Raw genomic sequence first — 115,343 nt, 5'->3', positions numbered from 1 at the left:
ATAGTGGCGGCTTTGCTGGCGATAGATCCCACGAACTCCGTATTGGGACTGGTGTCTTTTGCTTGGGCAGGTTTTGGGGCTGCCTTTGGTCCCATCGTCATTTTGTCTCTCTATTGGAAGAAACTGACCTGGCAAGGAGCGGCTTCCGGAATGGTTGCAGGCGCGGGGGTAGCAGTGCTGTGGAACAAGGCGTTCAACAACGGTGACGCTTCGTGGGTCGCCTATACGCACCTGTATGAAATTGTGCCTGGTTTCCTGGCTTGCTTGCTGGTGGCGTGGCTCATCTCGCAAGCCACCTGGCGGGACGACCCGCAGATTCTTGAGGAATTTGAGCGCGCCGTGGCTATTGCCAAAGGACGACCTGATCCGAAAGGACTGCTGGTGGCATTTGAGGAAAAAGGAACTGATTCCGCGGCGGAATAGCCGTTTTTATAACTTTTCACAAGAAAGGTTAAAGTATCTGCAAAATATTGCAGTAGATTATAGGTAGAAAGTGACTGAATTGCTCTGGTGAGCAATGAGTACCTCCCGAGCGAAAACACAACCCAAAGGAGACAAGTTGAAACCGCTCAATGAACAAGAATTAGCTGAACTGAGGGAAGTCGGTCAGTTGGCTGTCGAGAGAGCTCAAAAGTGGATTGAGGCCTCAAAGAAGTACCCGATTGACTACGCTTCTAAGCTGCTGTCACGCACCTTAAAGGATCCGCGTGGTTTGGATTTTACCGTCGCATTTGTCGATGAAGTGGTACGTCCGGAGGACATTAAAATTGCCGGCAAGAACCTGTCGGCTTTGGTGAAAGAAAATCAGCCTTCTTTCCTGCCCCCCTACCTGAAGCTGCCGGCTGTGTACGGTGGAGCTTTGGGCACGCTCATCCCTGATATTGCGGTTCCGGCGGCCCGGCGCATATTCCGGGAACTGGTAGGCGACTTGGCGATTGACGTGACCAACAAGTCCTTGGGACGAGCTATCGCGAAATTGCGCGCTGACGGTTCTCGGCTGAACATGAACCTTTTGGGTGAAGCGGTATTGGGCAATAAAGAGGCCTCCCGACGCTTGAACGACGTGGTGGAATTGCTGCAGCGTGACGATGTGGACTATGTGTCTATCAAAGTCTCCGCCGTAACCGGTCCGCACATTGCTTGGGACTACCAAGAGATGGTGGCTTACGCGGTCGAAAACCTGTTGCCGCTGTACCGGGAGGCCAACAAGTTCAGCCCCAAGAAGTTCATCAACTTGGACATGGAGGAATACCACGACCTGCATATGACTATCGATGTGTTCAAGCAGCTGCTGGACCACGAGGAGTTCAAAGACCTGGAGGCAGGTATCGTGCTTCAGGCCTACCTGCCGGATTCACTCGCTGCCATGCAAGACTTGCAAACTTGGGCGGCAAAGCGCGTCGCAAACGGCGGGGCTCGAGTTAAAGTGCGGGTGGTTAAAGGCGCAAACCTGTCCATGGAACACGTCGACGCCATGATGCACGGCTGGTCGATGACCCCGCAGCCCTCGAAGCAGCACACTGATGCGAACTATATGCGTATCCTCAACTATGCGTTGACTCCTGAGCACACCCAGAATATTCGCATCGGGGTGGCTGGTATGAACGTGTTTACTGCCGGCTTTGCTTACGAGCTGGCGAACCAGCGCGGAGTGTTCCAAAACCATGGCTGCGAGTTCGAAATGCTGACAGGCATGAACAGCTCCATGGCGCGCGCGGTCATGGAGGACACCGGTCCGCTGCTGTACTACGTTCCGGTGGTACACCCCGAGGAGTTCGACGTCGCCATCAGTTACCTGGTGCGTCGTCTCGAAGAGATCGCCGCGGAAGAAAACTTCATGAGCGCGGCTTTTGAGCTGACCACGAACCAGTCTATGTACGAACGGGAACGCAACCGTTTCGAAAAGGCTATTTCTATGCTCAATGACCTGGAATTCGGGCCGCGCCGTCTGCAAGACCGGAGCCAGGAAACCGCGGAGGAACTGGCCAAACTTGTCCAGGATGACTCCGGTGAGTGGATTTTCCGCAATGTTCCGGATTCCGATCCCTCCCTGCCTGCCAACGTGGCTTGGGGTGAGGCAATTGCTGCCAGGATGCGCAATTCTCAGGTCGGTCAAAAGACCGTTGACGCCTCCAAGATTAACAACGAGGACGAATTGCAGCAGGTGTTGCATCGCGCTGAGAAAGGTGGTCAAAAGTGGCTGGCACTCAGCCCGAAGGAACGCGCCGAAATCCTACACCGGGCAGGTGTCATCATGGGTCAGCGTCGCGGCGAATTCCTCGAAGTGATGGGTTCCGAAGCCGGTAAAGCTATCGACCAAGGAGACGTGGAGGTTTCCGAAGCAGTTGATTACGCTCACTACTACGCCGCTGAGTCCATCGCGATGACAAAGGTAGCGGGGGCTAAATTCACTCCTGCCAAGATTACCGTGGTGACTCCCCCGTGGAATTTCCCGGTGGCGATTCCCGTTGGTTCGACCATTGCTGGTTTGGCAGCGGGTTCTCCGGTTATTTTGAAACCTGCCTCCCCCACCCGCCGCTGTGGGGCATTGCTTGCGGAATGCCTGTGGGAAGCCGGCGTGCCCAAGGATGTGCTGCAGTTTGTGACCCTCGCCAATCACGACTTGGGCAAGACTCTGGTCACCGATTCGCGGGTAGAACGAGTCATTCTGACCGGCGGTATCGAGACCGCGCAAATGTTCCGCTCCTGGCGTCCCGACCTGGGTCTGCTGGCTGAGACTTCCGGCAAGAATGCCATAATCGTCACACCTTCGGCGGATCTTGACCTAGCGGTCAAAGACGTGGTCACAAGTGCGTTTGGGCATGCTGGTCAAAAGTGTTCGGCTGCCTCCCTGGTCATTTTGGTTGGCACCGTGGGCACTTCCAAGCGTTTCCACAATCAGCTGATTGACGCGGTGCAGTCCCTGAAAGTTGGCTATCCGTGGGATTTGGGTATCCAGATGGGGCCGGTCGTGGAAAAGCCCGGCGAGAAGTTGCGGCGCGGCTTGACCCAGCTGGAGCCCGGTCAGAGCTGGGCAGTCAAGCCTAAGCAACTGGATGATTCCGGGCGACTGTGGAGTCCAGGCGTGCGCGCCAATGTGAAACCCGGCAGCGAATACCACTTAACCGAATACTTCGGTCCGATTTTGGGCGTGATGCGCTGCGACACTTTGGAAGAAGCTGTCGAGTTGCAAAATCAGGTCGAATACGGTTTGACCGGCGGGATTCACTCGCTGAATCCGGACGAAATCAAGTATTGGCTCGATCATGTCCAGGTCGGTAATGCCTATATCAACCGTGGTATTACCGGCGCGATCGTGCGCCGTCAGCCGTTCGGTGGCTGGAAGCGTTCCGTAGTGGGTGCGGGTTCCAAGGCAGGTGGTCCCTCCTACCTGTACGCGTTGGGTGAATGGAGTCCAGACGATGCTACGTTGAGCGACATTACCGGTTCCGCATCCGGTGCTTTGGCGCGTGAATTGACCGCGCTAGCTGATGAAATCGGTGACCGCGACAAGCTTGAGAAGTCGTTGGCTGGTGATGAAACCGCTTATGCACAGGAATTTCAGGTCAATCGCGATCCGTCCCAGCTCGGTGTGGAGCGCAACATTTTCCGTTGTCTGCCGGTCCCAGTGGTGGTGCGAATCGGTGAAAACGTCAAGAACTGGGAGATTGCCCACGTGCTGCACGCTGGTTTGCTGATGGGTTCCAAGATAACGATTTCGACCGCCAAACCATTGATAACCGGTTTGGCAGGTTTTGCCTCCCAACACGGCGTCAGTGTGATGGTTCAAGATGAAGCTGCCTGGTTGAACTGGGCTCGAAGCTGGGCGGCTCACGATGCCGGCTATGACGGGCGTATCCGCATCCTTGGTGAAACCCGCACCAAGGTCGCCGAAGCTATCAACGGTTCAGTTGATATTGCTATCTGGGATCACCCGGTAACGTATTCTGGTCGAGTCGAAATGATTCCGTTCTTCCACGAGCAGGCAGTTGCTTTGACGAACCATCGCTTTGGTGATCCCACACCAATCACCAAGGGCATCCTGGAGGAACACGTGGTGGATTACTAATCCCCCTACCTGTTCGGTCTCGAGCTCCTAACTTAATCGTCCGGTGGCTGCTGAAACTCAGCAGCCACCGGCGTTTTTAGCAAACTTAGACACTGCAAAGCCGAGTGCGCCGAAGCGGGCAAAGCCAAGCCAACCCGACCGCCCTTGTGCATACTTTAACCTGAAGCACAATCCCGGAACGCTAGTTGCCCAGGGGTTTGCCACGGCGAATTTCTTTCTTAAGGTCGGCGATTTCATCTCGCAGCCGGGCTGCTAGCTCGAATCGCAGTTCGCTGGCAGCGGTATGCATCTGATCGGTCAGTTCTGCAACCAGCGATGGTAAGTCCACGGTGTTTTCATGCGCACCAGCCTGACTCGGCTGGTCCTCTGTCGCATTGACACGCGCTCTATTGATAACTTCCAATGCCGCACGAGCTGCTGCCGCGTCCTGAGCTGCGCTACGGGCCGCAGCAGAAGGCTTTTGGTCAGGCTGACGGTACCCGGTGCCCAATAATTCTGCGGTATCAATGTCTTCGCGTGCCAGCATATCGGTCACGTCAGAGATTTTTTTGCGTAACGGCTGCGGATCGATACCGTGAGCTTCGTTATAAGCAATCTGTTTATGGCGGCGCCGCTCAGTTTCATCAATTGCCTCCCGCATCGCGTCGGAAACCGCGTCGGCGTACATATGGACTTCACCGTGCACATTACGGGCCGCTCGCCCAATCGTTTGAATCAGGGACTTCGTGGAACGCAAGAAACCTTGCTTGTCGGCATCCAAAATCGAAACCAGCGAAACCTCGGGCAAATCCAACCCCTCACGCAACAGGTTAATGCCTACCAAGACATCGAACTCGCCTTGACGCAAGGAACGCAGCAGCTCCACCCGGCGCAACGTATCCACATCCGAGTGCAGGTATTCCACCCGGATGCCGCGCTGAGCCAGGTATGTGGTCAAGTCCTCCGCCATGCGTTTGGTCAGTGTGGTCACCAAGACCCGCTCATCAGCTTCGGTACGCAGGCGAATCTGTTCCATCAGGTCGTCAATCTGACCCTCCACCGGTTTCACCACAATCTTCGGGTCAACCAGACCGGTAGGACGAATGATTTGCTCCACTACCCCGTCGCTGAGCCCCAGTTCATAGTCACCCGGTGTGGCAGACAAATATACCGTTTGCCCGATGCGGTCTTGGAATTCTTCCCATTTCAAGGGACGGTTATCCATCGCTGAGGGCAGGCGAAATCCGAAATCCACCAGCGTGCGTTTGCGTGACATGTCACCTTCAAACATGCCGCCAATCTGGGGCACCGTCACGTGAGACTCGTCAATAACCAGCAGGAAATCCTCCGGGAAGTAATCCAGCAGGGTGTGGGGTGGCTCGCCCGGTTGCCGACCATCAATGTGCAGAGAATAATTCTCAATGCCCGCACACATCCCAATTTGGCGCAGCATCTCTAAGTCATAGGTGGTACGCATCCTGAGGCGCTGTTCTTCCAACAGTTTGCCTTGGTCGTGGAACCATTTGCAGCGTTCTTCCAGTTCACTCTCGATTCCGGCGAGGGCGCGTTCCATGCGCTCAGGACCGGCGACATAGTGAGAGGCTGGGAACACGTAGATTTCGTTCACTTCGTGCAAGGTTGCCCCGGTCACCGGGTGCAGCAAAGCCAGAGCGTCAATCTCATCGCCGAACATTTCCACGCGCACCCCAAGCTCTTCATACATGGGAATAATGTCAATCGTGTCTCCGCGCACCCGAAAATTGCCACGCGTAAATTCCACATCATTGCGGTTGTACTGCATCTGCACAAATCGCTTGATGAGGTCTTGACGTTCAATCTGCATTCCTCGGGTCAGGTGAATGCCACGCGAAACGTACTCTTCCGGGGTACCCAAACCGTAAATGCAAGACACCGAGGAAACTACTACCACGTCCCGGCGCGTCAGCAGTGAGTTTGTCGCCGAGTGCCGCAAGCGTTCGACTTCATCGTTGATTGCGGAATCTTTTTCGATATAGGTATCGGTCTGCGGTACGTATGCTTCGGGTTGATAGTAGTCGTAGTAAGACACGAAGTATTCCACGGCGTTATGGGGTAATAGTTCCCGAAATTCGGCGGTCAACTGGGCTGCCAGAGTTTTGTTTGGTTCCAGCACAAGGGTGGGGCGTTGCAGTTTTTCGATGAGCCAAGCGGTGGTGGCGGTCTTGCCGGTGCCTGTCGCACCCAAGAGAACAACGTCCTTTTCACCGGAGTTAATCCGTTCGGCTAACTCTGCGATGGCTTCTGGCTGGTCCCCAGAGGGGGTGTATTCGCTGACGACTTCCAGCGGAATCGGATTTTCTACCAAATCACGAGGTAACGCCTTTTTTTCAGTCATAGTCCCAGTTTAGGCAAATCCGGGTCACGGTGCTTTGCAAAGGGGAATCTCCGACCGGTTAAACCCGCGAGAGAAGATTCCAAAGCGCCGTAGCGTCCGCGTTGAGGTCCTCAGGCGTACCGCAGTTGTCCACCCAAAACGTTGCAATGGCTTCACGCTGTACGCGACTGGCTTGTGCATTAATCCTGGCACGAGCTTGCGCCTCGGTCAGTTGACGACCCCCAATTAGACGTGACAGACGCACTTCCAGGGGGGCATCCACCATGACGCAACAGTCAAAACGGGTGTGATTGCCGGTTTCGGTGAGCAGGGGAATCTCCGCTAGCAGCACGTCCCCTGGTTCCAGGGATGCTAAAACTAGGTCCATTTCCTGCCATACCAAGGGGTGCAAGATGCTTTCCAAGCGAGCCTTCGCGGCGGGGTCAGAGAAAATGAGTTGTGCCAAGGCAGCACGGTTCAGTTGTCCTCCGGGCTCCCATACCGATGCCCCAAAAGCTTCCCTAATCTGAGTTAATGCCCGCCCTGGGGAACCGGTGATAGTGCGCAACACTTCATCCGCATCAAATCGAACCCCGCCCAGGGCGGCTAAACAGTTGGTGAACGCCGTTTTTCCGGAACCAATACCACCGCTGATACCGACTTTAAGGGCGCGGTCATCCGGGGCGGAAAACTTACGCAGTTGTTTAAGCATCCAATGCTTTCAGTAAGATGTCACTAATGGCAGGATTTGCTCCCACGGTCATCAACTGCAGAGTCAAGGTCACCGTGTCTTCCAACATGACAGATGCTTTTTCGATAGCAACTTTTTCGCCGGTCATTGCCTGGTGCATGATGGGAATGATTGCGGTGAAGCCGTCCTGCAGCAAAATTTCGTGTCCCAACCCCAATCGCGCGGTAAACGCCAGGACAGGAATACTGCGCTGTCGAGCCAGCTGTGCCACGCCCCAAGGTGTCTTGCCACGTTGGGTTTGTCGGTCTAGCTGCCCTTCCCCGGTCAACACCAAGTCAGCACCTTCCATAGCCTCGTTGAGGTTCGTGGCTTCGGCTACGACTTCGAAACCGTGGCGATTTTCCGCACCTAAGGCGAGGAAAGCAGCTCCCATGCCTCCGGCGGCACCGGATCCTTCCACGTCAACTACCTTGGTACCGGTGGTTTCTTCCAACAACCGACCCCAGTTCTTAAGGCAGCGATCGAGTTTGCCTAACTGCAGTGGCTTAGCACCCTTTTGCGGACCAAATGAGGCGGATGCGCCACTGGAACCAGTGAGGGGGTTACGCACATCGTTAGCTGCCACAATCTTTACTTTGCTCAAGCGCGGATCCAGCCCGGACAAATCCAACCGGGCGGCGTTAGCCAAAACATGTACTTTCGGTTCGAGCTCGTGGCCAGCCTCGTCAAACAATTTTGCTCCGAGATTGTGCATCATGCCCCAGCCACCATCGTTGGTCGCGGAGCCGCCTAAACCGACCACAATAGTTTCGGGATCCAAATCCAAGGCGGCTTTCAGGAGCATCCCGACGCCTTCGGTGTTGGACTCCATAACGTTGCGTTCCAACATGGAAATGTACATAATTCCGCAAGCTTCAGCGGTATCCAAGACTACCATTCGTCGCGCCGGAATCCAGGTAAACTCGCCTTGGCGGGCGCGCCCCAGAGCATCTACGGTCGGGGCTGTTTTCACTTCTCCACCGTAAGCGTTGAGCATGACCGCAGCGGTCCCTTCTCCGCCATCCGCCACCGGTACCGAAACCGTTTCCGCATCCGGGAAAATGGCTTCAATCCCGCGTTTCATCGCAGCTACTGCATCCGCGGCGGACAACGAACCTTTAAACGAATCCGGGGCAATGACAATTTTCACGGCAGATACCTCTCTGTGCTGTTCTCAAGTTGTGGCGACGCGGAAAGTTTCATCCGGTCGATAAAACCGCAATCTTTCCCAGCTTAAGCCACCGGGCGGGGAAATGTGGTGAAATGCCGGAACAAAATCGGACATAAAAGTGGTGCGGAAACCAATAGGTCTCCGCACCACTGATGAAATTGTATTGGCGTTGCAGCCGAACTGAACTGGTCAGAAAGTTTACTCTCCTGCCAACTTGTCGCGCAGCGCCGCCAAGGCTTCGTCGTCCGCCAAGGTACCGGAGGTATCGGCTTCTTCCTCAGTGGCGGAGCTGTAGGAAGTTTGTTCCGCTACGCCCTGTGCGATAGCAGCTTCTTTATCGGCTTCCTGAGCGACCTTAACCTGTTCTTTGTGAGCTTCGAAACGGGCTTGCGCAGCCGCGTAGGAGGTCTCCCAAGCAGCGCGCTGCTCTTCGTAGCCCTCCATCCACTCATTAGTTTCCGGATCGAAACCTTCGGGGTACTTGTAGTTACCCTCCGCGTCGTATTCAGCGGACATGCCGTAAAGCGACGGATCAAAGTCATCAGATGCCAAATCAACGCCCTCGTTGGCCTGCTTCAAGGACAGCGAGATACGGCGACGTTCGAGGTCAATGTCGATTACCTTAACAAAGATTTCGTCACCAATCTTGGCGACCTGCTCGGGAACTTCGACATGACGGGTGGCCAACTCGGACACGTGAACCAGACCCTCGATACCATCCTCGACTCGGACAAACACACCGAAAGGCACCAACTTGGTGACCTTACCAGGCACAATCTGACCAATCTTGTGGGTACGAGCAAAGGTCTGCCACGGATCTTCCTGGGTAGCCTTCAAGGACAGGGACACGCGTTCGCGATCGAAGTCAACGTCGAGAACCTCCACGGTGACTTCCTGACCGACCTGAACCACCTCGGAGGGGTGATCGATATGCTTCCAGGACAGCTCGGAAACATGCACCAGACCGTCCACGCCGCCCAAATCGACGAACGCGCCGAAGTTGACGATAGAGGACACCACGCCCTTGCGAACCTGACCCTTTTGCAAGGTCGACAGGAACGTAGTGCGCACCTCGGACTGGGTCTGTTCCAAGAAAGCGCGACGGGACAAGACCACGTTGTTACGGTTCTTGTCCAACTCGATAATCTTGGTTTCCAGCTGGCGACCAATGTAAGGCTGCAGGTCACGCACGCGACGCATCTCTACCAGGGAGGCCGGCAGGAACCCGCGCAGCCCGATGTCAATAATCAAACCACCCTTGACAACCTCAATGACGGTGCCGGTGACGACTCCGTCTTCCTGCTTCACCTTTTCGATGTCGCCCCAGGCGCGTTCGTACTGAGCGCGTTTCTTGGACAGCAACAGGCGGCCTTCTTTGTCTTCCTTTTGGAGGACCAGAGCTTCGATTTCGTCACCAACTTTGACTTCCGCGTCGGGATCCACGTCATGTTTAATGGACAGTTCGCGGGAAAGAATAACGCCTTCGGTTTTGTAACCAATATCGAGCAAAACTTCGTCGCGATCAACTTTCACGACGGTACCGGAGACAAGGTCACCATCATTGAAGTACTTGATGGTCTTGTCGATTTCTTTGATGAGGTCCTCAGTCGAGCCGATGTCATTAATAGCAACCTGAGGAACAGTAGTAGGGACATTAGTAGTGGACATTTAGTTGGTGACTCCAAGGTCAGATAGTAGGAATAATTACCGATGTTTTCTCACCTCACGATGGCAGAAAAGCTACCCCGAAGCGATAAAACACCAAGCATCAATTCTACCGGATAGAGCCGGTCTATCCAAATTAATCCCCAAAATTCTTCGTATCTCAAATCTCCCTGGCTGCGTACGGCAAGGTAAATATTCGGTTTACTCCAGGTAAACACGCGGAACGTCCAGATTAAAGCGACTGGCAAAAATATGGTTTAATGCAGGAATGCAGTCTATTTTGAACTTGTTTAAAAAAGGTGGCATCTTGCTTTGGGTTGTCATCGCTATAGTTCTGGGCATCATCTTTGGGCTTTTTGTCCCCACGCCCTTCGTAGTGGTTTTCGCCACGTTCAACTCACTTTTCGGTCAGTTCCTGAATTTCTGTATCCCGCTGATTATCATCGGGCTGGTCACCCCCGCTATTGCCGACCTGGGGTCCGGTTCGGCGAAGTGGCTGGGACTGACCGCCGTGGTCGCCTACATCTCGACGATGTATTCCGGGTTCCTGACATATGGCGTCTCTGAGAGCATCTTGCCTAATTTCTTGCGCAAGGGTTCGCTAGCCTCCGTTACGGATCCTTCGGCTTCCAGCATCGCCCCGGCGGTAACTTTAGAGATACCCGCCCCGATTTCCGTGCTGGGTGCGCTCATTTTGTCCTTCATTATGGGTATCGGTCTGTCCATGGTGTCCCGCGGTACATTGCGTCGTGCTTTTGTAGAATTCCGCGCCATCATCATCAAGTTGATTGAGAAAGTCATCATTCCCCTGCTGCCGATTCACATCTTCGGAATCTTCCTTAACATGACCAAGACCGGCGAAGTTTACAACGTTATCGCCGTGCTGGCAGTGGTGGTCATCCTCGTACTGGTGCTAGAGGTCGTTATCTTGGTCAGCTTGTACTTAGTCGGCGGTTTGGCTTTCGGAGTCAATCCTTTCAAAGCGCTGTTGACGATGCTGCCCGCTTACGCAACTGCTTTGGGTACGTCTTCCTCTGCCGCTTCGATTCCGGTGACGCTGCGCCAAGTTAAAAAGATTGGTGTTCCCGATCCGGTTGCCTCGTTCACTGTGCCGTTGTGCGCCACGATTCACTTGGCGGGGTCGACTTCGAAAATTACCGCTTTTGCGTTGGCTATCATCATGACTTCCGATATCAAGGTTACCGCCGCCCAATTCGTCGGGTTCATCTTTATGCTGGGCGTGACGATGGTGGCAGCTCCGGGCGTTCCCGGTGGCGCGATTATGGCAGCGACCGGCATTCTGTCTTCTATGTTGGGATTCAACGATGCACAAGTCGCGTTGATGATTGCGTCTTACATCGCCCTCGATCCCTTCGGGACCGCCACGAACGTGACCGGTGATGGAGCCATCTCTATGCTGATGGCGCGTTTCTCAAGCGGCAAGATTGATGACAATGACAAAGAGATTGCCCAGAGCTTCGCCGGCGAAAACAATTTCGACACCGATAAATATCTGGAAGGTGTCAAGTAACCACTATCCTGAAACCTAACAGACCGGTGCCGGGTCGAATGCCTCGGTGCCGGTCTGTTGCATTTAATGTGCCGCAGCCCTCCAGTTAGGTCCAATACCGACCGACACTTCCAACGGAACTCGCAATTTCGCAACCCCGGTCATTGCCTGGCGGACCAAGGTTTCCAACCGCTCCGTTTCTCCCGGAGCTACCTCTAAGACGAGCTCATCATGGACTTGCAGCAACACCCGAGACTGCAACTGTTCCTGACGCAAATCAGCATCGACCTGAAGCATGGCTGCTTTCATGAGGTCGGCAGCACTACCCTGAATAGGCGCGTTTAGCGCCGCGCGCCGAGCATTATCAGCCACGTTACGATTAGTGGAACGCAGCTCAGGTAGGTAACGGCGCCTGCCCCGCATGGTTTCGGTGTATCCAACCCTGGTCGCGGTGGCGACAATCTGATTCAGGTACTCCCGAACTTTCCCGAAACGTTCAAAATAGGTGTCCATCAGCTGTTTGGCATCTCGTTGAGAGATGTTGAGTTGCGCAGCCAGTCCATAAGCACTCAGCCCGTACGCCAAACCATATGACGTTGCCTTAACATGGGAACGCTGGGTCGGAGTAACTTCGTCAGGCTGGACTCCATATACCAAAGCAGCCACCGAACGGTGCAGATCCTCGCCGGACGCAAACGCTGCCAGCAGTCCTTCATCACCGGAGAGGTGCGCCATAATTCGCATCTCAATCTGAGAATAATCAGCTGTCATTAATGCGGCGTATGGTTTCTGAGGCACAAAGGCTTCGCGAATTTTTTGTCCATCCACCGTGCGGGCTGGAATATTCTGCAAATTTGGGTCAATGGAAGACAACCGTCCGGTCGCCGCTACAGTTTGCCCAAAAGTGGTATGAATCCTGCCGTCGTCTGCCACCCGTTCGCGCAGATTGCGAACAATTTGTAAAAGTTTTATCCGGTCGCGATGGTATAAAAGTGCTTCGAGGAAAGGGTGTGGGTTGTAGCGAGCAAGCTCTTCCAAAGCCTTCGCATCAGTAGTATATCCGGTTTTGGTTTTTTTAGTTTTAGGCAGTTCCAGTTGGGTAAAAAGGACTTCTTGCAGCTGCTTCGGGGACGACAAATTGACTTCTCGACCAATAGAGTCGAAGGCGGATTGTTGCGCCATCGCGACTTCGGATTGTAGACTCTGGGCATATTCATCAAGATAAATTGTATCTATACCGATACCGGTATATTCCATCTTCTCTAAAATATATGACAGCGGATTCTCAAGTTCCAGTAACCCGTCTACCTGGCGGAAGTGTGCCAATTGCTCGAGCGTGGGTTGCATCTGCAGCAGCGCGTATGCGTAGATGGCTTGGTTAATGAGTGTTTGAGGCCAAGGCTGAGCTGAGGAGTTCCCGTCCAATTCCACGCCCAAGTCCAACGTCATCTGTTCGCTTATCTTGCTGATATCTGAGGGCTTTTCATCGATTTCCCATCCCAGCAAACGTTTCGTAACACCAGCAAACTTGGTTCGATTCCCATCAGGATTGACCAGGTAATCGAGCATTTTTATGTCCGTGACCGCACCGTGCAGCTCCCAACCGTGGGCATGCAGCGCATGACGCAGCGATTTTGCGTCATATACGGTCTTTTTGCGGTCACCTGCCAAAGCATCGCACAACAAATGCTCCGTCTGAGGCGTTAGTTCATCAGGCACAATCAACACACATTGTCCCTGACAATCACGTTCTGCGGCGAGAAACAGCCAATCAATTCGCGGATTTGTCACCCCGATATTACCCACAGCCCAGATTCCTAAGCTGGAACTCTGGGTATTTTGTAACCAATCGGAAAATTGAGTTGCCGTGAAGTCCGATCCTAAGCGGAAGCGCTGGGGTTCCGGTACCACCCCGTAACCATCCGCATCCTGTGGTTCCGGTTCGGTCTGGGTACGGTCAAGTTCCATCGTTGCCGAATCACCATTGATTGATGTCACACCAAAAGCCTGTCCGAGTCTCAGGATTTGGGTGCGCATCTGTTTGAATTCTAGTTCATCACAAATTTCCTGAATTGCCTGCGGATCAAAACCAGTCCAGTGCAAATCCTCCAGGCTGAGAGGAAGTTGCAGGTCGGTGCGCAATCGATTGAGCTGTCGATTTCGCAGGACGTCGTCTATGTGCTGACGCAAATTTTCCCCACGTTTCCCCTTCAGTTCGTCACGATGCTCCAACAACGAATCCAGAGAACCATATTCATTAATCCACGACGCGGCGACTTTTTCCCCGACCAAGGGTACGCCCGGCAAATTATCAGCGTGCTCGCCTACCAGAGCGGCAATCTCCGGGTACTGCTGTGGCCAGACATCATATCGGTCCTTCACCGCTTGTGGCGTCATACGTTTTGTCTCTGAAATGCTGCGCCCGGGGTAAAGCACGGTAACATCATCAGAAATGAGCTGAAATGAGTCGCGGTCGCCCGATGAAACCAAGACCTCCATGCCACTTTTGGTCCCTTTGGTCGCCAAAGTCGCCAAGATATCATCAGCTTCTACGTTGGGCTCCGTTAGCCATTTAATCCCCATCGCACTGAGCATTTTTTGGATGTTTTCAACTTGTCCGATGAACTCGGGAGGGGTTTCGGCACGCCCTCCCTTGTAGTCAGGGTAGATGTCGGTGCGGAAGGAATGTCGGGAGAGGTCGAACGCTGCCCCGATATGAGTTGGCTTTTCGGCGCGTATCATCGTCAACAGCATGGAGAAAAATCCGTGCACCGCATTAGTATAGACACCGGTAGAGGTGCGGAAATGTTCCGGGTCACGGCTAAAGAAAGCACGAAAAGCCAAGGAGTGACCGTCCAACACCAACAAACGTTTTTTACTCATGTCTGTAAGGTTATCAAGAACCCCGGAGGTAAAAATGGATCAGGACAATCTCGGTCCCGCTATCGAAAAAATGGGCATCACGTTTTCCGAGCTCACCGCAGAACACGCAGTCGGTATCATGCCCCTGGAAGGAAACACCCAACCTTTTGGGATACTGCACGGCGGAGCCGCCGCCCTGTTAGCAGAATCTGTAGCTTCATTCGCCGCTCACCAGTGGGCTAAACAGTTCGGTAAGAGCGCTGTCGGAGCGCACCTAGATATTACGCATCTCAAACCGGGCACCAGTGACCGCATCATCTGCACCGCCGATGCAGTTCACCTGGGACGACGCACCGCAGTCTATCGCTTTGACAACACCAGCGAGGACACCGGCAAGATCATCTCCACCGGTCTCATGACCTGCTACCTGGTAGAAGAGCAGCCCCGTTAATCCCCCAGCTGGTCAATGACCGCATCCGCCACTTCCCGCATGGACAAACGGCGATCCATAGAAGTCTTTTGAATCCAACGGAACGCTTCTGGCTCCGTCAGTTCCATCTTTTCCATCAACAAACCTTTAGCGCGGTCGACTTGTTTACGAGTAGTGAGCCGATCTTGTAAATCAGCAATGGAATCTTCCAAAGAAAGCAGTTCCTGGTGACGCGACAGGGCGACCTCTACCGCGGGCAGTAAATCCTTCGGATCGAACGGTTTCACCAGGTACGCCATAGTGCCGGCATCTTTGGCGCGTTCAATGAGTTCCTTATCCGAGAATGCAGTGAGCATCACGATGGCACAGGGCGTCTCTTTCATGATTTTTTCGGCAGCAGCGATGCCGTCGAGCTTTGGCATTTTTACATCCATCACGATTAAGTCTGGTTCCAGTTCCAATGCCAAAGTCACGGCTTCTTCACCGTCAGCAGCTTCGCCAACCACCTCGAAATCGTTTTCTTTCATAGTTTCGACGATGTCGAGCCGGATTAAAGCTTCATCCTCAGCCACGATTACTCGCCTGTGTACTTTTGTGTCCTTTACCGCAGATGCCGTCTTCGCCATCTCTCCAGATCCCCCTCATGAGTGGACTCGATTTGATTTTCTCGTTAGATACTTTAGTATATATGAAGTCATTGTGATGGTTGTTTATCAGACTTTCGCAAAGAACGCCCTGGTAGCCCAACTGGTAGAGGCGGTCGGCTCAAACCCGGCTTGTTAAGGGTTCGAATCCCTTCCGGGGTACTACACGTTTCGTTGCAGTACCAACAAAAAACATGCATTCTTTTTTCTTGATTCCATTTTCTGCTGATGTGTGCTGATACCCAGCGGATAAGAAACCGAAAATCAGTAACCCTACTCACCGATGAGAGTGATTTCGTCGGGTTTTTGCGGCAGGACTTTTTTCACATAAGAGTCAATAGCTTCGTGTAAGCTGACTTGCTCACCGCGATTTTCCGAGAGATACCAACGGTGATCCAGAATCTCGTGAAACACCTGCGCCGGTTCCAGCTTAGACAGCAGTTCCTCGGGAAGAGCCGCCAAAATAGGTTCGTAGACTTTAGTCATCCAGCGGTGCGCCACCACATCATCAGGGACATTCTCGAGATGATTAAGCACCCGGAAGGTCTTCATATCGTTGATCATGCGCCGCCCCTGATTTTCCTGGACATCTAAGCCGGTCAAACGCATCACTTGACGGTGATAGTGTCCAGAGTCCACTACCTTGGGCTGAATCAGCAGTTGGCGTCCTCCCTCCGCGGTACCCGTCTTCATCTTTAGCTCCCCCACGTCGAAGCCCAGATTATTCAAACGCCGAATGCGATCTTCGATACGCCAAGTTTCATCCGCGTTGAATGTCTCTACAGAAGTCAGTTCATCCCACAGGGTGTCGTAGCGGTCTTGGAGCAAGTTGCCTATCTCGACAGTGTCGGCAGTTTCGTCGAGAGTTCCTGCGGCCTGCAAATCCATCAGCTCGCCAATAATATTTACCCGAGCAATTTCTACGTCATAGGAACGCTGTCCGTAAGTCAAACCCTCCGGGTGCAGCTCCCCGGTTTCCGCGTCGACCAGATAAGCAGCAAATGCGCCAGCATCCCGTCGAAATAACGTGTTAGAAAGCGAGACGTCTCCCCAATAGAACCCCAACAGATGCAGTCTGACCAGCAGCACCGCCAAAGAATCAATGAGGCGAGTAGCAGTATCAGGGCTCATATTGGCGTTAAACAAAGTTCGATACGGCAGGGAGAAAGGCAGGTGATAGGTTACCAGAGCACTGTTGAGCTCTTCCCCTGTAGCATCAGTACGGTGAGTAACGTGAGCCAGCGGCTCTACCACCGGTTGCTCCAAACGCACCAGGTCACGCAACAGGGAATACTCGTGGCGCGCCTTTTCCTCCGAAATTTCTTTTACCGCTATGAGCCGCGGTCCGAGATTCACGAAACGCACAATGTGGCGTGAAATCCCGTGCGGAAAGGAGGCGATATAGCGCTCAGGCCATTCTTCCAAGGGCAATTCCCAAGGCAAATCCAGTAAAGCGGGTTCCGCGGTGGCCGCGGTCACTGAGAACGTCACTCCCCTAGTGTAAGCTAAGACGATAATTAATTATCGATTAGTTGGTGAAACATTTGTGAGAGGAAGTTTTTATGAGCCGGAAAATCGGGTTTGACCACGAGTTATACATCAAAATGCAGTCTCAACATATCGCGGAGCGTCGCAAAGAAATCGGGGGACGTCTCTACCTGGAAATGGGGGGCAAGCTCTATGACGATATGCACGCCTCCAGAGTCCTGCCGGGGTTCACTCCTGATAACAAAATTTCGATGCTGCGTCAGTTAAAGGACGAGATTGAGATTTTGGTCTGCGTCAGCGCCTTGGACTTGCAGCGGCAAAAGCGACGCGCCGATTTGGACATTACTTACGAAGAAGACGTGTTGCGACTGATAGACGTGTTCCGCGAAGGCGGTTTCTTGGTCGAGAACGTGGTGATGACCCAACTTGCAGACGACAACGCCCTGGCTTTTGCATTCAAAGAACGCCTGGAACGACTGGGGCTGAAAGTCGCGAGACACCGCATTATCGAGGGCTATCCCTCAAATACGAAACTGGTGCTGTCCGAGGACGGCTTCGGTCGTAACGACTACGTAGAAGTCAGCCGTGACCTCATCGTAGTTACCGCTCCCGGTCCTGGTTCCGGCAAACTGGCAACCTGCCTGTCTCAGGTCTATCATGACAATAAACGCGGCATTGAAGCAGGCTACGCCAAGTTTGAGACCTTCCCCATCTGGAACCTGCCCCTGGAACATCCCGTGAATTTGGCTTACCAAGCCGCAACCGCGGATTTGGAAGACATCAACCTCATCGACCCTTACCATTTGGCGGCACATGGAGTACAGGTCACCAGCTACAACCGCGATACTGAAACGTTCCCGCTGCTGAAAACCATGCTGGAGCAGCTCACCGGGAAATCCCCCTATCAAAGCCCCACAGACATGGGTGTCAATATGGCAGGTTATTGCATCAGCGATGACGAAGTTTGCCAAGAAGCCTCCCGTCAAGAAATTATCCGCCGCTACTATAAGGCTTTGGTTGAAGAGGCTCGAGACGGTCGCGATGCTGAGGAATCCAACCGGATTGCGGTGCTAATGGCAAAAGCGGGCATCTCCACTTGGGAACGTCGCGTAGTGGGAGCTGCCCTGGAAGTCGAAGCCGCCACTAATCAGCCTGGCAGCGCTATTGAACTCCACGACGGCACGATTATCACCGGCAAGACCTCCCCTCTGCTGGGTTGCTCCGCTGCCATGCTGCTGAACGCACTGAAGTACCTGGCAAACATTAATCCGGAGATGGACTTGCTGTCCCGCGAGTCAATTGAGCCGATTCAAACCCTCAAAACCCAACATTTGGGTTCGCACAACCCACGCCTGCATACCGATGAAGTGCTGATTGCCCTTTCCGTTTCCGCGGGAACTTCCGCAGAAGCGCGCGCCGCGCTGGGAATGCTCAAGGAATTGGAGGGCACGAACGTACACACGACCACTATCCTGGGGTCAGTGGATGAAGGAATATTTAGAAACCTTGGAATCCAAGTCACTTCGGAACCGAAGTTCCAGCGCAAGCGCCTGTACCGCAAACGCTAAACCTCTCGAACTGCGGCGCGCCGAGTAATACGTCCTGTTTTCCGGGTGAGTCCCCGCGGACTCACCCGGAAAACAGGACTTCATGGTTAGATGAGTTTAGAACTCGGTGATAACTGAACGGATTACCTCGCCGCGCATGAGCTGTTCGTAAGCTTCGGTAATCTGGTCCAAGCGGATGCGCTGGGTGACGATGTCGTGCATATTGAGCCGACCGTCCACTGCCAGGTCCGCATAGTAGGGAATATCGTGCTTCGGATTTGTCGCCCCCATCCACACGCCTTTGAAGCCGCGCTGCATAAATAGCAGGTTGATGGGGTCAATCTCTAAGGAAATCGTGGCATCCGGTTTCGCCAAACCGATACAGTAGGCGGTCCCACCCTGAGCCAGCATATCCCAGCACTGTTTCATAGTTTCCGTAAACCCGATGGCTTCGAAGGACTTGTCTACCCCACCGCCGGTGATGCGGCGCACAGCCTCGACTGGATCTTCTTTCTTAGCGTTGACCACATGGGTGGCGCCGAACTTCTTGGCGAATTCGAGCTTGTTGTCGAACACGTCAATAGCGATGATGGTGCGCGCGCCACACACCCGTGCCCCGGAGATTACGTTCAGTCCAATGCCTCCGGTGCCGATGACCGCGACCAAATCCCCCGGCTGCACTTTCGCCGAGTTCTTTGCCGCTCCGAATCCGGTGATGGTAGCGCATCCGATGCAAGCGGCCTCAGCCATATCTACCTGATTATTCACGACCGCCAACTGATTTTGGTGAATCAGAGACTTAGAAGCGAAACCGCCAATCCCCAGCGCTTGGGTAATCGGACGCCCATCGGGGAACTGCAGACGCGGTGGCTCCCCCGGCTGGCGTACGCATTCTTCCTGATGACGGCAGGAATGTGCTTTTCCTCCCATGCATTTATCGCAATGTCCGCAAATTTGCTCCAGGGTGGCCACCACGTGGTCTCCCGGTTTAATTCCCACAACTTCCGGACCGACAGCCTCTACCGTGCCGGCGACCTCGTGGCCCAGAACAGCCGGGAATTCAAACATTTTGTCGTCGTCTTCCACCAGGTGCAAATCCGAGTGGCACAGACCGGAAGCCTCGATATTGACCAGCACTTCGGCTTTGATGGGATCATCGAGGATGAGTTCTTCGGGCTTAGAAAACCCTTTACCAACGCCATACGCGATGGAGGCGCGAATTTTTTGAGGCATGACTTTCTCCTTTGATAGTCCGTTGGGTACTGGATTAGAATCTCCAACCTTATGCTCAATTATTTCGTCTCTCTGCCTTTTCACAAGGGACCGGGGTCCCTCTTTCATAAACTATTTCATTTATTTTTCCGCGAGCAAGGATTGCTTTACTTAATGTTTCCGCTTTTGCGCCGCTGTGTTAGCGCACCAGAGCCAGCTCGGACCAGTGCGTCGTGCCGCGGTTAGACAGCATCTCTCGCTTCATGGTCCAGTCCGGGGCAGCTTTCAGTCCTGCCAGCCCCAGCCCTACAGAGCCCTCCCCCACCGCCGCGTTAACTCGGTCAATAATTTTTCCCCGGCGTCGTGATTCCGGGTCCGGAGCAAAAATGGGCAACGGCTCTTGCGGATCAGGTTTACCCAAGTCTGTCAGACAGATGCCTGCCCGCACGTAATCTGCTCGTGGATCGACCTGTCCCAGCAGGACCTTTGCGGCTGCTTTCAGGACTGTCACCGGGTCATCGGTACGCGGGTGTAGTGGAGCCATCGCGCTAATCCGCGAAAACGGCTCCTTGTACCAGGCGGTAGAGGCAAAAGCCCACAGAGCCCCAGCGGTCATCTGTTGGCGGCGCAGACGGTGCGTCACATTTTGGGAATAGATGGACAGGACCTGATAAGCCTGCGTAACCCCACGCACTGGCGTAGAAAATGAACGTGAATACATGACTTGGTGAGTGCGCACCGCATCTCGCTCAATAATCTCGATGCAGGGCACCCCATTGAGCTCCAACACGGTTTGCTGCAGATTCACGTTGAAACGGCGGCGAATTTCGCCGGGGTTGGCTCTCTGTAATTGCAACGCATCTGTAATCCCCAGAGCCTCCAGGCGGTTTTTCAGGCGTCGCCCTATTCCCCATAAATCAGCAATCTCAGTACCGCGTAGAATCCTGTCGTGTTGAGCCGGGGTATAAGCATCCCAGCTGGCTACCCCGCCCAAGGCCGGGGTATGTTTGGCACCGTGGGAAGCGAGTTTTGCCAAAGTCCGGGTCGGGGCGATTCCGACTGAAACCGGCACCCCCAGGTCGTGCAGGATTCGGGATCGTAAGCTGCGGGCTATGCCCACGAACTCCGTGGGTCTGCCATAGAGCGTCAGAAACGCCTCGTCGATGGAATAGACCTCTACCGAGGCGGAGAACTGACGCAAGATTTCCATAATTCGCGCCGAGATAGAGCCGTAAAGTTCGTAGTTACTGGACCGCGCCACGACGCCGCATGCCTCAGCCCGCGCCCTAATTTGAAACCAAGGCATACCCATCTTGATGCCTAATGCTTTCGCTTCTCGTGAGCGCGCCACCACGCAGCCATCATTGTTAGACAACACCACTACCGGACGCCCGAAAAGCTCCGGATGAAAAATCCGTTCGCAACTGGCAAAGCAAGAATCTACGTCTACTAAGGCAAACCGATGCACCAGCCCGCTCTGGTCTTTGCATCCCTCACGGGCGTTTACCTCGCAGCGGGAGGTCTGTTCGGGTTCGTGGCAGCCCTCCGGATTTAGAGTCGGTGCAGACATCGCGTCACCACCCCCCAAATTTGTAATTCGGAGGGGTGCAGTATGGGGTAGGTAGGATTAGCGGGATGCAGTTCCGGTCCGTGAGTTCCAAAGTGCAGGCGTTTCACCGTCATTTCACCGTCAATGATGGCAATAACGACGTTGCCTTCACTTGCCTCTAGAGAACGGTCCACAATGAGTTCGTCCCCGTCGCTGATGCCTGCATTAATCATAGAATCCCCCGCGACCCGTACCAGGAAAGTCGCCGGTCGATTGCGGATGAGATGTTCGTTCAAATCAATGTCGCGGTCAAAGTAATCCTGAGACGGTGAAGGCCATCCTGCCGGCGCCAAATCCGGCGCAAGAGGAAGTCCGTTAGGTAGCTCTGACTGCACTAGCGCGTAGGGGCGCCACGATTTTACAGACCACACAGTATCGAACATATGTTCGAGTCTAGCATGTTTTATTCCGTTTGGTTAGCACACTAAAAATTCGCGGCAAGCCGGGGGCTTGCCGCGAATTTACGTCAAAATGCCTAGCTGTTAAGCAGCTGTCGTCACCAAATCTAACCCTAAGAAATCTAGGGCACGGACTCGACGAGCACCGCCCTCGTTCAAATCACGCAGAGCCGACTCAATCATCGGATCGTGACGGTAAGCGTCAAACCAGGGACGCACCACTTCTGACAAAATCGACCGAGGCGACAAGTTAAGAGCTTGGCGGTCAGAGTTACGGTCAAAAAGAGACCATGTGAGATGATGTATAGATTCATTCATATTCATTTTGTTTTACCTTCTTCCTCTTCATCCTCTGAGGGGCGGACGCATCGGTTGCGCCGGTAACCCCTCGCAGTAAAAACCCCTAGGAATTACTGCTTAGCTATTCATTGTACCGCATCATCCGTAAAATTGCTGCTTAAATCGGGTCGTTGTCCGAAATAAATTTATTTTTCGGGGTCTTTTTCAGTACTGGCAGTCATTTTTGGCTCAGATTTAGACTTGGGCTCAAAAGGGGATTTTTCTCGGTTAAGCTCGATGGATTGCGTTTCCGGGCAATCCGGGGCGGAGTGGGTCACCTCGGTCAGAACAGGAGGAAGTTTCCGGTAACGAGCCACCCCAAATACAGCTAGCCCCGCAACGGCAATAACACCGGCAACGACTTGGAACCAGCGGACTCCCCCAGCAACCGTGTACTGGTAGTCGATACGCACAAACTCCAGGAAAAATCGCCCCAGACTGTACAGGAACAGGTACAGACCAATGATTTCCCACGCGCAGAGGCGTCCCCAAGATTGATTGGTCGGGGGACACAAATCCGCCTGTTGCACAAACTCGGAATTATGGGAACGCTTACGGAGTTTTTCATACAGCAGCAGGATGCCCATGGCGAAAAGGTTCCAGATAATTTCATAGAGAAAAGTTGGGTGGAACAGGGTGCCTGGTGCCGTGTTTGCGGGAGCCATCTGGGGACTAATCTCTAGTCCCCAGGGCAAGGTCGTGGCTCTGCCATAGACTTCCTGATTAAAGTAGTTACCCAAGCGTCCCAGAGCTTGAGCCGCTAGCATCGCGGGCGCCAGAGCATCCAGGAACACCCCTACGGGCTGTCGTTTGACGCGGAGGAAACACACGATGGCGAGGAATCCGCCGATGATACCGCCATAGATAGCCAAGCCGCCTTGCCAGATAGCAAATGGTTTCCACCACGGGATACCCGGACCAAAGTAATCGCCAGGATAGGAAAACACTGCCATAGCCCGCGCCCCAACGATACCCAGCAAGCAAATCCAGACCCCAATGTCGCCCACCAGCTCCGGATTGCCTCCGCGGGCTTGGTAACGCTTGGAGGTCCAGAAAATCGCCAGCGCCATGCCCAAAATAATCCAAAAGGCATACCAGCGAACCGTGAGCGGTCCCAAGCTGAACAAAATCGGCGAAGGCGGAGAGGGAATGCTGGTGCGGACAGCAGAAAGCGGACCGTGATATGTAGACAAAACCGCTAACGCAGGGGTAAAACTCAGGGAAAACATTACTCGTGACCTTCAGTGTTATGGCGATACCGGGATGCCCGATCGGGACGCAAAGCAGGATGCTGCGCTGCAGAAGTCATCTTGCGCAACAGATTCACCGGGTCAGGAGAACGCACCAGCGCTTCACCGACCAAGATGGCATCAGCCCCGACCCGAGCATAATCAAAGACTTCCTGTGGACCATGCACCCCAGATTCCGCAACCACGGTGATGTCGGGAGGAATGACGTCAATAGTTTGCTCGCACATGGAGCGATCTACCGCACCCGTTTCTCGGTTCCGAGCGTTGATACCGATGAGACGTGCCCCGGCCGAAATAGCCTGCCGCGCCTCCAAACGAGAATGACACTCTACCAAAGCGCACATTCCCAATGAATGTGTCCGTTCCACCAACGATTCCAATACTATCGGTTCCAGCAAAGCCACCATCAGCAGCACCATATCCGCGCCCATCGCCCGCGACTCGTGAATCTGATAGGGAGTGACCACATATTCCTTGCGCAGCAGCGGCACGTCCAGAGCCTGACGGACCTGTACAAAGTCCTCTGTCGTCCCCAGGTAGTTAGGATGATCCGTCACCACAGAAACCGCTACTGCCCCGCCTTCGATGTATTCCCTGGCTAATTCCACCGGATCTTCAATGGGATTGAGAAAACCAGCGGTCGGAGTTTGCCGTTTGATTTCCCCCATGATGGCGACAAAACCGGGACGGGAGTGCAGCACCGCCAAGCCGTCTTTTGGGCTGGGAGCGTGACGAGCCTGCTCTTTGACGAGTTCCAAAGGCACTGTGGCCTCGCGCAGGGCAACCCCAGCTTTGGCTTGACGGTAAAACTCCTCATAAGTCAGCATCAATAACCCGCCGTCTCCGTCGCCCCGTCGGGGGGCTTGCACCAGGGTTCTGAGGTCGCCACATCTGCGTCCACTCGCGCCGGCGCGATGACTCCTCCAGCATCAAAACAAGACCGGGTACCGGTGTGGCAGGCGGCACCTACCTGTTTCACCTGCAGCAGCAGCGCGTCTCCGTCGCAGTCCATCTCGATTCGGCGCAGGAACTGAACATGACCGGATGTGTCACCTTTACGCCAATAGACTTGCCGGCTGCGCGACCAGAAAGTGACCCGCCCTTCGCGCAGAGTGCGCGCCAAAGCCTCATCGTTCATGTAACCGACCATGAGCACGCGTTTCGTGTCAAAATCTTGAATTACCGCAGCAAACAGCCCCTGGGCGTCGCGTTTCAGACGCTGGGACACATCATCGGGTAATTCGGTCACGGAATTATATTGCCAGCAGACGTGATATTTACCCAAATCGCTGAGAGCAAAATAAATTGCCTAAACGCACAAGCCTGTTCCCGGTCAGGCGATAAGGTCGCGAAGTCCGCACGCCGTGCTGTAAAAACTAGCGAACCGGGAACCCTGCCGCGCTTAAAGCCGCCTTAACTTCCGGCACTGAAATTTCCCCAAAGTGAAAGACGGAAGCCCCCAAGACCGCATCCGCCCCGGCTTGTGCAGCTGCCACGAAATGTTCGACGCGACCTGCACCCCCGGAAGCAATGAGGGGAACGGGACAAACCGGACGAACCGCCTGTAGCATCTCAATGTCGAAGCCGGACTTGGTGCCGTCAGCGTCCATCGAGTTCAACAGCACTTCCCCAGCACCGTGTTCGCAGGCCTGATTAATCCATTCCAAAAGGTCAATACCGGTAGATTGTTTGCCTCCATGTGTGGTGACTTCATAGCCCGAAGGAGTGCGTACCTCGCCCTGCACTCGCCTGGCATCCGCCGACAGCACCAACACTTGCACTCCGAAGCGCGACGCAATCTCGGTGATGAGTTCCGGGCGAGCAATCGCGGCGGTGTTGATACTGACCTTATCGGCACCGGATTTCAGCAAACGTTCCACGTCCGCAACGCTGCGCACCCCACCACCGACCGTCAGGGGTACAAAAATCTCACGAGCGCACTGCTGCACGACTTCTGCCATCGTCGCCCGCCCCTCCACGGAGGCAGACACGTCCAGGAACGTTATTTCGTCCGCCCCAGCTGCGCAGTAACTCGCCGCCAGTTCGACAGGATCTCCCGCATCGCGCAAGTTTTCAAAATTGACCCCTTTGACTACGCGACCCGCATTTACATCCAAACAGGGAATCACTCGCACTGTCAGAGTGTCATCAGCGTAACGGTTCGACATTTGTCACCTCAAGATTCTTTCGTCATTTCGGGATTATCCCAGGCCGCCAAAATATCTATAACCAAGATAGTTGCCTGGTTCCCGGAGCCTTCGGCAGGAGGCACTTCCAGCAGCATCCGAGAGCCAATCTTGCGATCCACAATGCCGCGCGCTGCCCCCTGCTGCACTTTATCATCGAGTTTCAGTTTCACCGGTTCAGACCAGTGATCTTTCAGCAGTGCGGGCGGATTCGAGTAGGAAAATTCCTGATATTTCACCAGTACCGTCTGACCGGGAGCCACTGTCGCCCCCGAACCAGTAATCAGAGGATAGAAACGAAAATCACCGCTGAAGTCCGAGACGATGCTGGGGCGAACTTGCCCCTGGTCTTCGGTAACGGTTACCCCCGCCTCGGGCGGTAGTGGCTTCATCTGAGCATTCAGGGAGGTAGGAATAATATCTATAACCCCGATTTCCATGGTGGACGTGCCCTGTTTCTCGACAGGCTGTTTCAACAGGTAGCGTGACCCTTCGGTGGCACCCCGCACCGCGTGATACAGTTCCGTACCGAAGACCTTGGCAGAAAGCGGACCTACCAACACGGATTCATCACCAGGGGTGGATTCCAGTTTCCCGGTCATTCCCGAAAAGACCGTCACCCGCAACGCGACCATGGTATTGTCTTGAATCTTTTGCCCGTCGCCTTTTATCAGACGTTCAGTAGAGCTTCGTTCCAGAGGAATGGGCTCAGACAGGGTCAGCACGGGTTGCGCCCCGATCGCGCCCAAGACTTCAATCTTTGATTTCGCGGGGTCGCTGACAGCCACGGCGCTGCGATACCACATAATCAAAAGTGCTAAGGCAACAGTGAGCGCCAAGAGAATTCCTAAAGTGAGGGCAATCGGGACGACCTTCGTCTTTGCTAATGGTTTCGGTCTCCGAGGTAGAGACGCCGCACGTCGCAATTTCGCCGCCCGACGGGGGCTGTGAACCTTTGGCTTTACCGGCTCAACGAAAGCCCGATTTTGCACGTCTTCACGTCGCAAACTGACCGTAGGCACCATTTCGGGAGGAAGACTCAGGATTGCTTCTGGTACCGGAGCTTCTGTGGGTACAGATACTTCGACGGGGGCATCCTCGATAACTGAATCCGGGATTGGAGACACTTCCGTATCGCTCGAGGTAACGTCGAGATTGGCGGGTTCCGTCCACGGGATGTAATCCATTTGGTTCGGAATTGGGGCGGGCGTTTGCCCCGGTTGTTGTGCCGCCACGCGGGTGGAACGACGCGGTAACACGGCAGGCATTGCCGGCGGAGTGAGGGGTATCGATACCACCTGTTCTTCTGGGGGCACAAGGGCGGGGGGCGGAGTTTCGACAGGCGGTGCCGGGGCTGCGGCGGGGGGCAGTTCCTGACCGGACGGGGACGTTTGACGAAGTTGCGAGTCTGCTTTCCGGGTCATTTCCTGGAAAGCTTCTAAGTCCTCGAAGCCGTTGGCTTTTAACCAAGACGTCAGCAGGTCTTTGGCACCTTCCGTTATCGGCTGGGTCGCGGCAGAGGACTTTTGCTCGGCATCCTCCGCCATCATTCGGGCACGCCGACGCGGCGAAAGGTTCGGGTCTACCTCACGCCTAACGTAAGTTCCTGCATCAACCGGACCTGCGGCCCGGTGCGAGGAACGCCGGGGGCTTTCTTCGCTCAAACTTCCTCCATTGTTTTCATAAGCATATCGACTTCTGGGCTGGTAACTGCAAAGGGGTCGCTGAGTGTCACGGTTCCCAATCCCGATTCCGGCAGACGTAGATGAGTCCAGTCCACTTGCAAATCTGCCCGGTGTTCCCGCGCCGCTGTAATCAATGCGCCGCGCACCTTGGCGCGAGTGTTTTTCGGAGGTACCGTTTTCGCAGCCTCAACCGCGTTCGGGCAGGTCAACCTAGTTGCTAAGCCGCGCTGATCCAAGCGAAGCCCTCCGGGGGTGATGTCGTGATAAGCCAGATCCAAACGTGCCATTTTGGAGTCAGACCATTCCAAATCGTGACGTTGACGCAGACCATTCAGTAACGAAAATTTTGTCGCCCAATCCAAATGCCCCGTTAAAGCGTCCAAATCTTGATTCCGTAGCGCCGTCAACCATTGCCCCCAATGCGCCAAAACTTCGCGATAGTCCGCACCCATCTCAGCCCCGGAAAACACTTCTGAGAGACGGTCGCGGAAAGTTTCTTGCATATCCAGTGCGCTCCAGAGTCGTCCATCCGTCAGTTCCACCCGAATCTGCCCCCCAAAATTTGTGACATCCGAGGTGATGTCGCGTAACGCGACGATGGGTGAGGTCAGAGAGAGGTCAGAAAAATCCACCCCCGCCTCCAGGGCTGCCAGCAACAGGTTCATCGTCGCGATTTTGAAACGTGTCGGAGGCTCTAAAACGTTGGAATCACCCACAATGACGTGCAAACGACGATACCGTTTCGGGTCCGCGTGGGGTTCGTCGCGTGTGTTCACCAACGGGCGGGTGGAAGTGGTGGCGGCGGACACGGCGTCATCTATCTGGAAAGCCCGCTGTGAGAAGCAATAGCGGGTTTTCCCTTGAATCCGCAGCAGGGCACCAGCCCCGGTGATGACTTGACGGGTCACTAAGAAAGAGACGAGAGCATCGACCAGGGAACGAAACTTCCCATCTCGGTACAGCAGATAGTTTTCGTGGCAGCCGCACGAGTGACCCGCCGCATCCAAGTTGTTTTTAAACAGGTGTACCTGGGTTTTCGTGCCAGTTTGGGCGCTCAGACGATTGCTGGCCCCAGCCGCCATATCCGCCAGGATTTCCACCCCGGCGCGGTCTTGGTTGAGCACATCGTCTAGGCTCAAGCATTCCGCTGTGGCGTATTCGGGATGGGATCCGACATCGAGATAGAGCCGTGCCCCGTTGGGAAGGAACACTGAAGTGCTTTGGTTGCGGGCGAGGAGGTCACGAAACAACACCCGTCCAGCCGTGTCCGCATCCGCCACCGGCTTTCCTCCCGACACCGCCGCGGCAAGAATGCCATATTCCGTCTCGATACCGAAAATGCGGCGCGGCAAGCAGTCCAGGTGAGCGTTTCGCGCCAAGGTTCACTCGCCGCCTTTTTGCACGAACCCTTGCACGAAGGTCCCCGCATCCTCGGCAACCAGGTCCTCGATTTCGTCAAGCAGGTCGTCCAGTCCTGCGGGTTCTTGAATCTGACCGTATCCGACAGGAAACGCACTCGAGTCAGGTGAGGTGGGGGTTGCCGGATAATTTGTCTGGTCTTGTTTCATAACATTCTCCATTGTGCCACTTCATCTCCACCTTTAGGGTAAGCATAGCCTGTGCAATCACGAAGTTAACGCCTGATTAGAGAACGGATCACGCAGGGAAATCCGCTGCAGCCGATCCCGCCCGACACGAACCACCAAAGCTGTCCAACTAGCTGCAACCAAGTCTTTTCGGTGGGCTACTGCCTCTCCACGGACTTTCGCGCGTGTGCCGGCAGGGGGCTGGGTGGCAGCCAAATTAATATCCGTAGCGGGCGCGACCTCCTCAACGTGACCTTTCGCTCGCAACTTATCGACCGGGGACAAGCCGGGTCGCAAATCAGCCCATTGAATGTCCAGAGCAGCCAATTTTTCACTGGACCAGCCACCGGGAATTCGCCGACTCAATGCCTGGAAAATCGTACGTTTCGCCACCCATTCGACCCGCCGCGCCGCTGCTACAGGATCCTCGCGCAGCATCCGCACGGTATCTACCCAGGTCAGTGCATCAGTGAGCGCATCCGCTAACAGAACGTCCCGGTCTTGGGAATGCAAGAAATCTGCCACTGTGTTTGCCGCAACCCACTGCCACTCCAACGCGCTGCGCTCTGTCCCGTCGGCACACTGCAAGGTCGTCTGAAAATCAATGTCGTGGGACACCTGCCACCCGGCTGATACCGGGTCGCACTCTAGAAACAATCCCTCTACCGGCGGAGCCTTGTGACTAATCTTCCAAGCCGTTTCCACAGCTGCCAGCCACGCCCGGCTCGCGGCAACTTTAGCCAAGATAGAGCCGGGGAACCGATTCGCATCGCCGTTGATGACGTGCAGACGGCGCCACTTTGAACCGGCATGAGATTCGTCACGAGTATTGACGATGGGTCGGTTGAACGTGGTTTGCAAACCAACCAAATCGCCGACAAAATCTGCACGTTGCGACATCTGGAAACCGCAAGTTTCACTGTTCTTTCCGATACCGACCCGACCGGCACCGCAAATCACCGGTCGCGTCACCAAAAATGGCACCAAACAATCGCGCAGCAGCGGAAACGGCACTTCCCGAGCCAACAGGTAGTTCTCATGTGAACCGTAAGACCACCCTTTGGAATCAGTGTTGTTCTTGTACAGCACAATCGGTGAACCATAGCTGGAGGCAACGCTCATGGCTCGTCGGGCCACATATTCCCCCGCTACGTCCCACACCACCGCATCGCGGGCGGTCAAAACTTCGGGAGTGGAGTACTCGGGGTGAGCATGGTCAACATAGAAACGTCCTCCATTGGTTAACACCACATTCGTCAGCATGGGAGAGGATTGACCCACCAACTCTTGCACTGAAAACGTGTCCTTCGCAGCAGTCTCCACACCTGGAGATGCCGGGGCAAACCGCTGGGGGTCATCAGTCAACATGGTCGGGTCAGCACTGGCGCGGTCCAACCGCGTGCCTCGCAAATCTTGGAGAGGATCCTCTCCTTCCCAGTCCCAGCCAATCGCCTGCCCATCCGGACGCAAACTCGCCTGCCAGGAACGCACAGCTTGTGCCGCCACCACGGACAGGCTCTCAGGACTCTGCCGGAAGTCGGGTTGAGTGTATACTTCCGAATCCGGGTCAATCGCTATGCCATACTCGGTTTCGATTCCTACCACGCGTTGATTTGTCACAAGCCCAGCCCCTGACTAGGAATATGACGGGTCGCGGACGACCCCGCTGGCAATGCAGTTGATTCCCAAGTCTCGTGCCAGCGCCTCCGGTGGCAGCAGCGACGTTAGTGCCGCAGTCTGCGCGATAGTGTCCGCAAGGGCGGCGTTGAGATCCTCCCAGCGAATCCCGTGCCCGTCGCCTTTCAGTTCACGACCTATCGCTAAATTTTTGGCTTGGTTCGCAATCGAAACCAGCAACGCCCCGGAAATCATGTCGCTAAAAAACACTTTCCGTTCGTGTTCTTTACCCCCTACCTCGACGTAGCGCAGGGTGCACAGATAAGTGGCTGGTTCCTGGACAAACAGGCGATTGACCGCGGCTTCCACCAGGTTTACAGCAAAAATTGTCGCTCCCCCGGCCGCGGACATTTGCGCCTCATCGAAAGGGGTCGCTGGGCTGAAATGGTGAGCCAAAATACCCCGCGCCGCCGCCTCATCCGGACGCCCCACGCGAATTTTGACGTCAAAGCGACCGGGGCGCAGCAGTGCCGGATCAATCATGTCCTCCCGGTTTGAAGCGCCAATGACTATCACGTCTCGCAGCTCATCCAAACCGTCCATCTCGGTCAACAGCTGCGGTACCAACATAGTTTCCACATCGGAGGAAATACCCGAGCCGCGGGTACGGAACAGGGCTTCCATCTCATCAAAAAACACCACCACGGGGTGCGTACCCGCTGACAGTTCTCTAGCGCGGTCAAAAATGGCACGTATCTGCCGTTCCGTTTCGCCCACGAACTTGCTGAGCAGTTCGGGTCCTTTCACGGAGAGAAACACGCTGGGTTGGTCGTATTGCACCGCCAGGGATGTCGCCACAGCCTTGGCAAGCATGGTTTTTCCACAACCGGGAGGTCCGTACAGCAAGACACCTTTGGGTGCGCTCAGACCGTAGGAGGCAAACAGATTGCGATGGGTATAGGGCATCTCCACCGCCGCCCGGATATGCGCGATCTCCGTGTCCAGCCCCCCAATATCGTCATAGGTGACTCCCGGCACTTCGGGCTGCAATGCTTGTTCGACCCCGGCGCTTTCGAGCAGTTCCAATCCCCAACCTGCCCGCGTATTTACCAAAAGGGTGTCACCGACTTTCAAGGTTTCGGCAAAACCGGGGCGCAGCCGCACCGCAACTTCCGTTCCGCTGGATAGGCGTACTACCGACCGATCCATCTTTAGGTCACATACGGTAGCCACAGTTCCAAAGAGGGAACGTGGGGCGATACCCACCACCACCGGGGTGGCGTCTATCCACACGGCGTCACCCGGTTGGAGCTGGTCCACCCCCGCGAACTCCTGCACCGCTAAGCGAACGTGCTTTCCGTCCCAAGCGACCTCTGCCAGTCGAGAGGGCTGGTTGACATCCGTTCCGGTCACAGTATCGGTGGAAAATCCTTCAAAAATAGCGTGCGACAAGGGCGGTTGACCGATTTGTCGCAGCTGGGAACGCAGAGACTCCAGTTGGGTTTTTGATTCTCGCAGAGCAGCTTTCAGGCGTGCGTTGTGTTCTCCGACAGAAATAACCTCACGTTTCAGATCTTCGATACTCGGATTGGAATCATTCATCGCGCTCCTCCTGATGTGTCTCCCGGCGAGCCGTCTGATCCCGTTGATAGGCGGCTTTTTCCGTGGCATCCCGGATGACGCGACGCAATTTTTGATCCGAAATTGGGCGCGGGGCCTCATAGTCAAGGGTTTCGTCTTCCCACAGGGCGTCGCGGGAGTCGAACTGTCCCACTGCTTCCTCGCCGTGCCGAATGGAAGTTTCGCCGTCAGCCAGGCGGCGCGCTGTAAATATAAATCCCGTATGGGCAATCATGCGGTGATCAGGTCGGACCGCCAAACCGTCAACATGCCACGGTCGAACCAGGGACTCCCAAGAGCGCAACGACGTGAATCCGCCGAAGTTTCGTAGGTCTTGCACCATCCGCGCCAGCTGCGTAATGGTGGTGAGATAGCAGGTCAGCACCCCGCCAGGCACCAGCACTCGATGGACCTGTTCCAGGTGCTCCCACGGCTTTAACATGTCCAGCACCACCCGGTCCACAGATTTATCTGCCACGCCATCTCGCAGCCCTGCACTGAGATCAGCCAGGCGCAACTCCCAGTTGCTCACGTCCCCACAAAACCACATCTCTACGTTGCATCGCGCTACCTCTGCAAAATCGGGACGTAACTCAAAACTGGTGACATGCCCGGATGACCCTACTGCCCCCAACAGGCTCATAGTCATAGCACCACTGCCCACCCCGGCTTCGACAACGTTCGCACCGGGGAAAATATCGCCTTCCATCACGATTTGCGCAGCGTCTTTTGGATAGAGGATTTGCGCCCCGCGTGGCATGGACAGATGATAATCAACCAGCAGGGGACGCAAGGCGGTGAAGCGATGTTCGCCGCGCTCCGAAGGAAAAATTGTGCCCTCCGGTTTCCCAATAATTTCTTGGTGACGCAAGGTTCCTTGATGGCATTGGAAATAGCCGTTTTCGCGCAGTAGAGTCGTATGCACTCGACCTTTTTCATCGGTCAGCTGGACCCACTCTCCACTGCGAAACGGACCGCGGCGACGCGCTGGACCGCCGGGAATGAATGGTTTTTCCTGAGATTGAGCCATAGCCATTATCTTAACCTATGGTTTTTCACCCCGACGCAATCGGTCTGGTAAACGAAGAGATTTTTGGCAGTCAGGCGATAACCTGAAGGCATGAGTGAATCGTCATCTGCCCCCGCTCCTCGTCCCCCAGCGCTTTCGGCATCTTCGGCGAAACAGTTTCAACAATGTCCCCTAAAGTGGCGTTTCAAATACGTTGATAAACTCCCAGAACCGCAAAGCCCCGCCGCTTTGCGCGGCAGTTTAGTGCATAAGGTGCTGGAGGATATGTTTGATTTGCCTCCCGCCGAGCGACAAGCTCCCACGGTGCGTGAAACCGTGGACCGCGCTTGGGAAAAGGTCACGGATGGAGCTTATAAACTTTCCGAAGTCTTGGCACAGACTTCCGAGCAGGAGTTGAAAGCTGCCGCCCGCCAGCTTATTGATGCTTATTTTTCCTTGGAAGATCCGCGCCGGCTGCATCCTAGCGGTCGGGAGCTGGGGGTGGAAACGGTATTATCCAGCGGTTTAAAGCTGCGCGGATTTATCGACCGTGTAGAACAGGCAGGCAACGGGGACGTACGCATCATTGATTACAAGACCGGCAAGGCTCCCGATATGCGCTTTACCGGAGAATACGTCTTTCAGATGCGGATGTATGCTCTGCTGTACCGGGAACAATATCAAGTCACTCCCAAGCGGACCCAGTTGTTGTTCCTGGGAGGCAACCCTCAGGTTCTGACGTTCGACCCCACAGATGCCAACGTAGACGAGTTCGCAGCTGAAATTAACGCGCTGTGGTCAGACATAGCTGCTCACCTGCACGCGAATCGTTTTGAAACGCGGAAATCTCGACTCTGCGACTGGTGTTACTTTCAAAACCTCTGTCCCGTTTTCGGTGGTATTAGCCCGGAAGTCGACCCAGCAATGTTAGAAAAAATTTCGGAAATCGGTCCTGCCGCCGCGGGCTAGGCAGTTCACGAACCTTCCTCGACTAGGCTGGAAATCATGGAGATGCGACGTCTGGGAAATACCGGTATGCGGGTTTCAGCTTTGGGTTTGGGAACCCTAACTTGGGGACGAGATACCTTAGAATCCGAAGCAGCCGCTCAGCTCGAGGCTTTCGTCGAGGTCGGGGGGAACTTGATTGATACTTCCCCAACTTACGGAGACGGTCAAGCCGAGGTGGTGTTGGGTCATCTGCTGGGTTCCGCTGGTAGCTCTACCGCGATGGATACCGAATTCCCCGCACCTCATTTTGCCCGCGAAGACCTGGTTATCGTGTCAAAAGCGGGGGTCTCGCGGCGGCATGATGAATCTTTCGTGGACGCCTCCCGCCAGAACCTGTTGGGCAGTCTGGATCGAACCCTGCGCAATTTGGGCACTGATTACGTGGATTTGTGGTTGCTGCAGGTTCCCGATCCGCACACCGACTTTGACCTGATACTGGGGACGTTATGGTCGGCATGGTCGAGCGGAAAAGCGCGGTATGTGGGGCTGTCTAATCATGCGGGCTGGCAGTGTGCTTACGCAGCGGCACGTCTGCGGGAAGGCACAGTTAATGTGCCGGGTTTAGCGGCGGTGGAAAATGAGTACTCGTTGTTGAACCGGCAGGCGGAAGCCGAAGTTTTACCTGCTGCCCAGTCGCTGGGATTTGGGTTTTTGGGATGGTCGGCGCTGGGTCGCGGGGTCTTGACCGGTAAATATCGCAATTCGGTGCCGCCGGATTCTCGCGCCGCCTCTATTCATCTGCAAGGTTTTGTGCAGCCTTATCTGCAAGGAAGGTATCGCAGCATCGTGGAATCGGTAGCGACCGCGGCGCAGGGTTTGGAAGTTTCTCCGTTGGCAGTGTCACTCGCTTGGGCTTTGCAAAAGCCCGGTGTGTCCAGTGCCATAGTCGGGGCGCGCAGTGCCGAACAATTCCGTCAAGTCTTGGGGGCGCTAGATACGAAAGTGCCACGTCAAGTCATGTCGGCTTTAGATGAGGTTTCTGACCCGCGACTACCGGTGACCTAGTGCTTTTGCATCTGACTCTGATTACGCATAGCGCACCACACCCCAGGAGAGGCGACGTGACAGCCGAAATCAGTCCTCACCGTGCAGGTCAAAGTCCTCTAAGTCGCCTTCGTCCAGATAATCGTTGTCGTCGTCTTCATCATCATCATCGAGGTCATCGATGAAATCGTCGTCGTCTTCGTCATCGTCGTATTCCTCGTCGTCATCTTCGAGGATGTCAAAGGGCAACTCGACCCCGGTGGCAGTAAACAGCGCATCATCGTAGGTAAAAAAGGCGTCACGAAGCTTTTCTTCGGCATCGCTCAAGACCGACGAATCGTCCATATCGCTGTCGGCTACAGATGCCACTTCCAAATGCCGCTGCAGTGCGGCAATCAAATTATCTAACTCCGTACGAGGATTTTTCATAAGTCCAATTCTAATGTGCAGGACCAAACATTGCAGGACAATTCAGGGGGAAACCAGGGGCTTTACCCCGTCAATGTGACTCCAGGGAAAGGTCTGGTGACACCTGGTGCGAACCTGCCGTAAGGAACCGATCCGGTTAGAGAAACAACATACTCTAAGGCAGATGCAGCTGACCTCTGACCATGGTCACCATCAGGTCGGTGCCTTTGATTTCGGAGGTTTCGTCAGGACCTACGATTTGTGATTCTCCGTTAGGACCGGTCAGCTGGGACGCTCCCCCCTCGACTCCCAAGGGCAAAACAATCCACATCTTACCGGGGGTATAGGTGGTGGAGGGTGCCTGCCCGGCAATCTCCGCTTTAATATTTGCCACCACTACCCGCGCGTGTGCCCGAGCCGCGTCAGCCCGTTTAGACTCGTGAACATCGGTAATATCGCCGACCGCGTAGACGTGATTCTGACCTTTTACCCGCAGGTATTCATCCACCGTGACCTGCCCCTCATTGTTGAGGGAATCACCGTAGTTTGCCCGCAGATAGCCCGAAGCCGTTTGGGCACCGTAGCACAGGAACCACATATCGGCGTCGATTCCCACTCCGGCTTGCGTCTCGACATGGAAAGGAGCCAACTCCCCGATATCGGTTGGCGGTAAATACGCCAAGGGAGCGCCCAAAACCAGACGCACTCCCGCCTGTTGCAAATCCGCGGTCAAAACCTCACGCAGGTCTTCGGCATACTCGTTAGACCCCAAAATATGCGGGGAACGATCCACCATAATGATTTCTATATCCGGAAAGTTCGTAAACAGCTCGCCGGCGAATTCAATGGCAACAGTACCCGCGCCAACCAGCATGACCCGCTTCGCTTGCGACAAATTATTCCGGGTTTCTTCCAGACGCCGTTTCGCCAACGAAGCTGTCGGGATATTGTGTTTCGCCGGATAGGGGTAGGTGGTCCCAGTCGCTAAAACCAGGTAATCCGCTTCAATAGGGTCATGATTTGCCAGGTGAACGGTGGTTCCCTCGACGCGGGTCGCTTCTCCGTGCACGACCCGACCGTGCTTTAATAGGCGCGAGTAGGGCATGAATATGGTGTGGGTCCAAATATCATCGACGGCGGCACGCAAAGCTGCTGCGTGATGCACGAACTGGTCTTTTTGTTCCACCAAAGTCACTTCGGCGACATCATCCAAACCGCCTGCCACGGTGATTCCCCCATATCCACCACCGACTACAGTAACTCGGACCACACTACCTCCCGCTTCAGCTCCTCTAGGATTGACGCCTTCCAACAAAACGTCTTAATCCTAACCTAAATGCCAGCTAGTGCACCGGTTTCGCGATAAATATTTCAACCGGTTCGGAGTGAGGTTTACAGTTCTGGCGCCAGCGGGACCTGCAAGGCTCGGGCAATGTTCGGGGGAAAGAATCCCTCCCCTTTCAAAACTTTACCGTCATCGCGATAAATCGGTTTCCCGTCCGGACCCAGCTTCGACAGATTGGACGCTTGAACTTCCTGCAATACTGCCGGCAGGTTGATTCCCGCCTCCAGAGCCATGCCGTAAACAACGTAGGTCAAATCTGCCAACGCATCGGCGACCTCGACAGTGTCGCGAGCGCCCTCGTCCAGTTCACTGATTCCGTCCATCACCCCGCGCAGCGCCGCATAGGCTTTCTGACCGTATAGCGCGCGCACCAACTCGGAAGTTTCTTCTAAAATCAGTGACAAGCGCATATGCATCCGCTCGTTTTCGATGTTTGGTCCCGTTGTCACCACTGGCAGGTCATAGACTTGGTGAAATTGCCGCACGAGGGCTTCCGGGTCACGCGGGTCGGGGGTAGGCAGTTCTGGTTGGCTCATTTTGTACTTCTTTCCCTAGTCCGAGGTGTTTCCCCGGTCACTGAGTTGCAATCGTTTCACAAGGGCGGTCCACTCGGTTGCCGGTTCGAGCGGGTCTCCCTGCAGCAGCGTCGCCACGGCACGGTCTTCTCGTTGTCCCTGATGCAAGCCAATACCACGCAAAATTCCGCCAAACCGAAAACCGCAATGCCACGCGACCCGGATGGACGCCAGATTTTCCGGGTGCGCTTCCAAGGTCACGCATTCAAAGCCCAACAGATTAAACGCGGTGGTGACTGCAAGTTGCAATGCTTCACGCATCAGCCCGCGTCCCCGCCATTCGGGCGCTATCCAATAACCGACATTTACAGTCTTTTCCATCCCGACTCGCAGCGAAATCGTCCCTGCCAGGTGGGCGGTTTGAGAATCAAAAGCACGGATAATCCAGCTGGCTCCCCCCTCGTCCCACAACCGGGGGCAAAGTTCGTTTAAAAAGTTGTCCGCGTGTTCCGGGCCGAAAGGCACTGGGATATTGGTAAATCTCTGGATTCCGGGGTCTTGGCAAGCTGCCGCGACTTCAGGTGCGTCCGCAGCCCGTGGCACGTCCAAGGTTAGGAGGGTGCCGTGCACCGGGAAGGGTCGATGCGCCCCGATTTCTCCTGCAGCGGCACTGGTGGAAACAAATTTAGCGATTCCCTGAACGAAAGGCGTTTCAGACATGAATCCCCCCGAACGAAAATACAACAAGGACCCGGATTACCGGGTCTTGTGCGAGGAAAGGGACTTGAACCCTCACGACCGCAATTGGTCACAAGCACCTCAAGCTTGCGCGTCTACCATTCCGCCACCCTCGCTGGCGCCAAAGGCAAATCAAATTTAGCGGGTTTAGCCGTCATTCTCAAGATGAGTTCCGCGACGGAAACACAGACCGCGAAATTTAGCGAAAAAACCGCGGATTGCCGATGCCGAAACGGAGCTCAGTCAGCTTCGGCGAATTGCCATATCTCGACCATGGAGGCGGTCGGAGTCAGGAAAAAGGCATTCTCATCCACATCGTCCTTGCCAGTCGCACTGGCTTTCACCAGAACGTAACCACTGGCCAGCTTGATACCAATCTGAGCCGGATCCGTGGCGGCTTCTGCGGAAAGAGTACCGTCCGGACGCATAAAACGAACCGTTTTTGCCGAGCCGCGCATCACCTCGGCGACCTCGGCGTTACCCGAGTAAACCCCAATCACAATCAGACCTGAACCCACCAGCGGATCACCGCGCACCAGGGATTTAGCCCGGACGGCAGAACGTTGGAAATAATTACGCCCTTCAACAATGTCATCAATCACGGTTTCATTCTTTCACGCCCACATAGTCAATGCCAGAATTTGGGGAATATTTACCAGGTGCTCGGGCCACCGGGCGACGCTGCCAGGAGCACTGCCGAAGTTTCATCCCAGCAGGCTGCGTAACTGATCGAGGGTGATTCCCGCAGACACTTCCCGATTCTCCTGACCGGAGAGTACCGCCCCAATGAGGTCGCGTTTCTTTTCTTGTAGCTCCAGGACGCGCTGTTCAATCGTGTCGGTAGCGACCAGCCGGTAAACATTGACGAATCGTTTTTGCCCCAGTCGGTGTGCTCTATCGACGGCCTGAGCCTCCGCCGCTGGATTCCACCACGGGTCGGTGAGAAACACGTAATCTGCCTGCGTGAGATTCAAACCAAATCCACCAGCCTTTAACGAAATCAGGAATACATCGACTTCTCCGTTTTGGAACCGTGCCACCTGCCGGTCGCGATCACGACTGGTGCCATCCAGATAGGCGTAGTCAATTCCCGCCTGATCCAGCCTTTCCCGCAGTATCGCCAAGAAAGACGTGAACTGAGAAAACACCAGCGCCTGATGACGCTGTCGGGGATTCAAGTTGCTATCATCGCGCAGCCCCTCCAGCGTTTGCAGCAGGTACGTGACTTTTGCCCCGTCCTCGTGTGCCTGCGGGTCGATGAGCTTGGCGCTCAGAGCAAGTTGGCGCAGTCGGGTCAAAGCCGTGAGGATGTTGATGCGAGGAGAATTGGCATCTGCGACTTGGGCTCGAGCTGCCGTCAAATATTTGGCGTACCAGGTGCGCTGCGCCGGTTCCAGGTCAATAGAGACTATCTGTTCAATCTTTTCCGGCAGCTCCTGAGCGACGCTGTCCTTGGTGCGACGCAGCAGGAACGGCGCCACCCGGTCAGAAAGTTCGGCAGCTGCCTCACCGCGATCACTGAGGGCTTCAGCGGCAAAACGGCGCGTGAATACCGATAGGCTGGGCAACACCGTGGGAACTGTCAGGGACATAATCGACCACAGGTCAGTGGCAGTATTTTCAATAGGTGTACCGGTCAAGGCAAAAGCCCACTTGGCGCGCAGACGCACCAAGGCTTTATGGGTGGCAGTGGAAGGGTTTTTCACAAATTGGGCTTCATCGAAAACTAAACCTGAAAAGCTCTGGGTCTGCCAAAAGTCTATGTCCATGCGCGCCAACGTGTAGGTAGTCAGCACCAAGTCCGCTTGCTTTACTTCGCGAGCGACCCGCTCCCAGTCCGCCGCGACCTTACCGACACTGGTCTTTTGCGCGTACAGATGCAAATCCGGGAACCACCGTGACGCCTGTTCCTCCCAAGTTCCCATCAAGCTGGCGGGAACTATCACAAACACCGCCCCGGCAGCGTTCGCGGGACTATCCATCAACTGCTGTTTTTGCCCAGCGATGACCGCCAGCATCTGCATGGTCTTGCCCAAACCCATATCATCAGCCAAGATGCCACCCAAACCAGCTGTAGCTCGAGCCATCATCCAATGGAAACCGTCCTCTTGATAGCCACGCCAAGTGCCTCGCGCCAATGCGGGTGTCGAAACTTCAGGCGGGTCCACCAATTTGTTGACGGCATGTTCCCAATCTCCGGAGAAGTGACGCGTCGTCGCCAGCGCGTCCAACGCCGAGACCAGTCCGAAATTGGAAATTCCGACCGAAAAGTCCGCCCCTCCGGAAAAATCGTTGAGCCCTAAATCGGTAAACTCCCGAATCAGCCGTTTCAGCTGCTGATTTTTCGCCGCATACAAATCCACCCAGTTACCCTCAGGGGTTTGCCACCAGCGTTCCACCCGCCCCAGGGCTGCCAGAAATTCTTTTGTGTCCAAGTCCTCTTGCCCCAGGCGCAACCCCAGGTCCAGCCCATAACGCAGCCCCCAGCCCCGCGGCTCGTCTTCAGGCAGTCCTTCAAAATCCGCAGCAAAGTCAGGGGCATCTTCGTCAGACTGGGATGTTGCTTGACCGGGAGAAATAATCTGGTCAATCCGCAGGTCAAGCGCAGGACCATCCGAAAAAATCTGAATGTGTTGCAGTTCGGGGGATATGTCCACTTCGGCACGTTGAGAAGCATTAATGGTTGCAATCAGCTCGCGAATCCGATCCAACTCAAAAATGGGAAATTTTTTCGTAAAGAACGTCTGAATCTCGGATGCATTCCATCCCCCCAGGGAGCCGACGCTATGCATCGCCTTTTGGATTTCCGAATCCGCAGTATTGGGATCCAGGGGCACTTCCACGGTGTCAGTGGCGGAACGACGACGTACGGTCCAGCGTATTTCGACCAGTTGGGGATTCATTTCGTGGAGGCGCAACAATCCACATAACTGAGGTGTACCAAAAGCATGTTCCTGGACCAGATTCATTGAGTCCGGGGACAGCATCCCCAGTTCTCCCAGGTGTTTGGCATAGTTCGCCCAAAAATCGTTGGCTTGCGCAGCCGGGATTTCCCATCGGGCCTGCGCCGCAGCCAGCGCGTGCAGTTCCTCGTTTACTCCCGCTTTAATTCCCGTACAGGCTACGAAACGCCCGCGCAACACTTGCAGTCTGGTGCCGAGAGACTGGCAGTCGGCGTCAGCGGTGTCTGCCGTTTCGTAGCGAGGTCCGGGCACAGAGTTTTCAGCACGAGCCACCACCGTCACCGAGCCGTCCTCGTGTGGGGTGATGACCAGGACGGCTTGAGACCCCCTAGTAGTGGGACATAACACAGTAGTACGAGTCGTGTCCGAATAGACGGTAACTCCGCTGGTGACGCACTTCTCCAGGAGGTCCAGACCGGTAGCGTCAAGGTGGCTTAACTTCACGAGTTGGGCGTGGGCACTGTGCTCAAAAAGGTGACGCATCGCGACGAGCTGGGTCGTATTCAGTCCCTTGGTGACAGATACCCACCGGGAGGTGAGGTCGCGCCAAGTAGCGCGTTTTTCTGTCCATTCCCCAGACAATGCCAGTCGCAGCGGAATCAGGGTTTCTCCGTCTATCTGGATAGCCAAAGGCTGGTTCGTAAAGTCCACTTCGCTAGCGTTGAGTAGACTTCCGAGCCCGGCACGCCAATCCATTTCATCAGCCATTCTGTCTATTTTACAGGTTTCAGCTCCGGATTTTTCATTGCATCATGAAACCTACTTAGAATAGGGGTGTTATGTTGCACGTGATTTTCTTTGAACCTCGCATTGCCGGGAACACCGGTGCGGCGATTCGCCTGGCTGCCTGTACCGGAGCTACCCTGCATGTGGTCGAACCGACCGTGTTCGACCTGGATAACGACACCAAGTTGAAGCGGGCAGGACTGGACTATCACGACCTGGCGCATCTGGAGCGTCACCCTGATTTGGACGACTGCTTGGCGCACGTGCCCGGCAAACTTTATGCCTTCACCGGTCATACTGACATCTTGCTGCCCCAGATTCAGTTCCAGGACGGGGATGGTCTCATGTTTGGTCCCGAAGATACCGGGCTGCCGGTTGAAGTCATGGATGACCCCCGTGTCACCAGCCGGGTTCGCATTCCTATGCTGGACGGACGTCGTTCCTTGAACCTCTCGATTTCGGCGGCGATTGGGCTGTATTATGCCTGGGGTCAACTCGATTACGCCGGCGGCATGTAGTTTCGTTTCCCGCGTTCACAAGTCTTGATTTCCCGTTTTTCCGCGCGCCTGCGCGGTTTTCTCCTTCCCTCATGTTAATCTCGGGGAGAGAGGGAGCACGTGTGATTAAATACTTGGGTTCAAAACGCACTTTGGTGCCGGCGTTGGCACAGATTGCGAACCTGTCGGGCGCGCGCACCGCCCTTGACGCGTTTACCGGGACGACCAGGGTTGCCCAAGCATTTAAAGCTCTCGGGATTACTACCGCCGCTAATGACGTGGCCAGCTATTCCCGGGTGCTGTCGGATTGCTATATCGCCACCGACAAACGTCAGATAAACGACCGCGAGCTGCGAACTATCTTGTGCGACTTAGAAGCCACCCCCGGCGAGCCGGGATACTTTACGGAAACGTTTTGCGAAAAATCCCGGTTCTTCCAACCGCAGAACGGAGCGCGTATCGATGCTATCCGCAATCGGATTGAGGCGGAGTTTGCCGCCGACCCCCGATACCCTATCCTGCTGACTTCTCTGATGGAGGCGGCAGACCGAGTGGACTCCACGACCGGGCTGCAGATGGCGTACCTGAAACAGTGGGCTCCGCGCTCGTACAATAACCTGGAACTGCGAGTGCCCGAGCTTCTGGACGGCACGGGTACCACCTACCAGCGTGACACGAACGCACTCATCGCTGACCCCGCGACTCCGCATTTTGACATGGTTTACCTCGATCCGCCCTATAACCAGCATCGTTACTTTACGAACTACCACATCTGGGAGACGCTGATTCGTTGGGATTGTCCCGAGGCTTACGGCGTGGCACAAAAGCGGATAGACGCGCGGGATTCCGCCACACATTCGGCGTATAACCGGAAACGCGAGATGCCCCAGGCTCTGCAAAGCCTGATTTCGCAGATAGACACGGACACGCTGGTGCTGTCCTATAACAATGAATCTTGGATTGATTTTGACACCCTGTTTGACGTGGTGGCTGCCCGTTTTGAGGACTGCGTGGCGCTGGCTTTTGACTATAAACGCTACGTGGGCGCCCAGATTGGCATTTACAATCCAGAAGGAACCAAGGTTGGTAAAGTCACCCACCTGCGAAATCTGGAATACCTGTTCGTCGGCTGCAGCGCGCAGGTTGGCGCGCGTATCCGGACCGCTTTCCACGTCCCCGACGCCCCGGCAGCTCCCTCAGAACCGCGCCTCCTCGCCCAAGTAGGCTAGCCGGTCTTTCGTAGATGAATCAAACTTGAGAGTGTCGAGGCGTAGCGAAAACAGGCAAACGAAACTCTATTGAAAGACTAAGAGTTAGTGAAGATTTTTGTACAGATACCATCTTCTAATTCGTTGATTGAGTAGATGTGTTCCATACTTTCAAAGGTTTCCCGGAGATTCCCCCGCGCTTTATCCCATCCCTTGCCATCAGTAAACCAGACGAATTCAAAACCTGGAATTTGTTGAGCTTCTTGAGCAAGTTGTTTGTAGGAGCGGGCGGTTTCGTTGAGTTTTGAGCCTCCTGAACCGTAGAAATTTGTCTCAATTCCAAAAATCGTAGTATCAGTGCAAACCACAAAGTCAAAACGCTTAGAGCTTTTGCCGCTGTTGGTGAGAGGATCCATGTTCAAACCCCACAACTGCAAATTCTTTGCGTAAATTTCCTTGAAATAAGTACCGGAATCGGGCTTATCCCAGCTGTCTTTCTCACGGGTCAGACCTGCTTTTTCCAAGTAACTTTCGACGAGTTCCTCCATGAGGTGCCCACCCCGGTTCTTCCGAGCATTGGAATCAAGACCCGCTTCAACCCCAGTCACGTAATCGTAAAGATTATCTATGATACGGTTGCTAATCAAGTTGAACAACCCAGTTTTTTCCATAAACAAAGCACAGTCCTGGTCACTGAGATGAACAGCCGAAAAGTCAAAAAGGCGGTAACCGTCATCTGGATCCAAGACGGAAATCGTGGCTTCACGTTTAGCGATTAAGATAGGGATGGCTCGACGAATCTCTGGGTAGCGTGAGATTAGATTCATGAACTCAAAATGAATATTCCTTGAACCGACCAGTGAATTAAGAATGTTTAACTCAACCTTGATACTGTCAGTTTGCCTAAATATCTTATTCCAGTCAACGTAATAGCCATAGGTAGCGATGGATTCTTTGAAATGACCAATCCAAGTTTCAAAATCACGCAATGGTCTGTTCTTTCTGTTGCAGAGCTGCTTTCTCTGGGGTTGAAGTCAAACCCAGCAGTCGTTTTTTAGCAATTTCAAGGTATTCAGTATTGTTGTCAATGCCGATACCACTGCGCCCCAGTCGGTTAGCGACCACCACCGTGGTCCCTGATCCCACAAACGGATCTAGCACTAAATCCCCTTCATTGGTTGAAGCTAGTATGATTCTTTCCAACAAGTACTCGGGTTTCTGGGTGGGGTGTTTGCCGAAAGCTTTTTCATTTTTCGGGGTCAGTGTCCCTTGCCAAACGTCCTTCATCTGTTTTCCATCATTGAGTTCTTTCATCAACCCGTAGTTAAACTTGTGCTTGGCTTTATTTTCGTCTTTACGTGCCCAAATGACAGTCTCCGTGGAATGCGTAAAACACCGGCAGCCCAAATTCGGAGGGGGATTTAGTTTCTGCCAGGTGATGTTGTTCAATATCTTGAATCGTTCTTGTTCCAAAGCAAAACCAATGGAATAAATGTTGTGGAACGTGCCGGAAATCCAGATACTGCCGTCTAGTTTCAAGACACGTTTGCATTCACGAATCCAATGCCGGTTGAACTCGTGTTTTTCTGACAGTGGCAGCCCCTTGTCCCAATCACCCTTGTTGACCGAGACCTGTTTACCGCCAGAGCAAGAAATTCCATCGTTGGAGAGAAAATACGGTGGGTCAGCAAAAATCATGTCGACGCTCTGTTCCTCGATATTCTTAAGAGCATCAAATACATCTGCAAGAATCAGCTTCGCCGTGGGGGTTTGAAAAAATATGCGTGATGCCTCAGCTTTCGTCATCCGGGGCTCCCAGATAATTAGTGACGATGACTTCGGTTCCTCTCCGCTTTGAAGCATCGGAATTAATTGCACGCCGTACCGATACGACATCAATTCTGTAGTCTTGATAAAGTTCCCGGATCAGGCGCGTGTCATGGTTGGTGAGCATCACGAAACAACCCCGTTTATCCAAGTCCTTAAATAAAACTGCCAGACGTTCGTGGTCTTCTTTATGGAACCCCTCTTTGGTGTAGTCCTGAAAACTATCTGCTTTTAAAGGCGCATAGGGACTATCGAGAAAAACGAAATCACCCCTGCCCGCGCCCCGACAAGCCTGCTCGAAGTCAACATTTAGCAAAGTCGCGCCCTGGAGCATTCTGGAAACTGCATAAATGTTGTCCTCGTTGAGAGACGGACCGGTAGAACCGTTATAAGGAACGTTGAACTCCCCTTTTGCATTGACCCGGTACAACCCGTTGAAGCAATGCTTATTTAAGAACAACATTAACGCGTCCGATTCCAGCCCATAATCTTGTTTGCGGATTAAATCGTTGTACCGGCTGCGCAGCGTGTAAAAATACTCGCTGGCGGGCTCTTTTTCCTGAGGCAATGCGCCATCAATCGTATTAACCGCGTCAATAATCCCCTCTGGGTCTGTCTGAATCCGCCGGTAGAGACTCATGAGCGCTGAATTTATATCGTTTACGGTCATCCTTGGCGGTTGCAGCTTGAACAGAACCGCACCACCACCCAGAAATGGCTCGAAATAATGATTGTACTGGGCTGGCGCGCGCCCCATGATGCGATCCAGCAATTGCCGCTTGCCTCCAGCCCACTTCACCACGGGTTCCGGATTCTTCACGCCCAATCGCCTCCGCCCACTCTCATCCGTACCAGTGTAGCGGTTACCTCGCAACGTAACAGATCACTAGGGCGCTGGCTCACTCTTCGGGGAGCAAAACGATTCCGTCCATGTCGGCGTGCAAGGTGTCTCCGGGACGCCACGTGATGCCCCCGAAGTTTAGCTCGACGTCGGTTTCACCCACGCTGTCTTTGATGGATTTGCGTGGGGTTGTGCCCAGCGCTTTTATGCCCAGAGCCAGACCGCGAATCGTTGCCGAGTCACGAATCGCCCCGTTGATGACGACTCCCGTCCAACCGTTCTTTACCGCAGCACCCGCAATCAGGTCCCCGCATAAGGCCGCGTGTAGGTCACCTTCGCCGTCAACAACCAAGACCCGACCCCGCCCCGGCGTGTTGAGCGTGGCTTTCACCAGACCACTGTCCAGGTGACAATGAATGGTTGTAATCTTTCCGGCAAAAGCCTTGTGCCCGCCAAAGTTGGTCATCTGCATATCACAAACCCGCAGCTTGTCACCATATTCATCATACAAATCTGTGGTTGCGAGAGGGGCTATCATGTCTTGCTTCATTGTCGTTTCCTTTCCGAAACACCACCGCATAGCCGGAACAATCAGACGAAAACGGGCCTGGGGCGCTGTGTTGGTTTCCCCAGTTTAACGAATTTTCAAAACTACCGGGAAGGGAAACTGACCCCCAGGAACTTGGCGACTTCACGAGTATCCGGGTGGGCTTTTAACTCGTCCAACGTGCCGGTCTGACGAATCACGCCAGCCAGCATTATTCCCACCCGGTCCGCCACCAACGACGCTTCTGCCTGATCATGAGTTACGTAAACAGCGGTGATTTGGCTGCGTTTCACGATGTCGCGAATTTCGGCAGCTAGCTCATATTTCAACTGTTCGTCAAGGGCCGAAAGTGGCTCATCCAGCAGCAGCAGTTTTGGTCTGGCAGCCAAGGCGCGAGCGAGGGCGACCCGACCAGCCTGCCCTCCTGACAGAGTATCAACCCGGCGCTTTTCCATGCCTTTCAACCGCACCAACTGCAGCATTTCGGCGACCGTGTGGGCTATTTCTGTTTTGCGGGGGCGCGGTCGGCGCAGTTCTAGGGCGTAGCCGACGTTGCGTTCCACGTTGCGGTTGGCAAACAGTTGGCAATCTTGGAACAGCATCGCGAACCCGCGCCGATGCGTCGGAACGGGTTGTTGGTTGACACCGTCCCAGGTCAGAGTGCCGGAGTCGGCAGACAGTAATCCTGCCACAATCTGTAGCAGGGTCGATTTCCCACAGCCGGAAGGTCCCAGCAGCACCATAATCTCGCCCCGCTTCACGTCCAGATTCACGGATTGCAAGATAGGCACTGGCTTCTCGCCGCGGCGATTTGGCGGGTAGGAAAATGTGATTTGCCGCAGGCACAAGCCCGGGTGGGCAGTTTCGTTCACGTGTTTATTCTCCCTTCGAGGACAGTTTAAGTCGCCACCGCAAACCTCGCGTAGCCGTGGCAAAACCGTTTTCTGCCACGAACATCACCAACGCACAAGTCAGCGCCAGCACCACGCTCGCGGCGGCGCTCGCCCCTTGTGCCTGCGCGGACGGACGGGAACTCAAAGCAAAAATTGCTACCGGGAGCGTAGGCTCTAGCGGTCTGGCCAGGAAACTGGTCGCCCCGAACTCGCCCAGGGAAATCGCGAAAGCAAAGCCAGCCCCGACCCCGCTGACCCGCGCCAAAACGGGCAACTCGACGGTGACAAAAGACTGCAGCCGATTTGCCCCCAGAGTCGCTGCCGCTTCTCGCAGATGTGGATTGATGGCCCGCAAGGTCGGCAAGACCGAGCGTAACACCAGTGGCACCGCCACCACCGCTTGTGCAGCTGCCAAAAACAACGCGTTAGCGGGCAGGGAAAGTGGCGGAGCCTGCAAAGTTATCAGCATTCCGAACCCCACCGTGACCGCACTGACGCCTTGGGGAGAGGAAAACAGCATATCGAACAGTTCTTGAGCCCCGCGCCACCGCGAATTCAGCGGCACTCGGCGCGACACGACCAGAGCCACCGATAACCCCATGACCAGGGAAATCACGCATGAGAGTAACGCCACCTGCAGGGAATACCCCCACGCTCCCCAAGCCGTGCCCGGCAGCTGCGCCACGATTCCCGGCTGTCCCAATGCCTGATAGTTTGCCAGTGTCCAGCGACCTGCCAGACGCAGCGAAGCCACCACCATGAAAACCAGTGGCACTGCCACTAACAGAATCCCCAGACCCGTCAAGACCAGCGCGAAAGTGTCCTCACGGCGCACCCGCCGGGGCGGCACGGTGCGCAGCGCCCCCGCGCGCTCGAAGCGAGCCCGCGCGACCCCGTTAATCCCCAAAGCTGCCAGCACGATGAGAATTTGCAGGATGGACAAAACCGCGGCTCCTGAAAGATTGAGATAGCTGGCAGTTTCCAGGTAAATCTCGACTTCCAACGTCGTGATTTTTACTCCACCGAGCACCCGAATCAGACCGTAAGACGTAATGCAATACAGGAACACCAACGAAGCTGCGGCAAAAATCGCCGGTCCCAGCCGGGGCAAGGTCACGGTCAGGAACGCCCGAGCCGGACTGGCACCCAATGCCCGCGCGGCTTGTGCGGGACGCGGATCCAAACGCATCCAGGCGTTGCCGACTATCCTCGCGACCAGGGAAAAGTTAAAAAACACCATCGCCAAGATAATCGCGGCGCGACTCTCGGAAAGTCCCAGGAAACCCAAGGGGGCACCCGGACCCAACAAATTCTGGAATGCTACGCCAACCACTACCGATGGCAGCACGAAGGGCACCCCGGTCAGGGTGCGCCACACTCGGCGTCCCGGAATCCTCAGCCCGTAAAGCGCCCACGCCCCGGCGACCCCCAGAAACACTGAGAATACTGTCCCCAGCAAACCCATTTCCAGGGTCCAAAACAGCGTCGTCCAGGTCCGGGTTCGACCGAGCATCTCGCGCAGCGACCCGCCAACGCAGGCAGTCCCACCCGAACCCAGACCGGTCGCCGTGCCGCTCAGCCCCAGACCGATAATCCGCAGGGTCGGCCACAGAAAAAACAGCCCCAGGAAAGCCAGCGGCAGGAACACCATCACCGCTAGAGCCACCCTGGGGGCTGTCTTTTCCATTTATCGCCTTTCGAACGCTCGGGGCGCCTAGCCCATAATCGAGGCCCAGGAACGTACCCAGGCTTCGCGGTTCTTAACCACGTCGGCTTCTTTCAGCACGGCAGCCTGACCAGAGGGGGCGCCGAACTTCGCCAGCGGTTCGGGCAACTGTACCGAATCCAGCACCGGGTACATGTAGTTGTTCTCGGTCAGGTCCTTTTGCGCTGTTTCTTCGGTCAAGAACTGAACCAGCGCCGCCGCGCCCGCCGGGTTCTTGGCACCTTTCAGTACCCCGGCGTATTCAACCTGCTGATAGCAAGTCGCCGGCACGTTCCCGATAGTAGAAACGCTCCCGTCATCACTGACTGCCCAAGCCGGAGATGACGCATAGGACACCATAATCGGATACGCCGCGCTACCGTTGTCATTAGAACCTGCCGTAAAGTCAACGTTGAACGCATCATCCCAGGAGCCTACGGACTTCACCCCGTTTGCTTTCAGTGACTTCCAGTAATCCATCCACCCGTTTTCACCCTTAGCTTTGATGGTGGACAGCAGGAAAGCCAGACCCGGCGTGGACGTACGAGGATCCTCTACCACGGTCAGATTTTTGTATTCCGGCTTTGTCAGGTCATCGAAAGTCGCCGGAGGCTGCTGACCTTTCTTTTGGAAGTAAGAGACATCGTAATTCACACAAACCTCGCCACGATCCACCGGGACCAATTGTTTTGAATCCCCGCGCAACTTTTGCACGCTAGGAGCGAGTTTCCCGGTGAAATCAGCCAAGGCTCCGGCATCAACGGCAGCCTGAGCAGTGTTGTTATCAAAACCGAACACGGCGTCACCCAACGGCGCGTCCTTGGTCAAAATCAGCTTGTTAGTCAGCTCTACCCCGTCGCCATTTTTCACGACCTTTAGCTTGTAACCGGTTTTGTCGGTAAAGGCGGCGGCAGTTTCATCGCTCAACGGGAATGAATCATAGGTCACAAGGGTCACCGTGCCGCTGGACTTGTTACTGTCAGTTCCCGGTGTGCCGGTGGCGCTGCTGGTCGGACGGGAATCGGTACAGCCCGCCAGCAAAGCCGCGCACATCCCTGCTGCAGCCAACACTGCCAAAGTCCGGGACGAGGCTTGTCCCCGAGTAATAGAAAACATATCTGCCCTTTCTAGAATCAGTAAGAGCAGGGGAAAAGTTCACGTCCTGAGCGACGTGAACCGAGATTTTACTCGACTTCCTCGGCAACATTACTTGCCTGGTGCGAGGGTCTGCCCGCCACATGCTACGCATTAAGACTCGGCACTCTCAGCGAATTTCGCTCCCCTGTCGTGCCTCTAAGTATATGCCATCACCAGACAAAATCTGTGGGCGCGCCGATTTGGCGGACCCCTGGGGGAAAGGTAAAAATAGAATGGTAAATATGTATAAATTTTACCTTGCAGGAGGTTCCGGCATGTTTAATGATTCACAATCAGTAATTAACTTTGTCAAAGAAAAAAACATTCGTTTCATCGATGTGCGCTTTTCCGACCTTTATGGAACTATGCAGCACCTCACCATCCCCACCAATATGCTTGAGGAAACCCTCACCGAGGGGATGATGTTTGACGGGTCGTCCATTAATGGTTTCACCGCGATTCATGAATCCGATATGAAGCTAATTCCCGACCCCACCGCGGCCTTCGTCGATCCTTTCCGTAAGGAGCCGACTCTGGTGCTGTATTCCTCCATCGTGGATCCCTTCACGAACGAACCATTTTCTCGCGATCCGCGTGGCGTGACGCAAAAGGCAGAGGCCTACCTGAAGTCCACCGGTATCGCCGACACAGCGTTCCTGGCTCCCGAACCGGAGTTTTACATTTTTGATTCCATCCAGTTCCGCACGGATCCCCACGATACTTTCGTAAAAATTGGTTCTCGGGAATCGCCGGAGACCTCCGGCGATTGGGAGGACGGGCACAACTTGGGCAACAAGATGCCTTTCCAAGCCGGCTACGTCCCCGTCCCCCCGATGGACGCCACCGCTGATGACCGTGACGCCATTGTGCGCGCCTTGCAAGAGACGGGGTTCGAAATCGAACGTGCTCACCACGAAGTCGGGGCGTCGGGTCAGCAGGAAATCAACTACACCTATTCCACTCTGCTGCACGCCGCAGACAACCTCACGGTGTTCAAATACATCGTGAAAAACAAGGCTATCGAACTGGGCAAGACCGTCACTTTCATGCCGAAGCCGCTGTGGGGTCAGGCCGGTTCGGGTATGCACTGCCACGTGTCTCTGTGGAAAGACGGCAATCCCCTGTTCTACGGCGAAAACGGCTATGGCGGTCTGTCTGACATGGCACGTTGGTTTATCGGCGGGTTGCTGCGTCACGCCGCCGCTATTCTGCCGTTTACGAACCCGTCCATCAACTCGTTCCGCCGCTTGGTTCCGGGCTTTGAAGCCCCCGTGAACCTGGTGTATTCCGCGCGTAACCGGTCGGCTTGCATTCGTATTCCGGTCACCGGCACTTCCCCGAAAGCAAAGCGTGTCGAGTACCGTGTGCCGGACACGTCTGCGAACCCTTACCTGGCTTTCCCCGCCATTCTGATGGCTGGTCTGGATGGAATCCGCAATCGTATCGAACCTGCCGACCCTATCGACAAGGACCTTTACGAGCTTCCTCCCGAGGAATACCGCGATATCGAGAAACTGCCACCGTCGTTGGATTTGGCTCTGAATGCCCTGGAGGATGACTACGAATTCTTGACCGAAGGTGACGTTTTCACCACGGACCTGTTAGAGACATGGATACGCTTGAAGCGCGAAAATGAGGTGCAAAAGCTGTTCGTGCATCCTCACCCGCTTGAGTTTGAGCTGTACTACAACTGCTGATAGCCGCGATTTCGCCTGGATTCACGAGGGTCCTGCGGCATTTCCGCGTTGCCGTCACCTCTTTCGGGGTGGCGGTGGCGCATTTTTATCGCGAGGGTTTTCACGCATCAACCGTGGTCCTATTAACAGCATAATCCCGATGATTGTCGCAAAGCTCAGGGCAACAATTTCCTCTGCAACCACGCCGTCGACGAACACCCGCATCACAACCAGGGTTATCACCAACACGCCGCACAGGCTGATGAGATTGCCGGCCGTGAGGTTGGCAATGCCGAGGTTCAGGTTTAGGGTCTGCTGCAGTTTCGCCCCAAATCCGCTGGCTGCCGCGACTTGGCTCATATAGACCGGATCTTCCGACACCCCGGCGACGCTGGCACCTAGCTGACCGGCTTTCGGTGCTGGGTCCTGGGGCGTCAAGGGAGCTGGTAACGCGGGAGCCGGATTGGCGTCGGGTAGTATAGCGGCGTTGCGTGCCTGGCTTTGGGGATGGGCAGCTGCAGTTTTTCCTTCTCCTTCGGATGCCGCTGCCTGGGTCACGGCTTGCTGTGCGCTGGCTTGGGCAGCATTGGCTTGACGTACCGCTGCTTCGGGTAAGGCTGCCGGGACTGCTGTTCCGCCAGGAGCGCTCGCGAGTGTACCCGCGGGGCGCGTGGGAGCAGGAGCAGCCTGGGTCTGTGCTCCTTCCGCTCGCAAAGTCGCTGCACCGGCGGCTGTCTGCGGGACTGCTGCTGAGCCTGGAGTTGCTGTAGCAGCACTGTTTGCCTGTGTGGGCGGGGCGGATTGAGCTGAAGCGGATGCCGCCGTAGTGCCCGGATTAGCGGTTCCTGCGGCAGAAGCCGCGTTAGCCGCGGTGGTGGTACCTCCACTTTGCACTGCGGCATAAAGGTTTGCCCCTTGCCCGGGAGGAATTATTTGGGCGCGTCCCAAAGACGTTTGCACCGTTCCGGGAGACACCGTGGATTGGGAAAATGATTGCAGCATTCGCGCCAAAGAATTTGGATTTGTAGCGGGCCTTTGACCCGCTGCCTGCCCAGCGGCATTCTGCCAGGCACTGCGTGAGTTTTGCAGTGCAGAGTCAAGGTTGGCGCCGGAAGTTCCCGTGTTGGGCAGCAGTTGAGTCGCCGGTGAGGCGTTGGATTGTGCCGGCGTCGTATTGGGTTTCCCGCTGGACGCGGCGGAATTATTTTGTGCCGAAGCAAGACCTGCCGTTACATTGGCGATGACGGCAGAGTTTTGCGGAGCGGGCAAGCCGGTCGCGCTCAGATTTTGTTGAGCGGCTGCCCCCATATTAGCAGCTGCATTGTTGACCGCCGCTTGCGCATTTTGTGCGGCAGTGCTGGCATTTTGTGGGGCAGCGTTAGCAGCATTTGCAGCATTAGCAACACCCGCATTGCCTAGCGGAAAGGAGGGACCGACCGCAGGTATGCTCATGAACCTTCCCTCTCTCTCAAATAAATTTATCTGAAACGTTTCACCTACCGAACTGACATCCCTCATATCGGCTCAGTTGCTTTCATTATGAGACTCCCCCGAGACAAAATCCATCATTTTGGCAGGTTAAGCCAAATGCTATGTAAAGTGTTTCGACGTATTTTGCGGTATGTTAAACCTATTGATTCAGGAGGCTCTGTTGACCACAAATTATTACGCCACCCCCGCCCAAATCAGTTTGGAACCCAATGATTCCATACCTGCGCTGTTTTTCACCCGTGCCCGGCGCACTCCCCAAGCCGTCGTGATGATGCGTCCGCAGCCTTTTGGTGACGGTTGGGAAGAAATCACCGCCTCGACGATGGCGAACCAAATTATCGATGTAGCGCGCGGGCTTATCGGAATGGGCTTAGAGTCCGGAGACTGCATCGGCATTATGGCAGGGACCTCCTACGAGTGGGTGCTGTTAGATTATGCTGCCCAATCAGCTGGCTTAACCGTCGTGCCCATCTATGAGACTGATTCCGCATCCCAAGTGGACTGGATCTTGGAGGATACCGGGGCGCGGTTGGTGATTACTGAAACTGCGACCCAAGCCCGTTTGGTTGAGTCTACGGGACGAGTTGTGGATTGCGGGGTGGCAGCTATCCAAGACGGTGCGCTGGACCAAATTCGTCTCAAGGGCACCAACGTCCGGAAACAGGAAGTTAAGGAACGTTTATCCGCAGTCAACCTTGATTCTCTACTCTCTATCGTCTATACCTCTGGAACTACCGGCAGACCGAAAGGTGTAGAACTGACCCAGCGTAACTTCGTTTATATGGCGCTAATGATTGGGGACAGTCTGCCTGAAGTCGTCGACAACAAAAAGACCCGTCTGCTGCTGTTTTTGCCACTGGCTCACGTGTTCGCCCGCTTCAGCTCCTACACGGTGCTTTCGGGTCGCGGCGTGCTGGGTTGCGTTCCAAATGTGAAAAACATGTTGAACGACCTGCAATCATTCCGCCCCACCAGCATGATCGTGGTGCCACGAGTTCTGGAAAAAATTTACACTGCAGCTCAAGTCAAGGCTGGTCGTGGCTTAAAGCACAGCATTTTTAACTGGGCTGCCGCGCAAGCCATTCACTATTCAGAGGCTCTCAACGATCCGAATCGAAAGTTTGTGGGGTTCCGTTTGCATCGGTCGCGTGCCATTGCTGATAAGTTGCTGTTTTCTAAACTATTGGATCTCATGGGTGGAGAATGCCGGTGGGTCATCAGTGGCGGGGCTCCTCTCGGGGCGCGTCTGGGACATTTTTTCCGTGGCGTAGGTTTAACCGTGATTGAAGGCTGGGGCTTGACGGAAACTGCTGGTCCGGCGACCGGGAACCTTCCCGGTAACATCCGAATCGGCACCGTAGGGCGTCCCTTGCCCGGCGTGGAACTAAAAATTGACGCCAGCGGTGAAATCTTTGTTCGTTCCAGAATCGTGATGCGTGGGTACCGTAATAACCCCGAGGCTACTGGCGAAGTTTTGGACTCTGACGGCTGGTTCGCCAGTGGAGACTTGGGCGAAATAGATGACGACGGATATCTCAGCATTACCGGACGCAAGAAAGAACTTATTGTGACTGCTTCTGGCAAGAACGTATCCCCTGCACCATTGGAGGACTCGTTCCGGGGTCATCCTCTGGTTTCCAATGTGGTCGTCATCGGAGACAAGAGACCTTTCGTGTCGGCTTTGGTGACTCTGGATCGTGAGATGTTGCCGACATGGCTCGCCAACCACAAACTTCCGCCCATGGATCCGGCTACTGCCGCTATTCATCCCGCCGTTCAAGAATCTCTGATGCGGGGTGCCCAGCGGGCATCTGCCAGTGTCTCCAGGGCGGAATCCATTCGCAAGGTGCGTGTTATTATCGGCGACTTTACCGTGGATAACGGTCTCTTGACTCCTTCTTTGAAGGTTCGTCGTGAACAGGTCATTAAGAAATACGCCAAGGAAATCGAAGCCATTTACGCGAAATAGTCCTGTGTTCTAAACAGTCTTACACGCGAAATAGTCCTGTGCACATTATCACGGAAGCTAGATAGCTCCGTGCTGCCTGAAATTAGTCAGGTTGAAACCCACACGCGATTTCATTGAGAGAGCTCTAGACAGTTAAATCAGTTTGGACCCGCGCGTGGCGGGTCCAAACTGTGGAGGTGTTTCAGTAATTCTGATTGAACGAGTTACTTTTCAATCGCGTTAGCGCGACGACGTGTGGTAGCAACTGCGCCAGCCAGCAATCCAGCACCTGCAATCAAGGCTGCTACGGAGAGCAGCGCGGCGTACTGGGCGATGGAACCGGTGCGTGCCAGAGAGCGGCTCAAGGTGCCGGCTTCGGCAACGGTCTGAGCCCGGTTCATCTGCGCCTGCTGAGCAGGAGCTGCTTGCACGGCTGAGGTCTGTACTGCGGTGGCAGGAACCACGTTCGCATTGACAGCCGGAGCTTCAGAAACAGCTGCGTTCAACAGCGGAGTGGACTGTCCGGGAACCAGAGCCGGACCGGCAGGTTCCGGAAGTTCAAACCAAGCAACCTGGCGCTGGCTATTGGGATCAGATTGCGGATTGTTGTCGGTCTTTGCCATGGTCAGCAAGGGAGCAGGAGCCTGAGGATCAGGTTCGGCTACCGGAGCAGCATCCGCGTCCATAGCGCTGTAGTGAGGTACCACGTAAGTAACGGGCACTACCTGCGCCGGGGCGGGCTCAGCAGCCTCTACCTCTTTGGCAGGAGCAGCTTCCTCAGCAGCAGCGTCATCTTTTGCCGGAGTGGTCTGTTCCTGAGCCGGTTCAGACGTACCCGCAGCAGCAGTTTCATCAGCCGAGGTGCTTTCCTGCGGAGCAGGTTCCGCAGCCTCAGCAGGCTTCTCGGAAGTTGCTTCCTCGGTAGCAGACGGTTCTGCCTGAGCATCCTGCGCCTTGGCATTCTCCTCAGTTACAGCCTCACTACCAGCGACCGTAATGTCATTATCTGCGGCAGTTGCACCTGCCACCTCGATGGCCGGATCCGCTTCCAATGCGGTCTGGGTGCCATCATCTGCGAAAGACGGGGCGAAACCCATCATCGCGGCTATAAGTAAGCCGCCTCCTGCGGCATAAAGCTTATGTGTGTTCTTCATAATCGGAGACCTCCATGCTCCAGCGATACCCTGTATATCGCTCCTCGGTTGTTTCCATCCGGTTTTCCGTCTTTCCGCAACCTGTACCCATAAGTATAGCCCCTTTTGGCGCCATGATGCGGATTGATTCCTGCTGTAGGTACCCCAAAATGGGGTCAAATTTTGCATCTCAGCAAGTTTTAAGCTGGGTGACAGGAAAAATCGCTGAATTATCAACATTTAAAACCTTTACGAGCGGTAAAAGATAGTACATAAATGTGAGCAGTATCACATTCGCAAAGTTCGACTAGGGGTGTCTTTTGACCTGACATTAAAATCTTTTTTGTTTGTTCATTTGCACTTTTGAACCGCCAAGTTTTTAGCCATAATCCCAGATAAAACGGCATTTCTAATTTCGGGACGGTTCTGACCAATCCGACACGCCGGGAACATTCAAAAATTTCCCCGATGTCGCCACTGATTTCCCCAGAGATTTCCTAAAAATACTCAGGCACTCAGGAACACTCGGTGAATTTGGGTGATTTTTCAGCCGACCTTCAGATAAGGGGTGAGTTTAAGGATAAACATCGCTCTGTATTGCTCACTGCGTCACGCTTCTCGGACTTATCTGGTGAACAAATTTCAAAAATTAATCAGCTGTTTGGAGTATCCATTGATAGCTAACGTTGGGAGACAAATTTTACTCTCACGAAACTGGAAGCCGGGACATCCGCCCTTACCGGCTTGCAAAGACAATAATGCAACGGTTTTGGATGCACTCGAGATGCCGCTGCGGGAAATCTTGACAGCGTCGACGCGCGCTAGCTTGATTCCCTTCAAGATCACGAGGAACTGGTGATGAGCAAAAGCCAAATGTGGAACTAATGAGCCCACTGCATCGATATAGCCAGAGAAGCAGCCGGGATACTCGCTATCAGTATGAAGCAAAGCCACTCTCACAAAGCCCGTGTCACAGAGGGCGTCATAACCCGAAGCGTCTAGCAATTCATGCTTCGCGCTTCGGGTTATGACGCACCAAGGACTTGCTCTTTTAGGCATCAAGGAAAAACTTAACACCTTTAAATTTTCATGACTATTCCACATTCGCGAAATCCGAATTAACGGAAACACCAAGCAAATGCGATAGACGATAAGCTATTTCGCAATCGCTTCAGATTTCTGATAAGTAAACTGAGAAATATAGCCATCCATAGTATGCGCTGCAGAAACCAAACCTTTGGTGGCCTCCTGCAGCTGCATCACGCCCTGACCAGCATTTTCCGCAATCGACTGATACTCAGAGACCGTCTGGGTGATTTCTCCGGATCCGGTGGCGGCTTCTTGTACAGAGCGTGACATTTCCGTTGTCGTAGATGTCTGCTGCTCTACCGCCGCTGCAATTGTCGTCTGGAAATCATTAATCTGCTGGATAATCTCCGAGATTCGCTCAATAGCAGCCACTGCCCCATCCGTATCAGCCTGAATCGCGGTAATCTTTGCCGTGATTTCTTCAGTAGCCTTACCAGTCTCTTGCGCCAGATCCTTGACTTCCCCAGCCACCACTGCGAAGCCCTTACCAGCCTCTCCGGCTCGCGCCGCCTCAATCGTCGCATTTAGAGCTAACAAATTAGTCTGCTCGGCAATCCCAGTAATGGTTTTAATTACGTCACCGATTTCACGTGAAGATGCGCCCAGTTTCGCCACGGTCTCGTTAGTCCGCTTCGCCACCTCAGTCGCATCATTAGCTACCCGCGAAGCCTCATTCGCATTAGACGCGATTTCTCGAATAGATGCACCCATTTCTTCGGCACCAGCCGCGACAGTTTGAATAGACTGGGTCACATCACCTGCCGCTCCAGCTACCACCTCTGTCTGCGCGATAACTTCTTGAGTCTTTTCATGTGCCCAATCGATTTCCGTACCCACTTCGGTAGCCACCGATTTAACTTCCCCCGCTACCTCTGCAGCGGAACCCACAATACCCCGCAGAGCCGACTGTGTATCATTGAGTTTCTGCGCCACGTCACCGACTTCATCGTTCAGAAGAATCTGCGCCTCAACTGTCAAATCACCCGCTGCCATCGCTCCAATTGCATCACCAGCAGAACGCACCGTGCGACGCAAAGTACGGCGTACCAGCATCGCGGAGAGCAGGGAAATCCCCAAAACCACCACGAAAATCACTAGCATCACGGCAATCATCGTGAAACTGGTTTTCACGACCTGTTTAACTACATTATTCATCTTGTCAACGCACACATTCACGATTTCGGGAATCATCGTGTTGAGTTTGTCGACGTATTGCGAAACGTCGATTGCATCACCCTCGGCATATTTGCGTTCTCCGTATAGCTTGGTGATTTTTTGTGAAGCTTCGTGGAATTCCTTGGTTACTTCTGCGGTTTCTTTGACCATATTCGCTATCTGCGGGTCATTGATACTGGAGAGTTTCTCGATACTCTTGTCCGTCAGCTCAATATAGTGATTGACTTCCTTGGTGTGCTCCTGTATTAGCGTGGCTCGCAGTTCGTCTGTAATCGTTGTTTTCAGCAGCGAAAGGCGTTTGACTTCGTTTTGTGCCACTATCAGCCGCAGCATGTCGTGGTTAAAGCTACGCGCAGTCTGGACTTCATTCTGCACTTGGGAGTACACCCTGACGGAACCAGCATACATATTAATCCCGATCACAAAGACCAGCATCATAATTAGCAATCCCACTATGCCAGAGAAGCCAATCGTACCAATCTGCACCAGCAGCGGAATTCGCCGCATTTTTTGACCATTGCTGTTACTCTGGTTTTTATTTTCGGCTAATTTCGGGGTTCTCGCTGTATCGTTGGTCAGGCTAAGCTTTGCGTCGTTCATGCTTTGCGTTTCAATAGTCATGTTTTCTTTTCCCTCTCCTAGTGCTTCAACTCGTTCAAGCGGGAAACCAAATCCTGCGATTGACCACTCAAGCGACCCATCTTTTCATCCACCCCAGTGAACCGATCCGCCAGTTCACTAGTCTGCTTTGCAATATGCGCCACATTCTCCGCAATCGTCGTGGAACTATCCGCTGCCTCCGAAACCGAACGCGACATCTCATTAGTGGTAGCAGTCTGTTCCTCTACCGCCGCCGCAATCGTCGTCTGGTAATCATTAATCGAAGCAATAATCCCCGAAATTTCCTCGATAGCCGACACCGCTGCCTGCGTATCAAGCTGAATCTGTTCAACCTTTAACGCCACGTCCTCAGTCGCGCGTCCAGTCTCCGCAGCCAAATCCTTCACCTCAGAAGCAACCACCGCAAAACCGCGACCAGCATCACCAGCTCGCGCCGCTTCAATGGTCGCATTCAAAGCCAACAAATTAGTCTGCTCTGCCACCGCGGTAATCGTCCCAATAACCTCACCAATCTCACGCGAAGACTCCCCCAACTTCGCCACCGTCTCATTGGTCTGTACCGCCACTTCAGAAGCCTCTTTCGCCACCTCGGCAGCAGAATTCGCATTAGCCGAAATCTCCCGAATAGAAGCACTCATCTGTTCCGCTCCAGCAGCCACCGTCTGAATCGAATGAGAAACCTGTTCCGCCGCCGCAGCACCGCTGTTGATATAGTCAGCACCCCGACGAGCTGCCTCAACGGCTCCGCGAGAGCCCTCCGAAATATCCCGAGTGACCCCCATAACTTCCTGTGCGGAAACTACTGTCGAGCGAATGCCTTCACGCATCCTCCCCATAGCCGAATTAAATTCTTCGCTCATATCTCCGACTTCGTCAGAACTAACTCTGGGCACCTCCACCGTAAAATCGCCATCAGCCAGCATATCCATTCCCTCGGAGAGCACCTGAGAAGCCCGAGTCAAGGAATTTACTATGCGTTTGGTTGAAAATATGGCAATAACCAGACCGACTACCAGCAGCACACCAGCAAATGCGATAGCTGTCTTTTCGATTTTGTCACGTAGGCTGGCTGCATTTTGGCTGCGCTCCCCATAAGTATTCAGGAGTTTTGCCGCCGTATCTGAAAATTCGTAGGCGTGATCAGTTTGCCAGATACCAAATTCATCGGCGGCGGCAGCAGTCGCAACCCGGTCCGTGGACACATTCGTGATGAACGCTTGCCACCGTTTAGCGTATTCAGCCGCTGCAGTTTCCATGTCAGAGACCATTTGCTTTTGTTCCCCGGTCAATGGAGAAGCCTCTAGCTGTTTCAAATCTGAGTCAACGCGTTCCAGGGCAGTAGCGACTGCGGTGGCGTTAGGATTGTCCGCGCCCACCGCCGTCAATTCCCAAGTCTGGACTTGAGTTGCCAGCTTGGACTCCTCAGCTCGCATCCCAATCCAAGTCAAGCGTGAGTCTTCTATGGCAGAAATGTTCTTGAAATTATCGTTTTCAGTCCTAAATGCACCGCCGTATGCTTGCACCGAAATAATCATGTAAATCAACATAATTAGCAGCAATACAGCAACGATTACGGACGCTAGAGCTGTCTTTACAGCAATAGTAAAACGGAACTTTTTATTCAATTCGCCACTCCTTGAGCTAGGGAAAAACTCGATTAGTCGACCCAGCAGAACTCGGCACAACTCAGATTTTCGCAGTAAAGATTAACACCATAACAATAGCTATAAAAAACTTTGGCTTATCAAACGTACATTGACGTGTCAGGGGTTTCATTCCCCTTTCAATACGGGCGTTAGTCGTCTACCATAGGCTCGATTTCATTGAGTAATCGCGCCTTTGATGGCGGAACAATCCCATGATTCACAGAGGCAGTGGTTTCATGCTCCGGGTATGCGCCAGCATTTGAGAGCGCTTCGCACCAAAATTGGTTGAAAGTGCACAAAATCGTTGAGTTTTTGTTAAATCAGAGTGAATCTTAACGGTTTTCAATACCACAAACTCAGGTATTCTTGCAGGTCACAACCAGTTTATCGGTCGGGCTGACAGGATTTGAACCTGCGACCCCTTGACCCCCAGTCAAGTGCGCTACCAAACTGCGCCACAGCCCGATTGCCTTCCAGGCAACATGGATACTTTACCCTATTGAACACCGAAGGGAAAAACGCCACCGCCCCGAACGCTCAAAATATAGATAATTCGTTGAAAATACGCGGAAAAATTCTTAGCGACCTTTCCGCTTTTCCCGCACCCGTACCCCGATGCGCACCGGAGTTCCCACGAAACCGAAGGCATCTCGCAGGCGATGTTCGATGAAACGCCGGTACTGCGGATCCAAAAAACCGGTCGTAAACAGAACAAAACGTGGCGGGCACACTCCCGCCTGGGTGGCGTAGAGAATCCGCGGCTGTTTGCCACCACGCAGGGGATGCGGGTGAGCCGCGACCAATTCACCCAAAAACGCATTCAAACGCGATGTCGGGATACGAATCGTCCATCCCTCCAAAGCGGCTCGCAGCGCCCTGGTAATTCGGTTCGTGTGCCAGCCAGTTTTTGCGGAGATGTTAATCTTTGGCGCCCAGGACACATGTGCCAAGTCCGATTCTTGTTCGTATTTCAGCTCACCCTGACGGTATTCGTCCACCAGGTCCCACTTGTTGTTCACCAGCACTAAGGCCCGCCCCGCTTCGATGACCTGGTTTACGACCCGCACATCTTGCTCAGTGAGAGGTTCTCCCCCATCCAACAAGACCAGCGCCACATCGGCGTTTTCGATGGCAGCTTGGGTGCGCAACACCGAGTAGTAATCTGCCCCCACGCTGCGCTTAACCCGTCGGCGCACCCCCGCGGTATCTACAAAAACCCACTGCTGTCCGTCCAGCTCCAAGACCTCATCCACCGGATCCCGGGTGGTGCCGGGAACTTCTGAGACCACAGCTCGTCCCGCCCCAGAAAGGGAGTTGAGCAGTGAGGACTTGCCTACGTTGGGACGCCCCACGAGGGCGACTCGAGGCGTTGAATCTTCGGCACGAGTCACCTGTGTGGCTCCAGATTCAGGCAATACCTGCAGGATAGCGTCCAGCAAGTCTCCCGTCCCGCGCCCATGCAAGGCAGAAATCGGGTAGGGCTGACCCATGCCGAGGTTCCACAAGGCGGCAGCATCGGCCTCCTGACGCTCCGAGTCCACCTTGTTGGCGACCAGCAGCACCGGTTTGCCCGCGCGTCGCAGCAGCTTCATCAAACGCTCATCAGTAGCGGTTGCCCCCACGTTCGCGTCCACCACAAACAGAGCGGCATCCGCCAGGTCAATTGCGATTTCAGCCTGGTCGGCAACCGCCCGATCCAGCCCGGAAACCCCGACGTCCCAGCCGCCAGTATCAACCAGGTGAAAGTTGCGCCCATTCCAATGAGCATCGTACGTGACGCGATCCCGAGTCACTCCCGGCTCATCCAGTACCACGGCTTCGCGACGTCCCAAGATTCGATTCACCAAGGTGGATTTACCAACATTGGGACGCCCCACCACGGCGAGAGTAGGCCAATTTGGCACAGCGTGCAGTCCGGCATCATCCAGAGACATGTCTCCGGAGAGCAAATCCAAGTCCTCCGGCTCCAAATCATAATCTTGCAAACCCTCGCGCAGCATCGCCTCCCGCGCCGCATCCGCAGGGTCTACCGTGCCGTCATCGACAAAGTTTTCGTATGCAACTTCCGGAAGTTCGCCATTGGGCGCACTCGGTTTGGTCTGGTCTACCGCTGTCGAGTCGCCGGCGTCTCCGGTGGTTTTCTCAGTCATCTTCCCCCCGTGCGTTACTGCCTGGCCAATTCGTGCCAAGCCTCAATTTGTCGCTTGATCAATCAGACGCATAACGGTATCTAAAGTTTGCGACACGCTCAAATCGGTAGAGTCCAACGTGGTCACCCCATCGGCAGCCGTATGGAAGGAAGTGACCTTGGCATCGCGAGCATCACGGTCTAAAACCAGGGCGCGTTCCCGATCCAAAGTTTCACTGCGAGCATCACCTTGATCCTCCAACGCCCGCCGACTGACCCGCGTTTCCGCGCTGGCAGTCAACAGAATCCGCACTTGTGCATCGGGCGCGACCACGGTGGTGATGTCCCGACCTTCCACCACGATACCCCGGGTAGATTGGCGCGCTTGAACGATAATGTCGCGCTGCAGGGCAATCAGCACAGTACGCACTTCTGGCACGCTCGAGACGGATGACACGATGGTATTGATGTGATCCGTGCGAATCACGTGCATAACGTCGATACCGTCCACAAAAATCCGTGGGGCGTGCGGTACTGCATTAACCGTAAGTTTCATTTCCCGCACCGCTGCAGCGATGGCTGCTGAATCGTTGAGATCCACCCCGCGGTGCTCCACTCCCCAAGCCGCGGCACGATACATCGCTCCCGTATCGAGATAGCCCAAGTCCAGGGCTGCCGCCACGTTTCGCGAAATGGTGGATTTGCCCGAACCGCTGGGTCCATCGATGGCGACCACTACCCCGCGTCCCAAAATCTTTTCGCGCAATGCCTCATAGTTCGCGTATTCCATCAATCCCCTACACTTTCCAGATACTAAGCGAGAATCCAGTATTCCACATTGAAACCGGAATGCCCTAGGCAAGTCCATCTTACCGACAAAAGAGCTTGTAATGACCCGTTTTTGCCGAAAAATCCGGCGCCAAAGGCACTCCGGGTTCAGACCTCTGCCAGAGACCAGCCCTGTTGCGCCAGATGCTCCATCAGCGGTTCTACCGAAGCCGGGGTCACATATAGGTAGGCGAGACCGCGTGCTTGCCCCAAAGAGTGTTCCAAGCGGAAATCCTCCACGTTGATGCCGGCGGAGCCCACATCGTTGAACAAACCTCCCAAGAAACCCGGTTCGTCTGGAACCAGCACCGCTACCACCCCGTACTTCGAGGCCGCGTCACCGTGCTTGCCGGGAATTCGTCCCACGCCCTCGTTTCCGCGCACCAACACGGTGTTGATTGCCCCCACCGCGGGAGAATTCCAGGCGGTGCGCGCGCTAGTCTCAGAGGGTTCACAAGGTCGGGTGGGCAGGACTATTTCTTCCAGGTTACCGTACGGGTTGCCGGGTTCGCGAGGACCTTCTGGGCTCAATCCCGCAATGAGAGCCTGCAAGTTGCGCTGCAATTCCACCAGAATTTCGCGCACCGCAGTTTCGTTTCCTGCCAAGATGGCATTCCAGAGTCGCGGGTCTGAAGCTGCAATGCGCGTTACATCCCGTAAGCCGCCTCCCGCCAGTTCCAACGCTGCCGGAGGTGCCGTCACTAACAGCCCCGCCATCAGGGACGACACCAGCTGGGGTACGTGCGATACCAGCGCTACTGCCCGGTCGTGTTCGTCAGCATCCAGAGTCAACATGAACGCACCTAAGTCCGTCCCCAAAGTTCGTGCTGCTAGCACTGCGTCAGGGCGGGTCGTCTCATGCGCCACCACCACCCAGGGGCGTCCCGCGAATAAGTCCGCGGTGGCAGCTCCAACTCCGTTCACTTCCTTGCCCGCCATAGGATGTACTGAACAATAGCGCGACGCCATCGCACCATCCTCCGCCACGACCTCGTGCACCACGGCGTTCTTTACGGAACTGACATCAAACACGAAAGCCGTGGGAAACTCCCGCAAAGCCCCTAACACGACTTCTGCAGTCACATCAGGAGGGGTCGCCACCAACACTAGGGAAGGCGCGGGCAAGCCCTCCTGCCAGACCCGACCGGCTCCCAGGCTCTCGCCTAAAGCCATCGCGGTGGGGGAAGCATCTCGCAGGTAAACGTCCACACCCGCGCGACGCAGCGCCAGACCGATAGACCCCCCGATTAAACCCGCGCCGATAATTAACACCGGACCCTGCGTGCCAACCACGGCAGCACCGGGCTGCGGGGCAGATTGCGGCAAGGTTTCATTCATAGTCCCACCATTTCTTGCAGGGCTGCCAGCTCTTTGCCGTGCAGCAGCCGGAACTGACCTTCTTTCAAGCCGTCCAAAGTTAGGTTGGCGATTCCGGTGCGGGTCAGGGCGGAGACTGGATGCCCCACCGCGGAGAGCAGGCGACGCACCACGCGATTCTTGCCCGAATGCAGGGTCAGCTGCACAATCGACGAGCCCCTCCGCACTTCGATCAGTTTGAATTTATCGACCTTGACTTTGCCGTCCTCCAGCTCAACACCGCGGCGCAACACCTTGCCCAGACCCATCTTGACCTGACCTTGCACCACCGCGACATAGGTTTTCGGGACTTCGTAAGATGGGTGCATGATTCGGTTTGCCAGCTCTCCGTTGTTGGTCAGCAACAGCAACCCCGCCGTGGCGGCATCCAGGCGACCCACGTTATAGACTCGCTCGGGCAGCTTCGTCACCCAATCCCCGATGCAGGGTCGGTCATCCTCAGGCTGCATGGAAGAAACCGTGCCAACGGGCTTGTGAAAAGCCCAGACCTGCAGGACCGTATCGGTATGAATCCGCTGCCCGTCCACTGTAATCCGGTCCGTAGGCAGGACTTTTACCCCCATTTCGCGCACCGTTTCGCCGTTAATCTGCACGCGACCCCGCGCAATTAAGTCCTCGCTGGCGCGCCGCGAAGCAACGCCGGCGCGGGATAGTACCTTTTGGAGACGCTCGGGTTCACTGGTGGATTCCGGTCGGGACTGGGGCGTAGTGTCAAGCTCTGGCAAGGGCGGATTGTCACTGGTGACGGTGTTTTCGGTTTCGTTCTCAGTCATCTTCTCTGCTTTCTGTTTCATTCATTTCGCGTCCATCCGCGCTTTGTTGAGTTTGGGCATCCCACAGCATGTCTGCCGTTTCCGCTGCGAGGACCTGGGATAAATCGGGGTTGGCCGGCATGTAAGGCGCGAGAGGCGGCAACTGTTCCAGACTATCCAACCCGGTCTGTTCCAAGAAAGCCGCGGTGGTTCGGTACATCAAAGCTCCGAGGTTCGTCTGACCACATTCCTCAATTAGCCCGCGCGCGGCGAGGTTCCGCATCACGGAATCCACGTTCACCCCGCGAATGGCAGCGACTTGGGCACGAGTACAGGGCTGTTTGTAAGCCACCACCGCCAAAGTTTCCAACGCCGCTTGTGAGAGTCGACCGGTGGAGCCGAGAGTCACGAAACGCTGCACCAAGGTCTGAAACTGGGGTGCCACATAAATGCGCCATCCACCGCCGACTTCCCGCAGCTCAAATCCACGCGGACGGCTAAACAAGTTTCCATCCCCACCTGCGCCGCGGTATTCCGCCGCTAACCCCTGCAGGGCTTCGTACACCTCGGTTTCGGGGGTTTGCAGGGCTTGGGATAACATGTCCACGCCCACCGGCGCTTCTGTAATCATCAAAATGGCTTCCAATGCAGCCCACAAGTCTTGGTTGTCGCTCATTCCCATTCGTCCTCAATCTGGGGTTCGGTTTCGTTTTCGCTGGAGCCGACCCAGGTGATAACTAACTTACCCAAAGGATTTTTCTGGGTAAAACTCAATACCCCGGAGCGATACATATCCAGCAGCGCTAAGAATCGCGAAATGACCACCGGCAACGTTTTGGCATCTGCCACGAGTTCTTTAAACGTCAAGCTGTGAGCCTTTTTCAGCCGCTCGGTCAGTACCGCGGTCTGCTCGTGAACTGAGACAAGCGGATCGTGCAGGTGGGCAACCAAGACTTGGGGAGGGAGAGCGTACAAAGTCCCGGCGGCGCGACGAGCCAGTTCCTCGGGGTCTATCTGGGTTTTCAGTTCTGCCAGGACGTGCTTCAAAGCCGGCTCGTCTCCCGGTACACGCCCCGTCACCAGTTGAAATACCTCCAACTGTTCCTCAACGAAGTTCGAGGCTTCTTTATAGGTTTGATACTGGATGAGCCGGGAAATTAGCAGGTCCTGGGCTTCTAGGAGTTCCAGGTCTTCCTCACTGTCAGCCATGCCCGGCAAGAGACGCGCGGCTTTAATATCCAACAGGGTTGCCGCGATAACCAGGAATTCGGTAGCTTCTGCCAGGCTGGGCCATTTATCCAGATAAGCGAGGAAATCCGCGGTCACTTCGGCGAGGGCAAAAGCGGTGATGTCCAGTTTGCGTTTCGCGACCAGGTCTGCCAGCAAGTGAAACGGACCGGTGTACTCGGGTGAATGGACCTCAAAAGCGGGGGTGTCCACCGCGTCCACGCCCGTTTCTGCCTGAGGTTTGTCCGTTTCGGTGTCGGACAGGTTCGAGGCAGGGTTAGGCGACATAGCCCTTGGCTATCACTTCGCGCGCCAAACGACGATAGGCTTGGGCACCCTCGTGGGTAGGAGCAAATTCGATGATGGGTCGGGTCGCTACGGTAGAGTCAGGGAACTTCACGGTGCGTTTAATGACCGTGGAGAACATCTTGTCTTGGAAGGCTTCGACCAGGCGTTCCTGAACTTCCTTGGAATGTAGGGTTCGCGTATCCACCAAAGTCGCCAAAATGCCGTCTAACTGCAGTTTCGGGTTCAACCGGTCGCGGACGGTTTCAATGGTTTCCATCAGCAGCGCCACCCCACGCAGGGCGAAGAATTCGGTGGATACCGGAATAATCACCCCGTGAGCCGCCGTCAAAGCATTGACGGTAAGCAAACCTAGTGACGGCTGACAGTCAATGATAATCGCGTCATATTCTGACTCCACTTCCCGCAGCACCCTAGCCAGGATAGATTCCCGCGCCACTTCGTTTACCAATTGCAGCTCTGCAGCGGAAAGGTCGATGTTAGCCGGAATGATGTCCAGATTTTCCGTGCTGGTGTGGTGAATGACATCGGCAGTCGTCAAGTCGCGGTGCGGGCCGACCATGAGGGAATAGATAGTCGTGTCCATCTCGTGACCGTTGATTCCCAAACCGACCGATGCTGCGCCCTGCGGATCGAAATCGACCAACAGGACTTTGCGACCGTATTCCGCCAGGGCTGCTGCCAAGTTAATAGATGTCGTGGTTTTGCCGACCCCACCCTTTTGGTTACACATGGCGATAATCCGCGCCGGACCGTGACCTTTCAGAGGCTTCGGGACCGGAAATTCTTTATCTGTATCAGGAACAGGCATCATCGCGGGTTGGTTAGCATTCACCTCTCCAGTTTACCCAAAGTTGTTCCGTTGATATACCACCTCACCGCCGGTTCCTGGCAAGTAGGTTTCCTACCAGCGTGCCCTCACTGGAACCCAATTTTTTGAATCGGAATCGGTTTTATCCCTTCCTTCCCGTAGGAATCCAGCTCGTAAGAATTCCGCGGTATCGGGAAACATCTGGTGTCAATGCTCATAGCTACTGTTCCCAGACGGCATCTGGCTGTAAAATCGTTAGGGGTGTCTGCCGTGTGGCAGACACCCCAACGTGGTCAGGAATGCGAGTTTCTGACCATCAGCCAGTTTCAGATGCGGCTAATTTACAACAGCCCACCAGTAGTGCGGATTGTTTTCGGTCGAGTTCTTACCATCCCAATAGAAACACTTTAAACCAGTTTTGTCAGCGGCACAGGAATAGGCTAAACCCGGAAGACCTACTTCGAAGCGTTTTCCGAGGGGGAAGGGTTTGGTCCATTCGGGGTGTTCAGCACCTTTACGGCACTGAGAAGGATAAAAAGCTCTAGCAGTCCCGTCATTATTGTTGGGTTTGGCTGCAAAGAACGTTCCCCAGCCGTAAATAGCCGTAGGATCCGTTTCAGCACCGTAAGCTCTGTAATTCGGATCAGTAAACCAACGTTGCGCGTCGCTCAAATCCTTAAAATTCCAAGGCCATAGATCCAGAAGGCGTTGCGGAGTCATGTCAGTGTAAGGTTCGGCAGGAAAAAACATCGGCAGCTCAAATGCATCGTAGACCATACGGAATTCGTGACCAGTATCTCCCAGGCAGTACGAATACGAAGCAGGGATATCGATATCACGCGGTAACTCCTCGGGTTCGCCTGCTAATGGGTAGTTGGCGCGCATTTCTGCGAGGGTCATGTCTGCCAATGGTTTCTTGGGGATTATGCCGGTGATGGCGGCTTTGACGGTAGCATCGGGCATGACGCCGGTCCCGCCGATAATCATCAGCTTGCTAGCACCCAGGGCGTCAGCTTTCGCTTTCACACCCTCCCCGTTAGATGGGCTGAGCAGGATAACTCCGTCTTTGGCGGCTCCGGCGACCATCGCGTCTTTCAACGCTGTACCCGATGCCAGGTACACGACACTGCCAGGCTTTTGAGCCTTAGCATATTTAGCAATCGCGAACGCGGTCTCATACCGGTTCACCCCCGCCAAACGAGCCATCGCTTTACCACCAGCAGCCGTGTTGAGAATGGTATCCGGCACTACAGCCCCGCCACCCAGGGCAGTAACCTTGGGGGCTTTCAGTTCGGAGACGACCCCGGGCAAGGCTGCCGCCGACGCATCAGACGTAAACGTCAAAATCGGACCATCACGCAGCACACTAGCCGCGACCGCGTCAGGGGAACCCGAACCCGTATTCTTGGTGATGTAAACGTTCTTTGGGGTGCCGTTGACTTTCATCCACTGTTTCGCGATAGCCACCGCCGTAGCATTACGATCAGCCCCCGCCAGGCGAACCACCTCGGCACCTGTAGCTTTCGCTTGGTCCTCGATAGCCTGCGGCACCGCACCAACACCACCAAGAATGATAATCTTGCCGGGCTTCACCCCACCCAGATTCAGACCCTTACCATCAGTCAACACCACCGGGCCATCCCCAATAGTCGCCGCCGGCAGGGCATCCACCGGGTTACGATTAGAAGCCACATACACCACCTTCCAATCAGCCCCCCACGTATGCTTCGCCACCGCCAGGGACGTCTCCACCCCAGACGAGCCAGCCAAACGCTCATGCGCCAACTCACCAGCCACCGCCGGCACGCTAGACACACCAGCCAAACCAAACATAGAACCAGCCGCAACCAGCCCCACCAAACATCTCTTCACACCCATATCAAACTCCTAACATTAGAAAAAAACTGGGCAACAAAATGCTAAAAAATACCCCCCCCCCGCACGCTGTTCACCACCAGCGAACACCACCCTTGTGCGATAAACCCGTGTTTGCGATAATTAACACATGAGTACAACCGTGGAATTACCTCCTGACTTGGCAGAGAAAGTTAGCCAAATCGCTTCTGCACGCGGTGTCGACTCCAGCTACTTAGCCGCCAGTTTTATCCGTGAGGGCATCGCCTCCGTGCGATTCACCCCAACGCCTCCCCCGTTTAGGGTCGTGAAAGACCCCAATACCGGATGGTCATCGCTTTCCCTGGGGCGCACGGTAACTTCTGCGGAAGTCAAGGCATTCCTAGCGCAGGACGAAGATGACGAACTACCTGATTGACGCCAATGCGCTGATTGCTTTCAATGTCAGCACCCACCAACATCACGATGTGGTTCTGCGCTGGTTTGCACAGGCGGATACAGTCCTGCTGTGTCCCATCACGGAGGGCGCGCTATTCCCAAAGTGCAGAGAATCCCTGACGACCTACACTACGACAATGCCGACTGGACAGGAGTTCAGGGACACCGCCAAGTTACCGATGTTTACTTGACCGAGCTCGCACAGCATCACGATGCCTTGCTGGCAACTTTCGACCAAGGTATTGCCTCCCTACGCCCAGACGCAACATTTCTGATTCAATAGACGGCTCAGAACCTTTGTCGCGGCGTTTTCATTACTCCCGACGGCAATGCGCCGACTGGTTCAGTGCGCACTGTTTTCACCCAGGTTTACGCCCCGAGGTTTCCGACCGGCAGGCTCAACCCTATTAATTTGCGTCGGTGTGCCATATATGACATACCTACGCGTTATAAATAGTTTTTATCCCAGTTACTTCGAGAAGCTCAGGGCACCGTCAGTGTAGATAACTAGGGGGATTTGGGCTGTAGCTGCCATTATTGGCAGCTACAGCCCAAATCCCACCCTTTATCACCCAACGCAAGCAAACTTGGTGTCGGGCGCGACCAGAGCAAGGGAGGCGACTCAGCGCCTCCACTAAAAGCGATACCTCGGCAGAGGGCATATGCACGAACGACCGATTTCAAACCAAAAAAACACGCCATTACCCCACCAAGAATTTCTAAAACCCCTGGTAGACACGTTTCCGAAGTGATTGAGTTGCGCCAAACCGAACCGAAATCGGTCATTCACGCACCGGACACACCAAACCAGACTCACTGTATTACGCACCATGAACGCAAGCCGAACCAGGATGCTGGGCGCGACCGGAGCAAGGGGGCGACTCAGCGAGAGGCTGGGGGGTGAGAGTTTTGCGACAATAGTCGCGCAAAACGCGAGGGGGTACTCCCCCTTCCGCCTCTCGCGAGCGCCCCCGCGACGAAGCGCCCAACGAAGACCGATACTTCACCATCGCGCACGCGGATGTGCCGAAGCGTAGACTTCCCGGAGCATGTCGTTCGAGACTTTCGTATAAATCTGAGTGGTGGTGACCGAGGCGTGACCGAGCAATTCCTGTACCGCGCGGACGTCCGCGCCACCTTGCAACAGGTGCGTAGCAAAGCAGTGTCGCAGAGTATGTGGGCCAACCGGAACGGTAATCTGAGCGCGCTGCGCCGCGGCTTGGATGATCGCCCAGGCACTTTGCCGACTGAGGGGTCGCCCCAGAGTATTCAAAAAGACCCGCCCTTGTGAACGACCTTTTTCTGCCAAACGCGGACGCACCCGCACCAGGTATGCTTCCAGGGCATCTTTGGCGAGGTGACCCAACATGGACAGGCGTTCCTTACGACCCTTGCCAAACAGACGTACCAGCGGAATTTCTTCATCGAGATTAATATCATCCACCGCCAGATTAACCGCCTCAGAAATTCGGGCTCCCGTCGCATAGAGAAATTCCAACAACGCCCGATCTCGCAGCGCATTGTCGTCACCGGGCGCGCTCGCGGCCTCCAGCAACGTTTGGACTTCTTCCACCGTCAACACCGTGGGCAGATGAGCGCCGACTTTGGCTGGTGCGATACCTTTCGTTGGGTTAGCGCGGACAGCCCCGGTTTCATAAGCATAGCGATGCCAGGAACGCACACTGGCGATGGCACGGCGCGCCGAGGAGGGAGCCACCGCGGCATAGTCACCAAAACCCGCTTCTAGGGCTCGCGCAAACGACTCTAATAACGGCAAGGTGACTTCATCGAGACTGTTGACACCGTTAGCAATCAGGAACGTGATGTAACGACGCAAATCCCTGGTATATGCCGCCACGGTATGCGGGGAGGCACCGCGCTCCACCACCAGATAGTCCAGGTAGGGTTGGGGATTCAACAGTTCGGGACACATGAAATCGGGGGCAGGTCGTGAGCCCATGTATTCCCCCTTTCGCCCGGTTTTTTTATAGTATCGAGTGGTGGGACAAATTCCGCGAGTATCTATCCAACTTTCCGATATTTTAGGTGATGAGTTATGTCTTTTGTGGCAAGTGAGCTAGACAAACAAGCTATTAAAGCTGCCAAAGCTCTGGCGGCAGACGCAGTGGAAAACGCCGGTAATGGGCATCCGGGAACCCCGATCTCTTTAGCCCCCGCTGCTTACCTGCTCTATCAATATGTGATGCGCAGTGACCCGGCAGACCCCTGGTGGTTGGGTCGAGATCGTTTCGTTTTGAGTGCCGGGCACGCCTCGGCACTGCAGTATGTCCAGCTGTTTCTGGCTGGCTACGGGATAGAGCTGGAGGATCTGAAACGGTTCCGTCAATCGGGCGGGCTGTTGACCGGTCATCCTGAATACCGTCACCAGCCGGGTGTGGAAGTGACCACCGGACCTTTGGGCACCGGCATAGCGGCAGCGGTCGGGATGGCTATGGAACAGCGACGCTTGCGCGGACTGCTGGACCCAGACGCAGCACCCGGCGAAAGCCCCTTTGACCATCATATTTATGTGGTATCCGGAGACGGCTGTCTGCAAGAAGGCATCAGTTACGAGGCGATGTCCCTGGCGGGTACTCAGGAACTCGGAAACCTCATCTATCTGTATGATGAAAACCGGATTTCTATTGAGGACGATATTGAGATTGCTTTCACTGAGGATATTCGCGCCCGGTTTGAATCTCAGGGTTGGCACTACCAAGAAGTGTCCTGGTTGCAAGACGACGGGTCTTACGTGGAAAACCTGGAGGCTCTGTTTGCCGCTTTCGAGAATGCAAAAGCCGAAACGCGCAAACCCTCAATCATTAAGTTGCGTACCATTATTGGCTGGCCGTCGCCGAACAAACAGAACCAGGGGGGCATTCACGGCTCCGCTCTGGGCGCTTCAGAGCTGGAGGGTCTTAAGGCCGCGCTGGGGCTGGACCCCACAAAGATGTTCGACATTCCTGCCGAAATTGTTGCCGCGACCAGGGAAAACGTCGCGAAACGGGCACAGGCATTCCGCTCCGAATGGGACCCGCGCTTTGCCACCTGGCAGCAATCCCACCCGCAGCAGGCTGCCTTGCTGAAGCGTCTACAGGATGGGAAGTTGCCCGCCGACGTGGAATCAGCACTGCCGCAGTTCGAGCCCGGCAGCGCAATCGCCACCCGCGCCGCCTCCGGCAAAGTCATCAACGCTTTGGCAGGCGTGCTGCCCGAGTTGTGGGGCGGCAGCGCGGACTTGGCAGGTTCCAATAACACTGCCATTGCTGACGAGTCGTCTTTTGCTCCTGCCGACCGCGCCACGAAGGCGTGGACGAACGTTAGCGAATGGGGGCGTAATCTGCATTTTGGGGTGCGCGAGCACGCTATGGCAGGGATTCTCAACGGCATCGCTACCAGCGGTTTGACCCGTCCCTACGCGGGTACTTTCCTGGTATTCTCAGACTTTATGCGCGGGGCGGTGCGCCTCTCGGCGTTGATGAAGCTGCCGGTCACTTACGTATGGACCCACGATTCTATCGGGGTCGGTGAGGATGGGCCGACTCACCAGCCGGTAGAGACGCTGACCAGCTTGCGCGCTATTCCGAACCTGGCGGTGGTACGTCCTGCGGACGGCGCGGAAACCGCGTATGCCTGGTTAGAAATCATGCGGCGACGCGGTCCGGCAGGGTTGGCGCTGAGCCGTCAAAAGCTGCCCAATCCTGCCCGCGGGGCAGACACCGGCTTGGCGAGTGCAAAAAATGTGGCGCGCGGTGGTTACGTGCTGAAAGACTTTGGGGACAATCCCGCGGTCATTTTGCTGGCGACCGGTTCCGAGGTCGCTCTGGCTCTGCAGGCTGGCGAGAAGCTAGCGGAGGAAGGCGTGGTGGCACGAGTGGTTTCTCTGCCTTGCCTGGAGTGGTTCGAGGAACAGGACGCAGCTTATCGGGAATCGGTTTTGCCGACGTCAATCCGAGCCCGGGTGTCCATCGAGGCTGGACTGGCGATGCCGTGGTATCGCTATCTGGGCGACGCGGGGACAGCCGTCTCGGTGGAAACGTTTGGTACCCCGGCAAGTGGTGCGGATAACTTTGCCCACTTCGGGTTCACCGTGGAAAACGTAGTCGCGAAAGCCAAAGAGAGCTTGGTTAAAGCCTAAGCAAAGGTCCCAGAAACCAGTGGAAGCCCCGGATATATTCCGGGGCTTCCACTTTTAAGTTTAAACGTGACTTACTTTTGAGCCGGAGCGGGACTGGTCGGCAATGCCGGAGTCGGGTTGGCAGGAGCCGTAACCGGCGCGGTAGGCGCGTGGTTTCCTTTGGCGTCGGGCGCTGCCGGTTTATCCATAGTGAATGCAAACAGCACGATGGCAAAAAGCCACACTAGGGACACCACAACGGTCAAAATATTCAGATTGCGCTGACCCACACCAGAAGAGGACATTGCCGAGGTCAAGCCGCCGCCGAACATATCGGACATGCCACCACCTTGACCCTTATGCATCAAAATGGACAATATCAGCAGCAGCGAAGTAATGACCAAAAGCACCTGCGCCACAATGTTGAAAGCAAATAACATGTTTTCCTCTGCGTTTATCAGTTCATGAACTCAGCCTTGCAATGATACCACGACCCAGGTATTAAGATAGTTTCGTGCCCGCAACACCCAAAGATTTATCGGCTCTCAATGCCACTATCGCTGTCTTTATCGGCGGGGCACTAGGCGCGATGCTGCGATGGGGTGGGTCTTTGGCGGCTCACAGTGTCGCCACGTCGCCAATATGCCGGGGAATGTGTCAAAGCATTGTCGGGGGCGGCGGAGTCAACATCGACACCTGGATATTGAACCTGCTGTCGGTGCTGGTACTGGCATATTTAACGGGTCGTTTAGTGTCCAATCCACATCGGCGTCATTCCCAAGCCCTGAAATTGTCAATCGGCACGGGTTTTTGCGGAGGTCTGGGAACATACGGGGGTCCAGTCTGGCAGATAGTGGTCTATCAGCAGTTTCATTTGAGTCACCTGCTGGAATTATTGGCGATGTTTGCTGTGTCTCTGCCGCTCGGGCTATTTGCGCTGTGGCTGGGGACTCGGCGGGCTTTCGTGTCTGGCGATGACGGGAGGTTGGCATGATTCCCCTGTTGATAGCTCTCGGTGGAGGACTGGGCGCCATTGCCCGCTTTGGCATGGATAAGATGACCACGCACTTTATCGACAAGTTACGCGACCGACGCAGCACCAAACACCCCAGTGAAACCGTGACCGGAAAGCGCTTGTGGGGTGGCTGGGGAATTATTTTCGTTAACGTCACGGGGTGTTTCCTGGTGGGCTGGGTCGCGACCGCGCCGTGGCTCGATGTTGTCATGAGTGGACCTTTGCAAGCGCAGCTGCCCACGCACACGGTGGCGGACGTGCTGCAAGCCGGTTTCCTGGGTGCCTACACGACCTTTTCCACCGCCATCATGGACACTATCGGCTATACCTGGAAGCCTCAGTTTAACTTTGGGTACGCCGTGAAAGCCACGTTACTGATAGGAGTGGTCATTTTTGTCTGTATCGGCGCGGCGCTGGCGGGCGTGGCGCTGAACACCGGCGTTTTCGTCCTGCCGAACCTGCATTCCTAGTGATGCCAGCGAAAAAACGCAGGGTCTAACACGGCACCAAGAGGACTTCTGGTGGGCTGGGGGTCAGGCATCTGCGCGCCGGAGTATGTCACATCTAAGCACATAAAAAACCTGTACTTTTGCGGAATCTAGACGTAAAATTGCGCCATCGCGCTCTGTACAAGATGAAGCGAAAGTGAGGGAAGTTAACATGGACGTTTTTAGCATTAGAACTCATACTCCTCCCCCAGATTATTTGATGGTTAATTCCACCCAGATAAACTCAGCACCGAGTTTCAAGGTCGATAGTCTAAATCTGGGTTCACTGATTACTGACAATATAGAAATTAGTGATGCCGCTAAATTGGCAGCAGCAGCTTTCAAGGACTTTTCGAGCGTAGACAACATTCTGCGCCGTGCCGATAATTCTTTAAACGCTTTCGCAAAAGAATATGTTCGGCGACGCGATTTAATAATTAAGGCTGGACAAACTGATGAAACCTACAAAGCCAATCAAGCGAAGTTGATTGACGCTCTCGATACCGCGATGCGAGATCGAGTTTCAGCCTTTGCTGATGACTGTGTGGCGCTGATTAGTAATGCAGCTTCTATTGTCTCAGCTGGGGATGCAGATTTGGTGCAATCTGGCTGGGTGCGAGGCTATAAAGGAAGCGAAAAACTCTGGCTTTCAAGCTCTGAAGAACGCGGCATTAAGGCTGATATCAAAGAAATGTTCTCTCAGGTCATGAAGTCCGGGGGCGAGTCCGTGCCGTCTGGCAAAAACGACAGTTCGGTCCCTAATGGTCGATTCTTAGCCTCTTCTGATTTTGCGGGGCGCTCTTTTTACCGAAAGCTGGAGGATTTTTCCAGTGCGATAATCGATAAAGGGTTTACTCGTTGGGCTATGAAAGGAACCGAGGAAGGGCAACGTTCCGTACGGGCGATTAACGATCAAAGAGCAGCTCAAAATTCGGATTTGCAACGTCTAGACCTTAAAGCCTTTCAACATGATTGGGAAAGCTTTATTGTCGATATGGAGGATACCTCGGCAGTTGACAAATTCTCTGACGGTCTCAAAGCCATTTTGAGCCGATTCGATGAAGCAGCGAGCGTACACAAGAGACATAGTGATCTCGAATATGACCAAAGCCCAGCTGTGGACGAGTCAATGAAAAAAGTCGCGGATAAATTGGACCCAAAGGTTCTCGCTGCGGGGACCAAGACCTTTGAGAAATATGCTCCACGCCTAGCGCTATTTGCCGATAAACTGTCCGATTCTCAAAAGTCTTTGCTCGGAGTCATGTATCACGATGCTGAAACTCTGGGGACAAAAAACGCTTTTAAGAAAGTCGACGCATTCGCGAAAGCTCTGGCGACTAAAAACTTTTATGGGTTCAGGTTCGAGCCGCTCAACAACCCCAAGAATCTGACCATATTGAACCTGTTGCAATGGTCTAATGATGACGAAGCGAGCACGGGAATCCCTAAGGATCGCGCTCCACAAAAGTTGACAGCTGATGAACGAAAGGCGTTAATTACCCAGAAATACCTTCCTCACATGGTAGTTGGCAATGAGATAACCCAAAATGAGCTTGCTCACGCCCTGTTCAAACTAGGCAAAGCCGACGAGGTTAAGAGACTGAATCTGAAATACTCTAAATAGTTTTGCCGCTCAGGCGGTGATGCCTGGCACAGAGTCATAAATACTTTTCCGGGGAGGCTACTGATTATCAATAACCTCCCCGGGAAAATTTAGGGTGTCCTGCCGGTGGCGTTACTCACCGAGGCGACAAATCTTGCCAAATTCTTCGGCTTTCAGAGAAGCGCCGCCAACCAGACCTCCGTCCACGTTGGGCTGAGCCATGAGCTCCGCCACGTTCGCGGACTTGACCGAGCCGCCGTAGAGGACGCGGATTCCATCAGCGGTTTCCTGACCGTACAGCTCCGCCAGCTTGGCTCGGATAGCCCCACAAACTTCCTCGGCGTTTTCCGGGGTCGCGGTCTCGCCCGTGCCAATCGCCCAGATAGGTTCGTAGGCGACCACACACTTGGCTGCGTCCGGGGTGGGAATAGCGTCAAAAGCCGCTGCAATCTGTGCCAGAACGTGCTCGACGTGCTTTCCTGCCTTGCGCACCTCCAAAGCCTCGCCACAGCAAATAATCGGCACCATACCTGCCGCCAGAACCTTGCGCGCCTTTTCATTAACGACGGCGTCGCTTTCCTGGTGATATTCGCGGCGTTCCGAGTGCCCCACTACCACGTAGGTGCAGCCCAGCTTGGTCAGCATCGCGGTGGACACTTCGCCGGTGTAGGCACCGTTGTCGTGAGTGGAGACGTCTTGAGCGCCATACTTAATTTTCATGTCGTCGCCGTCGATGGTGGTTTGCACCGAACGAATGTCGGTAAACGGCGGAATGACTGCCACCTCTACTTTGCTAAAGTCGTGACGATGATCTTGCAGATCAAGGTTCAGCTGATTGACCAACTGAATTGCCTCGAGGTGGTCGAGGTTCATCTTCCAGTTGCCTGCCATCAGGGGAATACGTGCCATGCTTAGGCCTCCAATACTTCAATACCGGGCAAGACTTTGCCCTCCAACAATTCTAGTGATGCTCCACCACCGGTAGAGATGTGGCTGAACTTGGACTCATCAAAGCCCAGTTGGCGCACCGCCGCCGCGGAGTCTCCGCCGCCAACGATGCTAAAGGCCGTGCCGTCCTGCATTGCCTTTGCTACCGCTTTGGTACCACCCGCGAATGCCGGGAACTCAAACACGCCCATCGGTCCGTTCCACGCGACGGTCTTTGATTCAGCAATCTTGGCAGCAAAGAGTTCGCGCGATTTCGGTCCAATATCCAGCCCCATCTGGTCTTCAGGGATAGCATCAGCAGCCACTACGGTGGTTGGCCCATCAGGTTTAAACTCGGGCGTCACCACAACGTCAACCGGCAACACCAGTTCAACCCCGTTTTGTTTTGCCTGGTCCAGGTAGCTTTTCACGGTGTCAATCTGGTCAGCTTCCAGCAGGGACTTGCCTACCGCATATCCTTGTGCCGCCAGGAAAGTGTAGGTCATTCCTCCCCCAATCAGCAGGGAGTCAGCTTTCGTCAACAGATTCGCGATAACGCCGAGCTTATCGGAAACTTTCGAGCCTCCCAGCACTACCGTGTAGGGGCGTTCCGGGTTGTCGGTAGCTTTACGCAGCGATTCAATCTCTTTTAACACCAGGAAACCGGCTGCTGCGGGCAGCAGTTTCGCCACGTCATAGACCGAGGTTTGCTTGCGGTGTACTACCCCGAAGCCATCGGACACATAGCAGTCAGCCAACGCCGCCATTTCCGCGGCAAAAGCAGCACGTTCAGCGTCATCTTTCGAGGTTTCACGAGGGTCAAAGCGGACATTTTCCAACATCAAGATTTCACCGGTCGCGAGGGCCTCAGCTTTTGCTTTCGCGTCCGCACCGGTCGTGTCCTGGGCTAAAGTGACTTTGACCCCAATCAACTCAGCGAGTCGCTGCACCACCGGAGCCAGAGAAAATTCGGGCATGACCTGACCTTTGGGACGCCCCAAGTGCGCCATAGTGATGACTTTGGCGCCACTGTCCAGCAACTTTTGCAAGGTGGGCAGAGCCGCGCGAATACGCCCATCGTCAGTAATCTTGCCTTCCTTGAGGGGCACATTAAAGTCGCAGCGCACCAAAACGCGCTTACCGTTCAAATCTCCCAAGGAATCAATAGTTTTCAGCATATTTTTCCTTCCTTATACACTCTGAGGATGCGAAAGGACGCCCGCAAGTCACAGAGAAATGCAGGCGTCCTATCTCAACTCAAGACCCCAAAATTAGAGCTGCTTGCCCATGAACATGACCAGGTCGACCACGCGGTTGGAGTAGCCCCATTCGTTGTCGTACCAGGACACACACTTAATCATGTTGTCAATCTGCTTGGTCAGAGGAGCATCGTAAATCGAGGAGTGCGGATCGGTAACGATGTCGGTGGAGACGATGCCATCGTCGTTGTAATCCAAAATGCCCTTCAACGAGCCCTCAGCGGCAGCCTTCATAGCGGCATTGATGTCATCAATGGAGCAAGACTTCTTCGGGATAAAGCTCAAATCGGTAACAGAACCGGTGATTACCGGCACGCGCAGGGCGTAACCGTCGAGCTTGCCCTTCAACTGGGGAAGCACAAGGGCAACCGCACGGGCAGCACCGGTAGAGGTCGGAACAATGTTTTGAGCCGCAGCGCGGGCGCGACGCAGGTCCTTGTGCGGAGCGTCGTGAATGCGCTGGTCACCGGTGTAGGCGTGGATGGTGGTCATCAAGCCGTATTCAATACCGAACTCATCGTCCAGGACCTTAGCCATCGGAGCCAGGCAGTTCGTGGTGCAAGAAGCGTTAGAAACCACGTTATGCTTTGCCGGATCGTAAGTTTCGTGGTTCACGCCCATGACGAAAGTCGCATCCACATTGCCCTTGGCAGGAGCAGAAATAATGACCTTCTTGGCGCCAGCATTGATGTGCGCACGAGCCGCGTCACCATCGGTAAAGAAACCGGTGGATTCAATCACGATGTCCGCGCCCAAATCGCCCCAGGGCAACTTCGAAGGATCGCGCTCAGCCATAGCCGCGAACTTCTTGCCGTCAACGGTGATGGAATCGTCATCATAGGTGACGTCCTTGCCCAGGCGACCGGTCACCGAATCGTATTTCAACAGGTGAGACAGGGTGTGGTTGTCGGTCAAATCGTTCACGCCAACAATCTCGATGTCCGCGCCCTGCTCCAGGGCAGCGCGGAAGAAGTTACGACCAATACGGCCAAAGCCATTAATACCAACACGGACAGTCACAGTTTCCTCCATCTTGTGCAATCTCTCGTGCACATGTAGGTCCTTTAGATATTAATCCCAGCAGTGAATGCACTGCGGAACCCGGTCAAAATGTCGACCAGCCCTTAAAACCTACCCGAAACGCCCCTATAAATCATCAAAAATCGCGGTTAATTTCTGGTTAATTTCACTCTTTTGCGCCAGAACCTGCACAAAAAACATGTTTTATTAATTCGTGACGCCCTCTTTCGATGATTCGCGGCACATCAGCCGGTACTGCTGGGCATGGAGATAAAACCGCAAACCAACCTAAAAAGGACGTAGGATTCAGGTATGACCAACATTGATGTTTTTTCTAAAGATTTGTCCGCTCTGCACACTCCCCTGGTACTGGCAGTCACCAAAAAAGACGATGAGCTGCAGGTTCCTACTTTCCCCGCCCTGCTGGATTTTGCCCGCGCCGCCGGGATGACCGGAAAACTCGGAGAGGTCAATAGAGTCCCCTCCCCACATGACTTTTCCGCCGACTTTGTCGTGTTTGCCGGGGTCGGTTCCCCGAATACTCCTGCCGACGTGCTCCAGAACTTCCGTGAAGCTGCCGGCAACGTAACCCGCAGCATCACCAGTGAAGAACTTGCTTTTTCTTTCCCCACAAAGAACCGGGAGGAAGTCCTCGCCACGCTAGAGGGGGCACTTCTGGGAGCCTATCGTTTCGCCAAATATCAGTCCAACCCCGCTAAAACTCTGCAGACGCTGTACTTTCCGTCTGGTGATGCTCTCACCGAAACTGAGTACTCCCAGTTGCAAGCCACTATCAAAGCGGTGACGCGAGTCCGTGACCTGGTAAATACCTCGCCCTTGGAGCTGTATCCCGATTCTATGGCTCAGGCTTTCAAAAAAGCCAGCAAGAACTTGCCGGTGAGCTTTGAGAAGTGGGATTACCACGATCTCAAGGACCAGGGCTTTGGCGGACTCGTCGCGGTAGGGAAAGGCTCCAAACGCAAACCCTGCCTGGTGAAGTTGACCTACGCCCCCGAAGGCGCCAAAGCACATGTCGCGCTGGTCGGTAAGGGCATTACTTTTGATTCCGGTGGCTACAGCTTGAAACCGAGCTCTTCGATGCTCACCATGAAGTCCGATATGACCGGCGCCGCCACCATGGGAGCGGTGTGCTTGGCGGCAGCGGAAATGCGCCTGCCGGTTACGGTCACGGCGTGGCTGTGCTTGGCAGAAAATCTGGTCAGCGGGAATGCCTCGCGGGTCGATGACGTCATCACGATGAGAAGCGGGAAAACCGTGGAGATTACTAACACAGATGCGGAAGGGCGCCTGGTGCTGGCAGACGGTTTGACCATGGCGACTGCACAGCATCCCGACTTGGTAATCGACATGGCGACTCTGACCGGCGCCCAGAGAATCGCTTTTGGGACCCGAATTGCCGGGGTAATGGGCTGTCAAAAGGATCGGATACGCGACGCCTCCGTAAAGGTTGGGGAACCGGCTTGGACCGCACCGCTACCCGATTACCTGTTGGAACACTTGCATTCTGATGTGGCTGACATCGCGAATTCTTCCTCGAAACGCGAGGCTGGCATGTTGGTAGCAGGAATCTTCTTGAAACAGTTCGTTGGTGATACACCGTGGGCACATATCGACATCGCTGGTCCAGGTTTTAATACTGGCTCCGCCTGGGGATATACCCCGAAAGGTGGCACCGGTTACGGAGTGCGCACCTTGCTGGAAGTCATCGCCGAGATGGGACGCTAGCTGCGATTTTCTCTCACTTTGTGGGCATTAGCACATGAAAAACATTTAGTGAAAGAATGAACTTGCTGGCATTTGTTCCTATGACAGACTGGAGTTAAACATTGGGCGAAGAACAATACGATGTAGTGATTTTGGGCGGCGGAAATGGCGGTTACGCCTGTGCTTTGCGGGCGACTTCGCTGGGCATGAGCGTGGCTCTGGTCGAAGCGGACAAAGTCGGTGGCACCTGCCTGCATCGCGGTTGCATTCCTACCAAGGCTTTGCTCAGGGCGGCGGAGGTCGCCGATACCGTGCATGAGTCCGGGGAATGGGGCGTCGTTTCTGCTTACGGCGGTGTCGATATGGCTAAAGTGCGGGAATTCCAAAGCGGAATCATCAACAAAATGCATCGCGGTCTGTCTGGGTTGATTAAGAGTCACAAGGTCGAGTTCGTCAACTCTCGCGGTGTGCTTAGCGGGATTGATACGGTCACTGCCGGTGACCGGGTACTCAAAGGTCAGAACATCGTGTTAGCCTCCGGTTCCGTCACCAAGACTTTGGGAATGAACCTGGGTGGGCACATTATCGGTTCCGAGCACGCCCTGTTCCTAGATCGTGTTCCCAATTCGGTAGTGATTTTGGGCGGCGGGGTCATTGGCGTCGAATTTGCCTCCGTGTGGAAGTCTTTCGGGGCAGACGTCACCATCGTTGAGGCTTTGCCGCACTTGGTGCCTAACGAGGACGAGGACGTTTCTAAGGGATTAGAAAAGGCGTTCCGGTCTCGTGGGATTAATTTCATGACCGGGACTCGTTTCCAAAACGCCATAGAGGATGAGTACGGAGTAACGGTCAACACGGAGGACGGTCAGACGCTGCGTGCGGATTATCTGCTGGTGGCGATTGGTCGTGGACCGAACACGGCAAATATGGGTTATGAGGCGCAGGGTATCCCGATGGATCGTGGTTTTGTGCTAGCCAATGAGCGCTTGCACACCGGTGTGGGGAATATTTATGCAGTCGGGGATATTGTGCCCGGTCTGCAGCTGGCGCACCGGGCGACTATGCAGGGGGTCTTTGTGGCTGAGGAAGTCGCGGGACTGCAACCACGTGTAGTGCCCAATGACAACATTCCGCGCGTGACGTTCTGCGAACCCGAAATTGCCTCCGTAGGCTTAACTGAAGCGAAAGCTAAGGAAGTCTACGGCGCGGACAATGTCATCACGAAGCAGTCTAATATGCTGGGCAATGCGAAGTCACAAATGCTGAAAGCAGCTGGTTTCGTGAAACTGATCCAGGTCAAGGACGGTCCGATTGTGGGATTTCATGCTCTGGGTCAGCGCATCGGGGAACAGATTGGTGAGGGTCAGCTCATTGTGAACTGGGAAGCTGACGCAGAGGATTTGGCTTACCTGATGCACACCCACCCGACCCAAAACGAAATGATTGGTGAAGCGGCGATGGCTTTGGCTGGGAAACCGCTACACGGCTGAAACTTCGGGAAAGTCAATCAAAGGATAAGGACGAAATCATGGCTCAATCAGTTGCAATGCCCGCACTTGGGGAATCGGTAACCGAAGGTACCGTCACTAAATGGCTGAAAAACGTCGGCGACACCGTTGCCCTAGACGAACCCCTCCTGGAAGTCTCCACCGACAAAGTCGACACGGAGATACCCAGTCCCGTTGCGGGTGTGCTGACCAAGATTTTGGTTCCAGAGGACGAAACAGTCGATGTGGGCACCATTTTGGCTGAAGTTGGTGATGCTTCTGAGGTCAGTGCCACCCCGGTCGCTCCCGTTGCCCCGGCAGTTTCGACAGTGCCAGAGCTGCCGAATCCGGAGATTCCCTCCACCGTCACCGCTGGCAGCAATGGTGGCGCCCAGGTTGAGTGGTCCTATCCGACAATTCCCCCCATTCCTCCAAAGGCCGCAGAAGTTCCGGTTCCCCCGGTGCCTCCGGTAGTGGCACCAGCTCCGGCTGAACCGACTGTTTCGACTCCCCCGGTGCCCCCGGTTCCCCCCGCTGTGCCGCCGGCTCCAGTAGAATTGGCTGCACCAGTTGCGCCGGTCGCACCATCAGTCGCTCCCACAGCTCCCGCAGCCCCCGTTGCCCCAACTGTCGCGGCTCCCCCGGTTCCACCGATTCCACCGGTGCCACCGGTGCCGCCAACTGTACCAACCACCACAGAGTTTCCGGCAGCACCAGCAATCCCCACACCGCCACCCGCCCCCACAGCACCAGCTGTTCCCGCAGCACCGACGGCTCCCATAGTTGCTGAGACACCGAAAGCGCCAGCTGCCCCCGTGACTCCACCGGCTTCGGTTACTCCGGCTCCGCTGGCAGCACCTGCCGTTCCGGCGACACCTGCCGATAATCAGGCAGAGTACGCCACCCCAATTGTGCGAAAGCTAGCTGCTGAAAAGGGCGTTGACCTCAGCAAGGTGCACGGCACCGGGGTAGGGGGACGAATTCGCAAGCAAGATGTTTTAGACGCTGCTAGCAACATTTCTGACCAGTCGCAACCTCCCGCTGCACCTGTAGCTCCAGAGGTTTCACCAACGCCACCGGCTCCTGCGGATGTAACACCGCCGGCGTCCCCGGTTCCGACCGTTCCCGCCGTTCTGGATTCGCCGGTACCACCGGCTCGGGTTACTCCTGAGGTCCCGGCTCCACCGGTTCCCGTTACAGATACCCCCCGTGCCGCTGCCCCGAGCGGAGATTTGGATATGGCTCGCCTGGCGCAACTCTTTGCCGAAGTGGCAGAAGCCTTCGCGCATAAAGATGCCACGCCGGTGCCGCCAGCTCCGGCAGAATCGGCTGCACCAGTCGCGCCGGTAGCAAAATCAGTCGCTCCCGCAGCTCCCGTTGCCCCAACTGTCACGGCTCCCCCGGTTCCACCGGTTCCCCCGGTGCCACCTGTGCCTCCAGTTCCCTCGGCGCCCCCGGTTCCGCCAACTGTACCAACTACTACAGAGTTTCCGGCAGCACCAGCTGTTCCAGCAGCACCGGCGGCTCCGGAGACTCCTGTCTCCCCGGCGAATGGCACAGGTCAGCCCATTAAAATGCCAGCCCTGGGTGAGTCCGTCACCGAAGGCACTGTCACCAAATGGCTGAAAAACGTCGGCGACCCTGTCGCCTTAGACGAACCTCTCCTGGAAGTCTCCACCGACAAAGTCGACACCGAGATTCCCTCCCCCATTGCTGGCACCATCACCCAAATCGTCATCACTGAAGACGAAACCGTAGACGTCGGCACCGTCCTCGCCTACATCGGTTAGAGCCGGAATTATGTAAAACCGGCTCAATTAAGTCGGACCACCGAAGCAATCTTCCACGGATTGCCGGATAACAGAATCTCAGATTCCGTATCGGGAATTGCCGCAATCTGGTGGTGGTTCCCGATACGGTCAATTTGAGTGTAGGCACCTTGTGTCAGGGTCACTTGCAGACGTACCGAACGCGTGTTCTTGCCAGCGTTGCTTTTATTTCCTGCCACGATAGTTGCCGACTTCACCGCGGTGGATAAACCTTCAATCTGAGCTTGGCTAGACCGCAAAGCAGCCAGTAAGCTCGCATCGGCAGACCCAGCTATCGAATCTTTGACACTGAGTTTTTCCAAAGCCGCCCGGTCCTGACGAATCAGGGCGGTATCGCGTTTGGTCAGTAGCTGCTGCAGGATTTCCTGGGCGGAGGTGTCATCCGTGATGGGATCGCGCAAACTTGGTGGGTGCGGCTGGTCTCCCTCAGAATTGGGCAGCAGATTGGTGGGCGGCGTGGCTGCTGGTGTGGATGACATCACCGGCGAAGCAGTTTCAGGACCTGCCGGGTCCGCAAGGCGTTCCGATGGCGTCGGTGCATCGTGAGGAAACGCAGAAGTGTGGTCCGCTGCGTGAGGTGCATTTGCGCTGTTTTTTCGTCCCGCCCCAGGGCTGACTACCTTGTCTCCGGCGGGTAGCGACGTGCTTGGGGTCGTGGATTGCACGGGGAGAGCTTGGGCAGTATTAGGCAGATTCCCCAGGCGCGGTAACAGGACCGCGCCCAGTGCCAGTGCAGCTCCCATTAAAGCCGGCAATCCCCAGCGCAGTATTGGGCTGGGAGGGCGTATTTCGCGACGTTGCCCCTGTCCGGACCCCGGTCGGCGCAGGTGACGCGAAGACGAAACCAGCTCCGTCGCTACATCGCGTCCTGCCGCCCGCATTCGAGCCGCCATCAGCTCCGCCCCGCTCAGCAAGTCAATGCCGCAACACGGCAAGTTTTCCCAGGCATCGGCGAGTTCCCCCGCGCGGGGACGCGACCTGCCCTCCGGATGTAACGCTGCTTTCAGAAGCCCCGCGTCCATTCCCAATGCCAGCAACACCTGCGCCATCGCATAGACATCGCCGGCTTGTCTGGCTGCTAATGACTCGCCGGAACCTTCAGAGGATGTCCCCGCTGGGTGAGGCGACTCCCCCGCTGCCCCACTCCCGCCCAGCTCGTCTGTTTCCGGAGCGCTAAAAGCCCGAGTCATCCCTACGTCACCGAGCAGATCCACCAAGACCACCCGACCTTGTGCCGTCACCATCACATTGGCAGCCGAAACGTCCCCGTGGCTCAAACCGACCTCGTGCAGCGCTGCCAAACCCCGCGCCAGAGACAGAGCAATGAAGTTGACCTGTGGCGTGCTGAACTCGCGCCCCGCTCGCAAGACCTCGAGGTCTTGCCCGTCAAGATACTCAAAAATTGCTACGTAACGACCATCGGTCAGTTTGCGCAACTCGTGCAATTTCAGCAGGTTCGGACAGGATACCTTTCGCAGTGTTCGCAGTCGCGAGTCCAGCTGCGCCGGCAGAGTCCCACCCAACAGCTGCAGCGCGTGGGTACCGCCCTGTTCATCGACAACTCTCCACATGGGACCGCTCTGACCAAACCCCACCGGTTCATATAGGACATAACCAACAAGTTCCATACCACAATATATATCTAAGCAAAGGAACATAAATCAACAGACATCTTCAAACCTGTGGATAACTTTTGTTACCATGGCACAACTCGGTTTACCCCTGAAGCAAAAATCCCCTAAGATAAAGGCGATGGCTAAGAAAAGTAACACTGTGACCGGGGGCGACGCGTCCGGCAAGAAACGCAACATATTTCAGAATCTCAAGGACTCTTTCACCATCGTGAACCGGTCCTTCCCGTGGATTGTGTGGGCGATTTTGGCGACGCTGGTCGTGGCAGAAGCGTTAACCGTGTGGTACATGATTGTGGGCAAGCACTGGGTCATGGGCGCAATCACCATTGTTTTGGTGCTGATGGTCGTGCCGATGGCTTGGATTTCCGCGTTTTTGTCCCGCGCTATGCTGCGTCAGATTGAGGGGATGAAAGGCTGCGTTGGCGCGCTGCGCCAGCTGCTGCGCCGGTCCTGGTTTGCTGAGGAAGAGCCTGTGGCGGTCAATAAGGATCAAGATTTGGTATGGCGTTTCGTGGGTCCCCGCGGGATTTTCCTGGTTAGTGAAGGACCGCACTCTCGCGCCAGCAAGCTGCTCAACGATGAGACGAAAAAGACCACGCGAGTCGTCGCGCAGGTGCCGGTACACGCCGTAGAGTGCGGCACCGAAGATGGTCAGGTTCGCCTGGAACACTTGATGAAAACCATGTATAAAGCTCCACGCGCTTTGAATCGAAATGAGATTCCCGCAGTACAAAAACGACTGCTGGCGATTCACCGCAATCAGGGACTGCCGATCCCCAAGGGAATTGACCCTTACCGAGTTCGCCCTAATCGGCGCGCTTTGTACGGATAAAATTTATCCACCACTATCACAGACATGCGGGATGAAAAACTGTTACAATTTCTGAATTTTTTATGCGCGGGGATTTGCATAAAGTTGCACAGCTCTGTAAATTTATACCGATAGTTTATTTACACGACCGTCAACAAGGAGAATCTCATGCGTCGTCTTTCCGTTGCTATGCTTCTAGCTGCAGCCTCTTTGGGCTTAGCCGGATGCTCCACCGCTTCTACCGGAAATGCCGGCGGTGACGATGCTAATAATCCGCAACCCAGCGCCGCCCCCACTTTTGATTTTTCAACGATAAAGCCTGACCCCAAGGTCGAGGCGATGGTTCCCGCCGAGGTAAAGGAACGCGGCGTGCTCCGCAACGGCGCTTCTACCAGCTACGCTCCGGCGGAATTCTTGCTGGATGACGGCACCACCCCCACCGGCTACGAAGTGGACATGGTAAAGGCTATCGCCCTGACAATGGGTCTGGATGACGGCACCACCACTACCGAAGCGTTCGGCGCTCTGCTGCCCAAGATTGGCACGACTTACGATTTGGGGGCATCTTCGTTCACGGTTACACCGGAGCGCGTCGCAAACTATGACATGCTGGCTTACATGCGTATGGGTTCCCTATTTGCGGTGGCAAAGGGCAACCCGCAGGGCTTTGACCCCAAGGACATCTGTGGCAAAACCGTCGGAGTGCAGACCGGCACCCTGCAGGAAACTGAGCTGTTGCCGAAACTGAGCAAGCAGTGTGAAGCCAGCGGCAAACCGCCGGTAGACATCCAAAAAGAAGAGCTGCTGTCCAATGTATTCCCGAAAGTCATCTCGGGTCAGTATCAGGCTATGCTAGCCGATGATCCGGTCACGTCTTACTACGTGAAACAAACCCGCGGTCAGATGGAGCAAATTGGTCAGATTCTCGACCCTAGCCCCATCGGGATTGTGGTAGATAACAAAAATCAACAACTGTCCGCCGCGATTAAAGCGGCGATGGATTCCCTGCTGGCATCAGGAAAAATGCGGGAAATCATGGATAACTATGGCGCTGGCGCAGGCTTGTACGACGCGGTGGAGCTGAAAACTTCCGAGGCGAAATAACCCCTCAGCTCGCAGTCTTTGACGTTTCACTTTCCGATTCGGGGAGTCCGTCCGAGAACTACATCGGCGAGACTGAGCAGCCCAAGACATCAAAAGGACGATAACGCATGAGCGAAGAAGACTTGAAATTCAACCATCCACGACCGGTATTCCGTTTAAGCAGATGGGTCAGCGTGGCAGTGGTCGCGCTGGTAGTGCTCGGACTGGTCAACTCCCTTCTCACCAATCCCAACTACCATTGGGAGATGGTGCGAGAGTATCTGACGCACCCGAACTTGATTAAAGGAATCGGCTTCACTCTGGCACTGACGATAGGAGCGATGACAATCGGCGTCACCCTCGCTATTACCATGGCAGTGATGCGCCAGTCCCCGAACCCGGTGTTGAAGGGCGTTGCCTGGTTCTATATCTGGTTCTTCCGCGGCACTCCCGTATATACCCAGTTAATCTTTTGGGGCTTGCTGCCGACGCTGTACCCCATGATTACCCTGGGGATTCCTTTCGGACCGCAACTGTTTGCAGTGGAAACGAAGCTGGTGCTAAACATGTTCTGGTCAGCCATGCTGGGGCTAGGACTGAACGAGGGCGCTTACTTAGCTGAAATTGTGCGCGCTGGGCTAAACTCGGTGAATCCGGGACAGTGGGAGGCTGCTACCGCTCTGGGCATGAAGCGCAGCATGATTTTGCGTCGCATCGTCATTCCCCAAGCTATGCGCGTCATTGTCCCGCCCACTGGCAACGAAACGATTTCGATGTTAAAGACCACTTCCCTGGTTTCGGTGGTGCCGTTTACTTTGGAGCTGAACTTCCAGGCTCAAAACTTGGGACGCCTCACTTTCATGCCGGTGCCGATGATGATTTGCGCTGCGATTTGGTACCTGCTCATCACCTCGATTTTGATGGTGGGTCAGTACTACCTTGAGAAATACTTTGGCAAGGGTTTTAACACGCAGCAGTCCCCCACCTCATCGCGTAGCAAGTCTCTGAGCGCGGTTCCGGCAACGAAAACGCTATTGGATGTGAAATCGTGAGTAATGAGCTGATGCCAAACAATCCTCTAGACAGTAAAGATTCTGGTGGTATCATCGATGCTTTCCCGGATTTACGGCCGGGTAATCACATTCCCGCCCCTGCTGACGTGGTGGGGACCATGGTGGCTTTACGCGATGTCCACAAGTACTTTGGTCACCTGCACGTGTTAAAGGGTATTAACCTGGACATTCACAAGGGCGAGGTGTGCGTTCTCATCGGACCCTCCGGTTCTGGTAAATCTACAGTTTTGCGCTGCATCAATCAGCTGGAAACTATCACTTCCGGACGAATTTACCTGGACGGAGAGCTGTTGGGCATGTCCGAGGAAAAAGCTCCCCTGCCGGGACGGAGACGCTCGTGGTACTTAAAGACCGGCGCTTTGACTGAACGGAACACGGTGCTGCGCGAGCTACCTGATGAAATCGTGTCCGCTCAACGGGAACGTATCGGCATGGTATTTCAGCGTTTCAACCTGTTTCCTCACAAAACTGCTCTCGAAAACGTCATGGAGGCCCCGGTTCACGTCTTGAAGAAACCGCGTGATGAGGCTGCCGAGCAGGCAAAAGCGCTGCTGGATCGGGTTGGTCTGGGAGATCGCATGGACCACTATCCGTCCCAGCTGTCCGGCGGTCAGCAGCAGCGGGTGGCGATTGCCCGTGCTTTGGCGATGGATCCTGAACTGATGCTGTTCGATGAACCGACTTCCGCGCTCGATCCGGAACTGGTCGGTGAAGTGCTGCAGGTTATGAAAGATTTGGCTCGGGACGGGATGACTATGCTGGTGGTGACCCACGAAATTGGCTTCGCCCGAGAGGTCGGTCACACTCTGGCTTTTATGGACGAGGGACAAATCATGGAAATGGGAAGCCCTATCGAGGTTTTGGACAATCCTCGCGAAGCGCGCACCCGCGAGTTTGTCTCGAAGGTGTTATAGGTTAAGCCACGCCTGAATCGGCTCGGTTCCGCCAGCTGCTGTCACTCCAAAACCTATGGTCAGCGATATTGCCGCGACCGGAATAGCAGTCAGCAAATCCACCACGGCGTGCTGCTTGGTGAACTGGGTAGCCAGGACAATAGCCACAGCTACCAAGACCGAGACGACTCGTAGCCACCAGGGCATCTGCACTGTCACCACGGCGGTGAAAGCAATCATCATCGAGGTGGAACAGTGCAAGCTGGGGGCGCAATTGACCCCGCGGTAGCTCGTCTTGTACACCAGTGCCAACAAGCGTTCGGTCAGGCTTTGTCCCAATTCTTGACGCTGAAAAGTAGTGGGATACGCTAAATATGCTGCCACCGAAATGACTACGCAAAATATCCACGCAATCTGGAACACCACCCAGTTTCCCGGTGAAAAAAAGTACAGCGAAATCGGGAAGAATACAATCAGCGGAAACCACAACACGTATGGATAGACGAAAGCGGGAATGCGCGGGATGTGCCGATCTAGACCGCATTGGGGATTATGAAACACGTGCTGGAAACGCTCTGAGCCAAAGTACAGGATACTCTGCAGCAGCAAGATTGCGGCTTGGATTAATATCAACTTGGTCAAGAGGTTCACGGTTTAAGATCTTCTGTTTAGCAGTTTTGCGGGGCGAGCGTATCGAGTCTGACAGCGGTGGCTCAGCTAAGCAACACGGATTCCAGATGTTCGCGGGCTTCTTTGGAGGTGCGGGGTTTACCTCCGGGCACCACCGGCCAATCTTCCAGATGCCGATCGGACCACAGTTCGGCTTTCCAGCCGGCAGTCGGGCTGCCAGTCGCCAACGTGAGGGAACAATTTTGGCAGGGGAACTGCGCCAACAAGTCAAGGGTCAATCCCTCAATCCGGTTTGCGCCCCACACGCGCATAATTGCGCCGTGAATGACGACCGCTACGGTCGCTTCCGGATCATCCTCCAATCCCGCACACAGCCGCGCAATCCCCCGGTCGAAACGCGCTAAAGTTTCGGCACCAGATTCCGCTCCGGGCATCCGTCGCTCCAGGTCGCCAGTCACCCAACCGATAGCGGTATCGAGGTATTCTCGGGTGTCTTCGAGGGTCGTAGACATTTCCAGCGCGCCGGCTCGAACCTCACGCAAATCCGGATCTACCTGCACAGGAATATTGAAAGCCTGTGCCAACGGCTCGGCAGTTTGGCGTGTTCGGAGGATGAAAGAGCAAGCCAAACGCTGCGGAGCCGACCCCACTAACTTGTGAAATTTATCAACCAAAGCCACCGCCTGTTCGCGCCCCGTGGCATTCAGGGGACGCCCCGGCCAAGCCGTGTCCAAAGCCCCCGAGAGGTTCGAGTCAGTTTCCCCATGACGAATCAATACCAGTCGCAACGTTATTCCTTTCTGTGCCCATCCCACCTTAGCGCGTTTTCTCGCCTCAAGCTTATTTTGCTAAGTGACAGTTATTTGCTTACAGAAAGCGGTATCAGCATTTGATTCACTCACGAGGGACGGCAGACGACCGGAGCAAAAATTGAAAATGCTCATCCTCATGAAACCCGAATCTCATGCACACGGACAGTTTTTCCGCATGATTCCAGCACTATAGTATTTTGTTTTAAGTGTTGACTTAATTGCTTTGGTTGAAGTAAGCTGACACAGACGAGTTCGAGTATCCGGCTTCCAACGAAGCAGCCGAATACATTCAATACATTTCCTCACCGGGAGAAACTATGAAGTTCACAGATGGGTATTGGTTAAACCGTAAAGGATGGACGGTGTTTCATCCGCGCCAGATTGTGGGAGTGAAAGTTTCAGGTAGCACTGCAACAGCGGTCGCTTCCACCAAAATATTGAAAAAACGCGGAGACGAATTAGACTCTGCACAACTGACTGTCAATCTGACCCCAGTAGCAGATGGGGTTATCAAGGTTCAACTAGTACATCACCGAGGGTATTTAGACCCTAGCCCAAACTTTGAGCTAAACAACGAAAATATCGGGAATATTGAAATAGATGAAGAGCATGTCCGAGCTTCGGTTACGGCAGGAGATTTGCGGGCGGAAATTTCTGGTCCAGACGATTACAACCTCATTTTTACCAGTCCTGACCATGAACTTACTCGCTCAAAGTTACGCTGCGAGGGCATTGCGATTTCCCCGACTGGCGAAAAGTACCTCCATGAACAGCTAGTAATTCAGCCTGGAGAATCCGTTTACGGTCTTGGTGAACGTTTCGGACCAGTAGTGAAAAATGGTCAAGTCGTAGATATGTGGAACGCAGACGCAGGCACAGCTTCGGAACAAACTTATATAAATGTTCCGTTTTACTTAACGAATCGTGGTTACGGAATTTTTGTAAATCATCCTGAAAAAGTTTCTTTTGAAGTTGGCTCAGAAGTTAACACGCGCGTTCAATTCTCAGTGCCAGGAGAATTTTTGGAGTACTACGTTATCTACGGTCCAAGCCCTAAAGAAATCTTGAATCGCTACACAAAACTAACCGGTCGTCCCCCCCAGCTTCCCGCTTGGTCTTACGGACTATGGCTATCTACCTCGTTCACCACAGATTATTCAGAAGAGACGGTTAACAGCTTCATCGATCAGATGGAGAAACTTAACATCCCACTCTCGGTGATGCACTTCGACTGCTACTGGATGCGCCCCTCGCACTGGTGCGATTTCACATGGGACCCTGAAAAGTTCTCAGACCCGCAAGGTATGCTGCGTAGACTGCACGATCGTGGTATCAGAGTCTGTGTTTGGATTAACCCCTACGTTGGTCAGCAGGGAGAAATTTGGCAAGAAGGGAAGGACAAGGGATATTTCCTAAAAAATATCGACGGCTCGGTGCGCCAGTGGGATCATTGGCAATCTGGCATGTCTTGGGTAGACTTCACTAATCCTGAAGCTAAGCAATGGTACAAAGAACATCTGATTACTTTGCTGAACCAAGGAGTAGATTGTTTCAAAACCGATTTTGGCGAGCGGGTCCCTACGGACGTAGTTTGGCATAACGGCGCTAATCCCGAACGGATGCACAACTATTACACTCATCTCTACAACCAAACTGTTTTTGAGGCCATCAAAGAGGTTCGCGGATCTGAGGAAGCCATCGTGTTTGCGAGATCCGGTACCGCAGGTGGACAGCAATTCCCAGTGCATTGGGGCGGGGATAGCGAGCCGACTTTTGAGTCTATGGGCGAGACTCTCCGCGGTGGTCTATCACTAGGATTGAGCGGCTACGGGTATTGGAGTCACGATATGGGCGGATTCGAAGGAAAACCAAATCCGAACGTGTTCATTAGGTGGTTACCTTTCGGTTTATTGTCATCACACTCTAGGCTACACGGCTCATCCTCTTACCGCGTACCTTGGATCTACGGGGATGCAGCAATCAGAGCGGCACAGCGGTTCACCGCATTGAAGAATCGTCTCATGCCCTATCTCATAACAACCGCGAGAGAAACGAGCAGAACCGGAACTCCAATGTTGCGCCACATGATTCTGGAGCATCCCGAAGACAGAGGTTCTGCCAACGTTGATACCCAGTACTATTTGGGTGACAAAATCTTAGTTGCCCCTGTTTTTACCGATGAAGGAACTGTTCAGTACTACTTGCCGACTACGAGTTGGACTAACCTTCTGGATGGCACTCGGAAAGACCAGATTGGATGGCAGACTGAAAACCATGAGCTGGATTCCCTTCCGGTCATGATCCCAGATGGTACGGTGCTTCCTATAGGCGCTAACTCAAAACGACCAGACTACGACTGGAGCGAAGGTGTCTGTCTTTACATTTTCAATCCCCTACCCGGCGAGACTCCGATTACAGTACCCGGTCCGGACGGCGATGAATTATTCCGCATTCTTCGCCAAGGTTCAGAAATTGAAATCCTCAGCCAATCCAATAAAACCTGGTCTGTTTGTGTTGTCACCAGCCGGAAGGTTGAGGTAAGCAATGGTCAGGTAACTGATGAGATTTTCTGTCCAGAAATTGTTAGTGGTACGAGAATCTTGCCACAAACAAAGACGGATGCCGACAATAAACGTCTAATAACATTCCGATACGTTGAAACAACAAATAACTAATACGAAGGAGATAACTATGAAAGTCAGGATGAATAAGAGGGCTATTGCCCTAGCCGCCGCTGCTCTAGTAGCTATGAGCGGCACCCTAACTGCTTGTGGCTCAGCAGGAGGCTCCAACAGCAGCTCAGGGGAAATTGAAGTCTGGGATTATGAGGGTCAGGGAGTTTCCAATGAAGCGATGGAAGCAGCGGTTAAAGCCTTTGAATCTGAAAATCCCGGTTTAAAGATTAAGCGCACTTCATTTGCTTTTGGAGACTTATCTAAATCCATTGTCCAGGGCGGCGTCGGAGGAGAAGTTCCTGATGTAGCTATTATCGACAACGTGGACAACCAAAATTTTGCTTCTTTGGGTCTGCTCCAAGACATTACCTCGGAAGCCGCTTCACTCAAGAACGATTACTTTGAAGGACCATGGAGTTCTACGCAACTCGATGGCAAGACATTTGGGCTTCCGATGAACTCAAATAACCTAGCTTTGTTCTACAACAAGACTATGTTTGCCGAAGCCGGTATCACAGAGCCACCAAGCACTTGGGAGGAACTGGCAGCCACTTCCAAAAAGCTTGCGACTGACGGTAAAGCAGGTTTGGCAATCTCGGGCGTTAAGAATGAGCAAGGTACCTTCCAGGTGCTGCCGTTTGTCTGGCAGGCTGGTGGTGATATTGACAACTACGCGAAGTACGGTGGACAAGCCTTGAGCTTCCTGAAAAGGATGATTGACGATGGCGCTATGTCCTCAGCCGTGGCTAACTACTCTCAGGAAGACGCCCGTACCCAGTTCACTACCGGACAAACGGCAATGATGGTAAATGGTCCATGGGAGATTTCCAACATGAAAGATGTCGACTTTGAATGGGGCGTAGCTCCTCTGCCAAAGGGACAGCGTGCTGCGACCGGTCTGGGCGGCGAAAACATTGTGGCTTTCGCGAGTGCCAAGAACCCAGAAGGAGCACTGAAATTCGTGAAGTGGATGACCTCTCAGAAGGGCGTTCAGACATTCTGTGATATTTCAGGACAACTTTCCCCCCGCCCGGATCTATCCGGAAAGTTGAAGCTGTCGACCGATGCGAATATGCAAGTCTTTGAAAAACAAATGCAAGACACACACGCACGTTCTTACGGTGAGAACTACAACAAGATTTCCGAGGCCATTCAGCTTTCCATCCAGGAAGCCTTAACTGGAGCTAAGAGCCCTGAACAAGCCGCTAAAGATGCCGAAGCCACTATTTCTAAACTATTACCCAAGAAATAGCCTAAGAGGTGACCATGGCAGCGGAAGTATCCAACAAGACAAACGGAAAAATTAAGAAAAAGCAAAGCAGCCAACTACGTCTCGGACTGCTCCTAGCGGCACCTGCCCTGATTTATATCCTAATATTCATGGCGTTTCCCCTTTTCTACAATTTTTTTCTGAGTCTCACAGAAGCAAATGGCGCGAACCTTATTACCAGAACATTCACGTTTAATAATTTCAAGAACTACACTACAGTTCTGCATGATCATGAATTCTGGAACGGTCTGGTTCTATCGTTAATTTTCACCATTGCCTGTTTGGTATCTCAATACGTCATAGGATTTGCCTTGGCGCTATTTTTTAGGAGACCATTTCCCGGCAACGGTGTTATGCGAGCCTTGCTACTTGTCGGTTGGATACTTCCGCCCGTGGTTACTGGCACCATATTTAAATGGATATTTGATTCCGATTACGGCATTTTGAATTATGTCCTCATAAATATGGGGGTAATTAACGAAGGTATTAAATGGTTAACAGTGGGTCCCACCGCGCTTTTAGCTATCATTATTGCAAATCTTTGGGTCGGAATTCCCTTCAATCTTTTACTTTTACTCTCCGGACTTCATACTATTGATGATTCCCTTTATGAAGCCGCCCACGTAGATGGGGCAAATCCTTGGCAGCAATTCTGGAAGATTACCTTCCCTCTGATGAAACCAGTCTCTATTTCTGTCTTATTGCTTGGGGTAATTAACACATACAAGGTCTTTGACCTAATCTATACCATGACCAAAGGAGGTCCGGTAGATGCCACATCTACACTACCCGTTTACACCTATCTTGAGACATACAAGCTCTTCCAGTTCGGTAACGGAGCTGCAGCATCAGTTCTCACACTGATACTACCTTTAGTTCTCTCCTGGTTCTATGTACGCTCCCTAAATGAGGAGGATTTACGATGAATATTGTTCGTTTATCCAACCAGACGAAAATGAATATTTTCAAGTCAGCGATTGGCTGGCTTATAATCGTCATCTACCTCTTCCCTGTTTATTGGATGATAAATACTTCATTTAAGACAGGCAAGGAGATGTTTGCCAATCCACCAACACTCATTCCGCATGACTTTTACATCGGATCGTATAAAGCAGTTTTTACAGGGAATTACGGTACGTGGAACGCGTTGCTTAATTCAATAGTCATTTCAGTTTCTGTACTTTTATTGACCCTTGTTATCGCTATTCCATCATCTTACGCTGTTGCGAGATTACGGACTCGCACGACCACATCAATGATGGTTATGTTAACAGTAGTACAATTACTGCCAGCTATCGCCATATCAATTCCTATGTTCGTAATGTTCCGACAAGTCGGGTTGGTAAACACATACGTATCGGTCATTTTGGCGGATATTTCCGTAACTTTACCTTTTGCTGTCATTTTGCTGAGACCGTACTTTAAACAGTTCCCTTATGAAGTAGAAGAAGCAGCACAGCTGGATGGTTTAAACACTTTACAAACCATCATGAGAATTGTCATGCCAACGATTAAACCTGGGTTAGTCATGATTGGATCATTCTCTTTCCTCATGGCTTGGGGTGAATTTACCTTTGCGCTAACTTTAACAACAAATCAGAACATTCAACCGCTAACAGTAGCACTGAATAGGATTATTGGCCAATATGGAACAAACTGGAATGATTTAATGGCGGTTGCAACAATTATTGCTTTACCAGTTCTTCTTATCTTTATATTCCTACAGCGTTACATTGTTGCAGGTTTAGCAGGAGGAGCCACTAAAGGATAAAGTTCTAATAAACTTTATTTATCTACGGCTCGGAATTTCCCGAAATGTGTAGGGGCATCTAGGAGCGCTTGGAATCCTTGGATAGCGGCCCCCCGCACAGCGGGCATTTCATAGGCAGAGCCAGTAATTTGCAGAGAACGTTGCTCATCTGCAATAGTGTGTAAACGCATCAGTCGTTTCACTTCTTCGCTGTAGTCTGCAAACAAGTTGGTCACATCGCCACCGATGATGATGAGGGACACGTCCAGAATGTTTGTCAATGCAGCTAATGCCATGCCCAGTGCTCTTGCCGACTCAACCAAAGCAGCATTATCGCCACTCCTAATCTCCAACGCCTGTCTGCCAACATACCGCTCTAAGCAGCCCTGTGCTCCGCATTTACATTGAATCCCGCGCGGATCAATTGTTAGGTGACCAATCTCCCCTACCCAACCATGACGACCCAAATAAAGCTGCCTATTCTCTATAACCGCAGCGCCTACACCAACACCACCGGAAATATAGGCAAATGTATCAAGACCGGAAGGGCATCCGGGACGTTTCCACGTATGAGCCAAAGCTGCCATATTTGCCTCGTTGTGTACTTCAATCGACTTGACCGAGAACTGAATGACACGATTCACTTGTTGACACACGTCAACGTTAGTCCAGTCGAGGTTCGGAGCATAGATGACGCTGCCGTTGTCACTATCAACAAGACCAGGCACTGACACCGTCACAGCAAAAATCACGGCTCTGCTGGAGAGATTGGAAACAAACAGGTTCAGCTCGTTACCTACCAGAGAAAATACTTCCTCCGAAGATAAGGCAGGCACATCAAGTTCAAATTGTTTCCGAAACAGTTCCTCTCCTCCGAGGCCTAGTCCCATCATGCGAATCCAGGAAACCCCAATATCCACGCCCAGAGAGACTAAATTATTATTTCCCACTAGGACCCTACCCGGTCGCCCCGGACCGCCTGTCATGACGGGTGGCAGCTCATGAAGTAATCCCAAGGAAACCAGCTGATCAGAAAGGCGCGTCGCGGTAGCTCTGGTGATTTGCACCTTGGAGGCAATTGCGGCACGAGTAATCGCTTCATCTGAGTCAGCGTAAAGAACTTCATGTAGCACTCGTCTCAGGTTCATTACACGCTGGGTAGAAACAGAGACGAACTCTTGCATAACGCTCCTTACGGATGTGTAACCCCACGGAAACCAAAATCCCAAACAGCGTTATCTTATCAAGTCACCAGCCTGTTTGGCCGCTCCTAATGCCACATACTCTCCTCGCGGCGCTACCTCGATGTCTATTCCGAGTTTAACGGGCAATATCTCAGTTACGGCAGGGGACTTTGCCCCGCCACCAATAAGGGTGGCTTTGTTAATCTCCACACCACATCCTTGAATGGCTTGTAGGGCATAATCAATGAGTCCCACTAGCCCCTCCACAGCGGCTCGCGCCAAGTGGGCAGGGTCATAGTTGTGCAGGGTCATTCCTCGTATTTCCGCGGTAGCATCAGGCAAATTCGGAGTGCGTTCGCCTTGAAAATAGGGAATCATCTGTAACCCGTCCGTATCCGAAACCTGCAACGCCAGCTGGTCAAAAGTAGACAGGTCTACCCCCAAGAGAGCTGCAGTTTTGTCCATAACTTGAGTTCCATTCAACGTACAGGTCAATGGCAGCCAATTACCTGTGGCATCCATAAATCCGGTAACCGAACCGGACTTATCAATAACCGGCTTATCCGAAACTACTGAAACCACGCAAGAGGTTCCAATGGAAATAGCAGCCTCGCCAACACGCAAGCCCAAGCCCAGAGCCGCGCCCGCGTTGTCCCCGCACCCCGGAGCTATTTTCGTTCCTGCCCGCAACCCAATCTCTGGAATGTCACGTGCAACTACACCGCCTACGCCTTGCGGGGGAACGACTTTAGGCAAGACAAGGTGACGAGCTTCTCGCTCGGGAATTCGCAAAGCGTGCGAAAGTAAATCATACCGATACTCACCAGTACGAGCATCTAAATATGCCGTACCCGAAGCATCGGATCTATCCGTAAAGAGAGCATGTATATTTGCGATGCCTTGTATCCTCCAAGATAACCAATCATGAGGTAGGCAAATCGCCGCAACCCGCGACCAAGATTGGGGCTCCTGATCGACTAACCATCTCAACTTTGTAATGGTCAACGAGGCGACCGGTGCGCAGCCAGAGGATTCAACCCAGAAATCTAATCCATTTTCTTCCACTAGTTGGTTAGCGGCAGCGGCTGAACGGGTATCGTTCCACAGTAACGCATCACGCACAACAGTCCCGTTTTGATCTAAAGTGACCAAACCATGCTGTTGAGCTCCTACACTTATCGCTTCTACATCGACTAGCCCCCCAGCTTGTTGAGCTGCGGAGATAAAGGCTTCCCACCAACGTTCCGGATTGACGGAAGTTCCTTCCGGGTGAGACGCACTTCCCTGCCGGAGAACCTGTTGACTCTCAGTGTCCCAAATCAATACCTTGGTGGATTGCGTTGAAGAATCCACACCAGCTACAACGGCCATATTCTCTCCTAAGCCCTCACCACTATGAAAAATCCTGTAGTGATTCTCACATGGGGGACAAGCAGACGATTCGATTTAGATATTAGACCCTATCCCACAAGGTGACGCATAGCCTGTTGGTACAGCTCTACAAAGTGATATTCACGTTGCGATGCCTGTTCCGGGTTAACGGTAGGGCTGTTCATAAATTCCGCGTAAGTTTCACCCTCGTTCATGGTAGGTTTGCACAGCTCCAACACGGAAGCTGCTTCCATAAGTTCCTTAGTAAGTGGATCCGCGCGGAATGCGAGAGCTTTTTCCTTAAGCATTAGATACATTTCCATGTTCGCCGCCGCGGAAGCCCAAACACCTTCAAATCCCTCAGTCCGAGAGGGCTTATAATCAAAATGAATTGGACCTTCATAACGATTTCCGCCTCCGGGGAACCCATTGACCAGCAAATCCACTGTGAAGAAAGCAGATGCCAAGTCTCCGTGACCGAAGCATTTATCCTGGTCATATTTCAGCCCAGATTGCCCGTTCAAATCAATGTGGAAAAGCTTTCCAGCATTCAGCGCTTGTGCCAAAGCGTGGTTATAGTTCAGATTAGCCATTTGTTCATGACCTGTTTCTGGGTTCAGACCCACGACGTCCCCATTTTCCAGCTCAGCAATTAATGCCAGAGCATGACCAACTGAGGGCAGGAAGATGTCACCGCGAGGTTCATTTGGCTTGGGTTCCAGTCCGATGCGCAAGTTGTAGCCTTTTTCTTTAATGTAGCCCGCAACAGCATCTAAGCCTTCCTTGTACCGTTCAAAAGCGGCGTTAAGATCCTTGGAGGAATCGTACTCGGCACCTTCGCGACCTCCCCACATAACGAAAGTCGAGGCGCCCATTTCCGCAGCCAAGTCAACGTTTTTCAGAATTTTCTTGAGGCCGAAGCGACGAATTTCCCGGTCATTGTTCGTCAACCCTCCGTCCTTAAAAATAGGATGAGTAAATGTGTTGGTCGTAACCATTTCAATAACTAATCCTGCCCCGTCGCAGGCTTCTTTAAATCTCTTTATGGTATCTTGACGCTGTTGTTCACTTGCTGCAAAATCGAACACATCGTTATCGTGAAAAGTCACACCCCAGGCACCTAGCTCGGCGAGCTTTTCGGCATATTCCCAAGGATCCAATGCTTCACGTGTGGCTACCCCAAACGGGTCCACACCCTGCCAACCAACTGTCCAAATACCGAAGGAAAATTTATCTTCTTTGCATGGCTTACGCATTTTTAGTGCTCCTTTACACTTGTGGCGTGAATTATCAACGTTTTATGCGTTCTATTGACTGTGTCTGGCATAGACTCAAGCCTACACATTTTGTTCAATCTTAAAACTAACACCACTACTGCATCGCGTCAAGGGTTCCAGGCTCAATATTTGACGCAAAATAGCAGCAGTTTCTGGATTGAAATCCCCAGAGATTTCAGGAGTAAAAAATCTGTTCCACTACTCCGCGCGCCAGGCGCGCGGCGCGCATCCAGTCATCGGTTAAGTCTTGGTGCGTGCCCTCTGGGTAGCCCAACAGCGCCGCGGTGGTCACCAATAGGCGATCGACTGGCAACACATCGAGTTTTTTCCCGGTAGTCCGCCCTGAGCCCAACACGTTCGCTGCCCGAATAGACATTGCCATCATCCATGCAGTGCGCAAGATTTCCGCGTCCGAGGCAGGAATCAGCCCCGCGCTCACCGCTGCTCGCAGGGCGTCGCCGGTGGACACGCAGCGCAACCCGGGCACGGTGTGGGCATGACACATTTGCAATAATTGTACCGACCATTCCACGTCGGATAGTCCCCCCGGCCCCAGCTTAACGTGGCGTACTGCCGCCCCGGTCTTGCCCGCACCGGACACCTGACCGCCACCAATCCGTTCCGACTCCATCCGGGCTTTTAACCGGCGAATCTCTTTCAGTTCTTTATCCTCCGGCGGGGTGTCGAACCGCACCGGATCTACAATCTCGGCAAAATCTGTGCGCAAAGTCGATGAACCCACCACGGGACGCGCCCGCAGCAGGGCTTGACGCTCCCAAGCGCTAGCCCAGCGCGCATAATAATCCTTCAGCAAATCTAAGTCCTTGGACACAGCCCCGGAACGACCTTCGGGACGTAAATCAGTATCGACGCGCCAAGCACCGGCTTGGGACCCGCTCAAGATTGAACTGACGGTATTGACCAGGCTGGTCGCTTCCATCACGGCACGCTTGCGAATTTCTGACGTGGCAGAGTCTGCCTCTGTCCCCACTACCGGCAAATCCGCCGGCGTTGCCCGCAAATATCCCCCTGCCGGATTGCCCGGCTCCTGCCACGGACGATAGTAAAACACCACGTCAGCATCAGAAGGGTAACCAGATTCACCACCGCCAAATCGACCCATCCCCACTATTAAGTGGTCCGCATAATATCCAGCGGACGCTAAAGCGCGCGTCGCAGGACTCGCAAGCGCAACCTGCGCGGACGGTGGCTCCCCACCGCCCTTGTGACCAGGTGCAGTCGGAGGCAGCTGCGCTTTGAGCTTCCGTAATGCCAGGTCGAAAGCCCCCGCGAGGACGGCTTCACCCACGTCAGTTAAACGCTGGGCGGTTCGCAGCGGGTCAATGCCTTGCAGCACGTCCACCATAGCTGCCCGCAACAGTTCCCGTCCGCGCACTGCCCGCAGCCGCGCGGCTTGCTTGTCCAAATCCGGTTGGCGCTCAAAAGTAGCCAGGATTTCGCGCTCGAGTTCCTCGCGTGTACGCCCGCGTAACTGAGACTCGTCATCAAGCCACTTAATAGCGTCTGGATTAGCGGGCAACAGACCCGCCACCAAAGGCGAAGACGACAGCAACCGGGTCAAACTCCGGGCAGCGGTACCCGAATCACGCAGCAAACCAAGATACCAATGCGTATCCCCCAAGGCATCGGACACTTGCCGGAAAGCCAACAAACCGCCATCAGGATCCACCCCATCAGCAAGCCAATCCAGCAGCACCGGCAAGAGCTGGCGTTGAATCGCCGCCCGCCGACTCATTCCAGAAGTCAAAGCTTCAATATGTTCCAAAGCGCGCTTGGGGTCGCGGTAACCGATAGCTTGCAACCGGGATTGCGCGGCAACACTGTCCAAAGCCGCTACCCCCGCTGACAGTTTCGCCATCGCAGGCAGCAACGGGCGGTAGTAAATCTCCTCGTGCAGTCCCCGAACCTTGTGCCGCACTTCCTGCCAAGCCTGAGTCAGTTTCGCCCCCTCAGAAAACCGCGTCACATCAATAGAGCGCGCGACCCTCCGCAGCTGAGCATCCTGGGGAAACAGGTGCGTGCGGCGCATTCGGTCCAGCTGGGTGCGATGCTCAATGACCCGCAGGAACCGGTAATAGTCAGCCATTTCTTCGCCCTGGTCGCGACCTATGTAGCCTCCAGCAATGAGGGCTTGTAAAGCGTCCAAGGTTCCGCGCACCCGCAGGCTCTCATCGACCCTGCCATGCACCAGCTGCAACAGCTGTACCGTAAACTCCACATCACGCAGCCCCCCGGCGCCGAGTTTAATTTCCCGGCCTGCCTTTTTCGGATCCAGCAGCTTTTCTACCCGCCGCCGCATAGCTCGGGTATCTTCCACGAAACCTTCGCGTTCTACCGCGGACCACACAAAAGGACGGATGGTGCTCAGGTAACGGGCGCCCAGTTCCCGGTCCCCTGCTGCCGGGCGAGCCTTCAGCAGTGCCTGAAATTCCCAAGTCTTTGCCCAACGCTGGTAATAATCCAGGTGAGATTCCAGATTACGCACCAGCGCGCCATCCTTGCCCTCGGGACGCAGCGCGGCATCCAAAATCCACAGTGCCGGTTCCGGTCCAGTCGCAGAACAATAGGAACCGAGCGCCTGCGCCATCGCGGTGGCACGCCGATTTACCTCGGCGGGGTCCAGGTCGGCATCCTCCTGGGCTTGCCCCACATAAATAACATCGACGTCGGAAATATAGTTCAGCTCCCGCGCCCCGGTCTTTCCCATTGCCACCACGCTAAAAGCAATCAGACCCTCCGGGTCATGATCGCGGCGAGCTAATGCCAGACTCGCCTCTAGCGCGGCATCGACCAGGTCGCTGATGCGCCGGGAAGTCGCTTGAAACTCAGCCTTGGCGGCTGTTTCTCCCGCGTGAGCCAGGTCCTCCGCAGCCAGTTGCGCCAGCAGCGCGTAGTAAACCCGCCGCAGTTCCAAGTCGTGAGCTTGCGGGTCAGCGACCCAGCACGGGTTTTTGACCGTACCCAGATTCTTTGCCCCTACCGCGCGGAGCAGCCGTGCCGAGTAGGTCTCCGGTTCAGGCTCCTGTTCCAGGAGTTCAAGGGCTGCCGGGTGCGTCGCCAGGTAACTGGCAAAGAATTCAGACGCCCCCAACAGCTGCAATGTGCGGTTTCCAATTTGGCGCACACTCAGCGTCTCGGTAATGCCCGACGGGTGGGCGGCATCCTCAGAAAAAATTCGATCCAAACCCAACAGCACCAGGTCAGGGTCCGCTGTCTGACCGAGATTCTCGATGAGTTGCGGGATGTCCACCTGGGGAGCTGCCTGCGTGATGGCAGTCAACCGGGTCTTGGCACGCTCGACGTCTTCCACCCCGGAGGTTAGCAGCGCCACCGTCTCGGAATACTCTCGAGCCATTCTCTCCCTTTCAGCCCCACAGTCCCCACCGCCGCGGGGGAACCATTGGCATGGACTAATGCAAATGCAGCAACAAGCGTTTCTCTTGTTCCGTCACCTGGTGGCGGTACTCGGTCCATTCCGCCAGCCGCGTGCGCAACACGTAATCAAAGACTTCTTCACCCAGGACCGCCGGCACCAACTCGGAATCTTGCAGATAGCAAATCGCGTCTTCCAAAGAACGCGGCAGAGTCTCGATGCCGTAGGCTTTCCGTTCCGCATCGCTCATCTCCCACACGTTGTCCTCGGCTTCTTCGGGCAGTTCCATGCGCTGCTCAATTCCTTTTAGCCCCGCTTCGATAATCAGGGCAAACCCCAGGTATGGGTTCATCGCGGGGTCGGGAGCACGGTACTCGACCCTGGTGTAAGTGTGCAGACCTGGCTTGTGATCTGCCACACGTATCAGAGCGGAAGGATTATGGTGCCCCCAGCAGACGAAAGCTGGCGCCTCATCCCCGCCCCACAGTCGCTTATACGAGTTCACATGCTGATTGACAATGGCAGAGATTTCCTTGGCATAGTGCAGCAGACCGGCGGTGAACTGGCGTCCCACAATGGACAGATGGTCAGCGGCGGCGGGATCATAAAACGCATTTTGGTCGCCCTCCCACAGCGAAAAATGCACGTGCATCCCGTTACCGGGAAAATCAATATCCGGTTTAGGCATAAACGTCGCCAGCAGACCTTTGACTTCTGCCAGGTCCTCTACCGCTTCACGCGTAGTCACCAGATTATCCGCACAAGACAGGGCATCGACGGAACGCAAGTCGATTTCGTTTTGTCCGGGACCCCCCTCGTGATGGGAAAACTCAACCGAAATGCCGCACTCTTCCAGCATCCGCACTGCCCACCGACGAAAGGCGTTGCCCGGACCTGCAGAAACGTGATCGAAGTAACCGCCCTGGTCCACCGGGCGCAGGCGCTCCTCCAAACTGCCGGGCTGTTTGAACAGGTAAAACTCGATTTCGGGATGCGCGTAGGGCACGAATCCCAGCGCTTGAGCCCGTTTCATGGTGCGTTCCAGCACGTAGCGAGGGTCGGAATGCGAACGGGTCCCGTCCGGGTTGTACACGTCACAGAACATCCTCCCGATAGTGTCCTCCGAGATGTCCGCGAGCTGGGGCATAATCTGAAACGTTGTGGCATCGGGGAACAGCAACATATCTGATTCCGCCACGCGGGTGAAACCTTCCACGGAAGAGCCGTCAAAAGCCACTCCTTCTGTAAAGGCTCGTTCCAGTTCTACCGGCGCAATCGTGACAGATTTCAAGACACCCAACACATCGGTGAACATGAGACGCACATATTTCACGTCGCGTTCCCCCACCTGCCGAATCACGTCTTCTTGGCGAGAATCCACGGTTTTCTCCCTTTCAATAGTGTGTTCCGGGGTTTTCCCGGATGCTCAAAGTGTCCTGGTCTAAGACTTCATTCTGGCGGTGTAGCGCCCCTGCTCCGTGTGCGTTATCTCCAGTTCAAGACCATACATGGCGCTCATAGTGGAGCTGGTCAGCACGTTTTCAAGGGGACCGGCGGCAAACACGCGGCCTTCCTTAAGTGCTAGCGCGTGGGTAAACCCGGGGGGGATTTCCTCCAAGTGATGCGTAACCATGACCATGACCGGGCTTTTCGGGTCGCGCGCCAATTCCGCCAGACCGCTCAGCAACAGTTCGCGCCCGCCCAGGTCGAGGGCAGCTGCCGGTTCGTCCAAAATCAGCATTTCCGGGTCTATCATGAGGGCTCGAGCCACCAAAACGCGCTGTTTCTCGCCTTGGCTCAAGGTGGCAAAGTCGCGGTCTTTCAAATCTGCCACCTCAAACATGCTCATCAGAGCTTGGGCACGTTGCACGTCCACCGTTTCGTAGCTCTCCCGCCAGGATGCCGTCATCCCCCAAATCGCGGATAGTACGGTCTTTTCTACGGTTTCCTGCGGGGGAATCTGACCGGCGAGAGCCGGGGAGGCGTATCCCACCCGCTGACGAATCTCCGCAATCTCGGTTTTCCCTAATACTTCGTCCAGGATTTCCACCCGCCCTCGCGAGGGGTAAATCCGCCCCGCCAGCATATCCACCAAGGTGGTCTTTCCTGCCCCGTTGGGTCCCAGCACCACCCAGTGCTGTCCCAGGTGAATCCGCCAATTGACGTTATGCAAAATAGAGGTGCGATTACGCCACAATTCAACGTTGTCACACCGGGCGACCAAAGTCATACTGTTCTTTCCTATCCGTGGCTGGAGGGCTTTAGGTTAATTGTGACGCTGGGCAATGACTTTTTCATACAGTGCCATAGTTTTTTCCCCAATTGCCTCCCAAGTGAAGTGTTCTTGGGCGCGCTTACGACCCGCCTGTCCCATCTCCCGGGCGCGTTCGGGATGAGTCAGCATCTCAGTAATCCGCTGCGCCATCGCGCACTCGAATTCTTCAGGATGCAGGGGCTTGCCCGTACCGTCATTGACCTGTTCAATGGGTACCAAAAAGCCGGTTTCCCCATCAACAACCACATCGGGAATACCCCCGGTATCGGTAGCGACCACGGGCAAGCCGCAAGCCATCGCCTCTAGGTTCACTATTCCCAGCGGCTCGTAAATCGAGGGAGTCACAAACAAGGTCGAGCCGGTCAACAGGGCAATCATGTGGGCGCGGTCCAGCATGTCCGCAATCCACACTACTCCCGGACGCTCCCGCTGCAGGTCATGCACCAGGCTTTCAACCTCCGCCATAATCTCTGGGGTGTCGGGCGCTCCCGCGCACAAAACGATTTGGGCGTCACACGGTACGTCGCGCAGCGCCCGCAACAGGTAAGGCAGACCCTTTTGTCGAGTAATACGCCCGACGAAAGCTATCGTGAGGGCATCTTCGTTCAGACCATAGTCCGCCCAGACTCGACTGCGGAATTCGGGAGTGATATTAGAGAAATCCCAGGTCGTCAGGTCAATGCCATTGTGGATGACATGGACTCGATCAGGCTCGACAGCGGGATAGCAACGCAAAATGTCGTCTTTCATAGCGTGAGACACTGCCACGATGGCGTCTGCGGCTTCGTAAGCCGTTTTTTCTGCCCAGGAAGAGATCCGGTATCCCCCGCCGAGTTGTTCAGCTTTCCACGGACGCAACGGTTCCAGGGAATGGGCGGAAATAACATGCGGAATGTCATACATCAAAGAAGCCCAATGCCCGCCCATATTTGCGTACCAAGTATGGGAATGCACCACGTCAGCCCCGGCTGCATCAGTCACAAATTCTAGGTCCACACCCAAAGTGCGGATGGCAGCGTTCGCGTCTGCCAACCCTTCCAGATAGTCGTAGCCGGTGACCCCCGGCTCGCCGCCTTCCGTGCCGGGGGTGCGAGGTCCCTCAAAACAGTGCACCCTCACTTCTGCCCGCTGCCGCAAGACCTTGGCGAGTTCGGTAACGTGAACTCCAGCTCCCCCGTAGACTTTCGGAGGATATTCCCGACTCATCAAATCAACCCGCATGGCAACCTCGCTTTAACACAAATCGACCCAGTACAACTCGGTCCGTAGTATCCCCGGAAAACCCCTGAGTGGCGAACCGCGACTGCACCTCTAACCTATCCCATTTGCGCGTAAAAAAACCTGAGAAATACCACACAAAAGCTAAAAAATCTCCTAGAGTTAATGCATGGCACAACCGAAAGTTTTGACAATTATTCTCGCTGGCGGCGAGGGCAAACGCCTGATGCCTCTCACTGAAGACCGCGCCAAGCCCGCGGTGCCTTTCGGCGGTCACTACCGACTGATTGACTTCGCGTTGTCAAACGTGGTGAACTCCGGCTATCACCGGGTTATCGTCCTGACCCAATACAAGTCACATTCCTTAGACCGACACATCGCTACGGCCTGGCATATGTCGAACATTCTGGGCAACTATGTGGCACCTGTACCAGCTCAGCAACGCACCGGGAAACACTGGTACATGGGGTCAGCAGACGCAATTTTTCAATCTGAAAACATCATCAGTGACGAACGCCCTGATTACGTGCTGATTATCGGGGCTGACAACATCTACCGGATGGACTTCTCACAGATGGTGGAGGAACACATCGAGTCTGGACTGCCCGCCACGGTGGCAGGCATTCGGCAGCCTCTGCAAATGGCATCTTCCTTTGGAGTCATTGAAGCCGACGAAGCCGGGAAAATCACTGCTTTCCGGGAAAAACCCCACGATGCGGTCGGGCTGCCCGATGCACCCAATCAAGTCCTCGCCTCCATGGGTAACTACGTATTCAACACTGATGCCCTGCTCGAGGCACTGCAGCGAGACTCTCAAAATGACGACTCAAATCACGATATGGGTGGGGACATAGTGCCATATTTTGTCTCTCGCGGGGAAGCCCACTGCTACGACTTTATCCGCAACGATATCCCCGGTTCGACCGAACGGGACCGGGACTATTGGCGTGACGTCGGTACTATTGACGCCTATTACGAAGCGTCAATGGACCTCATTGCGGTCCACCCCATTTTTAACCTGTATAACCCGAAGTGGCCGATTATGACGACGGTGGACGGCGAACTGCCCCCCGCCAAATTCGTCTACGGGGATGATTCCCGCATGGGACATGCCATTGACTCTTTTGTCTCCAGCGGCACGATTATTTCTGGGGCTCTGTGTGTCCACTCAATCATTTCCCCCGGAGTTCGTATGAATTCCTGGTCCGAAGTGACTGACTCGGTCTTGATGAACGGCGTGGTACTGGCGCGGCATGCAAAAGTCGACCGTGCTATCTTGGACAAGAACGTTTACGTTGGTGAGGGCGTCACTATTGGCGTTGACCTCGAACAAGACCGGGCGCGCGGCTTCCTGGTGACTGATTCCGGGATTACGGTCGTCCCCAAAGGCACTCGGGTCGAGCAGTAGCCCATGGCTGAACTCTCGCTGCCCCTGCGTTTTACCTGCGTGTGGGAAAAAGACACTGCGGATATAGCCCCGGAGGCGTTTCTGTCCGCGGTGCTGCACGCTACCGGACTGAACCCCGCCGCGCCACCAGTCCGTTCCTCGTCAGAGGAACTTAATCGAGTATCTCTGGAAGTTCCCGCCGCACCATCTACCTCTCGGGAACAGAGAGCGGCGTGGACCCGCGCTATTGAAATTGAACTGGATTCACCGCAACTCGCTGTAGCGATAACGTCTGGAGAAATGGCGTTACGAGGTCCTGCCCTTGTAGTTTTGGACGGGGATTCTACGTTGTTTACCGGGGAAGGCATCGACCTAGTGGCTGCCCACGCCGGGACACAGGCAGAAGTCGCTTCCATCACTGCTGCCGCAATGCGCGGAGAACTCGACTTTGCCCAGTCCCTGCGGCGTCGCATGGGAACATTACGGGGTCTATCGGTCAGTGTCTTGGATCAAGTGCGCCAGGATTATCATTTTTCACCGGGAGCGACACAGATGGTGTCGGCTTTTCATCACCACGGCGTAAAAGTCGGGGTGGTGTCCGGCGGGTTCATGGAACTGGTGGAACCACCCGCAACGCAAATCGGGCTGGACTTCGTTAAGGCCAACCGGTTCGAGGTGGCAAACGGTCAGCTCACCGGTGCCCCTGAGGGAGACATTGTGACCGCCGAAACTAAGGAAACTTGTCTGCGTTCGTGGGCAGCCGAGCTAGGTATAGGTCTCAATCGCTGCGTAGCGATGGGAGACGGCGCCAATGACCTGAAAATGGTTTGCGCCGCTGGATTGGGGGTCGCCTACCAAGCCAAACCTGCCCTGCAAGCCGCTGCTGATGTGCGTCTCTCGTGGTCTAACCTCGCGGTACTAGCGGCGCTCACTCTCCCGAGCTGACTCAATCCGGTTCTCGCGAAAGTTGTTTGTCTGAGCAGCTCCACGTTCGCATTCAGCGGGTTGAAGGGCGCTCCGGGTTGGAAACGTCGACCACTTTCACGTCCTGCACCGTGAACAAAAGCTTAGCTACCTGGGCTTTTTCCACCGAGTCACGCGAATTACCCCAAATTAAACTGCGCCCGTCACGCAACTTAAACTGCAGCTGAGCCGGATCGTCGGAAGTCACCGCGGCAATCATAGATCGCAGTTCCTGGGGCATATCCCCAAAGGCAATTAAAGCTGCATCTACCAGCTTGCGAGTTTGCCCGCCGAGCTTCTCCATATCGACATCCAGCTGCGGCAGTCCCGCCACATCGCCAGGGGCAATCTCCAACACCACTCCGGATCGATCAACACCCACGACCTTGCCATTTTGCCGCACGGTAGCCACCGGAACACGCTCCACAACGTGAATGTTCAAACCGTGCAGCCAAGCCGGTGAAACTTTCGCGTCCTTCAGGGCACTAACTTCCTGCAGCACCGTTTTTGCCACACCTGCCGTCGCCAGACTGGTGATAGAGCGTCCCTCGAAACGTTGAGTAGCTTGGCAAATCTGGCCAATGTCTACATTGCGAGTGCCCGTGACATGGCATTTGGAGAGCTGGTAGGCGAATAGTGGCGAAAAAAACAGCACATACAAAACAATCAGGATTCCCAGCAGCACCCCTATCAGTCCGGAAACCCGCAGTCGTAGCCGGTGACGGCGAATAAATTCTTGTTCCTCTAACCGATCCAACAGCGTGTTATCTACGCTTGCCACCCGCAGCGAATCCCAGGGGGAACTTGCCTCAAAACGAGCCCCCTCAGCGGAGGTTGCCTTTGGATTGCGTTTATGCTGAGAAACTTTTTGGGCAGCTTTCACCGCCTCTCGGTTTGCCTTCGCAGCCCGCTTTTGCGCTTTCTTAGTAGCTTTTTTTTCGTCGCGTTCCTGTTTGTTGAGTTGCGCCGGAGTCGGCTTTTTTGATTTTGCTTCGGAAGCAGAAGTTCCGGGGTTCGCCGTATCGGTCGCGGTGGCGCGCTCACGAGGGCGGGACGGAGCGTCCTTGCCGAGGTCAACGCTTTTGGGGTCAACTACGGGTCGCCGGGATCGCCCCCGACGAGAGCCACGACCCTCTGCGGGCTTCCCCAGGGTGGGACGAGAAGGTGGTTTCACGCCTGGCTCGCTTTCGCCTGAGTCGCTTGTTCCACCGATGCATAGTCATGTCCTGCGGCAATAGCGTGACCGACGTGAGTGATGGAGCCAGCCCCCAAGAACAACAGAAAATCGCCGGGACGAGCAGCCCGGAACGCGTGCAGTCCCGCCGCGTACATATCCGCTACATAGGTTCCCTTCCCGAGATGCTCGGTGATGATATTGCCATTCACACCGGGAATCGGCGCTTCGCGAGCAGCATATACCGAGCATACGGTCAAGTCATCCACCGTAGCAAAAACGCGGGCGAAAGCATCGACGTTATGGTAGGTTCGAGAATACAGATGCGGCTGGAAGCACACCAGCAGTCTGCCCTTACCTGCCAGGTCACGAGCCGCCTGCAAGGTAGCAGCAATCTCGGTGGGATGGTGTCCATAATCGTCATAGATACGTACCCCATCGCGTTCTCCAACCGGCTGCATCCGGCGGTCAGCTCCCGAAAAAGTCCTTAACGCCGCGATGAACTGGGGCAAGTCAACCCCCAGGACATAGGCAGCCCCCAGGGCCCCACCCGCATTCAACAGCATGTGTTGACCGCCGATACGCAAGTTCAACTGCCCATGAAACACCTGCTGTCCAGCATCGGTGATAGTAACTTGGCATTGACCTCGACCCGGTCCCAGTTCCGGTTCGTGCAACTGCACTACGACATCTCCAGCCAGGGGGACCCCGAAACCATAGGAAATAACCCGTGGACCGTCAGCGCCGCCTCGCTCTGAAACCTGCTCAGCGAGCCTTTTGACCCCGGCATCATCGGCACACAGCACCAACGCCCCACCCTTGCGCAGTCGACCGGTAAAGTCCACGAACGCCTGCTCAAACGCTGCCGAGCTGCCCCAGTGATCGAGGTGATCCGGCTCAATGTTGGTGATGACTTCCACCGCGGGTGAATAATTCAGGAAAGATCCATCGGATTCATCAGCCTCGATGACAAAGGCGGAACCTGATCCCAAACGTGCTCCCGTCCCCAAATCGGCGATAATTCCCCCGATAGCAAAGGACGGATCCGCGCCAATGTCCAGCAGGGCGTGAGCCATCATGGATGAAGTGCTGGTCTTGCCATGCGCCCCAGCCACCGCCACCAGCTCGTGAGAACGAGTACAAAAGTCCAGGGCTTGAGAACGATGCCAGATTTCTAAGCCCAGAGCCTTGGCGCGGGCAGCTTCGGGGTTATCCTCATGTATCGCTGAAGTCACCACCACGATGGCATTAGCGGGAACCTGTTCCTCCCGGTGTCCCACGTAAACATTGATACCCGCCTCGCGCAGTTGTCCCAAGGTATCAGCTGGCACCTGGTCGGAACCGGACACCTGATACCCCAGGTCATGCAGCAATAGCGCGAGGACACTCATGCCCGCCCCGCCGATACCAATCAGATAAAATTCCTGGTCAGAGGGGACCTCGTGGGCAGCAGTGACGTTGGACAGATTCGTGGAACTGTCTTTAAATTCGTGCATGTTTAGACCTCCTCGGATTTTCCGGATGTTTCACGCCAGACTGTCAGGATGAGATCGCAGAGATTTTCTGCCCCGCGCGTGGTACCGACCTGGGCTGCCGCCGCGCGCATGGTGGCGTTTTGCTCGGGGTCTAGCAGACGTAGCAGCAGTTCGGCAGCGGTAGACTCAGTTAGTTTCTTTTGATCGAGCAAGAACGCTCCCTCGGCTTCCACTACCCCGCGCGCGTTCAGAGCCTGTTCCCCATTGCCAATGGGTAGAGGCACGTAAAGAGTAGGAATCGCCAGGGCGGTATTTTCCGCGACAGTTGCCGCCCCCGCACGGCACACTACACAGTCAGCTAGCGCCAGACCATAGTGCATCTCGGTGAGATAGTCTCGCACCTGGTAACGCTGCTCCAGATGATGTTTCGTAACGAAATCCTGGACCGGACCGTCCTTACCTTTCCCGGTGAGGTGAATGACCTGGGCGGAAGGATTTTCCTGGAACACTCGCAAAAGCGCGTCGGGCAAGACTTCGTTGAGACGTTGCGCTCCCAGAGAGCCTCCGGTTATCAACACCGTGGGGTTCGAAGGCGGCAAACCAAAGAATTCGGCAGCTTCAGCACGTGCCGCGTCCCTGGTCAGGGGCATTTCCAGCTGATGAGCCAGTGCGAGGATGCTGGGTCGCAAGGGCAGACCGACCACGCGGGTCTCACCGTGTTT

General features: G+C 54.6%; 95 protein-coding genes and 3 tRNA genes (2 of these 98 cut by a window edge). 31 read left to right on the top strand and 67 right to left on the bottom strand.

Going from position 1 to position 115,343, the window contains the following annotated elements; translation table 11 throughout:
- Together putP and HMPREF0573_RS08205 are read left to right on the top strand one after the other, a co-directional pair.
- Positions 1-423, top strand: partial view of a sodium/proline symporter PutP gene (gene putP, locus HMPREF0573_RS08210; RefSeq protein ID WP_013189540.1) — the final stretch only. Its footprint begins 1,221 nt before the window's first position; the window shows 423 of its 1,644 coding nt (coding positions 1,222-1,644); the start codon falls outside the window, past its left edge; it ends in the stop codon at positions 421-423.
- A gap of 94 nt (positions 424-517) precedes the next feature.
- The gene (locus tag HMPREF0573_RS08205; protein WP_013189539.1) at positions 518-4,069 is read left to right on the top strand and encodes a bifunctional proline dehydrogenase/L-glutamate gamma-semialdehyde dehydrogenase; all 3,552 of its coding nucleotides are present in this window, start codon (positions 518-520) and stop codon (positions 4,067-4,069) included.
- Between the two features lie 181 nt (positions 4,070-4,250).
- Here the strand turns inward: HMPREF0573_RS08205 and uvrB are convergent, their stop codons facing one another.
- The 4 genes from uvrB to rpsA all read right to left on the bottom strand — a co-directional run bounded on the left by uvrB (position 4,251) and on the right by rpsA (position 9,970).
- Positions 4,251-6,422: an excinuclease ABC subunit UvrB gene (gene uvrB / locus HMPREF0573_RS08200; RefSeq protein ID WP_004006827.1), complete on the bottom strand. Its 2,172-nt coding sequence runs from the start codon at positions 6,420-6,422 to the stop codon at positions 4,251-4,253.
- Positions 6,423-6,480: 58 nt separating this feature from the next.
- Complete coding sequence (gene coaE, locus HMPREF0573_RS08195) at positions 6,481-7,113, bottom strand: dephospho-CoA kinase (RefSeq protein WP_004006828.1); 633 nt, start codon at positions 7,111-7,113, stop codon at positions 6,481-6,483.
- The gene (locus HMPREF0573_RS08190; RefSeq protein WP_004006829.1) at positions 7,106-8,281 is read right to left on the bottom strand and encodes a glycerate kinase; all 1,176 of its coding nucleotides are present in this window, start codon (positions 8,279-8,281) and stop codon (positions 7,106-7,108) included. Before HMPREF0573_RS08190 ends, coaE begins: the two co-directional genes overlap by 8 nt.
- A 219-nt stretch (positions 8,282-8,500) precedes the next feature.
- Positions 8,501-9,970 carry a 30S ribosomal protein S1 gene (rpsA, locus tag HMPREF0573_RS08185; RefSeq protein WP_004006830.1) on the bottom strand — a complete coding sequence of 490 codons (1,470 nt, stop codon included), beginning with the start codon at positions 9,968-9,970 and terminating at the stop codon, positions 8,501-8,503.
- Between the two features lie 265 nt (positions 9,971-10,235).
- Here rpsA and HMPREF0573_RS08180 point away from each other — a divergent pair, with 265 nt between their 5' ends.
- A complete protein-coding gene (locus HMPREF0573_RS08180; protein WP_004006831.1) occupies positions 10,236-11,498 on the top strand; it encodes a dicarboxylate/amino acid:cation symporter in 1,263 nt (420 codons plus the stop codon).
- A 63-nt stretch (positions 11,499-11,561) separates the two neighbouring features.
- On the opposite strand, the gene polA is transcribed toward HMPREF0573_RS08180, so the two are convergent.
- Positions 11,562-14,360, bottom strand: coding sequence for a DNA polymerase I (gene polA, locus HMPREF0573_RS08175; protein ID WP_013189537.1), 2,799 nt, complete (start codon positions 14,358-14,360; stop codon positions 11,562-11,564).
- A gap of 34 nt (positions 14,361-14,394) precedes the next feature.
- On the opposite strand from polA, the gene HMPREF0573_RS08170 reads away from it, so the two are divergent.
- Positions 14,395-14,790: a PaaI family thioesterase gene (locus tag HMPREF0573_RS08170; RefSeq protein WP_004006834.1), complete on the top strand. Its 396-nt coding sequence runs from the start codon at positions 14,395-14,397 to the stop codon at positions 14,788-14,790.
- Here HMPREF0573_RS08170 and HMPREF0573_RS08165 read toward each other — a convergent pair.
- Entirely contained in the window at positions 14,787-15,395 is a 609-nt protein-coding gene (locus HMPREF0573_RS08165) for an ANTAR domain-containing response regulator (RefSeq protein ID WP_004006835.1), read from the bottom strand. The two genes, HMPREF0573_RS08170 and HMPREF0573_RS08165, sit on opposite strands and share 4 nt — an antisense overlap.
- Before the next feature lie 106 nt (positions 15,396-15,501).
- Between HMPREF0573_RS08165 and HMPREF0573_RS08160 the strand changes: the two genes are divergently transcribed.
- Positions 15,502-15,575, top strand: a tRNA-Leu gene (locus HMPREF0573_RS08160).
- Positions 15,576-15,686: 111 nt separating this feature from the next.
- Here the strand turns inward: HMPREF0573_RS08160 and HMPREF0573_RS08155 are convergent.
- A complete protein-coding gene (locus tag HMPREF0573_RS08155; RefSeq protein WP_013189536.1) occupies positions 15,687-16,904 on the bottom strand; it encodes a DUF4032 domain-containing protein in 1,218 nt (405 codons plus the stop codon).
- A gap of 71 nt (positions 16,905-16,975) precedes the next feature.
- Between HMPREF0573_RS08155 and HMPREF0573_RS08150 the strand changes: the two genes are divergently transcribed.
- Positions 16,976-18,469: a DUF1846 domain-containing protein gene (locus HMPREF0573_RS08150; protein ID WP_004009550.1), complete on the top strand. Its 1,494-nt coding sequence runs from the start codon at positions 16,976-16,978 to the stop codon at positions 18,467-18,469.
- Between the two features lie 96 nt (positions 18,470-18,565).
- On the opposite strand, the gene HMPREF0573_RS08145 is transcribed toward HMPREF0573_RS08150, so the two are convergent.
- The 14 genes from HMPREF0573_RS08145 to HMPREF0573_RS08080 all read right to left on the bottom strand — a co-directional run bounded on the left by HMPREF0573_RS08145 (position 18,566) and on the right by HMPREF0573_RS08080 (position 32,986).
- A complete protein-coding gene (locus HMPREF0573_RS08145; RefSeq protein ID WP_236585883.1) occupies positions 18,566-19,681 on the bottom strand; it encodes a zinc-binding dehydrogenase in 1,116 nt (371 codons plus the stop codon).
- Positions 19,682-19,859: 178 nt separating this feature from the next.
- A complete protein-coding gene (locus HMPREF0573_RS08140; RefSeq protein ID WP_013189535.1) occupies positions 19,860-21,230 on the bottom strand; it encodes a Y-family DNA polymerase in 1,371 nt (456 codons plus the stop codon).
- Positions 21,212-21,652: a LexA family protein gene (locus HMPREF0573_RS08135; protein ID WP_004006840.1), complete on the bottom strand. Its 441-nt coding sequence runs from the start codon at positions 21,650-21,652 to the stop codon at positions 21,212-21,214. The genes HMPREF0573_RS08140 and HMPREF0573_RS08135 overlap by 19 nt, the downstream gene beginning before the upstream one ends.
- Before the next feature lie 99 nt (positions 21,653-21,751).
- Positions 21,752-21,991, bottom strand: coding sequence for a hypothetical protein (locus HMPREF0573_RS08130; protein ID WP_004009546.1), 240 nt, complete (start codon positions 21,989-21,991; stop codon positions 21,752-21,754).
- Positions 21,992-22,152: 161 nt separating this feature from the next.
- Entirely contained in the window at positions 22,153-23,235 is a 1,083-nt protein-coding gene (gene lgt / locus HMPREF0573_RS08125) for a prolipoprotein diacylglyceryl transferase (RefSeq protein ID WP_041798059.1), read from the bottom strand.
- The gene (locus HMPREF0573_RS08120; protein WP_013189533.1) at positions 23,235-24,083 is read right to left on the bottom strand and encodes an indole-3-glycerol phosphate synthase TrpC; all 849 of its coding nucleotides are present in this window, start codon (positions 24,081-24,083) and stop codon (positions 23,235-23,237) included. Before HMPREF0573_RS08120 ends, lgt begins: the two co-directional genes overlap by 1 nt.
- Positions 24,083-24,505: a phosphoribosyl-AMP cyclohydrolase gene (gene hisI / locus HMPREF0573_RS08115; protein ID WP_004006844.1), complete on the bottom strand. Its 423-nt coding sequence runs from the start codon at positions 24,503-24,505 to the stop codon at positions 24,083-24,085. The genes HMPREF0573_RS08120 and hisI overlap by 1 nt, the downstream gene beginning before the upstream one ends.
- 127 nt (positions 24,506-24,632) lie before the next feature.
- Complete coding sequence (hisF, locus tag HMPREF0573_RS08110) at positions 24,633-25,424, bottom strand: imidazole glycerol phosphate synthase subunit HisF (protein ID WP_004006845.1); 792 nt, start codon at positions 25,422-25,424, stop codon at positions 24,633-24,635.
- Between the two features lie 8 nt (positions 25,425-25,432).
- Entirely contained in the window at positions 25,433-27,106 is a 1,674-nt protein-coding gene (locus HMPREF0573_RS08105) for an FKBP-type peptidyl-prolyl cis-trans isomerase (RefSeq protein ID WP_236585882.1), read from the bottom strand.
- Positions 27,103-28,506, bottom strand: a complete 1,404-nt coding sequence (locus HMPREF0573_RS08100; RefSeq protein ID WP_013189532.1) for a proteasome accessory factor PafA2 family protein — start codon at positions 28,504-28,506, stop codon at positions 27,103-27,105. The genes HMPREF0573_RS08105 and HMPREF0573_RS08100 overlap by 4 nt, the downstream gene beginning before the upstream one ends.
- A 3-nt stretch (positions 28,507-28,509) precedes the next feature.
- Positions 28,510-28,707, bottom strand: coding sequence for a ubiquitin-like protein Pup (locus tag HMPREF0573_RS08095; protein WP_013189531.1), 198 nt, complete (start codon positions 28,705-28,707; stop codon positions 28,510-28,512).
- A 45-nt stretch (positions 28,708-28,752) separates the two neighbouring features.
- Positions 28,753-30,333, bottom strand: coding sequence for a proteasome accessory factor PafA2 family protein (locus HMPREF0573_RS08090; protein WP_041798057.1), 1,581 nt, complete (start codon positions 30,331-30,333; stop codon positions 28,753-28,755).
- Positions 30,334-30,348: 15 nt separating this feature from the next.
- Positions 30,349-31,932 carry a proteasome ATPase gene (arc, locus tag HMPREF0573_RS08085; RefSeq protein ID WP_013189529.1) on the bottom strand — a complete coding sequence of 528 codons (1,584 nt, stop codon included), beginning with the start codon at positions 31,930-31,932 and terminating at the stop codon, positions 30,349-30,351.
- Complete coding sequence (locus tag HMPREF0573_RS08080; protein WP_004006851.1) at positions 31,925-32,986, bottom strand: tRNA (adenine-N1)-methyltransferase; 1,062 nt, start codon at positions 32,984-32,986, stop codon at positions 31,925-31,927. The genes arc and HMPREF0573_RS08080 overlap by 8 nt, the downstream gene beginning before the upstream one ends.
- A gap of 84 nt (positions 32,987-33,070) precedes the next feature.
- Here HMPREF0573_RS08080 and HMPREF0573_RS08075 point away from each other — a divergent pair, with 84 nt between their 5' ends.
- Positions 33,071-33,928, top strand: coding sequence for a RecB family exonuclease (locus tag HMPREF0573_RS08075; protein ID WP_041798055.1), 858 nt, complete (start codon positions 33,071-33,073; stop codon positions 33,926-33,928).
- 36 nt (positions 33,929-33,964) lie between these two features.
- On the top strand, positions 33,965-34,972 hold the full coding sequence (locus HMPREF0573_RS08070; RefSeq protein ID WP_004006853.1) for an aldo/keto reductase: 1,008 nt from the start codon (positions 33,965-33,967) through the stop codon (positions 34,970-34,972).
- Positions 34,973-35,041: 69 nt separating this feature from the next.
- Here the strand turns inward: HMPREF0573_RS08070 and HMPREF0573_RS08065 are convergent, their stop codons facing one another.
- The 7 genes from HMPREF0573_RS08065 to HMPREF0573_RS08035 form a co-directional block, all read right to left on the bottom strand.
- Complete coding sequence (locus HMPREF0573_RS08065; protein ID WP_004010694.1) at positions 35,042-35,380, bottom strand: hypothetical protein; 339 nt, start codon at positions 35,378-35,380, stop codon at positions 35,042-35,044.
- Between the two features lie 154 nt (positions 35,381-35,534).
- On the bottom strand, positions 35,535-36,629 hold the full coding sequence (locus HMPREF0573_RS08060) for an FAD-dependent oxidoreductase (protein WP_036324823.1): 1,095 nt from the start codon (positions 36,627-36,629) through the stop codon (positions 35,535-35,537).
- 122 nt (positions 36,630-36,751) lie between these two features.
- Positions 36,752-37,240 carry a pyrophosphohydrolase domain-containing protein gene (locus tag HMPREF0573_RS08055; protein WP_004006856.1) on the bottom strand — a complete coding sequence of 163 codons (489 nt, stop codon included), beginning with the start codon at positions 37,238-37,240 and terminating at the stop codon, positions 36,752-36,754.
- A 15-nt stretch (positions 37,241-37,255) separates the two neighbouring features.
- On the bottom strand, positions 37,256-37,939 hold the full coding sequence (locus HMPREF0573_RS08050; protein WP_004006857.1) for a GNAT family N-acetyltransferase: 684 nt from the start codon (positions 37,937-37,939) through the stop codon (positions 37,256-37,258).
- A gap of 49 nt (positions 37,940-37,988) precedes the next feature.
- Positions 37,989-38,073 (bottom strand) — tRNA-Leu (locus HMPREF0573_RS08045).
- A 123-nt stretch (positions 38,074-38,196) separates the two neighbouring features.
- Positions 38,197-38,559, bottom strand: a complete 363-nt coding sequence (locus HMPREF0573_RS08040) for a hypothetical protein (RefSeq protein ID WP_004006858.1) — start codon at positions 38,557-38,559, stop codon at positions 38,197-38,199.
- Between the two features lie 102 nt (positions 38,560-38,661).
- Positions 38,662-41,628, bottom strand: coding sequence for a DEAD/DEAH box helicase (locus tag HMPREF0573_RS08035; RefSeq protein WP_013189527.1), 2,967 nt, complete (start codon positions 41,626-41,628; stop codon positions 38,662-38,664).
- Positions 41,629-41,699: 71 nt separating this feature from the next.
- Here HMPREF0573_RS08035 and HMPREF0573_RS08030 point away from each other — a divergent pair, with 71 nt between their 5' ends.
- On the top strand, positions 41,700-42,164 hold the full coding sequence (locus HMPREF0573_RS08030; RefSeq protein WP_004006860.1) for a tRNA (cytidine(34)-2'-O)-methyltransferase: 465 nt from the start codon (positions 41,700-41,702) through the stop codon (positions 42,162-42,164).
- Between the two features lie 101 nt (positions 42,165-42,265).
- Positions 42,266-43,372: a DNA adenine methylase gene (locus HMPREF0573_RS08025; protein WP_041798052.1), complete on the top strand. Its 1,107-nt coding sequence runs from the start codon at positions 42,266-42,268 to the stop codon at positions 43,370-43,372.
- Between the two features lie 77 nt (positions 43,373-43,449).
- Here the strand turns inward: HMPREF0573_RS08025 and HMPREF0573_RS08020 are convergent, their stop codons facing one another.
- From HMPREF0573_RS08020 to HMPREF0573_RS07990, 7 genes are all read right to left on the bottom strand, one after another.
- On the bottom strand, positions 43,450-44,340 hold the full coding sequence (locus tag HMPREF0573_RS08020; protein ID WP_013189525.1) for a type II restriction endonuclease: 891 nt from the start codon (positions 44,338-44,340) through the stop codon (positions 43,450-43,452).
- Positions 44,333-45,157, bottom strand: a complete 825-nt coding sequence (locus tag HMPREF0573_RS08015; RefSeq protein WP_013189524.1) for a DNA-methyltransferase — start codon at positions 45,155-45,157, stop codon at positions 44,333-44,335. Before HMPREF0573_RS08015 ends, HMPREF0573_RS08020 begins: the two co-directional genes overlap by 8 nt.
- Complete coding sequence (locus HMPREF0573_RS08010; RefSeq protein WP_041798050.1) at positions 45,144-45,998, bottom strand: DNA adenine methylase; 855 nt, start codon at positions 45,996-45,998, stop codon at positions 45,144-45,146. Before HMPREF0573_RS08010 ends, HMPREF0573_RS08015 begins: the two co-directional genes overlap by 14 nt.
- Positions 45,999-46,077: 79 nt before the next feature.
- Complete coding sequence (rraA, locus tag HMPREF0573_RS08005; protein ID WP_236589607.1) at positions 46,078-46,569, bottom strand: ribonuclease E activity regulator RraA; 492 nt, start codon at positions 46,567-46,569, stop codon at positions 46,078-46,080.
- Positions 46,570-46,670: 101 nt separating this feature from the next.
- On the bottom strand, positions 46,671-47,357 hold the full coding sequence (locus HMPREF0573_RS08000) for an ABC transporter ATP-binding protein (RefSeq protein ID WP_013189521.1): 687 nt from the start codon (positions 47,355-47,357) through the stop codon (positions 46,671-46,673).
- An 85-nt stretch (positions 47,358-47,442) separates the two neighbouring features.
- Positions 47,443-49,146, bottom strand: a complete 1,704-nt coding sequence (locus HMPREF0573_RS07995) for an ABC transporter permease (RefSeq protein WP_013189520.1) — start codon at positions 49,144-49,146, stop codon at positions 47,443-47,445.
- A 27-nt stretch (positions 49,147-49,173) separates the two neighbouring features.
- A complete protein-coding gene (locus HMPREF0573_RS07990; protein ID WP_041798049.1) occupies positions 49,174-50,280 on the bottom strand; it encodes a thiamine ABC transporter substrate-binding protein in 1,107 nt (368 codons plus the stop codon).
- Positions 50,281-50,576: 296 nt separating this feature from the next.
- On the opposite strand from HMPREF0573_RS07990, the gene glnA reads away from it, so the two are divergent.
- Complete coding sequence (glnA, locus tag HMPREF0573_RS07985) at positions 50,577-51,998, top strand: type I glutamate--ammonia ligase (protein WP_004006868.1); 1,422 nt, start codon at positions 50,577-50,579, stop codon at positions 51,996-51,998.
- A gap of 54 nt (positions 51,999-52,052) precedes the next feature.
- Here glnA and HMPREF0573_RS07980 read toward each other — a convergent pair whose 3' ends face one another.
- A complete protein-coding gene (locus tag HMPREF0573_RS07980; RefSeq protein WP_236589609.1) occupies positions 52,053-53,429 on the bottom strand; it encodes a hypothetical protein in 1,377 nt (458 codons plus the stop codon).
- Between the two features lie 169 nt (positions 53,430-53,598).
- On the opposite strand from HMPREF0573_RS07980, the gene HMPREF0573_RS07975 reads away from it, so the two are divergent.
- A complete protein-coding gene (locus tag HMPREF0573_RS07975) occupies positions 53,599-55,437 on the top strand; it encodes an AMP-dependent synthetase/ligase (protein ID WP_004010703.1) in 1,839 nt (612 codons plus the stop codon).
- Positions 55,438-55,640: 203 nt separating this feature from the next.
- Here the strand turns inward: HMPREF0573_RS07975 and HMPREF0573_RS07970 are convergent, their stop codons facing one another.
- The 13 genes from HMPREF0573_RS07970 to HMPREF0573_RS07910 all read right to left on the bottom strand — a co-directional run bounded on the left by HMPREF0573_RS07970 (position 55,641) and on the right by HMPREF0573_RS07910 (position 70,388).
- The gene (locus HMPREF0573_RS07970) at positions 55,641-56,570 is read right to left on the bottom strand and encodes a hypothetical protein (RefSeq protein WP_004010704.1); all 930 of its coding nucleotides are present in this window, start codon (positions 56,568-56,570) and stop codon (positions 55,641-55,643) included.
- A gap of 621 nt (positions 56,571-57,191) precedes the next feature.
- Positions 57,192-57,626, bottom strand: a complete 435-nt coding sequence (locus tag HMPREF0573_RS07965) for a hypothetical protein (RefSeq protein WP_236589612.1) — start codon at positions 57,624-57,626, stop codon at positions 57,192-57,194.
- A gap of 78 nt (positions 57,627-57,704) precedes the next feature.
- Entirely contained in the window at positions 57,705-59,435 is a 1,731-nt protein-coding gene (locus tag HMPREF0573_RS07960; protein WP_013189516.1) for a methyl-accepting chemotaxis protein, read from the bottom strand.
- 17 nt (positions 59,436-59,452) lie between these two features.
- Positions 59,453-61,060 carry a methyl-accepting chemotaxis protein gene (locus HMPREF0573_RS07955; RefSeq protein WP_013189515.1) on the bottom strand — a complete coding sequence of 536 codons (1,608 nt, stop codon included), beginning with the start codon at positions 61,058-61,060 and terminating at the stop codon, positions 59,453-59,455.
- Between the two features lie 412 nt (positions 61,061-61,472).
- Positions 61,473-61,546 (bottom strand) — tRNA-Pro (locus HMPREF0573_RS07950).
- 113 nt (positions 61,547-61,659) lie between these two features.
- On the bottom strand, positions 61,660-63,231 hold the full coding sequence (gene der / locus HMPREF0573_RS07945) for a ribosome biogenesis GTPase Der (protein WP_013189514.1): 1,572 nt from the start codon (positions 63,229-63,231) through the stop codon (positions 61,660-61,662).
- 42 nt (positions 63,232-63,273) lie between these two features.
- Positions 63,274-63,999, bottom strand: a complete 726-nt coding sequence (cmk, locus tag HMPREF0573_RS07940) for a (d)CMP kinase (protein ID WP_013189513.1) — start codon at positions 63,997-63,999, stop codon at positions 63,274-63,276.
- A gap of 146 nt (positions 64,000-64,145) precedes the next feature.
- Positions 64,146-65,375 (bottom strand): prephenate dehydrogenase, encoded by a 1,230-nt coding sequence (locus HMPREF0573_RS07935; RefSeq protein WP_013189512.1) that lies wholly within the window; start codon positions 65,373-65,375, stop codon positions 64,146-64,148.
- Complete coding sequence (locus HMPREF0573_RS07930; RefSeq protein WP_004006880.1) at positions 65,372-66,208, bottom strand: pseudouridine synthase; 837 nt, start codon at positions 66,206-66,208, stop codon at positions 65,372-65,374. Before HMPREF0573_RS07930 ends, HMPREF0573_RS07935 begins: the two co-directional genes overlap by 4 nt.
- Positions 66,180-66,848 carry an SMC-Scp complex subunit ScpB gene (gene scpB, locus HMPREF0573_RS07925; RefSeq protein WP_004006881.1) on the bottom strand — a complete coding sequence of 223 codons (669 nt, stop codon included), beginning with the start codon at positions 66,846-66,848 and terminating at the stop codon, positions 66,180-66,182. The genes HMPREF0573_RS07930 and scpB overlap by 29 nt, the downstream gene beginning before the upstream one ends.
- Entirely contained in the window at positions 66,839-67,681 is an 843-nt protein-coding gene (locus HMPREF0573_RS07920; RefSeq protein ID WP_004010711.1) for a segregation and condensation protein A, read from the bottom strand. Before HMPREF0573_RS07920 ends, scpB begins: the two co-directional genes overlap by 10 nt.
- The gene (locus tag HMPREF0573_RS07915) at positions 67,671-68,513 is read right to left on the bottom strand and encodes a ParA family protein (protein ID WP_013189511.1); all 843 of its coding nucleotides are present in this window, start codon (positions 68,511-68,513) and stop codon (positions 67,671-67,673) included. The genes HMPREF0573_RS07920 and HMPREF0573_RS07915 overlap by 11 nt, the downstream gene beginning before the upstream one ends.
- Positions 68,514-68,846: 333 nt before the next feature.
- A complete protein-coding gene (locus HMPREF0573_RS07910) occupies positions 68,847-70,388 on the bottom strand; it encodes a cell wall-binding repeat-containing protein (protein WP_013189510.1) in 1,542 nt (513 codons plus the stop codon).
- Between the two features lie 127 nt (positions 70,389-70,515).
- Between HMPREF0573_RS07910 and HMPREF0573_RS09645 the strand changes: the two genes are divergently transcribed.
- Together HMPREF0573_RS09645 and HMPREF0573_RS09820 are read left to right on the top strand one after the other, a co-directional pair.
- The gene (locus tag HMPREF0573_RS09645; protein WP_236589614.1) at positions 70,516-70,782 is read left to right on the top strand and encodes a hypothetical protein; all 267 of its coding nucleotides are present in this window, start codon (positions 70,516-70,518) and stop codon (positions 70,780-70,782) included.
- 90 nt (positions 70,783-70,872) lie between these two features.
- Positions 70,873-71,085, top strand: coding sequence for a PIN domain-containing protein (locus tag HMPREF0573_RS09820; protein WP_172460971.1), 213 nt, complete (start codon positions 70,873-70,875; stop codon positions 71,083-71,085).
- A gap of 720 nt (positions 71,086-71,805) precedes the next feature.
- On the opposite strand, the gene HMPREF0573_RS07900 is transcribed toward HMPREF0573_RS09820, so the two are convergent.
- Complete coding sequence (locus HMPREF0573_RS07900) at positions 71,806-72,762, bottom strand: tyrosine recombinase (protein WP_041798046.1); 957 nt, start codon at positions 72,760-72,762, stop codon at positions 71,806-71,808.
- Positions 72,763-72,858: 96 nt separating this feature from the next.
- Here HMPREF0573_RS07900 and tkt point away from each other — a divergent pair, with 96 nt between their 5' ends.
- The gene (gene tkt / locus HMPREF0573_RS07895; RefSeq protein ID WP_013189508.1) at positions 72,859-74,940 is read left to right on the top strand and encodes a transketolase; all 2,082 of its coding nucleotides are present in this window, start codon (positions 72,859-72,861) and stop codon (positions 74,938-74,940) included.
- A gap of 71 nt (positions 74,941-75,011) precedes the next feature.
- Here the strand turns inward: tkt and secG are convergent, their stop codons facing one another.
- Positions 75,012-75,359, bottom strand: a complete 348-nt coding sequence (gene secG / locus HMPREF0573_RS07890) for a preprotein translocase subunit SecG (protein ID WP_004006890.1) — start codon at positions 75,357-75,359, stop codon at positions 75,012-75,014.
- Positions 75,360-75,433: 74 nt separating this feature from the next.
- Between secG and HMPREF0573_RS07885 the strand changes: the two genes are divergently transcribed.
- The 3 genes from HMPREF0573_RS07885 to HMPREF0573_RS07875 all read left to right on the top strand — a co-directional run bounded on the left by HMPREF0573_RS07885 (position 75,434) and on the right by HMPREF0573_RS07875 (position 78,046).
- Entirely contained in the window at positions 75,434-75,913 is a 480-nt protein-coding gene (locus tag HMPREF0573_RS07885) for a fluoride efflux transporter FluC (RefSeq protein WP_236589615.1), read from the top strand.
- Positions 75,910-76,404, top strand: a complete 495-nt coding sequence (locus HMPREF0573_RS07880) for a fluoride efflux transporter FluC (RefSeq protein ID WP_013189506.1) — start codon at positions 75,910-75,912, stop codon at positions 76,402-76,404. Before HMPREF0573_RS07885 ends, HMPREF0573_RS07880 begins: the two co-directional genes overlap by 4 nt.
- A 190-nt stretch (positions 76,405-76,594) precedes the next feature.
- Complete coding sequence (locus tag HMPREF0573_RS07875) at positions 76,595-78,046, top strand: hypothetical protein (RefSeq protein WP_236585873.1); 1,452 nt, start codon at positions 76,595-76,597, stop codon at positions 78,044-78,046.
- Between the two features lie 111 nt (positions 78,047-78,157).
- On the opposite strand, the gene tpiA is transcribed toward HMPREF0573_RS07875, so the two are convergent.
- The 3 genes from tpiA to gap all read right to left on the bottom strand — a co-directional run bounded on the left by tpiA (position 78,158) and on the right by gap (position 81,231).
- The gene (gene tpiA / locus HMPREF0573_RS07870) at positions 78,158-78,934 is read right to left on the bottom strand and encodes a triose-phosphate isomerase (RefSeq protein ID WP_004010716.1); all 777 of its coding nucleotides are present in this window, start codon (positions 78,932-78,934) and stop codon (positions 78,158-78,160) included.
- Between the two features lie 2 nt (positions 78,935-78,936).
- On the bottom strand, positions 78,937-80,130 hold the full coding sequence (locus HMPREF0573_RS07865; protein WP_004006895.1) for a phosphoglycerate kinase: 1,194 nt from the start codon (positions 80,128-80,130) through the stop codon (positions 78,937-78,939).
- Between the two features lie 93 nt (positions 80,131-80,223).
- The gene (gap, locus tag HMPREF0573_RS07860) at positions 80,224-81,231 is read right to left on the bottom strand and encodes a type I glyceraldehyde-3-phosphate dehydrogenase (protein ID WP_169756403.1); all 1,008 of its coding nucleotides are present in this window, start codon (positions 81,229-81,231) and stop codon (positions 80,224-80,226) included.
- Between the two features lie 312 nt (positions 81,232-81,543).
- Here gap and HMPREF0573_RS07855 point away from each other — a divergent pair, with 312 nt between their 5' ends.
- The 3 genes from HMPREF0573_RS07855 to HMPREF0573_RS10130 all read left to right on the top strand — a co-directional run bounded on the left by HMPREF0573_RS07855 (position 81,544) and on the right by HMPREF0573_RS10130 (position 86,233).
- Positions 81,544-82,977 (top strand): leucyl aminopeptidase, encoded by a 1,434-nt coding sequence (locus tag HMPREF0573_RS07855; RefSeq protein WP_013189504.1) that lies wholly within the window; start codon positions 81,544-81,546, stop codon positions 82,975-82,977.
- A gap of 101 nt (positions 82,978-83,078) precedes the next feature.
- Positions 83,079-84,446, top strand: coding sequence for a dihydrolipoyl dehydrogenase (gene lpdA / locus HMPREF0573_RS07850; RefSeq protein WP_013189503.1), 1,368 nt, complete (start codon positions 83,079-83,081; stop codon positions 84,444-84,446).
- 38 nt (positions 84,447-84,484) lie between these two features.
- Positions 84,485-86,233 (top strand): biotin/lipoyl-containing protein, encoded by a 1,749-nt coding sequence (locus HMPREF0573_RS10130; RefSeq protein ID WP_049776701.1) that lies wholly within the window; start codon positions 84,485-84,487, stop codon positions 86,231-86,233.
- A 23-nt stretch (positions 86,234-86,256) separates the two neighbouring features.
- Here HMPREF0573_RS10130 and HMPREF0573_RS07840 read toward each other — a convergent pair whose 3' ends face one another.
- The gene (locus HMPREF0573_RS07840) at positions 86,257-87,843 is read right to left on the bottom strand and encodes a protein kinase domain-containing protein (protein WP_244855345.1); all 1,587 of its coding nucleotides are present in this window, start codon (positions 87,841-87,843) and stop codon (positions 86,257-86,259) included.
- A gap of 181 nt (positions 87,844-88,024) precedes the next feature.
- On the opposite strand from HMPREF0573_RS07840, the gene HMPREF0573_RS07835 reads away from it, so the two are divergent.
- The 4 genes from HMPREF0573_RS07835 to HMPREF0573_RS07820 all read left to right on the top strand — a co-directional run bounded on the left by HMPREF0573_RS07835 (position 88,025) and on the right by HMPREF0573_RS07820 (position 91,787).
- Complete coding sequence (locus HMPREF0573_RS07835) at positions 88,025-88,738, top strand: DUF4191 domain-containing protein (RefSeq protein WP_236585872.1); 714 nt, start codon at positions 88,025-88,027, stop codon at positions 88,736-88,738.
- A 147-nt stretch (positions 88,739-88,885) separates the two neighbouring features.
- A complete protein-coding gene (locus tag HMPREF0573_RS07830) occupies positions 88,886-89,821 on the top strand; it encodes a transporter substrate-binding domain-containing protein (RefSeq protein ID WP_004006903.1) in 936 nt (311 codons plus the stop codon).
- 107 nt (positions 89,822-89,928) lie between these two features.
- The gene (locus HMPREF0573_RS07825; RefSeq protein ID WP_004006904.1) at positions 89,929-90,852 is read left to right on the top strand and encodes an amino acid ABC transporter permease; all 924 of its coding nucleotides are present in this window, start codon (positions 89,929-89,931) and stop codon (positions 90,850-90,852) included.
- Positions 90,849-91,787 (top strand): amino acid ABC transporter ATP-binding protein, encoded by a 939-nt coding sequence (locus HMPREF0573_RS07820; protein ID WP_013189500.1) that lies wholly within the window; start codon positions 90,849-90,851, stop codon positions 91,785-91,787. Before HMPREF0573_RS07825 ends, HMPREF0573_RS07820 begins: the two co-directional genes overlap by 4 nt.
- Here HMPREF0573_RS07820 and HMPREF0573_RS07815 read toward each other — a convergent pair.
- Positions 91,782-92,417, bottom strand: a complete 636-nt coding sequence (locus HMPREF0573_RS07815; RefSeq protein ID WP_004006906.1) for a phosphatase PAP2 family protein — start codon at positions 92,415-92,417, stop codon at positions 91,782-91,784. The two genes, HMPREF0573_RS07820 and HMPREF0573_RS07815, sit on opposite strands and share 6 nt — an antisense overlap.
- A 62-nt stretch (positions 92,418-92,479) precedes the next feature.
- The gene (locus HMPREF0573_RS07810; RefSeq protein WP_041798176.1) at positions 92,480-93,184 is read right to left on the bottom strand and encodes a histidine phosphatase family protein; all 705 of its coding nucleotides are present in this window, start codon (positions 93,182-93,184) and stop codon (positions 92,480-92,482) included.
- A gap of 341 nt (positions 93,185-93,525) precedes the next feature.
- Here HMPREF0573_RS07810 and yicI point away from each other — a divergent pair, with 341 nt between their 5' ends.
- The 4 genes from yicI to HMPREF0573_RS07790 are packed head-to-tail and all read left to right on the top strand — an operon-like array spanning position 93,526 to position 98,924.
- Positions 93,526-95,883: an alpha-xylosidase gene (gene yicI / locus HMPREF0573_RS07805; protein ID WP_013189498.1), complete on the top strand. Its 2,358-nt coding sequence runs from the start codon at positions 93,526-93,528 to the stop codon at positions 95,881-95,883.
- A gap of 16 nt (positions 95,884-95,899) precedes the next feature.
- Positions 95,900-97,135 carry an ABC transporter substrate-binding protein gene (locus HMPREF0573_RS07800; RefSeq protein ID WP_013189497.1) on the top strand — a complete coding sequence of 412 codons (1,236 nt, stop codon included), beginning with the start codon at positions 95,900-95,902 and terminating at the stop codon, positions 97,133-97,135.
- A gap of 14 nt (positions 97,136-97,149) precedes the next feature.
- A complete protein-coding gene (locus tag HMPREF0573_RS07795; RefSeq protein ID WP_013189496.1) occupies positions 97,150-98,079 on the top strand; it encodes a carbohydrate ABC transporter permease in 930 nt (309 codons plus the stop codon).
- Complete coding sequence (locus tag HMPREF0573_RS07790; protein WP_013189495.1) at positions 98,076-98,924, top strand: carbohydrate ABC transporter permease; 849 nt, start codon at positions 98,076-98,078, stop codon at positions 98,922-98,924. Before HMPREF0573_RS07795 ends, HMPREF0573_RS07790 begins: the two co-directional genes overlap by 4 nt.
- Before the next feature lie 14 nt (positions 98,925-98,938).
- Here the strand turns inward: HMPREF0573_RS07790 and HMPREF0573_RS07785 are convergent, their stop codons facing one another.
- From HMPREF0573_RS07785 to glgA, 7 genes are all read right to left on the bottom strand, one after another.
- On the bottom strand, positions 98,939-100,087 hold the full coding sequence (locus HMPREF0573_RS07785; protein ID WP_013189494.1) for an ROK family protein: 1,149 nt from the start codon (positions 100,085-100,087) through the stop codon (positions 98,939-98,941).
- A gap of 51 nt (positions 100,088-100,138) precedes the next feature.
- The gene (locus HMPREF0573_RS07780; protein ID WP_013189493.1) at positions 100,139-101,458 is read right to left on the bottom strand and encodes a xylulokinase; all 1,320 of its coding nucleotides are present in this window, start codon (positions 101,456-101,458) and stop codon (positions 100,139-100,141) included.
- A gap of 89 nt (positions 101,459-101,547) precedes the next feature.
- Positions 101,548-102,714: a xylose isomerase gene (xylA, locus tag HMPREF0573_RS07775; protein WP_013189492.1), complete on the bottom strand. Its 1,167-nt coding sequence runs from the start codon at positions 102,712-102,714 to the stop codon at positions 101,548-101,550.
- Positions 102,715-102,910: 196 nt separating this feature from the next.
- Positions 102,911-106,111 carry a bifunctional [glutamine synthetase] adenylyltransferase/[glutamine synthetase]-adenylyl-L-tyrosine phosphorylase gene (locus HMPREF0573_RS07770; RefSeq protein WP_013189491.1) on the bottom strand — a complete coding sequence of 1,067 codons (3,201 nt, stop codon included), beginning with the start codon at positions 106,109-106,111 and terminating at the stop codon, positions 102,911-102,913.
- 55 nt (positions 106,112-106,166) lie between these two features.
- Positions 106,167-107,510, bottom strand: a complete 1,344-nt coding sequence (locus tag HMPREF0573_RS07765) for a glutamine synthetase family protein (RefSeq protein WP_013189490.1) — start codon at positions 107,508-107,510, stop codon at positions 106,167-106,169.
- Positions 107,511-107,570: 60 nt separating this feature from the next.
- Complete coding sequence (locus HMPREF0573_RS07760; protein ID WP_013189489.1) at positions 107,571-108,359, bottom strand: ABC transporter ATP-binding protein; 789 nt, start codon at positions 108,357-108,359, stop codon at positions 107,571-107,573.
- A 36-nt stretch (positions 108,360-108,395) separates the two neighbouring features.
- Positions 108,396-109,625 (bottom strand): glycogen synthase, encoded by a 1,230-nt coding sequence (gene glgA / locus HMPREF0573_RS07755; protein ID WP_013189488.1) that lies wholly within the window; start codon positions 109,623-109,625, stop codon positions 108,396-108,398.
- A gap of 166 nt (positions 109,626-109,791) precedes the next feature.
- Here glgA and glgC point away from each other — a divergent pair, with 166 nt between their 5' ends.
- Positions 109,792-111,030: a glucose-1-phosphate adenylyltransferase gene (gene glgC, locus HMPREF0573_RS07750; RefSeq protein ID WP_004010729.1), complete on the top strand. Its 1,239-nt coding sequence runs from the start codon at positions 109,792-109,794 to the stop codon at positions 111,028-111,030.
- 3 nt (positions 111,031-111,033) lie between these two features.
- Positions 111,034-111,954: a phosphoserine phosphatase SerB gene (serB, locus tag HMPREF0573_RS07745; protein ID WP_004010730.1), complete on the top strand. Its 921-nt coding sequence runs from the start codon at positions 111,034-111,036 to the stop codon at positions 111,952-111,954.
- Between the two features lie 52 nt (positions 111,955-112,006).
- Here the strand turns inward: serB and HMPREF0573_RS07740 are convergent, their stop codons facing one another.
- The 3 genes in view from HMPREF0573_RS07740 to HMPREF0573_RS07730 are tightly spaced (at most 2 nt apart) and all read right to left on the bottom strand, a layout consistent with a single transcriptional unit that may run on beyond the window.
- Positions 112,007-113,146, bottom strand: a complete 1,140-nt coding sequence (locus tag HMPREF0573_RS07740) for a cell division protein FtsQ/DivIB (RefSeq protein WP_004010731.1) — start codon at positions 113,144-113,146, stop codon at positions 112,007-112,009.
- Entirely contained in the window at positions 113,143-114,642 is a 1,500-nt protein-coding gene (murC, locus tag HMPREF0573_RS07735; protein WP_013189487.1) for a UDP-N-acetylmuramate--L-alanine ligase, read from the bottom strand. The genes HMPREF0573_RS07740 and murC overlap by 4 nt, the downstream gene beginning before the upstream one ends.
- 2 nt (positions 114,643-114,644) lie before the next feature.
- Positions 114,645-115,343 carry the 3' portion of a UDP-N-acetylglucosamine--N-acetylmuramyl-(pentapeptide) pyrophosphoryl-undecaprenol N-acetylglucosamine transferase gene (locus tag HMPREF0573_RS07730; RefSeq protein WP_013189486.1) on the bottom strand. It continues 474 nt past the right edge of the window, so the window shows 699 of its 1,173 coding nt (coding positions 475-1,173); its start codon lies beyond the right edge, outside the window; its stop codon occupies positions 114,645-114,647.

This window comes from Mobiluncus curtisii ATCC 43063, from assembly GCF_000196535.1.
GTDB classification, from domain to species: domain Bacteria; phylum Actinomycetota; class Actinomycetes; order Actinomycetales; family Actinomycetaceae; genus Mobiluncus; species Mobiluncus curtisii.
Note: the sequence above shows the minus strand (reverse complement) of the source record. Positions and strands in the feature narration are given on the sequence as shown.

What these genes read in the sequence shown, in the direction of transcription:
- HMPREF0573_RS07840 (WP_244855345.1), bottom strand. Translation starts at nt 87,843, where the DNA reads ATGTGGAGAGTTGTCGATGAACAGGGCGGTACCCACGCGCTGCAGCTG.
- rpsA (WP_004006830.1), bottom strand. Translation starts at nt 9,970, where the DNA reads ATGTCCACTACTAATGTCCCTACTACTGTTCCTCAGGTTGCTATTAAT.
- HMPREF0573_RS07930 (WP_004006880.1), bottom strand. Translation starts at nt 66,208, where the DNA reads ATGAAACAGAAAGCAGAGAAGATGACTGAGAACGAAACCGAAAACACC.
- HMPREF0573_RS08035 (WP_013189527.1), bottom strand. Translation starts at nt 41,628, where the DNA reads ATGGCTGATGAAATGGATTGGCGTGCCGGGCTCGGAAGTCTACTCAAC.
- HMPREF0573_RS07915 (WP_013189511.1), bottom strand. Translation starts at nt 68,513, where the DNA reads ATGATGCCTGTTCCTGATACAGATAAAGAATTTCCGGTCCCGAAGCCT.
- glgA (WP_013189488.1), bottom strand. Translation starts at nt 109,625, where the DNA reads ATGCGGGTTGATTTGATGAGTCGGGAATATCCTCCGAAAGTCTACGGG.
- HMPREF0573_RS07880 (WP_013189506.1), top strand. Translation starts at nt 75,910, where the DNA reads ATGATTCCCCTGTTGATAGCTCTCGGTGGAGGACTGGGCGCCATTGCC.
- HMPREF0573_RS07835 (WP_236585872.1), top strand. Translation starts at nt 88,025, where the DNA reads ATGGCTAAGAAAAGTAACACTGTGACCGGGGGCGACGCGTCCGGCAAG.
- HMPREF0573_RS07960 (WP_013189516.1), bottom strand. Translation starts at nt 59,435, where the DNA reads ATGACTATTGAAACGCAAAGCATGAACGACGCAAAGCTTAGCCTGACC.
- HMPREF0573_RS08080 (WP_004006851.1), bottom strand. Translation starts at nt 32,986, where the DNA reads ATGGCTATGGCTCAATCTCAGGAAAAACCATTCATTCCCGGCGGTCCA.
- HMPREF0573_RS07970 (WP_004010704.1), bottom strand. Translation starts at nt 56,570, where the DNA reads ATGAAGAACACACATAAGCTTTATGCCGCAGGAGGCGGCTTACTTATA.
- HMPREF0573_RS08150 (WP_004009550.1), top strand. Translation starts at nt 16,976, where the DNA reads ATGAGCCGGAAAATCGGGTTTGACCACGAGTTATACATCAAAATGCAG.
- xylA (WP_013189492.1), bottom strand. Translation starts at nt 102,714, where the DNA reads ATGCGTAAGCCATGCAAAGAAGATAAATTTTCCTTCGGTATTTGGACA.
- lgt (WP_041798059.1), bottom strand. Translation starts at nt 23,235, where the DNA reads ATGTTTTCCCTGAGTTTTACCCCTGCGTTAGCGGTTTTGTCTACATAT.
- tkt (WP_013189508.1), top strand. Translation starts at nt 72,859, where the DNA reads ATGTCTTTTGTGGCAAGTGAGCTAGACAAACAAGCTATTAAAGCTGCC.
- der (WP_013189514.1), bottom strand. Translation starts at nt 63,231, where the DNA reads ATGACTGAGAAAACCACCGGAGACGCCGGCGACTCGACAGCGGTAGAC.
- HMPREF0573_RS07830 (WP_004006903.1), top strand. Translation starts at nt 88,886, where the DNA reads ATGCGTCGTCTTTCCGTTGCTATGCTTCTAGCTGCAGCCTCTTTGGGC.
- HMPREF0573_RS08130 (WP_004009546.1), bottom strand. Translation starts at nt 21,991, where the DNA reads ATGAATATGAATGAATCTATACATCATCTCACATGGTCTCTTTTTGAC.
- HMPREF0573_RS07935 (WP_013189512.1), bottom strand. Translation starts at nt 65,375, where the DNA reads ATGAATGAAACCTTGCCGCAATCTGCCCCGCAGCCCGGTGCTGCCGTG.
- yicI (WP_013189498.1), top strand. Translation starts at nt 93,526, where the DNA reads ATGAAGTTCACAGATGGGTATTGGTTAAACCGTAAAGGATGGACGGTG.
- HMPREF0573_RS07770 (WP_013189491.1), bottom strand. Translation starts at nt 106,111, where the DNA reads ATGGCTCGAGAGTATTCCGAGACGGTGGCGCTGCTAACCTCCGGGGTG.
- scpB (WP_004006881.1), bottom strand. Translation starts at nt 66,848, where the DNA reads ATGGGAATGAGCGACAACCAAGACTTGTGGGCTGCATTGGAAGCCATT.
- HMPREF0573_RS07795 (WP_013189496.1), top strand. Translation starts at nt 97,150, where the DNA reads ATGGCAGCGGAAGTATCCAACAAGACAAACGGAAAAATTAAGAAAAAG.
- HMPREF0573_RS08205 (WP_013189539.1), top strand. Translation starts at nt 518, where the DNA reads ATGAGTACCTCCCGAGCGAAAACACAACCCAAAGGAGACAAGTTGAAA.
- cmk (WP_013189513.1), bottom strand. Translation starts at nt 63,999, where the DNA reads ATGGAATACGCGAACTATGAGGCATTGCGCGAAAAGATTTTGGGACGC.
- HMPREF0573_RS07910 (WP_013189510.1), bottom strand. Translation starts at nt 70,388, where the DNA reads ATGGGTGTGAAGAGATGTTTGGTGGGGCTGGTTGCGGCTGGTTCTATG.
- murC (WP_013189487.1), bottom strand. Translation starts at nt 114,642, where the DNA reads ATGCACGAATTTAAAGACAGTTCCACGAATCTGTCCAACGTCACTGCT.
- polA (WP_013189537.1), bottom strand. Translation starts at nt 14,360, where the DNA reads ATGAGTAAAAAACGTTTGTTGGTGTTGGACGGTCACTCCTTGGCTTTT.
- tpiA (WP_004010716.1), bottom strand. Translation starts at nt 78,934, where the DNA reads ATGGCACGTATTCCCCTGATGGCAGGCAACTGGAAGATGAACCTCGAC.
- HMPREF0573_RS07875 (WP_236585873.1), top strand. Translation starts at nt 76,595, where the DNA reads ATGGACGTTTTTAGCATTAGAACTCATACTCCTCCCCCAGATTATTTG.
- HMPREF0573_RS07920 (WP_004010711.1), bottom strand. Translation starts at nt 67,681, where the DNA reads ATGTCGCCTAACCCTGCCTCGAACCTGTCCGACACCGAAACGGACAAA.
- coaE (WP_004006828.1), bottom strand. Translation starts at nt 7,113, where the DNA reads ATGCTTAAACAACTGCGTAAGTTTTCCGCCCCGGATGACCGCGCCCTT.
- HMPREF0573_RS08095 (WP_013189531.1), bottom strand. Translation starts at nt 28,707, where the DNA reads ATGGAGAATGTTATGAAACAAGACCAGACAAATTATCCGGCAACCCCC.
- rraA (WP_236589607.1), bottom strand. Translation starts at nt 46,569, where the DNA reads ATGAAGCAAGACATGATAGCCCCTCTCGCAACCACAGATTTGTATGAT.
- HMPREF0573_RS08030 (WP_004006860.1), top strand. Translation starts at nt 41,700, where the DNA reads ATGTTGCACGTGATTTTCTTTGAACCTCGCATTGCCGGGAACACCGGT.
- HMPREF0573_RS08070 (WP_004006853.1), top strand. Translation starts at nt 33,965, where the DNA reads ATGGAGATGCGACGTCTGGGAAATACCGGTATGCGGGTTTCAGCTTTG.
- HMPREF0573_RS07800 (WP_013189497.1), top strand. Translation starts at nt 95,900, where the DNA reads ATGAAAGTCAGGATGAATAAGAGGGCTATTGCCCTAGCCGCCGCTGCT.
- HMPREF0573_RS07790 (WP_013189495.1), top strand. Translation starts at nt 98,076, where the DNA reads ATGAATATTGTTCGTTTATCCAACCAGACGAAAATGAATATTTTCAAG.
- HMPREF0573_RS08015 (WP_013189524.1), bottom strand. Translation starts at nt 45,157, where the DNA reads ATGACGAAAGCTGAGGCATCACGCATATTTTTTCAAACCCCCACGGCG.
- HMPREF0573_RS08140 (WP_013189535.1), bottom strand. Translation starts at nt 21,230, where the DNA reads ATGTCTGCACCGACTCTAAATCCGGAGGGCTGCCACGAACCCGAACAG.
- HMPREF0573_RS08165 (WP_004006835.1), bottom strand. Translation starts at nt 15,395, where the DNA reads ATGGCGAAGACGGCATCTGCGGTAAAGGACACAAAAGTACACAGGCGA.
- HMPREF0573_RS08065 (WP_004010694.1), bottom strand. Translation starts at nt 35,380, where the DNA reads ATGAAAAATCCTCGTACGGAGTTAGATAATTTGATTGCCGCACTGCAG.
- HMPREF0573_RS08180 (WP_004006831.1), top strand. Translation starts at nt 10,236, where the DNA reads ATGCAGTCTATTTTGAACTTGTTTAAAAAAGGTGGCATCTTGCTTTGG.
- HMPREF0573_RS07780 (WP_013189493.1), bottom strand. Translation starts at nt 101,458, where the DNA reads ATGGCCGTTGTAGCTGGTGTGGATTCTTCAACGCAATCCACCAAGGTA.
- HMPREF0573_RS08135 (WP_004006840.1), bottom strand. Translation starts at nt 21,652, where the DNA reads ATGTTCGATACTGTGTGGTCTGTAAAATCGTGGCGCCCCTACGCGCTA.
- HMPREF0573_RS08075 (WP_041798055.1), top strand. Translation starts at nt 33,071, where the DNA reads ATGAGTGAATCGTCATCTGCCCCCGCTCCTCGTCCCCCAGCGCTTTCG.
- HMPREF0573_RS07785 (WP_013189494.1), bottom strand. Translation starts at nt 100,087, where the DNA reads ATGCAAGAGTTCGTCTCTGTTTCTACCCAGCGTGTAATGAACCTGAGA.
- HMPREF0573_RS07900 (WP_041798046.1), bottom strand. Translation starts at nt 72,762, where the DNA reads ATGGGCTCACGACCTGCCCCCGATTTCATGTGTCCCGAACTGTTGAAT.
- HMPREF0573_RS07975 (WP_004010703.1), top strand. Translation starts at nt 53,599, where the DNA reads ATGTTAAACCTATTGATTCAGGAGGCTCTGTTGACCACAAATTATTAC.
- arc (WP_013189529.1), bottom strand. Translation starts at nt 31,932, where the DNA reads ATGAATGATTCCAATCCGAGTATCGAAGATCTGAAACGTGAGGTTATT.
- HMPREF0573_RS10130 (WP_049776701.1), top strand. Translation starts at nt 84,485, where the DNA reads ATGGCTCAATCAGTTGCAATGCCCGCACTTGGGGAATCGGTAACCGAA.
- uvrB (WP_004006827.1), bottom strand. Translation starts at nt 6,422, where the DNA reads ATGACTGAAAAAAAGGCGTTACCTCGTGATTTGGTAGAAAATCCGATT.
- HMPREF0573_RS07980 (WP_236589609.1), bottom strand. Translation starts at nt 53,429, where the DNA reads ATGAGCATACCTGCGGTCGGTCCCTCCTTTCCGCTAGGCAATGCGGGT.
- HMPREF0573_RS07865 (WP_004006895.1), bottom strand. Translation starts at nt 80,130, where the DNA reads ATGCTGAAAACTATTGATTCCTTGGGAGATTTGAACGGTAAGCGCGTT.
- serB (WP_004010730.1), top strand. Translation starts at nt 111,034, where the DNA reads ATGGCTGAACTCTCGCTGCCCCTGCGTTTTACCTGCGTGTGGGAAAAA.
- HMPREF0573_RS07855 (WP_013189504.1), top strand. Translation starts at nt 81,544, where the DNA reads ATGACCAACATTGATGTTTTTTCTAAAGATTTGTCCGCTCTGCACACT.
- hisF (WP_004006845.1), bottom strand. Translation starts at nt 25,424, where the DNA reads ATGTCGAACCGTTACGCTGATGACACTCTGACAGTGCGAGTGATTCCC.
- glgC (WP_004010729.1), top strand. Translation starts at nt 109,792, where the DNA reads ATGGCACAACCGAAAGTTTTGACAATTATTCTCGCTGGCGGCGAGGGC.
- HMPREF0573_RS08120 (WP_013189533.1), bottom strand. Translation starts at nt 24,083, where the DNA reads ATGCTGACTTATGAGGAGTTTTACCGTCAAGCCAAAGCTGGGGTTGCC.
- HMPREF0573_RS07825 (WP_004006904.1), top strand. Translation starts at nt 89,929, where the DNA reads ATGAGCGAAGAAGACTTGAAATTCAACCATCCACGACCGGTATTCCGT.
- glnA (WP_004006868.1), top strand. Translation starts at nt 50,577, where the DNA reads ATGTTTAATGATTCACAATCAGTAATTAACTTTGTCAAAGAAAAAAAC.
- HMPREF0573_RS08050 (WP_004006857.1), bottom strand. Translation starts at nt 37,939, where the DNA reads ATGTCTGAAACGCCTTTCGTTCAGGGAATCGCTAAATTTGTTTCCACC.
- HMPREF0573_RS09645 (WP_236589614.1), top strand. Translation starts at nt 70,516, where the DNA reads ATGAGTACAACCGTGGAATTACCTCCTGACTTGGCAGAGAAAGTTAGC.
- HMPREF0573_RS07760 (WP_013189489.1), bottom strand. Translation starts at nt 108,359, where the DNA reads ATGACTTTGGTCGCCCGGTGTGACAACGTTGAATTGTGGCGTAATCGC.
- secG (WP_004006890.1), bottom strand. Translation starts at nt 75,359, where the DNA reads ATGTTATTTGCTTTCAACATTGTGGCGCAGGTGCTTTTGGTCATTACT.
- HMPREF0573_RS07995 (WP_013189520.1), bottom strand. Translation starts at nt 49,146, where the DNA reads ATGGAAAAGACAGCCCCCAGGGTGGCTCTAGCGGTGATGGTGTTCCTG.
- HMPREF0573_RS08055 (WP_004006856.1), bottom strand. Translation starts at nt 37,240, where the DNA reads ATGAGCCAACCAGAACTGCCTACCCCCGACCCGCGTGACCCGGAAGCC.
- HMPREF0573_RS08170 (WP_004006834.1), top strand. Translation starts at nt 14,395, where the DNA reads ATGGATCAGGACAATCTCGGTCCCGCTATCGAAAAAATGGGCATCACG.
- HMPREF0573_RS08145 (WP_236585883.1), bottom strand. Translation starts at nt 19,681, where the DNA reads ATGCCTCAAAAAATTCGCGCCTCCATCGCGTATGGCGTTGGTAAAGGG.
- HMPREF0573_RS07990 (WP_041798049.1), bottom strand. Translation starts at nt 50,280, where the DNA reads ATGTTTTCTATTACTCGGGGACAAGCCTCGTCCCGGACTTTGGCAGTG.